Origin of the sequence: Streptomyces sp. NBC_00029 (assembly GCF_045160505.1) — a bacterium.
In the GTDB taxonomy this organism is placed as follows: domain Bacteria; phylum Actinomycetota; class Actinomycetes; order Streptomycetales; family Streptomycetaceae; genus Streptomyces.
The window spans coordinates 1,516,520-1,626,615 of sequence record NZ_CP108292.1; the positions used below are offsets into that span (position 1 = coordinate 1,516,520).

Annotated in this window: 110 protein-coding genes and 2 pseudogenes (2 of these 112 running past the window's edge); 50 read left to right on the forward strand and 62 right to left on the reverse strand. The window is 72.8% G+C overall.

The window, feature by feature from the left end:
• From OG753_RS07540 to OG753_RS07565, 6 genes are all read right to left on the reverse strand, one after another.
• Positions 1-452, reverse strand: the 5' portion of a protein-coding gene (locus OG753_RS07540) for a GvpL/GvpF family gas vesicle protein (RefSeq protein WP_405787781.1). The gene continues 391 nt to the left of window position 1, outside the view; only the first 452 of its 843 coding nucleotides appear in the window; the start codon lies at positions 450-452; its stop codon lies off the left edge, out of view.
• Positions 449-817: a gas vesicle protein gene (gene gvpJ, locus OG753_RS07545; RefSeq protein WP_266486068.1), complete on the reverse strand. Its 369-nt coding sequence runs from the start codon at positions 815-817 to the stop codon at positions 449-451. Before gvpJ ends, OG753_RS07540 begins: the two co-directional genes overlap by 4 nt.
• A 72-nt stretch (positions 818-889) precedes the next feature.
• The gene (locus OG753_RS07550) at positions 890-1,138 is read right to left on the reverse strand and encodes a gas vesicle protein GvpG (RefSeq protein WP_383201044.1); all 249 of its coding nucleotides are present in this window, start codon (positions 1,136-1,138) and stop codon (positions 890-892) included.
• A 27-nt stretch (positions 1,139-1,165) separates the two neighbouring features.
• Complete coding sequence (locus tag OG753_RS07555) at positions 1,166-1,885, reverse strand: GvpL/GvpF family gas vesicle protein (RefSeq protein ID WP_327261020.1); 720 nt, start codon at positions 1,883-1,885, stop codon at positions 1,166-1,168.
• A gap of 3 nt (positions 1,886-1,888) precedes the next feature.
• A complete protein-coding gene (locus OG753_RS07560) occupies positions 1,889-2,353 on the reverse strand; it encodes a gas vesicle structural protein GvpA (RefSeq protein ID WP_327261021.1) in 465 nt (154 codons plus the stop codon).
• Positions 2,354-2,382: 29 nt separating this feature from the next.
• Positions 2,383-2,757 (reverse strand): gas vesicle protein, encoded by a 375-nt coding sequence (locus tag OG753_RS07565; protein ID WP_405787782.1) that lies wholly within the window; start codon positions 2,755-2,757, stop codon positions 2,383-2,385.
• A 200-nt stretch (positions 2,758-2,957) separates the two neighbouring features.
• Between OG753_RS07565 and OG753_RS07570 the strand changes: the two genes are divergently transcribed.
• Both OG753_RS07570 and OG753_RS07575 read left to right on the forward strand, forming a co-directional pair.
• Complete coding sequence (locus tag OG753_RS07570) at positions 2,958-4,085, forward strand: histone protein (RefSeq protein WP_327261023.1); 1,128 nt, start codon at positions 2,958-2,960, stop codon at positions 4,083-4,085.
• 3 nt (positions 4,086-4,088) lie between these two features.
• Entirely contained in the window at positions 4,089-5,183 is a 1,095-nt protein-coding gene (locus tag OG753_RS07575; RefSeq protein ID WP_405787783.1) for an SRPBCC family protein, read from the forward strand.
• Positions 5,184-5,290: 107 nt separating this feature from the next.
• Here OG753_RS07575 and OG753_RS07580 read toward each other — a convergent pair whose 3' ends face one another.
• The 6 genes from OG753_RS07580 to OG753_RS07605 all read right to left on the reverse strand — a co-directional run bounded on the left by OG753_RS07580 (position 5,291) and on the right by OG753_RS07605 (position 8,136).
• Positions 5,291-5,464 carry a CsbD family protein gene (locus tag OG753_RS07580; RefSeq protein ID WP_327261025.1) on the reverse strand — a complete coding sequence of 58 codons (174 nt, stop codon included), beginning with the start codon at positions 5,462-5,464 and terminating at the stop codon, positions 5,291-5,293.
• Positions 5,465-5,679: 215 nt separating this feature from the next.
• Complete coding sequence (locus OG753_RS07585; protein WP_405787784.1) at positions 5,680-6,282, reverse strand: alkaline shock response membrane anchor protein AmaP; 603 nt, start codon at positions 6,280-6,282, stop codon at positions 5,680-5,682.
• Between the two features lie 47 nt (positions 6,283-6,329).
• Positions 6,330-6,977 carry a DUF6286 domain-containing protein gene (locus tag OG753_RS07590; RefSeq protein ID WP_327261027.1) on the reverse strand — a complete coding sequence of 216 codons (648 nt, stop codon included), beginning with the start codon at positions 6,975-6,977 and terminating at the stop codon, positions 6,330-6,332.
• A 35-nt stretch (positions 6,978-7,012) separates the two neighbouring features.
• Positions 7,013-7,363 carry an Asp23/Gls24 family envelope stress response protein gene (locus OG753_RS07595; protein WP_327261028.1) on the reverse strand — a complete coding sequence of 117 codons (351 nt, stop codon included), beginning with the start codon at positions 7,361-7,363 and terminating at the stop codon, positions 7,013-7,015.
• A 50-nt stretch (positions 7,364-7,413) separates the two neighbouring features.
• A complete protein-coding gene (locus OG753_RS07600; RefSeq protein ID WP_327261029.1) occupies positions 7,414-7,593 on the reverse strand; it encodes a hypothetical protein in 180 nt (59 codons plus the stop codon).
• A 63-nt stretch (positions 7,594-7,656) separates the two neighbouring features.
• The gene (locus OG753_RS07605) at positions 7,657-8,136 is read right to left on the reverse strand and encodes an Asp23/Gls24 family envelope stress response protein (RefSeq protein ID WP_327261030.1); all 480 of its coding nucleotides are present in this window, start codon (positions 8,134-8,136) and stop codon (positions 7,657-7,659) included.
• Positions 8,137-8,300: 164 nt separating this feature from the next.
• On the opposite strand from OG753_RS07605, the gene OG753_RS07610 reads away from it, so the two are divergent.
• Genes OG753_RS07610 through OG753_RS07620 form a run of 3 tightly spaced genes read left to right on the forward strand, consistent with a single transcriptional unit; the run spans position 8,301 to position 9,966 of the window.
• Positions 8,301-8,945, forward strand: coding sequence for an RNA polymerase sigma factor (locus OG753_RS07610; protein ID WP_405787785.1), 645 nt, complete (start codon positions 8,301-8,303; stop codon positions 8,943-8,945).
• Complete coding sequence (locus tag OG753_RS07615; protein ID WP_327261032.1) at positions 8,936-9,607, forward strand: hypothetical protein; 672 nt, start codon at positions 8,936-8,938, stop codon at positions 9,605-9,607. Before OG753_RS07610 ends, OG753_RS07615 begins: the two co-directional genes overlap by 10 nt.
• Entirely contained in the window at positions 9,604-9,966 is a 363-nt protein-coding gene (locus tag OG753_RS07620) for a hypothetical protein (protein WP_327261033.1), read from the forward strand. Before OG753_RS07615 ends, OG753_RS07620 begins: the two co-directional genes overlap by 4 nt.
• A gap of 654 nt (positions 9,967-10,620) precedes the next feature.
• Here the strand turns inward: OG753_RS07620 and OG753_RS07625 are convergent.
• Entirely contained in the window at positions 10,621-10,884 is a 264-nt protein-coding gene (locus tag OG753_RS07625; protein ID WP_327261034.1) for a GlsB/YeaQ/YmgE family stress response membrane protein, read from the reverse strand.
• Positions 10,885-11,343: 459 nt separating this feature from the next.
• Here OG753_RS07625 and dhaK point away from each other — a divergent pair, with 459 nt between their 5' ends.
• The 3 genes from dhaK to OG753_RS07640 are packed head-to-tail and all read left to right on the forward strand — an operon-like array spanning position 11,344 to position 13,411.
• Complete coding sequence (gene dhaK, locus OG753_RS07630; protein ID WP_405787786.1) at positions 11,344-12,348, forward strand: dihydroxyacetone kinase subunit DhaK; 1,005 nt, start codon at positions 11,344-11,346, stop codon at positions 12,346-12,348.
• A gap of 53 nt (positions 12,349-12,401) precedes the next feature.
• Positions 12,402-13,013, forward strand: coding sequence for a dihydroxyacetone kinase subunit DhaL (gene dhaL, locus OG753_RS07635; RefSeq protein WP_327261036.1), 612 nt, complete (start codon positions 12,402-12,404; stop codon positions 13,011-13,013).
• Positions 13,010-13,411, forward strand: coding sequence for a PTS fructose transporter subunit IIA (locus OG753_RS07640; RefSeq protein WP_327261037.1), 402 nt, complete (start codon positions 13,010-13,012; stop codon positions 13,409-13,411). The genes dhaL and OG753_RS07640 overlap by 4 nt, the downstream gene beginning before the upstream one ends.
• 49 nt (positions 13,412-13,460) lie before the next feature.
• On the opposite strand, the gene OG753_RS07645 is transcribed toward OG753_RS07640, so the two are convergent.
• The gene (locus OG753_RS07645) at positions 13,461-13,847 is read right to left on the reverse strand and encodes an RNA-binding S4 domain-containing protein (protein WP_327261038.1); all 387 of its coding nucleotides are present in this window, start codon (positions 13,845-13,847) and stop codon (positions 13,461-13,463) included.
• A 134-nt stretch (positions 13,848-13,981) separates the two neighbouring features.
• Here OG753_RS07645 and OG753_RS07650 point away from each other — a divergent pair, with 134 nt between their 5' ends.
• From OG753_RS07650 to OG753_RS07660, 3 genes are all read left to right on the forward strand, one after another.
• Positions 13,982-14,377 (forward strand): helix-turn-helix transcriptional regulator, encoded by a 396-nt coding sequence (locus OG753_RS07650; protein ID WP_326593088.1) that lies wholly within the window; start codon positions 13,982-13,984, stop codon positions 14,375-14,377.
• Positions 14,378-14,560: 183 nt separating this feature from the next.
• The gene (gene modA, locus OG753_RS07655) at positions 14,561-15,349 is read left to right on the forward strand and encodes a molybdate ABC transporter substrate-binding protein (RefSeq protein WP_405787787.1); all 789 of its coding nucleotides are present in this window, start codon (positions 14,561-14,563) and stop codon (positions 15,347-15,349) included.
• A gap of 153 nt (positions 15,350-15,502) precedes the next feature.
• Positions 15,503-17,476 carry an ABC transporter permease gene (locus OG753_RS07660; protein WP_405787788.1) on the forward strand — a complete coding sequence of 658 codons (1,974 nt, stop codon included), beginning with the start codon at positions 15,503-15,505 and terminating at the stop codon, positions 17,474-17,476.
• Positions 17,477-17,516: 40 nt separating this feature from the next.
• Here OG753_RS07660 and OG753_RS07665 read toward each other — a convergent pair whose 3' ends face one another.
• From OG753_RS07665 to OG753_RS07675, 3 genes are all read right to left on the reverse strand, one after another.
• A complete protein-coding gene (locus OG753_RS07665; protein WP_327261041.1) occupies positions 17,517-19,586 on the reverse strand; it encodes a SpoIIE family protein phosphatase in 2,070 nt (689 codons plus the stop codon).
• Positions 19,587-19,700: 114 nt separating this feature from the next.
• The gene (locus OG753_RS07670) at positions 19,701-20,378 is read right to left on the reverse strand and encodes a response regulator (protein WP_405787789.1); all 678 of its coding nucleotides are present in this window, start codon (positions 20,376-20,378) and stop codon (positions 19,701-19,703) included.
• Between the two features lie 105 nt (positions 20,379-20,483).
• Positions 20,484-21,656 carry a sensor histidine kinase gene (locus OG753_RS07675; RefSeq protein ID WP_405787790.1) on the reverse strand — a complete coding sequence of 391 codons (1,173 nt, stop codon included), beginning with the start codon at positions 21,654-21,656 and terminating at the stop codon, positions 20,484-20,486.
• A gap of 126 nt (positions 21,657-21,782) precedes the next feature.
• On the opposite strand from OG753_RS07675, the gene OG753_RS07680 reads away from it, so the two are divergent.
• Positions 21,783-22,022 (forward strand): hypothetical protein, encoded by a 240-nt coding sequence (locus OG753_RS07680; protein ID WP_405787791.1) that lies wholly within the window; start codon positions 21,783-21,785, stop codon positions 22,020-22,022.
• A gap of 477 nt (positions 22,023-22,499) precedes the next feature.
• On the opposite strand, the pseudogene OG753_RS07685 reads toward OG753_RS07680, so the two are convergent.
• Positions 22,500-23,777, reverse strand: a pseudogene (locus OG753_RS07685) (DUF6777 domain-containing protein); the annotation flags it as partial.
• 93 nt (positions 23,778-23,870) lie between these two features.
• Between OG753_RS07685 and OG753_RS07690 the strand changes: the two are divergent.
• Positions 23,871-25,163: a streptophobe family protein gene (locus tag OG753_RS07690; protein ID WP_405787792.1), complete on the forward strand. Its 1,293-nt coding sequence runs from the start codon at positions 23,871-23,873 to the stop codon at positions 25,161-25,163.
• A 40-nt stretch (positions 25,164-25,203) separates the two neighbouring features.
• Here the strand turns inward: OG753_RS07690 and OG753_RS07695 are convergent, their stop codons facing one another.
• Genes OG753_RS07695 through OG753_RS07705 form a run of 3 tightly spaced genes read right to left on the reverse strand, consistent with a single transcriptional unit; the run spans position 25,204 to position 29,362 of the window.
• Positions 25,204-26,241, reverse strand: coding sequence for a serine/threonine-protein kinase (locus OG753_RS07695; protein ID WP_405787793.1), 1,038 nt, complete (start codon positions 26,239-26,241; stop codon positions 25,204-25,206).
• Complete coding sequence (locus tag OG753_RS07700) at positions 26,241-26,933, reverse strand: hypothetical protein (RefSeq protein ID WP_405787794.1); 693 nt, start codon at positions 26,931-26,933, stop codon at positions 26,241-26,243. Before OG753_RS07700 ends, OG753_RS07695 begins: the two co-directional genes overlap by 1 nt.
• A gap of 38 nt (positions 26,934-26,971) precedes the next feature.
• Positions 26,972-29,362 carry an FHA domain-containing protein gene (locus OG753_RS07705; protein ID WP_405787795.1) on the reverse strand — a complete coding sequence of 797 codons (2,391 nt, stop codon included), beginning with the start codon at positions 29,360-29,362 and terminating at the stop codon, positions 26,972-26,974.
• Positions 29,363-29,541: 179 nt separating this feature from the next.
• Between OG753_RS07705 and OG753_RS07710 the strand changes: the two genes are divergently transcribed.
• From OG753_RS07710 to OG753_RS07730, 5 genes are all read left to right on the forward strand, one after another.
• Positions 29,542-30,567, forward strand: a complete 1,026-nt coding sequence (locus tag OG753_RS07710; protein WP_401683293.1) for a cation diffusion facilitator family transporter — start codon at positions 29,542-29,544, stop codon at positions 30,565-30,567.
• A gap of 117 nt (positions 30,568-30,684) precedes the next feature.
• Entirely contained in the window at positions 30,685-31,164 is a 480-nt protein-coding gene (locus tag OG753_RS07715; protein WP_405787796.1) for an NUDIX domain-containing protein, read from the forward strand.
• A gap of 48 nt (positions 31,165-31,212) precedes the next feature.
• Positions 31,213-32,466 carry a Tm-1-like ATP-binding domain-containing protein gene (locus tag OG753_RS07720; protein ID WP_327266665.1) on the forward strand — a complete coding sequence of 418 codons (1,254 nt, stop codon included), beginning with the start codon at positions 31,213-31,215 and terminating at the stop codon, positions 32,464-32,466.
• A 147-nt stretch (positions 32,467-32,613) separates the two neighbouring features.
• On the forward strand, positions 32,614-34,230 hold the full coding sequence (locus OG753_RS07725) for a serine/threonine-protein kinase (RefSeq protein ID WP_405787797.1): 1,617 nt from the start codon (positions 32,614-32,616) through the stop codon (positions 34,228-34,230).
• Positions 34,227-34,892 carry a hypothetical protein gene (locus OG753_RS07730; protein WP_327261052.1) on the forward strand — a complete coding sequence of 222 codons (666 nt, stop codon included), beginning with the start codon at positions 34,227-34,229 and terminating at the stop codon, positions 34,890-34,892. The genes OG753_RS07725 and OG753_RS07730 overlap by 4 nt, the downstream gene beginning before the upstream one ends.
• On the opposite strand, the gene OG753_RS07735 is transcribed toward OG753_RS07730, so the two are convergent.
• A complete protein-coding gene (locus OG753_RS07735; protein ID WP_405787799.1) occupies positions 34,870-35,214 on the reverse strand; it encodes a DUF6191 domain-containing protein in 345 nt (114 codons plus the stop codon). The two genes, OG753_RS07730 and OG753_RS07735, sit on opposite strands and share 23 nt — an antisense overlap.
• 338 nt (positions 35,215-35,552) lie before the next feature.
• The gene (locus tag OG753_RS07740) at positions 35,553-36,842 is read right to left on the reverse strand and encodes an ATP-binding protein (protein WP_405787801.1); all 1,290 of its coding nucleotides are present in this window, start codon (positions 36,840-36,842) and stop codon (positions 35,553-35,555) included.
• Between the two features lie 160 nt (positions 36,843-37,002).
• Here OG753_RS07740 and OG753_RS07745 point away from each other — a divergent pair, with 160 nt between their 5' ends.
• Positions 37,003-38,478: a hypothetical protein gene (locus OG753_RS07745; protein ID WP_405787803.1), complete on the forward strand. Its 1,476-nt coding sequence runs from the start codon at positions 37,003-37,005 to the stop codon at positions 38,476-38,478.
• A 141-nt stretch (positions 38,479-38,619) separates the two neighbouring features.
• Positions 38,620-39,393 (forward strand): trypsin-like serine peptidase, encoded by a 774-nt coding sequence (locus OG753_RS07750; RefSeq protein ID WP_405787805.1) that lies wholly within the window; start codon positions 38,620-38,622, stop codon positions 39,391-39,393.
• Positions 39,394-39,489: 96 nt separating this feature from the next.
• On the opposite strand, the gene OG753_RS07755 is transcribed toward OG753_RS07750, so the two are convergent.
• The 4 genes and pseudogenes from OG753_RS07755 to OG753_RS07770 all read right to left on the reverse strand — a co-directional run.
• Positions 39,490-40,689 carry an acyltransferase family protein gene (locus OG753_RS07755; RefSeq protein WP_405787806.1) on the reverse strand — a complete coding sequence of 400 codons (1,200 nt, stop codon included), beginning with the start codon at positions 40,687-40,689 and terminating at the stop codon, positions 39,490-39,492.
• A gap of 141 nt (positions 40,690-40,830) precedes the next feature.
• Positions 40,831-41,316 (reverse strand): NUDIX hydrolase, encoded by a 486-nt coding sequence (locus OG753_RS07760; protein ID WP_405787808.1) that lies wholly within the window; start codon positions 41,314-41,316, stop codon positions 40,831-40,833.
• Positions 41,317-41,352: 36 nt separating this feature from the next.
• Positions 41,353-42,978, reverse strand: a complete 1,626-nt coding sequence (gene lnt / locus OG753_RS07765) for an apolipoprotein N-acyltransferase (RefSeq protein ID WP_405787809.1) — start codon at positions 42,976-42,978, stop codon at positions 41,353-41,355.
• A gap of 164 nt (positions 42,979-43,142) precedes the next feature.
• A pseudogene (locus OG753_RS07770) lies at positions 43,143-43,397 on the reverse strand (transposase); the annotation flags it as partial.
• Positions 43,398-43,465: 68 nt separating this feature from the next.
• On the opposite strand from OG753_RS07770, the gene OG753_RS07775 reads away from it, so the two are divergent.
• Positions 43,466-44,674: a hypothetical protein gene (locus OG753_RS07775; RefSeq protein ID WP_327261060.1), complete on the forward strand. Its 1,209-nt coding sequence runs from the start codon at positions 43,466-43,468 to the stop codon at positions 44,672-44,674.
• A 70-nt stretch (positions 44,675-44,744) separates the two neighbouring features.
• On the opposite strand, the gene OG753_RS07780 is transcribed toward OG753_RS07775, so the two are convergent.
• Together OG753_RS07780 and OG753_RS07785 are read right to left on the reverse strand one after the other, a co-directional pair.
• A complete protein-coding gene (locus tag OG753_RS07780; protein WP_327261061.1) occupies positions 44,745-45,260 on the reverse strand; it encodes a hypothetical protein in 516 nt (171 codons plus the stop codon).
• 77 nt (positions 45,261-45,337) lie between these two features.
• Positions 45,338-46,426, reverse strand: a complete 1,089-nt coding sequence (locus OG753_RS07785; protein WP_405787810.1) for an FAD-dependent oxidoreductase — start codon at positions 46,424-46,426, stop codon at positions 45,338-45,340.
• A 91-nt stretch (positions 46,427-46,517) separates the two neighbouring features.
• Between OG753_RS07785 and OG753_RS07790 the strand changes: the two genes are divergently transcribed.
• Positions 46,518-47,186, forward strand: a complete 669-nt coding sequence (locus tag OG753_RS07790) for a TetR/AcrR family transcriptional regulator (protein ID WP_405787812.1) — start codon at positions 46,518-46,520, stop codon at positions 47,184-47,186.
• The gene (locus tag OG753_RS07795; RefSeq protein ID WP_405787814.1) at positions 47,183-48,136 is read left to right on the forward strand and encodes an ADP-ribosylglycohydrolase family protein; all 954 of its coding nucleotides are present in this window, start codon (positions 47,183-47,185) and stop codon (positions 48,134-48,136) included. Before OG753_RS07790 ends, OG753_RS07795 begins: the two co-directional genes overlap by 4 nt.
• Here the strand turns inward: OG753_RS07795 and OG753_RS07800 are convergent.
• A complete protein-coding gene (locus OG753_RS07800; protein ID WP_405787815.1) occupies positions 48,106-49,716 on the reverse strand; it encodes an ATP-binding cassette domain-containing protein in 1,611 nt (536 codons plus the stop codon). The genes OG753_RS07795 and OG753_RS07800 overlap by 31 nt on opposite strands.
• A gap of 154 nt (positions 49,717-49,870) precedes the next feature.
• Positions 49,871-50,662, reverse strand: a complete 792-nt coding sequence (locus OG753_RS07805; protein WP_327261065.1) for an aspartate/glutamate racemase family protein — start codon at positions 50,660-50,662, stop codon at positions 49,871-49,873.
• 521 nt (positions 50,663-51,183) lie between these two features.
• On the opposite strand from OG753_RS07805, the gene OG753_RS07810 reads away from it, so the two are divergent.
• From OG753_RS07810 to OG753_RS07830, 5 genes are all read left to right on the forward strand, one after another.
• Positions 51,184-52,362 carry a glycosyltransferase gene (locus OG753_RS07810; protein WP_405792569.1) on the forward strand — a complete coding sequence of 393 codons (1,179 nt, stop codon included), beginning with the start codon at positions 51,184-51,186 and terminating at the stop codon, positions 52,360-52,362.
• Positions 52,363-52,608: 246 nt separating this feature from the next.
• Positions 52,609-53,115, forward strand: a complete 507-nt coding sequence (locus OG753_RS07815) for a DUF6643 family protein (protein WP_327261066.1) — start codon at positions 52,609-52,611, stop codon at positions 53,113-53,115.
• 47 nt (positions 53,116-53,162) lie between these two features.
• Positions 53,163-53,987, forward strand: coding sequence for an MOSC domain-containing protein (locus OG753_RS07820; RefSeq protein WP_405787816.1), 825 nt, complete (start codon positions 53,163-53,165; stop codon positions 53,985-53,987).
• 202 nt (positions 53,988-54,189) lie between these two features.
• Positions 54,190-54,795 (forward strand): hypothetical protein, encoded by a 606-nt coding sequence (locus tag OG753_RS07825; RefSeq protein ID WP_327261068.1) that lies wholly within the window; start codon positions 54,190-54,192, stop codon positions 54,793-54,795.
• Positions 54,796-54,941: 146 nt separating this feature from the next.
• The gene (locus OG753_RS07830) at positions 54,942-57,416 is read left to right on the forward strand and encodes a right-handed parallel beta-helix repeat-containing protein (protein WP_405787817.1); all 2,475 of its coding nucleotides are present in this window, start codon (positions 54,942-54,944) and stop codon (positions 57,414-57,416) included.
• Here OG753_RS07830 and OG753_RS07835 read toward each other — a convergent pair.
• The gene (locus OG753_RS07835) at positions 57,358-59,748 is read right to left on the reverse strand and encodes a hypothetical protein (protein ID WP_405787818.1); all 2,391 of its coding nucleotides are present in this window, start codon (positions 59,746-59,748) and stop codon (positions 57,358-57,360) included. The genes OG753_RS07830 and OG753_RS07835 overlap by 59 nt on opposite strands.
• Positions 59,749-59,960: 212 nt before the next feature.
• On the opposite strand from OG753_RS07835, the gene OG753_RS07840 reads away from it, so the two are divergent.
• A complete protein-coding gene (locus tag OG753_RS07840; protein WP_405787819.1) occupies positions 59,961-60,449 on the forward strand; it encodes an SRPBCC family protein in 489 nt (162 codons plus the stop codon).
• Here OG753_RS07840 and OG753_RS07845 read toward each other — a convergent pair.
• Together OG753_RS07845 and OG753_RS07850 are read right to left on the reverse strand one after the other, a co-directional pair.
• Positions 60,443-61,018 (reverse strand): hypothetical protein, encoded by a 576-nt coding sequence (locus tag OG753_RS07845; protein WP_327261072.1) that lies wholly within the window; start codon positions 61,016-61,018, stop codon positions 60,443-60,445. The two genes, OG753_RS07840 and OG753_RS07845, sit on opposite strands and share 7 nt — an antisense overlap.
• A 290-nt stretch (positions 61,019-61,308) precedes the next feature.
• On the reverse strand, positions 61,309-62,463 hold the full coding sequence (locus OG753_RS07850; protein ID WP_327261073.1) for a PLP-dependent cysteine synthase family protein: 1,155 nt from the start codon (positions 62,461-62,463) through the stop codon (positions 61,309-61,311).
• Between the two features lie 198 nt (positions 62,464-62,661).
• Between OG753_RS07850 and OG753_RS07855 the strand changes: the two genes are divergently transcribed.
• Positions 62,662-63,210 (forward strand): ATP-binding protein, encoded by a 549-nt coding sequence (locus OG753_RS07855; RefSeq protein WP_327261074.1) that lies wholly within the window; start codon positions 62,662-62,664, stop codon positions 63,208-63,210.
• Positions 63,211-63,370: 160 nt separating this feature from the next.
• Here OG753_RS07855 and OG753_RS07860 read toward each other — a convergent pair whose 3' ends face one another.
• Together OG753_RS07860 and OG753_RS07865 are read right to left on the reverse strand one after the other, a co-directional pair.
• Positions 63,371-64,642, reverse strand: a complete 1,272-nt coding sequence (locus tag OG753_RS07860; protein WP_327261075.1) for an ROK family protein — start codon at positions 64,640-64,642, stop codon at positions 63,371-63,373.
• Positions 64,643-64,685: 43 nt separating this feature from the next.
• The gene (locus OG753_RS07865; RefSeq protein ID WP_383191746.1) at positions 64,686-65,345 is read right to left on the reverse strand and encodes an alpha-ketoglutarate-dependent dioxygenase AlkB family protein; all 660 of its coding nucleotides are present in this window, start codon (positions 65,343-65,345) and stop codon (positions 64,686-64,688) included.
• 39 nt (positions 65,346-65,384) lie between these two features.
• On the opposite strand from OG753_RS07865, the gene OG753_RS07870 reads away from it, so the two are divergent.
• From OG753_RS07870 to OG753_RS07880, 3 genes are all read left to right on the forward strand, one after another.
• Entirely contained in the window at positions 65,385-66,128 is a 744-nt protein-coding gene (locus OG753_RS07870; protein WP_327261077.1) for a maleylpyruvate isomerase family mycothiol-dependent enzyme, read from the forward strand.
• 116 nt (positions 66,129-66,244) lie between these two features.
• Positions 66,245-66,496: a DUF6332 family protein gene (locus OG753_RS07875; RefSeq protein ID WP_327261078.1), complete on the forward strand. Its 252-nt coding sequence runs from the start codon at positions 66,245-66,247 to the stop codon at positions 66,494-66,496.
• Positions 66,497-66,561: 65 nt separating this feature from the next.
• Complete coding sequence (locus OG753_RS07880) at positions 66,562-67,083, forward strand: hypothetical protein (protein ID WP_327261079.1); 522 nt, start codon at positions 66,562-66,564, stop codon at positions 67,081-67,083.
• A 9-nt stretch (positions 67,084-67,092) separates the two neighbouring features.
• Here the strand turns inward: OG753_RS07880 and OG753_RS07885 are convergent, their stop codons facing one another.
• The 3 genes from OG753_RS07885 to OG753_RS07895 all read right to left on the reverse strand — a co-directional run bounded on the left by OG753_RS07885 (position 67,093) and on the right by OG753_RS07895 (position 69,636).
• On the reverse strand, positions 67,093-67,710 hold the full coding sequence (locus OG753_RS07885; protein ID WP_327261080.1) for a hypothetical protein: 618 nt from the start codon (positions 67,708-67,710) through the stop codon (positions 67,093-67,095).
• Positions 67,711-67,823: 113 nt separating this feature from the next.
• Entirely contained in the window at positions 67,824-68,768 is a 945-nt protein-coding gene (locus OG753_RS07890) for a spherulation-specific family 4 protein (protein WP_327261081.1), read from the reverse strand.
• 169 nt (positions 68,769-68,937) lie between these two features.
• A complete protein-coding gene (locus OG753_RS07895) occupies positions 68,938-69,636 on the reverse strand; it encodes a TetR/AcrR family transcriptional regulator (RefSeq protein ID WP_405787820.1) in 699 nt (232 codons plus the stop codon).
• A 156-nt stretch (positions 69,637-69,792) separates the two neighbouring features.
• Between OG753_RS07895 and OG753_RS07900 the strand changes: the two genes are divergently transcribed.
• Entirely contained in the window at positions 69,793-70,251 is a 459-nt protein-coding gene (locus tag OG753_RS07900) for a nitroreductase/quinone reductase family protein (protein WP_327261083.1), read from the forward strand.
• A 179-nt stretch (positions 70,252-70,430) separates the two neighbouring features.
• Here the strand turns inward: OG753_RS07900 and OG753_RS07905 are convergent, their stop codons facing one another.
• On the reverse strand, positions 70,431-71,633 hold the full coding sequence (locus tag OG753_RS07905) for a geranylgeranyl reductase family protein (protein ID WP_327266668.1): 1,203 nt from the start codon (positions 71,631-71,633) through the stop codon (positions 70,431-70,433).
• 395 nt (positions 71,634-72,028) lie between these two features.
• On the opposite strand from OG753_RS07905, the gene OG753_RS07910 reads away from it, so the two are divergent.
• Together OG753_RS07910 and OG753_RS07915 are read left to right on the forward strand one after the other, a co-directional pair.
• Positions 72,029-73,393 (forward strand): dipeptidase, encoded by a 1,365-nt coding sequence (locus OG753_RS07910; RefSeq protein ID WP_405787821.1) that lies wholly within the window; start codon positions 72,029-72,031, stop codon positions 73,391-73,393.
• 157 nt (positions 73,394-73,550) lie between these two features.
• Positions 73,551-74,249: an MBL fold metallo-hydrolase gene (locus OG753_RS07915; protein WP_405787823.1), complete on the forward strand. Its 699-nt coding sequence runs from the start codon at positions 73,551-73,553 to the stop codon at positions 74,247-74,249.
• A 23-nt stretch (positions 74,250-74,272) separates the two neighbouring features.
• Here OG753_RS07915 and OG753_RS07920 read toward each other — a convergent pair whose 3' ends face one another.
• Entirely contained in the window at positions 74,273-75,310 is a 1,038-nt protein-coding gene (locus OG753_RS07920) for an NUDIX domain-containing protein (protein WP_327261086.1), read from the reverse strand.
• 189 nt (positions 75,311-75,499) lie between these two features.
• Here OG753_RS07920 and OG753_RS07925 point away from each other — a divergent pair, with 189 nt between their 5' ends.
• Positions 75,500-76,486: a LacI family DNA-binding transcriptional regulator gene (locus OG753_RS07925; protein WP_327266669.1), complete on the forward strand. Its 987-nt coding sequence runs from the start codon at positions 75,500-75,502 to the stop codon at positions 76,484-76,486.
• A gap of 3 nt (positions 76,487-76,489) precedes the next feature.
• On the opposite strand, the gene OG753_RS07930 is transcribed toward OG753_RS07925, so the two are convergent.
• A complete protein-coding gene (locus tag OG753_RS07930) occupies positions 76,490-76,684 on the reverse strand; it encodes a hypothetical protein (RefSeq protein ID WP_405787825.1) in 195 nt (64 codons plus the stop codon).
• Positions 76,685-76,841: 157 nt separating this feature from the next.
• On the opposite strand from OG753_RS07930, the gene OG753_RS07935 reads away from it, so the two are divergent.
• The gene (locus tag OG753_RS07935; protein WP_405787827.1) at positions 76,842-79,115 is read left to right on the forward strand and encodes a hypothetical protein; all 2,274 of its coding nucleotides are present in this window, start codon (positions 76,842-76,844) and stop codon (positions 79,113-79,115) included.
• 117 nt (positions 79,116-79,232) lie between these two features.
• Here OG753_RS07935 and OG753_RS07940 read toward each other — a convergent pair whose 3' ends face one another.
• The 5 genes from OG753_RS07940 to OG753_RS07960 form a co-directional block, all read right to left on the reverse strand.
• Entirely contained in the window at positions 79,233-80,531 is a 1,299-nt protein-coding gene (locus tag OG753_RS07940) for a DUF6986 family protein (RefSeq protein WP_327261089.1), read from the reverse strand.
• A gap of 174 nt (positions 80,532-80,705) precedes the next feature.
• A complete protein-coding gene (locus OG753_RS07945) occupies positions 80,706-81,668 on the reverse strand; it encodes an electron transfer flavoprotein subunit alpha/FixB family protein (protein WP_327261090.1) in 963 nt (320 codons plus the stop codon).
• Positions 81,669-81,726: 58 nt separating this feature from the next.
• The gene (locus OG753_RS07950; RefSeq protein WP_030012969.1) at positions 81,727-82,512 is read right to left on the reverse strand and encodes an electron transfer flavoprotein subunit beta/FixA family protein; all 786 of its coding nucleotides are present in this window, start codon (positions 82,510-82,512) and stop codon (positions 81,727-81,729) included.
• 200 nt (positions 82,513-82,712) lie between these two features.
• A complete protein-coding gene (locus tag OG753_RS07955; RefSeq protein WP_405787830.1) occupies positions 82,713-83,306 on the reverse strand; it encodes a flavin reductase family protein in 594 nt (197 codons plus the stop codon).
• Positions 83,307-83,597: 291 nt separating this feature from the next.
• Positions 83,598-83,927: a thioredoxin family protein gene (locus tag OG753_RS07960; protein WP_327261092.1), complete on the reverse strand. Its 330-nt coding sequence runs from the start codon at positions 83,925-83,927 to the stop codon at positions 83,598-83,600.
• Positions 83,928-84,174: 247 nt separating this feature from the next.
• Between OG753_RS07960 and OG753_RS07965 the strand changes: the two genes are divergently transcribed.
• Entirely contained in the window at positions 84,175-84,897 is a 723-nt protein-coding gene (locus OG753_RS07965) for a lysophospholipid acyltransferase family protein (protein ID WP_327261093.1), read from the forward strand.
• A 68-nt stretch (positions 84,898-84,965) separates the two neighbouring features.
• Here the strand turns inward: OG753_RS07965 and OG753_RS07970 are convergent, their stop codons facing one another.
• Both OG753_RS07970 and OG753_RS07975 read right to left on the reverse strand, forming a co-directional pair.
• Positions 84,966-85,349, reverse strand: a complete 384-nt coding sequence (locus tag OG753_RS07970; RefSeq protein WP_405787832.1) for a hypothetical protein — start codon at positions 85,347-85,349, stop codon at positions 84,966-84,968.
• 65 nt (positions 85,350-85,414) lie between these two features.
• Positions 85,415-86,050: a CGNR zinc finger domain-containing protein gene (locus OG753_RS07975; RefSeq protein ID WP_405787834.1), complete on the reverse strand. Its 636-nt coding sequence runs from the start codon at positions 86,048-86,050 to the stop codon at positions 85,415-85,417.
• An 81-nt stretch (positions 86,051-86,131) separates the two neighbouring features.
• Between OG753_RS07975 and OG753_RS07980 the strand changes: the two genes are divergently transcribed.
• Positions 86,132-87,403 (forward strand): MFS transporter, encoded by a 1,272-nt coding sequence (locus OG753_RS07980; RefSeq protein ID WP_405787835.1) that lies wholly within the window; start codon positions 86,132-86,134, stop codon positions 87,401-87,403.
• Here the strand turns inward: OG753_RS07980 and OG753_RS07985 are convergent.
• The 5 genes from OG753_RS07985 to OG753_RS08005 form a co-directional block, all read right to left on the reverse strand.
• Positions 87,339-87,938, reverse strand: coding sequence for a transglutaminase family protein (locus tag OG753_RS07985; protein WP_405787837.1), 600 nt, complete (start codon positions 87,936-87,938; stop codon positions 87,339-87,341). The two genes, OG753_RS07980 and OG753_RS07985, sit on opposite strands and share 65 nt — an antisense overlap.
• Positions 87,939-88,025: 87 nt before the next feature.
• Entirely contained in the window at positions 88,026-89,126 is a 1,101-nt protein-coding gene (locus OG753_RS07990; protein ID WP_405787839.1) for a threonine aldolase family protein, read from the reverse strand.
• Entirely contained in the window at positions 89,105-89,866 is a 762-nt protein-coding gene (locus OG753_RS07995) for an SDR family NAD(P)-dependent oxidoreductase (protein WP_327261099.1), read from the reverse strand. Before OG753_RS07995 ends, OG753_RS07990 begins: the two co-directional genes overlap by 22 nt.
• Positions 89,867-89,892: 26 nt before the next feature.
• The gene (locus tag OG753_RS08000; RefSeq protein ID WP_383191808.1) at positions 89,893-91,299 is read right to left on the reverse strand and encodes a DUF6421 family protein; all 1,407 of its coding nucleotides are present in this window, start codon (positions 91,297-91,299) and stop codon (positions 89,893-89,895) included.
• A 235-nt stretch (positions 91,300-91,534) separates the two neighbouring features.
• Positions 91,535-92,656: an LLM class flavin-dependent oxidoreductase gene (locus tag OG753_RS08005; RefSeq protein ID WP_327261101.1), complete on the reverse strand. Its 1,122-nt coding sequence runs from the start codon at positions 92,654-92,656 to the stop codon at positions 91,535-91,537.
• Between the two features lie 49 nt (positions 92,657-92,705).
• Between OG753_RS08005 and OG753_RS08010 the strand changes: the two genes are divergently transcribed.
• Both OG753_RS08010 and OG753_RS08015 read left to right on the forward strand, forming a co-directional pair.
• Complete coding sequence (locus tag OG753_RS08010) at positions 92,706-93,332, forward strand: helix-turn-helix transcriptional regulator (protein WP_405787842.1); 627 nt, start codon at positions 92,706-92,708, stop codon at positions 93,330-93,332.
• A 190-nt stretch (positions 93,333-93,522) separates the two neighbouring features.
• Positions 93,523-94,215: a glycerophosphodiester phosphodiesterase gene (locus OG753_RS08015; protein ID WP_405787844.1), complete on the forward strand. Its 693-nt coding sequence runs from the start codon at positions 93,523-93,525 to the stop codon at positions 94,213-94,215.
• Between the two features lie 18 nt (positions 94,216-94,233).
• On the opposite strand, the gene OG753_RS08020 is transcribed toward OG753_RS08015, so the two are convergent.
• Positions 94,234-94,773 carry a GNAT family N-acetyltransferase gene (locus OG753_RS08020; protein WP_327261104.1) on the reverse strand — a complete coding sequence of 180 codons (540 nt, stop codon included), beginning with the start codon at positions 94,771-94,773 and terminating at the stop codon, positions 94,234-94,236.
• 131 nt (positions 94,774-94,904) lie between these two features.
• Here OG753_RS08020 and OG753_RS08025 point away from each other — a divergent pair, with 131 nt between their 5' ends.
• From OG753_RS08025 to OG753_RS08040, 4 genes are all read left to right on the forward strand, one after another.
• On the forward strand, positions 94,905-95,489 hold the full coding sequence (locus OG753_RS08025) for a DUF5134 domain-containing protein (protein WP_405787846.1): 585 nt from the start codon (positions 94,905-94,907) through the stop codon (positions 95,487-95,489).
• Positions 95,490-95,570: 81 nt separating this feature from the next.
• A complete protein-coding gene (locus tag OG753_RS08030) occupies positions 95,571-96,509 on the forward strand; it encodes a M48 family metalloprotease (RefSeq protein WP_327261106.1) in 939 nt (312 codons plus the stop codon).
• A gap of 57 nt (positions 96,510-96,566) precedes the next feature.
• The gene (locus tag OG753_RS08035; RefSeq protein ID WP_327261107.1) at positions 96,567-97,211 is read left to right on the forward strand and encodes a phosphatase PAP2 family protein; all 645 of its coding nucleotides are present in this window, start codon (positions 96,567-96,569) and stop codon (positions 97,209-97,211) included.
• A 102-nt stretch (positions 97,212-97,313) separates the two neighbouring features.
• Positions 97,314-97,952, forward strand: coding sequence for a helix-turn-helix domain-containing protein (locus tag OG753_RS08040; RefSeq protein ID WP_327261108.1), 639 nt, complete (start codon positions 97,314-97,316; stop codon positions 97,950-97,952).
• A 2-nt stretch (positions 97,953-97,954) separates the two neighbouring features.
• On the opposite strand, the gene OG753_RS08045 is transcribed toward OG753_RS08040, so the two are convergent.
• Positions 97,955-99,421 carry a hypothetical protein gene (locus OG753_RS08045; protein WP_327261109.1) on the reverse strand — a complete coding sequence of 489 codons (1,467 nt, stop codon included), beginning with the start codon at positions 99,419-99,421 and terminating at the stop codon, positions 97,955-97,957.
• Positions 99,422-99,516: 95 nt separating this feature from the next.
• Between OG753_RS08045 and OG753_RS08050 the strand changes: the two genes are divergently transcribed.
• From OG753_RS08050 to OG753_RS08060, 3 genes are all read left to right on the forward strand, one after another.
• On the forward strand, positions 99,517-100,221 hold the full coding sequence (locus OG753_RS08050) for a DUF305 domain-containing protein (RefSeq protein WP_405787849.1): 705 nt from the start codon (positions 99,517-99,519) through the stop codon (positions 100,219-100,221).
• A gap of 52 nt (positions 100,222-100,273) precedes the next feature.
• Entirely contained in the window at positions 100,274-101,668 is a 1,395-nt protein-coding gene (locus tag OG753_RS08055) for an FAD-dependent oxidoreductase (RefSeq protein ID WP_327261110.1), read from the forward strand.
• 188 nt (positions 101,669-101,856) lie between these two features.
• Positions 101,857-102,474 (forward strand): prealbumin-like fold domain-containing protein, encoded by a 618-nt coding sequence (locus tag OG753_RS08060; protein ID WP_405787850.1) that lies wholly within the window; start codon positions 101,857-101,859, stop codon positions 102,472-102,474.
• A gap of 39 nt (positions 102,475-102,513) precedes the next feature.
• Here OG753_RS08060 and OG753_RS08065 read toward each other — a convergent pair whose 3' ends face one another.
• From OG753_RS08065 to OG753_RS08075, 3 genes are all read right to left on the reverse strand, one after another.
• On the reverse strand, positions 102,514-102,858 hold the full coding sequence (locus OG753_RS08065) for a helix-turn-helix transcriptional regulator (RefSeq protein ID WP_327261112.1): 345 nt from the start codon (positions 102,856-102,858) through the stop codon (positions 102,514-102,516).
• Positions 102,859-102,993: 135 nt separating this feature from the next.
• Positions 102,994-104,094: an NADH:flavin oxidoreductase/NADH oxidase gene (locus tag OG753_RS08070; protein ID WP_327261113.1), complete on the reverse strand. Its 1,101-nt coding sequence runs from the start codon at positions 104,092-104,094 to the stop codon at positions 102,994-102,996.
• A gap of 76 nt (positions 104,095-104,170) precedes the next feature.
• A complete protein-coding gene (locus OG753_RS08075) occupies positions 104,171-105,493 on the reverse strand; it encodes a wax ester/triacylglycerol synthase family O-acyltransferase (protein ID WP_327261114.1) in 1,323 nt (440 codons plus the stop codon).
• Between the two features lie 223 nt (positions 105,494-105,716).
• Here OG753_RS08075 and OG753_RS08080 point away from each other — a divergent pair, with 223 nt between their 5' ends.
• Entirely contained in the window at positions 105,717-106,808 is a 1,092-nt protein-coding gene (locus OG753_RS08080) for an exo-alpha-sialidase (RefSeq protein WP_327261115.1), read from the forward strand.
• 64 nt (positions 106,809-106,872) lie between these two features.
• Here the strand turns inward: OG753_RS08080 and OG753_RS08085 are convergent, their stop codons facing one another.
• The 3 genes in view from OG753_RS08085 to OG753_RS08095 are tightly spaced (at most 34 nt apart) and all read right to left on the reverse strand, a layout consistent with a single transcriptional unit that may run on beyond the window.
• Positions 106,873-109,209 carry a methyltransferase domain-containing protein gene (locus OG753_RS08085; protein WP_327261116.1) on the reverse strand — a complete coding sequence of 779 codons (2,337 nt, stop codon included), beginning with the start codon at positions 109,207-109,209 and terminating at the stop codon, positions 106,873-106,875.
• Positions 109,206-109,901, reverse strand: coding sequence for an antibiotic biosynthesis monooxygenase family protein (locus OG753_RS08090; RefSeq protein ID WP_327261117.1), 696 nt, complete (start codon positions 109,899-109,901; stop codon positions 109,206-109,208). Before OG753_RS08090 ends, OG753_RS08085 begins: the two co-directional genes overlap by 4 nt.
• A 34-nt stretch (positions 109,902-109,935) precedes the next feature.
• Positions 109,936-110,096 carry the end of a methyltransferase gene (locus OG753_RS08095; protein WP_405787852.1) on the reverse strand. 862 nt of this gene lie beyond the right edge of the window, so 161 of the gene's 1,023 nt are visible here — the last part of the coding sequence; its start codon lies off the right edge, out of view — the gene reads right to left on this strand; its stop codon occupies positions 109,936-109,938.

The window sequence follows — 110,096 nt, forward strand, 5'->3', positions numbered from 1 at the left end:
TCGGGCGTGAGGTAGATCTTCACCCCGTACTCGGTGTGGGCGCGCAGCTGGTCGAGACGCCGGCTGAAGACGTCCTGTTGGGCGGACAGCGCCTGCCGGGCCCGGTGGTCGTCCTGGTAGACGGTGGCCATGCGCAGGGGCAGGACGGGGGCCCTGGCGGCGACGGCCTGGACGACATCGTGATGAGTGCGCGCGACGTACTCGAGCCAGTCCAGGTCCTCGAAGTGGCTCTTGAGGGCGGTCTCGTCGAAGTCCTGTTCGGGTACGTCGCTGGCCACGAAGGCGAGCGACGCGAGCGAGGTACTGGGAGCGGGATCGGTGGTGTCGGCGGTGAGCGGAAGAAGCCTGAGCGGCGCCTGGCCGATGCCGTGCAGGCCGGCAAGGGCGTCGCCCAGCGGGCCTGTCCGGTGGGTGACTGCGTAGACGTACGTGAGGCTGCCGGGGGTGTTCACGGAGGACTCTTCCGTCGTCGCCCGGCCGGTCGGCCACCCGGTTCCTCGCCCGGGACCTCTTCTTCGTCGTACGCGCCGGGTTCGAGTCGGCCACGGAGGGCGTCGAGTTCGGCGCGCAGGCGGCGGTTCTCCTGTTCCAGCGGGCTACCCGTGTGCCGGGACGACAAGGAGGGGTCGTGCTCCCACCAGTCGATCCCCATCTCCTTGGCCTTGTCCACGGAAGCGATCAGGATGCGGAGTTTGATGGTCAGCAGCTCGATGTCGAGGAGGTTGATGCGGATGTCGCCGGCGATGACGATCCCCTTGTCCAGGACCCGCTCGAGGATGTCGGCGAGGCTGGAGGTGGAGGACTGCCCGTATGGCATCGGCGCGCGGGAGGCGAAGCTTCCGGGTCGGCCGGGCAGGGGTTCGGTCACGGTGGCCCCTCATTCTTCGACTCAGGGAAGCTGCTGCCGGAACGCTGCGATCTCTTCCAGCCGGTCGATCAGCTCGTCCTCCTGGCGGTCGAAGGTCTCCTGATCGATCTCTCCTCGCAGCAGCTGCTGCTCCAGCTCCGCCAGCCCGCGCCAGATCGGAGCGGGGTCGTAGTACTCCTCTTCCGCTTGGTCGACCACGCGCTGGGCGACCCAGGTGACAGCGCGTACCGGTGCGACGGGGAGCGTCAGCAGGTAGGTGAGGAGTCCCATAGCGTTCCCCTTCCGTGGGTGTAGTGGTCACTGGACGAAGCTGTACGGGGGAAGCGGTCCGGAAAACCGCAGGTCGATGTCGCTGCCGATCTCCCGCGCCAGGTTTGCTTCCGCGGTACGCAGAGCCTCCTTGTGCTCGTCGTGCACGAGGAGGGAGAGGTTGAGGAAGTCGCTCCCCGAGGGCGGGTGGGCCAGGTATTCGCGGGAGAAGGGGACGAGCGCCTCGGTCAGGCCGGCCGCCAGGGCCTCCTGCCGTACCTGTACCTCGCGGGCGACTGTTTCGCCCAGGGCGAGCGGCAAGCTCGGGTCCCGGTCTCCGCCGCGGATCCGGTCGTTGAGGTCGCTCGCCTCGGGCACATCCTGGAGGATCTGCTGCAGCAGTGGTGCCTCATCGGCCTGTGAGGCCCTGACGTGGTATTCGGCGCACCCCTCCAGGCGCCCCAGCGCACCGAGGTAGTTCTCCGCGTTGGACTCGAGGGCCTGACGGACCGCATCGTCGTCGGTGGCGATGTAGCCGAACTGCAGCGGCAGGATCACCCCGTCGGCCATCAGCAGCTCCTGCACCTGTTGGTGGGCGTTCAGGTCGCGGCGTTTGGGCCGGATCTCCTCGGCGATGTCGCTGACCACCGCGCACAGGGGGCCGGCCGTGACCGTGCGCAGCGGGGAGGGATCGGAGCCGACGCCGCTGACGCCGTCCAGGCGGTGGGGGTGGTCCTTCGCGGCGATCGAGTACACGTAGAGCGGCATCGGTTACTCCTTCTCCCGCCGTACGGGGCGCCGGGCGGCAGGGCGGCGTCTCTTGGGTACCTCTTCCTCCGCCTCTTCCTCTTCTTCCGGCTCCCTGGACTTGGAGGACTTACCGGTCAGGGAATCGGTGACGGCATCGACGGCTCCGCCGATGGCTCCCTTGGTCTTCCCGCGGGCCCCTCCTTCCATCATGTTCCCCATGACCTCGGGAAGCTGGGCGGGGGCCTTGCGGCCTGCTTCGAGGTCGAGGCGGTTGCAGGCCTCGGCAAAGCGGAGGTAGGTGTCGACGCTGGCCACGACGATCCGCGCGTCAATCTTGATGAGTTCGATGCCCACCAGGGAGACGCGGACGAAGACGTCGATGACCAGCCCGCGGTCGAGGATGAGTTCCAGGACGTCGTAGAGGCTGCTCGTGCCGCCTCCTTGCCCTCGGGCGACGGGGCCACCGCCCTGCGGCACCATGGTCATGGCGCCTCCTTCCGCCGGTCGGCCTGCGCTCAGGTCGGCCGGTCGATCATGCCGCGGGTGTAGCGGCGGGTGCGTTCGTACGAGATCAACTCACCGTCCTCGTCCAGCGCAACCCGATAGCTGGCCATCACGCTGGTGGTGTCCGGGATGCGTTCCAGCTCCACCACTTCCACCTGCGCCTCCCAGCCGTCCTCGGTCGGCTTGAGCGAGGAGACGGAATCCGGATGCCGGCCCAGCAGTTCAGCGAGCTGCTGCGCTGCGGCACGCATAGCCGCCGCTGCGCCCGTCTTTCCGGAACGGCGCCGGGGCGCTGTGCGCCTGGGCCTTTCCCTGTCCTGCCCTTCGCCGTCGCCGGCGGCGTGCGAAGAGGCCCGCCGGGGGCGTGCAGGTTCCGCTGCGGCCATATGGCCCTCCCTTGGGGAGACGGCCTCACAGAAACTAGAATGTCACCAAATCCAGGTATAAGCCTCACATCGGGGCAGAAGCCTTTTCGGGGACGGCCTCAGGCCATACCACCTTCTCGTCGCCGGGCAGCGCGTACGTTGCGATCCACTGCCCCCGGGCGACACCAACAAGACCGAAAGCGCCCTGGCAGGGGATGATCATGGAGGACACCACCAAGATCGCGCTCGCAGCCGCTGTGGCTGGCGGATACATACTCGGCCGCACGAAGAAGGGCCGCCTGGCCTTCACCGTGGCGACCTATCTCGCCGGTCGTCGCTTCGGGCTCGAACCCGGACAGCTGCTCAAGGAAGGCGCCTCCCGGCTCAAGGAGATGCCACAGTTCGAAGAACTTGCCGAGCAGCTGCGCGGAGAAGCCCTCGACGCCGGCAAGCAAGCGCTGGCTGTCGCGGCCAACCGAAAGCTCGCCGACCTCGCCGGCGTACTGCACGATCGCACCCTCGAGCTCACCCGCAGCGGTCGTGACGAGGAGGAGGAAGAGGAGGAGGGCGAGGAACCCTACGAGGACGAGGAGGCCGAGGACTACGCGGGAGAGGACGAGGAGGCCTACGCCGAGCCCGAGGACGAGGTCGAAGAAGACGAAGAGGAGGAAGACGAGGAAGAGGGCGAGCAGGGACCGGAGGCGGAGGCCGAAGAGGAGGAGGAACCCGAGGAAGAGGAGGAACCCGAGGAGGAAGAACCGGAGGAGGAACCCGAGGAGGAGGAACCCGAGGAGGAAGAGCCGGAGGAGGAAGAGCCGGAGGAGGAAGCAGAAGAGGAGGAGCCTCCCCCGCGACCGCGCCGGACTCGCACCTCGACTCGCGCACGCAGTGGCAAGACCGCGGCACCCGCCCGAAGGACCGCGCGACGCCCCACCCCGGCGAAGAAGTCAGCACCCGCGAAGAAGGCCGCACCCGCGAAGAAGGCGGCACCCGAGAAGAAGGCCGCACCCGCAAAGAGGACGCCCGCGAAGAAGGCAGCGCCCTCCAGGGAGGCCGCACCCGCGAAGAAGGCCGCGGCGAAGAAGTCCTCCCCCGCCAAGAAGACGCCAGCGAAGAAGACCACTGGCGCCCGGCCGGCAAAGAAGGCGGCGCCCGCCAAGAAGAGCGCCCCGCGCAGGGCGGCTGCGAAGAAGACCAGCGCCCCGCCGCGCAAGCGGAGCACAGCCCAGAGCCCGGCACGCAAGAGCGCTGCCACCAAGGCCACCGCCAAGAAGACCACAGGCCGCAGCCCGGCACGCAAGACGGCCGCCAAGAAGACGGCGGCGCGCAAGCCGTCCACGCGGAGGTAGGCCATGGCAACCTCAGACCGCACAGGCTCGTCGGAGTCCCTCTCCGGGATGGACAAGCTGCTGAAGGAACTCACGGGATACCTCGGTGCCCAGGCCGGCCAGCTGGCCGACAAGGCGACCGACAAGCTCTCCGACGTCACCGGCCAGCTCCACGACGTCGCTGACAACAACGGCAGCCTCTCGGACGTCGCCGGCATCGGTAGCCGGATCTTGCAGGGCGACTCCCCCCTGAAAGCGTTCGCCGGCCAGAAATTCGGCAATCTGAAGGACAAAGTCACCGAGGCGTTCGGCGGCGGCAAGGGGAAGGGCCGCAAGAGCGGCGGCGGCAAGCTGATGAACATCGTCGAGGTGCTCGACGTCGGCCTGCCGCTGCGTACGGTCTATGACCACTGGACGCAGTACGAGGATTTCAGCGGGTTCGCCAAAGGCGTCCGTGATGTCTCCCGCGGGGACGATGTCACGAGCGACTGGAAGGTCAAGGTCGGCCCCTCCACCCGCAGCTGGAAGGCCACCGTCCAGGAGCAGATCCCCGACGACCGCATCGTGTGGACCTCCGCGGGCGCCAAGGGCACCACTCGTGGGTGCGTCACCTTCCACGAGCTCGCTCCCTCTTTGACCCGCATTGTCATCGTCGTCGAGTACTACCCTTCCGGACTGTTTGAGAAGACCGGCAACCTGTGGCGGGCCCAGGGCCGCCGCCTGCGTCTGGACCTGAAGAACTTCCTGCGCCACGTCATGCTCACCAACGACGAGCCGGAAGGCTGGCGCGGTGAGATCCGCGACGGCGAGGTCGTCAAGACACACGAAGAAGCCCTCGAAGAAGAAGAAGAAGAAGAAGCCGAAGAGCCGGAGGAAGGCGAGTACGAGGACGGCGGCTCCGAGGACGACGAGGAGGAGTACCCGGACGGCCAGGAGCAGGGCGAAGAAGAGGACGCGGGCGAGGACGCTCAGTACAGCGACGAGGAACTCGAAGAGGAAGAAGAGGAACCTGAGGAGGAAGAAGAGGAACCTGACGAGGAACCTGACGAGGAACCTGAGGAGGAGGAAGAGGAGGAGCCAGCTCCGCCTCGCCGACGCCGGCACCGGCAGCCCGCGTGAAGCCGTCCCCTTGAAGCAACAGCGATTGACGCACGTGAGGGCCGGCGGGAGATCTCCCGCCGGCCCTCATCCCCGTATCACCTCGCGTACCAGCTCACCTCGGCGTGTCAGTGCTTCAGTGCGTCTTTGGCCTTCTGGGCTGCCTGCTTCGCGTCACCCATCATCTGCTCCCGTTGCCCCTTGGCCTCCAGGCTCTCGTTCCCCACTGCCTTGCCCGTGGTTTCCTTCACCTTGCCCTTGGTCGTCTTGGCAACGTTCTTGGCCTTCTTACCTGCGCCCATTTCTCTCACCTCCCGGCCGCTCGCGCTTGGCAGTACAAGCCTGCTCAGCTCCTACCCCCCGCGAGAACAGATAGGCATTTCGTGGTATCCGGGACAAAAGGGGGACGATGCGGCGGCTGCACGGCCCGGCCAGGTGCCCGCCGGTTCCTCTGATGTCCGGTGACAGCCCAACGCACTCCGCTGTCAGCTCGCGCTCTCGACCGCGGGCAGGGCCCCTATTCGGCACGGTGGGGTTTGTGCGGGGTCAACCGCAGGTGCGCCTTTGCAGGCAGGGTCCGGCCCGTGGACCGGCGGGCACGTTCCAGCGGCCCGTCGCGCAGCGCCTGCATGACGGGGCCGGGCTCAGCGTCGGGCGTGAGGGTGATGGCGATATGGGCTTCGGGATGACTCGACGAGCCGTCCATCCGTGCGCGGGCCTGGTGAACACCGGGCAGGTGCTGGGTGTCGGCGGCCAGAGCGTCGCCGAGGGCGCCCTCGCTCAGTTCCACTCCGTCCACGGCGTGGGCTCCTCCCACGGACAGGGCGCCGGGGTGAGTGCGGCGCAGCTGCGCCAGCAGCCACCACACGGCGAGCAGGGTGACGATGGCCAAGGCGGCGATGGCTACGGGCCACCACCATCCTTCGTCTGTCCAGCGGGTGCGGTCGGCGTCGGCGAGCAGGATGTCGTCGGGAGTGGTCAGGGGCCACCCGTCGGGTGGTGTCAGTGACCCGCGTCGGTACAGGTCGAAGCCGCCCGCAAGGATCATGAGGCCTACGCCGAGCAGGACAATGCCTGCCAGGGCCAGCAGAACTCGGTTGACTGCGGATTTTCTCTTCATCGGATCCCCTTCTGCCTTCCGCTCGGCGGCGGACAGCCCAGGCGTGACTACTTGCGACGCGGGCGCACCCGGACGTCGAGCGACGGAGGGCGTGCGAGGGCGAGTCGGTCGAGGGCCTCCTGCAGAGCGGCCAGAAGATCGGCCTTGACGTCGGCGGGGGCGCGGAATCGCACATCCGCGCGCGCCTTGACACGGTGCTGGAAGATCCGGACCTTGGCAGCGCTGACCCCGGGGACGCGCATCGCGGCGTCCCGCAGCTTCAGTTCCGCGGCCTCGCGGTCCAGTACGGCGCGCATCTCCGCGTCGGGAGTCTCAAGGGGCAGCTGGTGGCGAAGTCCCGGGCTCAGGGCCAGGATGATCAGCCAGAGGCCGATAACGGCGATGACGGCGGCCCCGATCTGCAGCGCTGGGTCATCCAGCGGGCGGGCAGCCAGTTCGTCGGCCAGGCGTATGCGCCAGCCTGCGGCAACCTGGCCTGCACGGACCCTGATGACGTCGAACAGGAGGGTTCCCGCCGCGACCGCGATGATCAGGGCTGTGAGCGCCGCGGGTATGCGGCGCGAGGACCAGGGGCGCCGAGCAGCCGAGCGTGGTCCGGCCGGAGGCCGCTCGTCCAGCAGCCCCACCGTGCGGGGGGTGGCCTCGTCCGTCGCGGTGGGCTCCTTCTCGGCCAGGGGGTCTTGCTCGCGTTCCATGCCGGCTCTCCTTCCCGGTGGGAATGCGGTCCGGTTCACTGCACGCGGCGGCGCTCCAGGCCGTCGGCGGGAATCAGGTGCTCGATGGCAAGGGTGACTTCCGTGACGCGCATACCGGTCAAGTGAGCCACCCGCTCACTGACGTATTCCTGTACCCGCAGGGAGACGCCGGCGAGGTCCACCGGGTAGGGCAGGTCCAGAGTCAGCCCCAGCCGGGCCGTGCCGCTGCCGACGGTGACCGTGGCGCGCGGACCGGCCAGTTTCGCCTGAGCGCCCGAGGTGTCCGTCTCCGTGGCCAGTGCCTCTTTCGCGGCGCGGGCCGCGATGCGGGCGACCACCTTGTCCGGGATCACCGTGGCCCCGCGTTCGGCCGCCGGCAGCGCCATCCGCGTGGGAGGTGCTGCACCACCCTGCGGCGCAGCCTCAGGTTGCGGGGTCACTGCCGGTTCCGGGAACGCGTGAAGTCGGACAGGTCCAGGTCACCTTGCAAAATGCGGCCGATGATCAGACCCACCAGGCCCAGGAACGCCACGAGCAGGAACGCCCAGAAGCCGCCGAAGAATGCGGCGAAGCCCAGGGCCATGCCGGCAATCAGCCCCACGGTTGCTGCGCTCATTTCACTCACCTGAATTTCACATCGGTTGTTTCGCGGCCCGCTGAGTCCGGGGGCTGCGAGGAGTCACTGCACACGTCCCTCGCCTACGTCCTCGTCCTCCTCGTCGGGCAGGTGGACGTCGTCGACGGCGATGTTCACCTCGACGACCTCAAGGCCAGTCATGCGTTCGACAGCGGTGATGACGCTGGTGCGTACTTCTGCGGCGATGTCCACGATGGCTACGCCGTACTCCACGACCACGTCGAGATCGACGGCGGCCTGCCGTTCGCCCACCTCGACCTTCACGCCGCGGCTCACGCTGGGACGGCCGCCGGGGACCTTGTCGGTGACCGCCCCGAGCGTGCGGGCCATGCCGGAGCCGAGGCTGTGGATGCCCGGCACCTCGCGGGTGGCCATTCCCGCGATCTTCTCGACCACGCTGTCCGCGATGGTCGTCCGGCCCCGCGACTCGGGCGCGGTTCCGGCGCCGGTGGGGCCCGTGAGGGTCCTGCCCGCAGGACGGGATTCGCCTCCGCCTGAGGTGGGGTTGATGGTGTCCGACATGAGGACCTCCCCGGGGTGGATGTCCGGGCGCCGTTGCGGCGCCCTCATGCTTAGGACACCTCGCGTGGACATTCCTCACGCGGCTCGCACGGGGCGGCCCGCCTACCATCGAGAAGTAGGTACCCAGGCCGCAACGAGCGTCTTCGGCAGGAAGCGAGCGGCGGATGCGCAACCGGACCGCCCCCTCCCCCCAGCGTGGCGCAAAGCGCCCCCCACGATCGGCAGCGCTGCCGATCGCAGGCGTCACCGCCGAGCAGGACGCTGTCGGCGCACTGGACGACAGCGTGCTGGCCATACGAGCATCGGAAGGTGACGAAGACGCCTTCGCCGTGCTGGTCCGTCGGCACAGCAGCCGCCTGCTCGCCCTCGCCCAGCATCTGCTCGGCAACCGGGCGGACGCAGAGGACGCGGTCCAAGACGCCTTCATCAGCGCTTGGCGGCGGCTGCCGGAATTCCGGCACAGCGCCTCGTTCAGCACCTGGATGTATCGCATCGTGACGAACCGCTGCCTCAACGCTCTGCGCCGCCGGCCCCATCCGTTGCCCCTGGACACCGTCCCCGAACCCGCTGCCGCGGATGCGAACAGCTCACCACCCAAGGTGGCCGAGACGGACGCGGCGACGGCAGCCCTGACCCAAGCGCTCCTGGCACTGGGCCCCGAGCTCCGGGTGTGCTGGGTGCTGCGGGAACTGCACGGCCTGCACTACGAAGAGATCGCCCACGTGGTGGGCAGCAGTGAACAAACAGTGCGCGGCAGACTCTTTCGCGCACGACGCGCTCTGATGGAGGCGATGCGCCCATGGCGCTAGACGACCCGCACCCGACCTCCGGCGACGAGCCCGCAGGCGCGAGGGCCGAAGCGCCGCTGCATTCCAACGCGGAACTGCTGGCGGGTGCGGAACTCCTGCCCTGCGGACGCCCCCTCGGCCGTGCCTGGCAACAGGCCCGCAGCGCGGCCGGCACCTCGGACCCGCACAGCAGCCGCTGTCCCCACTGCCGGGAGGCCATCGAAGGGCTGACAGCCCTGGACCGGGCAACTCGTGCTCTGCGCGCCGAGGAACAACCCGACGGTCACAGCCTCACCACCCGGGTCATCAACGCAGTCCGCAGCGAGGTACGGCTCGGCACCATGCTGCTGCTCGACGACCCCGATCACGACCTGCGCATCGCCGAGAGCGCGGCCGCAAGAGTGCTGCGCCGGGCCGCCGACACCGTCCCCGGCATCCGTGCCGCCAGCTGCCGCGTGAACGCGGCGAAGGACGACCACGCCGTCCATGTCGTCGTCATTACGGTGGCAGCCACACTCGACCAGCCGCTGCGAGTGCGAGCCGAGGCAGTACGCCAAGCCGTCCTCCACGCGGCCGAACACGTCCTCGGCCTTGCCGTCACCACCGTCGACGTGGAAGTCAGCGCAGCACTGGGACACCCCCGCGTACCTGGTGACGAGCAGTCCGAACTGAGTGAACTATGAACGTCTCCCGCTACGAGAACATCCACCGAGCGGCAGCCCGGGCCGCCCTCGACGTTCCCGGCGTAGTCGCCCTCCAGCCCGCGCTCGCCGACCGGCTGGCAGTCGCGGCCTCCCGCGTGTACGAAGCCGTGGCCGCAGGTACCACCGGGCGCCAGCAGGCGGCAGGCGTCCACTGCGAACTCACCCCGGTCGGGGCTTGGCACGTGGAGGTGCGCTGCATCCTGGACAAGGACCACCGCGTCGTCGACGTCGCCCGACGGGTCCGCGAAAGCGTGCGGGCGGCCGTCACCTCCTGCCTGGCCCAGCACGGCGGGGCGGCGCCCGTCACCGTCGTGGTCACCGTCACCCGCACCGTGTAGCCCGCCGGACATGCCATCCGGTGGGTTTCGCCTACGCACGCTGCGGGTCGACGGCCTGGCCGCTTTGGCCCTGCGGTCGCCGGCACCCTGTTCGGCCCGGCCCGCGCGCACCTATGGATATATCTCGACGTTTTCGGCAATGTGAAGTGTTCTCGTTGTTTGAAACCGGGTAGGTGGCACACATGGACTTAAAGATGACTCTCCCATTGATTCGAAATGATCCTGCCGACGAAGAGAGCACCGGACCGTAGCTGCGGGAGGCAAGCGTGAAGTTCACCCCGGGGCGGCACGGACATAAATGGAGACGGCGTTGGGCACTTGTTCGATGGATGCGACGACCTCTCGTGGGGCGGATCCTCCTGCGACTGACAGCATGGGGTGTGCGAATGACGGTGTGGGCCGCTCGGCGGGCGCTGCGCCGCAAGGTGAAGCGCGTCCTGCACGGGTTACCGACGCCCGTGACGCCCTCGGGCGTGGATGCCGACTTCGATTGCGGCAGCGCGCTGGCAGCAACCCCTCACAGCGCGGACCTCACCCGCGGTCCGTACCGAGGTCAGCCGTGCGTGCGGGGCAACGAAGGAAACGGCTTCTCCCGCTCGCGCAGGGAAGCCGTTTCGCATATCAAAGGGACCAGCGTCCGGTTGCCGTTTCCTGCTAGTGCCTAGCACGCTTGAAGAGGCGGAAGACGCCGAGGAGGATGAGGGAGCCGACGATGGCGGCGACCCACGTCGAGATCTCGAAGAAGCCGTCGATGGAGTCAACTCCGAAAATCACCTTACCGAGCCATCCACCGAGCAGGCCGCCCGCAATGCCTATCAATATGGTGATGATTATACCGCCGGGGTCCTTCCCGGGCATCAGCATTTTGGCGATGATGCCCGCGAACAGCCCGATGAGAATCCAAGCAATTATGCCCATGATTCCTTCCTGTCTCATCCAATGACCAAGGATCCGACGCCGTCAACTCAGCACGTCCTTGCCCTTCTCCTTGACGCGCCGGGCATTGCCCCGGGCTTCCAGAGCGGCGCCTTTGGCGGCCAGTGTCTCCTTGCCCATGGCGTGGGCCGCTTTCTTCACAGCCCTTCCCGCAACTCGTTCCATCTCAGCCTTTGCTTTCTCACCAGCGCCCATATCGTCCCCTTAAACGTCTTACGCTATGCATATGTCCGCACCCACGGCTCCCAAACGATTCACGCGAACCCGTTCTCGACGGCCTCTCTGAAGTCAGCACGAGGTCAGCAAGGGGACGGCATCAGTACCGCCGGAACCCGCTTTCGAGCGCCAGGGGCCGCCCAGATCATCAGTAGGCATCAGGACCTTCTGACCTGCGAAAACATTGCTCAGAGAGTCACTTGTCAACCTCGCTGGGAGATACGCATGAGGATGCTGATCAACAGTCCGCAGACCGTGGTCGCCGACGCCCTGCGGGGGATGGCGGCCGCCCATCCCGAGCTGGACGTCGATGTGGAGCGGCGGGTCGTCGTACGGCGGGACGCGCGGGGCGGCGGCCGGGTCGGGGTGGTGTCCGGGGGCGGTTCCGGGCACGAGCCGCTGCACGCCGGGTTCGTGGGGTACGGGATGCTGTCGGCCTCGTGCCCGGGTGAGGTGTTCACCTCGCCGGTGCCCGACCAGATGGTGCGGGCGGCGGCGGCCGTGGACTCCGGCCGGGGAGTGCTCTTCGTCGTCAAGAACTACACCGGGGACGTGCTGAACTTCGAGATGGCCGCCGAGCTCGCCGAGGAGGACGGCCTGCGGATCGAGCGCGTCCTGGTCGACGACGACGTCGCCGTGACCGACAGCCTGTACACCGCAGGGCGGCGCGGCACGGGGGCCACTCTCTTCGTCGAGAAGATCGCCGGGGCGGCCGCCGAGGAGGGGGCGCCGCTGGAGCGGGTCGCCGCGCTCGCCCGCCGCGTGAACGAGTCCTCGCGGAGTTTCGGAGTGGCGCTGAGCGCCTGCACCACTCCCGCCAAGGGCAGCCCGACCTTCGACCTGCCGGACGGGGAGCTGGAGTTGGGCGTCGGCATCCACGGCGAGCCGGGCCGGGAGCGGCGCCCGATGATGTCGGCCCGGGAGATCGCGGAGGTCTCGGTGGGCGTCGTGCTGGAGGAGCTGGCGCAGGTCGGTCCGGCCGACGGGCCGGTGCTCGCGCTGGTCAACGGGATGGGTGCGACGCCCCTTCTGGAGCTGTACGGGTTCCACGCGGAGGTCGCCCGGGTGCTGGCCGGGCGGGGTGTGCCGGTGGCGCGGGCGCTCGTCGGAAACTACGTCACCTCGCTGGACATGGCGGGGTGTTCGGTGACCCTGTGCCGGGCCGACGAGGAGCTGCTGCGGCTGTGGGACGCGCCCGTGCAGACGGCGGCGCTGCGCTGGGGCCGCTGAACGTATGGTGTCCCGGTGGGACCGGCCGGACAGGTGCGAGGCGAGGAGAACCAGTGCGTGACGCAGACTTCTTCCGACGCTGGATGGCGGCTGCCGCGGCCGCGGTGGAGCGGGAGGCCGACCGGCTGACCGAGCTCGACTCGCCCATCGGTGACGCCGACCACGGAAGCAATCTGCTGCGGGGGTTCACGGCCGTCGTCGCCGCCCAGGAGGCGGAGCCGGCGGGGGCGCCGGGCGCCGTGCTCCAGCTGGCCGGGAGGACACTGATCTCGACGGTCGGCGGGGCGTCGGGGCCGCTCTACGGGACGCTGCTGCGGCGCACGGGCAAGGCGCTCGGGGAGTCGGCCGAGGTCTCGGACGCGGAGCTGCGCGCGGCCCTGTCCGAGGGGGTCGGCGCGGTGGCCCAGCTGGGCGGGGCGGCGCCGGGCGACAAGACGATGCTGGACGCGCTGGTGCCGGGGGTGGCCGCGCTGGCCAGCTCGTACCGGGCGGCCGGGGCCGCGGCGGAGAACGGGGCGCTGGCGACGGTGCCGATGCTGGCGCGCAAGGGGCGGGCCAGCTATCTGGGCGAGCGGAGCATCGGCCACCAGGATCCGGGGGCGACCTCGTCGGCCTTGCTGCTGGAGGCGCTGGCGGACGTGGCGGAAGCGGAGGGTGCGCGGTGACGGCGCTGGTCGGCATCGTGCTGGTGTCGCACAGTGCGCGGGTCGCGGAGGCGGTGGCGGAGCTGGCTCGTGACCTGGCGGCGGGCGGACCCGTGGCCCCGGTGGCCGCGGCGGGCGGGACGGCCGTCGGCGGGCTCGGCACGAGCACGGAGCGGATCCTCGCGGCCGCCCGGGAGGTGGACCGGGGCGCCGGGGTGGCCCTGCTGGCCGATCTGGGGAGCTCGGTGCTGACGGTGAAGGTTTTGCTGATGGAGGACGAACTGCCGCCCGGCTCGCTGCTGCTGGACGCGCCGTTCGTCGAGGGCGCGGTGGCGGCGGCGGTGACCGCCTCCACGGGAGCCCCGCTGGCGGAGGTCGCGGCGGCCGCCGCGGACGCGTACACGTACCGCAAGACCTGACCCCGGGCGGCGGTGGCTGCCCGGTGCCCGGTTCGTCCCCGGCTCGTTCCTACGGGCGGCCGCGCAGGGATTCGATCTCGCGCCGTTCGCGCTTCGTCGGGCGGCCCGCGCCGCGGTCGCGGATACCGACCACGGCGGCCTCGACGGGGGTCGGCGGCGGCGGGCTGTTGTCGATCAGGCATTCGGCGGCGACGGGCGCGCCCACCCGCTTGGACACGGGCCGCTTGACGACGACGATCCGCTCGCGCCCCGCGTGGAAGAGCCTCACCTCGTCCCCCGCGCGCACCGGCTGCGCCGGCTTGGCGCGCTCCCCGTTGACCTTCACGTGGCCCGCCCGGCAGGCGGTCGCCGCGGTCGAGCGGGTCTTGGTCAGGCGCACGGACCAGATCCACGCGTCGACCCGCACCGTGCCCGTTCCCGTTACCTCATCAGCCATGCCCCGACTCTAGCGAGACGGGTGCGGCAGAGCGGAACGAGTTTTGGCAGATGCGCCAACAGGTATGGCATCTGCCATGGAGATCAGGCCAAGAGAATTGCAAATGCGCCACATGAAGGCCTACGTTGTCGCCCATGCAGTCCTACACCATCGGACAGGCAGCACGTCTGCTGGGCGTCAGCCCGGACACCGCGCGCCGCTGGGCCGACGCAGGCCGCGTCGTGACCCATCGCGACGAGGGCGGCCGACGCCTGATCAACGGGCGCGACCTGGCCGCCTTCTCCGTCGAAGTGGGTCAGGGCGCCCACACGGAGGACGGGGAACCGTACACCTCGGCCCGCAATGCCTTCCCCGGGATCGTCACGGCCGTCAAGCTCGGCGACGTGGCCGCCCAGGTCGAGATCCAGGCAGGTCCCCACCGTCTGGTCTCCCTGCTCACCCGTGAGGCCGTCGAGGAGCTCGGGCTGGAGGTCGGCATGCAGGCCACCGCCCGCGTGAAGTCCACCAGCGTGCACATCGACCGCACCTGACCCGGCCGGTGCCGCACGCCGCGCACCCGCGGCATCCCGCACCACCCGCTCAGCATCACCGACGTCCCCACCCGCCCGGCGTCACCGACCGTCCCCACCCGCTCCGCCCGTCACCGGCGCGGGTCACCACCACGCGGTACCGGCACCCGGCCGGCCGCCGACCCGACCGAGGAGCACCTGCTCATGTCCCCGATCACGTTCCGCCGTACCGCCGCCGCCGCGCTGACCGCCGCCCTGCTCGTACCGCTGGCCGCCTGCGGCAAGAACGAGGACAAGCCCGCCGTCGGCGCCAGTGCCACCCCGAAGGCCGTCAACCTCACGGTCCTGGCGGCCTCTTCCCTGACCGACGTCTTCAAGGCCGCGGGGGCGGAGTACGAGAAGACCCACCCCGGCACGAAGATCACCTTCTCCTTCGCGGGTTCGCAGGAACTCGCGGCCCAGGTCAAGCAGGGCGCCCCGGCCGACGCGCTGGTCACCGCCGACACCAAGACCATGGACGGTCTGAGGACCGAGACCGGCGACGCCACGATCATCGCCAAGAACCGCCTGGTCATCGCGGCCGGCAAAGCCAACCCGTTCAAGATCGACGAGCTCAAGGACCTCGCCGACACCAAGATCAAGGTCGTGCTGGCCGCGCCCGAGGTCCCGGTCGGCCGCTACAGCAAGCAGATCCTCGACGCCCAGAAGATCGAGGTGAAGCCGGTCTCCCAGGAGCCCAACGTCCGCGCCGTGCTGAGCAAGGTCGAGCTGGGCGAGGCCGACGCCGGTCTGGTCTACAAGACCGACTCCGCGAAGTCCGGCGACAAGGTCGTCACGGTGGAGATCCCCGACGACCAGAACGCCGTGGCCTCCTACCCGGCCGCCACCCTGAAGCAGTCCAAGAACGCCGAGGACGCGGCCGCGTTCGTCACCTGGCTGAGCAGCCCCGAGGCGCAGAAGATCCTCCAGGACGCGGGCTTCCAGAAGGCGTGATCGCCGTCTCCGGCCACGGCCGGACACCGAGGGGCTGCCTGAACCGGGGGGACAGGCAGCCCCTTTCGGGGTTTCCCGCCCGCGCGGCCGGATCCGCCGTCGCCGACCGCATACGCTTCCCCCGCAGCCGACCACCCCCAGCCAGGAACCCTCATGAGTAGACTCCGCACCCGCACCCGGCCCCCGTTGGCCCTGACGCTGCCCGCGCTGCTCGCCGTCGCGTTCCTGCTGCTGCCGCTCATCGGCATCCTCGTGCGCACGCAGTGGGGCGAGCTCGGCACCCACCTCACCAGCCCCGGCGTGGTCGAGGCCCTCAAGCTCTCGCTCGTGGTGTCCCTGTGGGCGCTGGCCCTCTCGCTCCTCCTCGGCGTGCCGCTCGCCTGGCTGCTGGCCCGCGTCGAGTTCAAGGGCAAGGCCCTGGTGCGCTCCCTCGTGCTGCTCCCCATGGTGCTGCCGCCGACCGTCGGCGGTGTCGCCCTGCTCCTCGCGTTCGGCCGGCGCGGGCTGCTCGGTCCCTGGCTGGAGGGCACCTTCGGGATCACCCTGCCGTTCCACACGTCGGGCGCCGTCGTCGCGGCCACGTTCGTCGCCATGCCGTTCCTGGTGATCAGCCTCGAAGGCGCCCTCGGCGGCCTCAAGCAGAGCTACGAGGAGACCGCCGCCTCGCTCGGCGCCTCGCCGGTCCGGGTGTTCTTCACCGTGACCCTGCCCATGGTGGCCCCCGGCCTCATCGCCGGCGCCGCGCTGACCTGGGCCCGCGCGCTCGGCGAGTTCGGCGCCACCATCACCTTCGCCGGCAACCTGCCCGGCACCACCCAGACCCTGCCGCTCCAGGTGTACCTCCTGCTGCAGGACAGGCCCGAGGCCGCCACCTCCGTCTCGCTCCTGCTCCTCGCGATCGCCATGGGCGTACTGATCGCCCTGCGCGGACGCTGGACGGGCACCCCGGTGGCCCGCGACGCCACCGCGCCGCCGGCGGTCCGGGAGGAGCCGCCCGCCGCGGACGCCGGCCCCGCCACGGACGCCGGCCCCGCCACGGACGCCGGCCCCGCCACCGGCGTCGGCAGGACCGCGCTGCCGCACGACGGCGGTCACTGGCCCCTGCGCGCAGTCGTCACCGGCTTCAACGAGCTCACCCTCGACGCGGAACCCGGCACCACCATCGCCGTGGTCGGCGAGAACGGCGCGGGCAAGACCACTCTGCTGCGCGCCCTGCTCGGCCTCACCCCGCGCGCCCACGCCGAACTGCGGCTCGGCGACACCGATGTGACGGCCCTGCCCCCGCACAGGCGGCAGGTGGCCTGGGTCCCGCAGGACGGCGCGCTGTTCCCGCACCTGACCGCCGTGGCCAACACCGCGTACGGACTGCGCGCCCGCGGGGTGCCGCGCGCCGAGGCCGTCCGCGAGGCCCTGACCTGGCTGGACCGGCTCGGCGTCGTGCACCTCGCCGACCGCCGGCCCGCGCAGCTCTCCGGCGGCCAGGCCCAGCGGGTGGCACTGGCCCGGGCGCTGGCCGCCCGCCCCCGGCTCCTGCTGCTGGACGAACCGCTCGCCGCGCTCGACCAGACCACCCGGGCCCGGGTGCGGCACACGCTGCGCAGCCACCTGGCCGGCTTCGGCGGTGTCTGCCTCCTCGTCACCCACGATCCCGTCGAGGCGGTGTCCCTGGCCGACCGGGTCCTCGTACTGGCCGACGGACGGGCCCTGCAGGACGCGCCGCCCACCGAGGTGACCCGGCACCCGCGCTCCCCGTGGGTGGCCCGCATGCTGGGGCGCAACGCGTGGCCGGGCACCGCTTCCGCCACCGGGCTCACCCTCGCGGGCGGCGGTCACCTGGTGGTCGCCGAGGCACTGTCCGAGGGGACGAAGGCTCTGGCGATCATCGCTCCGGAGGCGGTGTCGGTCCACCGGGACCGCCCGGGCGGCAGCCCCCGCAACGTCTGGCCCGGCACCGTACGGGAGATCACCGCGGTCGGCAGCCGGCTGCGCGTGCTGATCGCCTCGGCCGAGGCTCCCGACCTGGTCTCCGAGATCACCCCCGACGCGGCGGCCGAGCTGGGCATCGTGGACGGCGCCGCGGTGTGGACGAGCGTGAAGGCCACCGAGGTCACCCTGGTGACCCTCTGAGGTTCCGGCCGGCCCTCGGTCCTAGGCCGGCGTCCTCCCCTCAGCCGGCGTCCTCCGGGGCGGCCAGCTCGAACTCGCACCACACGCACTTCCCGCCGCCCCGGGGCTCCACGCCCCACTCGTCCGCGAGCCGGTCCACCAGCATCAGTCCGCGCCCCGAGACCGCCCAGTCGCCCGCCTCGCGCCGCCTCGGCAGGTCACTGCTGGTGTCCTCGACCTCGATGCGGATCCGCCCCTGCGCCGTGAGCCGCATGCTGACGTGGCCGCCGCCCTCCGTGTGGACCAGGGCGTTGGTCATCAGCTCGTCCGCCGCCAGCTCGATCTCGTCGGCCCGGTGCCGGGCGCCCCAGGCGGCCACCGCCGCCCGGATCAGGTGCCGGGCCAGCGCCGGGGCCTTCGCGTCGCCCGGCTCCAGCCGCTGGTGCAGCGGACCGCCGCCGCGTGCGGTGGGGGTGCCCCGGCGACGCAGTACGAGCAGGGCCATGTCGTCCCCGCTGCCCGAGTCCCCGACCAGGTCGCACAGCACGTCGGCGAGTTCCTCCACGTCGACCGGGCCGCTGTGGACCGCCGCCACGAGTTCCCGCATGCCGCTGTCCTGGTCCGCGCCGGGGCGTTCGATCAGGCCGTCGGTGCACAGCAGCAGGGTGTCCCCGGGGTGCAGTTCCAGGCTGGTGACGGGATAGCCGGAACCGGTGCCGGCCTGCTCACGGGGCGGCAGGCCGAGCGGCAGTCCACCGGCCACCTGCACCCGGTGGACACTCCCGTCACCGCGCCGTACGACCGGGTCGAGGTGCCCGGCACGGACCAGCCGGAGCATTCCGGTGGTGAGGTCCACCTCGGCATAGGTGCACGTGGCGAAGCGTTCCGTCTCCAGCTCGCGCAGGAAGGCCGAGGCCCGGGCCATCGCCGTGCCGGGCGTGTGCCCCTCGACGATGTACGCGCGCATCACGATGCGCAGCTGCCCCATGACCGCGGCCGCGTCCGTGTCGTGCCCCTCGACGTCGCCGATCATCACCCCGACCCGGCCGTCGCCGAGCGGGATCACGTCGTACCAGTCGCCGCCGACGTCCCGCCCCATCCGGGCCGAGCGGTACCGTACGGCGATCAGCGCGCCCGGCACGTCCGGGATCCGCCGGGGCAGCATCGCCCGCTGGAGCCCCTCGGCGAGGTCGTGCTCCTGCTCGAAGAGGATGGCACGCTGGAGGCTCTGGGCGACGCCGCTGCCGAGCGCCATCAGCAGGTTCCGTTCCTCGGCGGTGAAATCGCCCTCCCGCGCGTAGAGCAGCCCGAGCGCCCCGACGGGCCGTCCCTGGGCGATCAGCGGCAGATAGACGCCGCTGCGGACGGACAGCGGCTCGATGTACGGCCACAGGTCCGGGTAGCCCTGCTGGAACTCCTCCCGCGAGACGATGAAGACCGACTGCATGGTGCGTACGGCCTCGCTCATCGGGAGCCGCGCGTCGATCCGCGTGTATTCGATCTCGGGCACGTACGAGCCGAGCTGCCCCTCCGCCACCAGGTGGATGCGGCCGCCGTCGACGACGCCCAGCATCACGCTGACCGCGCCGAGGTGCCCGAGGGCCTGGGGGTCCTTGAGGATGTCGGTCACGTCGTTGACGGTGCGGGCGTGGGCCAGGATGGCGGTGGTCCGCTCGACGACGCCGGTCATCCTGCGGCGCCCCTCGACCTCTTCACCGGCGGCGCCCGGCTCACCCGGGTCGTGGGCGGCGTCGCGGAGGATCCCGATCACGCGGTACGAGCGACCGGATGGATCCCGCAGGATGTGCCCCTGGACGTGGGTCCAGGCCGACGAACCGTCGCGCCGGCGGCTGCGGACGTAGGCCCCGTAGTGGCTCCTGCCGTCCTTGATCGCCTGCGCGACCCGGGTGTCGAGGCGGGCCTCCTCACCGGGTGCGAAGCAGCGCCGGAGCCCGTCAACGGTCCCGTCGAACTCCTCCTGGCGCAGCTCGAGCACCTCGAGCGCGGTGGGATCGAGGAACATCCGCCCGCTGTCGAGGTCCCAGTCGAATGTGCCCATGCGGTTGAGCGCGAGGCTCATGTCGGGCCGCGCGGGCCAGCCGACGTCGGGGTTGTCTGCCCTACGGGCCATGCAGCCAGGGTCTCACTCTCCTCCGCCGGTGTCCCTGTGGAACGGCCGGGACGGAGGGCGGGCGGGTGTGCGCCGTCCCGTACGGGGCCGGTACGGGCCCTCGCGGCGCTCTTCTCAGCGGGGCGGTCCGCCGCTGTCCGGCAGGTCCGCGTCATGGACCAGAAGGGCGATCTGCACCCGGTTGTTGAGGTCGAGCCGGGTCAGGATCCGGGACACGTGGGTCTTCACCGTGGGCAGCGCCAGGTGCAGCTCCCGCCCGATCTCGGCGTTGGACAGGCCCCGCCCGACGGCGACGGCCACCTCCCGCTCGCGCCCGGCCAGCAGCGCCAGCCGGGCCCGGGCGGCGGTCGCGCGGGCGCCCTGGCCGCCGTCGCCCCCCGCCACCCGGTCGATGAGCCGGCGGGTGACGGCCGGGGACAGCACCGGGTCGCCGGCCGCCACCGTCCGGATCGCCGTCACGATCTCCTGCGGCGGGGTGTCCTTGAGGAGGAATCCGGCGGCTCCGGCCCGCAGCGCGCGCAGGACGTGCGCGTCGGTGTGGAAGGTGGTCAGGACCAGTACCTCGGGGGCTCCCGGCTGCGCCCGCAGCCGCTCGGTGGCGGCGAGCCCGTCGACGCCGGGCATCCGGATGTCCATCAGCACCAGGTCGGGGCCGTGCGCGGCGACGAGGCCGGGCACCTCCGCCCCGTCCGCGGCCTCCGCGACCAGGTCGATGTCCGGGGCGCCGCCGAGCATCAGGCGCAGCCCGGCCCGGACGATCGCGTCGTCGTCGACCAGCAGTACGCGGATCACCGGCGCCTCTTCTCTCGTCTTCCGTCCTCTTGCGTCATCTTCCGTCGCGCTCCGGCGCGTTCCGGCGCGTTCCGGCGCGTTCCGGCGTCCTGCCCCGTCCCCCGGTCAGCTCTGCCAGGGTAGCCAGGCGTGCACCCGGAAGCCGCCGTCGGCGGGGAGGGCCGTCAGTTCCCCGCCCGCCAGCCGGGCGCGTTCGGCCAGCCCGATCAGCCCCTGTCCGCCGCCCCCGGCCGTTCCGGGGGCGGCGGCCCTCGCCGGATCCGGTACGGATGGGCGGGCGTTGCGGACCTCCACCGTCAGCCCGTCCCCCGGGCCCCCGGTGAGCCGCACGTCGACGTCCGCGCCGGGCGCGTGCTTGCGTACGTTGGTCAGCGCCTCCTGGACGATCCGGTACGCCGTACGCCCCACCAGGGCCGGCGGCGTGTCCCCCTCGGGCGGTCCGGCCAGCGCGATCCGGCCGCCCGCGGCCCTCGCCTCCGCCACCAGGCGCGGCAGGTCCGCCAGTTCCGGCTGCGGACGCTCGTCCTCCGCCGGTCCTTCCCCCGAACCGGCCCGCAGTACGCCGATCACCTCGCGCAGGTCGTGCAGGGCCAGGTGGGCGCTCTCCCGCATCACCGCGGCCGCCCGCTCGATCTCCGCCCGCGGGGCGCCCGGGTTGAACTCCAGTGCGCCCGCGTGCACGCTCAGCAGCGACAGCCGGTGGCCGAGTACGTCGTGCATCTCGCGGGCGATCTCCTCCCTGGCCTCCATCCGGGCCCGCTCCGCCCGGGACTCCGCGTCCGCCTCGGCCAGCTCGGCGCGCTCGCGCAGCGAGGCGATCAGCTGCCGGCGGGAGCGCCGGAAGAGCCCCCAGCCGATGGCCCCGGCGATCAGGGCGAAGTACGTCACCGCCGAGCCCGCCCGATCCCCGGACATGTCCGGCAGCCGCCACAGGAAGAGGGGCAGGGGGCCGAAGGCCAGCGCCGCCACCCAGGCCGTGGCCTTCCAGGGCCGGGTCGCGGCCACGGTGAACACGGCCACCATCGCCGGTCCGGTCAGGTAGTGCGCGAACCCGCCCGCCAGGAGCAGCGCCACGGCCAGCTGGACCGGCCAGCGCCGACGCAGGAGCACCGCCGCGCAGCCCAGCCCGCCGACCACCTGGTCGGCGGTCCGCCACCCCGGGCCGAGGCTCTCGTCCACCGGGATGGACTGCGAGCTGACGGCGGCGAAGCACGCGGCGAAGAGGAACAGGCCCAGGTCGGCGGCCCAGTCCCGGCGGGTGCGGTGGATACGGCGCATGTCCCGGAAATCTACGCAGGCCCGACGGCCCGCAGGTGTCCGCGCCCCGGACCGAATACTTAAGTACGACCGCGGGCAGCCGTAAGCCCGATTCCCGGCCCTGGGCCCGGCCCCTAACGTCGGGGCATGACCTCCTCCACCCCGAAGTCCCCGTTGGCCGCCTTCTCGGGGCTGCTCTGCTTCGTCCTCGTCATCGGCGGCGCGAGCGGCCTGCTGCACGAGTGGCTCGGCTGGATCCACTTCATGAGCTTCGTCCGTTTCCTCGCCCCCGACGGCTACGAGATCTACAGCTACGTCGTCATGATCGCCCTCGGCCTCGCGGTGGGCGCGGCGGGCGACGCGCTGACCCGTCGCAGCCGCGCCTGACCTCCGGTTCCCTGCCGTGGCGCCCCGCGGCCGTGCCTCCTGTCCCGTACGGGACAGGAGGCACGGCGATGGACGGGAGACGGCCTAGCTCTCCTCGGCCGGGCCCTCGGGCTCACGCTCGGGCTCGGGCTCACGCTCGGGCTCGGGCTGGCGCTCGGGAGCCGTCAGGACCGGTTCCGGCCTCGGCAGCGGCGCGGCCGTCGGCGGAGGCGGGGACTGCGGCCGGGGTGCGGCCGAGGGGGGCGGGGGCACAGGGGCGGCCGTCGTCGGCGCGGGAGACGCGGGAGGCGGCGGCAGGGACCTCGGCGCCGGTGACGCCGCAGGTGACTCGGCCGGCTTCGAGACCGTCACCGAGGGCGACTTCGCGTCGGAGGGAGACGGCGCCGGTGACGGGGACGTCACCGGTGACTCCGAGGGCGACGCGGACGGTGCCGCGGACGGTGACTCCAAGGGCGACTTCACCGGTGACTCGGAGGGCGACGAGGTGGGCGACTTCGACGGTGGCTCCGAGGGGGACTTCGACGGAGTCGGGGTCGGGGCCGTCGGAGTGGGCGTCGGCGTCGTCACGGACGGGCTGGGCGTCGTCACGGACGGACTCGGGGTCGTGACGGACGGACTCGGCGTCGTGACGGACGGACTCGGCGTCGGCGTCGTCACGGACGGAGTCGGCGTCGGGCTCGTCACCGAGGGGGTCGGCGTCGTCCTGGACGGGGTCGGCGTGATCACCGGACTCGGGGTGAGCGGCGGCGGCGTCGGGACCGGCGGGGGCGGTATCGGCCGGTCGGGCGGGCGCTTGCCCTGGTTGCCGCCCTTGGGGCGCTCGTACCAGCGGTGGTCGCGGGGGTCGTAGATCACGATCTTGTTCACGATGGTCACCGACGGTGCGACGGCCACCACCTTCGCCGGCTGGTAGGAGGGCCACGTCTGCCCGAAGCGCTTCGGGTTGGCCTTGAGGGCCACCGGCGGACCGAGCGGGTTCCCGCACGCGCAGCGCACGCGCGGCACGCCCCGGTCGTCCACCAGCACGGCCGTCCCGGCCTGGAGCACGGCCTGGTAGGGCACGACCTTGCCGTCACGGTAGCTGTGGTTCGTCACCCGGGTGTCCATGCGCAGCTGCACCGACGTGAGTGAGCGCAGGTATCCGGGAACCCCGGCCGGCTGGAGGCCGAAGACCGAGGCGAAGGCCGCGTTCTTGGCGGGGTCCGCGGTGAGCGATCCGATCAGCTTCTCGACGTCGCAGCTGGCGACGTTCCGGGTACCGGTGTAGACGCCCGGCGCGGAGCCGCTGACGCTCCTGGTGCCCACGGGCGCGGTCGGGCTGGCACTGGGGCTGACCCGCGGGGTTCCGGTGCCCTGGGGAGAAGGTGGCCGGCTCTGCGGCGACGGGCTCTCCGGCGGTGGCGGGGCCTCCTGCACCGCCGCGGACTCGGTGAAGGGGTCGGGGCCGGAGGCGGCGGCCGGCTGGAGGAACACCTCGCCACCGGCGTTGTCGGTGCCACTGGGCCGGGTGAGGACCACGGCGAGCGCGACGACCGCGGTCACCGCGACGAGCGCGGTGACCAGCCGTGGCACGGAGCGCCACCAAGGGCCTTTGGCAGGGCCCGGACCCTGACCCGGGCCCTGGCCTCCCGGCCCACCCGGAGGCGCCGGGGGCGGGGGCGGCGGGGGCCCGTGCTGTCCGCCCGAGAGCGGACCCGAAGGCGGCCCGGTGGGGCGTTCCGAAGACGGCGGTCGGCCGGATGGTTGTGTGGTCACGGGCTCTTCTTCCCAGGAGGAGTGAGTTCCCTGGGGACCATTGTGTGCGCCGTCCGGGTGGTGGCCGCAAGCCGAGGGTGTCACGGTGGCAGGGTGAGTCGGACGCCGGGATCTTCATCGTCGGGGGGCTCCGCGAGGGCATGGCGTGACGCCCTCGTCGCCGTTGTCGCGGGTTTCGCCGTGATGGCCGCGGTCGCCGCGGCCGGGCTGGTGTTCGCCGGCGCGGGCGGTCTGCCGGACGGCGCGTTCCCGCACGTGCTCGCCGCCGTCGTGGTGATGGCGGCCGGCGGGTCGCTGGAGGTGTCGGGCGGCGCCGGCCTGCTGGCGGGGGCCGAGGCGAGCCTGTCGGTGGTCCCGTTGTCGGTGACCCTGGCCGGCGCCCTGACGACCGGATACCTCTTCCTGCGCCCCCTGCACAACCGGGCGGTGGCCCGGCCCCGCGAACTCGTCGGCCGGGCCGTCCCGTTGGTCCTGCTGTGGCTCCTCGCCCTGACCGGCGTCACGTTCCTGGCCCGCGCGACCTTCGGCATCTCCACCGGCGACTCCCCCATCGGGACGATCACCGATCTCCTCGACTCCGAGCCGACGGTGGGCTTCGAGGCCGACCTGCCCGCCACCCTCCTCTACGGACTCCTTTGGATCCTGGGCCTGTTGCTGATCGCTCTGCTCGTCTCGCGGCGCGCCCCGCTCCCCGCCCGGCTGGTCCGCTTCCACTCGGCACTGCGCCCGGCCGCCTTCGCCACGATGCTGCTGCTCCTCTCCTACGTCGTCCTCGGCATCGGGGTCGGCGTGGTCGTGGCCGCCACGCAGGGCCATGCCGACCGGACCTTCGCCGTGATCCTGCTCGGGCTGCCGAACCTCGTCTGGCTCGCGCTCACCCTGGGCTTCGGCGGCGTCTGGGAGGGCCGGGTCGAAGGGCCGTTCGGACTGCCGATGCCCCAGCTGCTGGACCAGGTCCTGCGCGGCTCCGACCTGTCCACGGTCGACGTGTCCTCGCTCGCGGAGCAGGACTCCCGGGCGTGGTGGCTGGTGGCGGTGGCCGCCGTCCTGCTGCTCGGCACGGGTGTGCTGGCGGCCGTACGCTCCCCGGCCCACGTCCGCCCCTGGCAGCACGCGCTCCACCTGGGGGTGGCCGTGGCCCTGGCGACCCTGACGGTCTGTCTGCTGGGCAGGATCCAGGCGCAGTTCGGCCTCTCCCTGCTGGGCATCGGCGACGTCGACGGCCTCGGTGGCCAGGTGGAACTGGTGCCCGTGCTGTGGCGCAACGTCGGGCTCGGCCTGCTGTGGGGCGCGGTGGCGGGCTTCCTGGGCGCTCTCCTGGCCCGTCCGCTGCACCGCCGCGGCCGGGTCGACGAACCGTCCGCGGCGGCCCGGCCCCCTGGCTGAGACGAAGCCGGTGAGACGGAGCTGCTGAGACGGATCGGGCTCAGGAGCGCGGGCCGCCGTCCGGCGGCAGGGTGAAGACCGGCAGCGCCCACCTCGGCACCGGCGGAGGTGCGGGCAGCGCGTCCTGCGCCGCGCCGCCGGCCCCGCTCGCCCCTTCGGGCGGCCCGCCCGAAGGCCCCGTCGTCGGCGCCCCTGTTCCGGTGCCCGCGCGCCGCAGGGCCGTGGTGAACTCCAGGCAGCTGCTCCACCGGTCGTCGGGCGACTTGGCCAGCGCCTTGGCCAGTACCTCGTCCACGGCCTCCGGCAGTCCGGGCCGCCGCGAGGTCAGCGGCGGCGGCGCATCGAACTGGTGGGCCCACAGCAGGGCGATGTCGTCGTCGCGCTGGAAGGGCGGCTCCCCGGCGAGGGCCTCGTAGACGACGCACCCCAGGCTGTAGACGTCGCACCGGCCGTCCACGGGCTTGCCGGAGATCTGTTCCGGCGCCACGTAGGTCACCGTCCCGACGAACTGCCCGTCGGTGGTGAACCCGGTCAGCGACAGCGATTTCTTCGTCAGCCCGAAGTCCGTGAGGTAGGCGTGTTCCGGGTGGTCCCGGTCCGTGCCCGCGGCGATCAGGATGTTGCCCGGTTTCACGTCCCGGTGGACCAGGTCGTGGGCGTGGGCCGCGTCGAGCGCGGACGCCACCTGGCCGGCGATGCGCGCGGCCGTGTCCACCGGCAGCGGACCCGTCCGGTCCAGCATCACCCGCAGGTCCGGGCCCTCGACGAGGCGCATGGCGATGTAGAGCAGTCCGTCCGCCTCCCCCGCCTCGAAGACGGGCACGATGTGCGGGTGCTCGATGGTCGCGGCCACCTTCGACTCGTGGGCGAACCGCTGCCGGAAGGTGTCGTTGCGGGCCAGCTCGGGGGCCAGCAGTTTCAGTGCCACCATCCGGTCGAGCCGAAGGTCCCTGGCCCGGTAGACGACGGCCATCCCGCCGCGGCCGAGCTCGCTCTCCACCAGGTACCCGGCGATCTGCTTCCCGCACAGGTCGGTGGGGGTGCCGCCGGGCCGCTCCGCCCGCTTGTCGTCCGCCATCAGCCGCCTCCGGGATCGCGGGTGTCCACGATCCGCGTCGGGTCATGGGCCACCGCACGGTCGGACCGGTCCCCCGCCCCCTCGCGCGGCACGCCGACCACGTCGGTCGGTGTCTGGGGCCTGCGGACGGCGGGTCCACCGCCCGGGTCCGTGGCCGCGGCCGCGGGCGGCGGCTGCTGCTCGGGTCCGGGGCCGGGGCCGGTCGCTCCGCCCGGCCCGGCCACGACCGCGTAGGTCGCCATGCGGTCGCCGTCGTCGTACAGCCACCGCCCCGACTTCTCGTCGTAGAGCCACACCGATTCCCCGTCGATGACCACACCGGCCCGCAGGCCGCGCACGGAGCGCCGGAAGGCGTCGGTGTCGATCCGTCCGGAGGCGAGCTCGTCCACGGCCCGCCGGTAGCGTTCCAGGGCCTCGGCGCCGCGCGTGAGGAGCGGTCTCGGGTCCTCCGAGCGGACCGGGGGCCGTCCCCCGGCGGTCGGCGGCGGGTGCGGCACGGCGACGAGCAGCCGGCCGTCCACCCAGGCGGACCACCCGTTGGCGCACAGGACCTCCCCCCACTCCCCGCGCCGGGACAGCAGCTGCACGGGCAGGAACGGGTCCAGGGGCACGGTCGGCCGGGTGACGTCGGGCCCCTCCCAGGCGGACAGTCCCTCCTGCGGCACCACGTGGGTGGGTCGGAAATCCTGCACCTCACCTCCCGGGCGTCCCATCGAGCTGCTCATGAAGCCTACTTCCGCATGATGGTCGGCTCGTGGCGGCGCAGCAGCCGGGCGACCAGCACGCCGAACAGCACGGACAGGACGACGAGCATGCCCATCTCGAGGAGCCAGAGGTGGGCCTCGTGGTCGAACAGCGGGTCCTGGGTGATCTTTCCGGGGACGATCGCGCCGAGGTCGATGGTGCCCGCCATCGCTCCCATGGCCCACCGGGCCGGGACGAACCAGGCGAACTGTTCGATGACGGGGACACCGGTGAGTTTCAGCAGGGAGCCGCAGAAGACCACCTGGACGATCGTGAGGAGGACCAGCAGCGGCATGGTGACCTCCTCCTTGGCCACCAGGGCGGAGATCAGCAGGCCGAGCACCATCGCGGTGAGGGACAGCAGGGCGACGGCGAGAGTGATTTCGATCAGTGGTGGCATGAAGTTGCCCCGGCCGCCGGGGGCATTGATGGTGACACCCGCGAGGCCGACGAGGGTGAGGACCACGGCCTGGGCGACGGTGATCACGCCGAGGACCACGATTTTGGACATCAGGTAGGCCGACCGGGACAGGCCGACGGAGCGCTCGCGCCGGTAGATGGCGCGTTCCTTGACCAACTCGCGCACCGCGTTGGCGGCGCCGATCAGGACTCCGCCCACGCACAGGATGAACAGGGCGTTCAGCGCCGTTTCGGCGTTGAGGGTGTTTCCGGCCAGTGCGCGGGTCATGGCGCCCATGACGAACGGCAGCGCGATCATGATGATCAGGAACGTGCGGTCGGACCTGAGCACGGCCGCGTACCGGCGGATGAGGGTGGAGAGCTGGGATCCCCAGCTCTGGGCCTTGGGCGGTGGCTGCGGTGGGACGCCGGCGGCCCATTCGCCCTGTCCCGTGAGCGGGGACCGGCCGGCTGCGAGGTCGATGTGGCGGCGGTACAGGGGCGAGGCCCGGTACTGCCCGGCCCAGTCGCGGTCGCGCTCGTTCTCGAAGGCCTCGAAGGCCTCGGGCCACTGCTCGAAGCCGAAGAATTCGAGGGCTTCCCCGGGAGCGCCGTAGTACGCGATGCGCCCGCCGGGCGCGAGGACCAGGAGACGGTCGCATCCTTCGAGGTTGAGCACGCTGTGGGTGACGACGATGACCGTGCGGCCGTCGTCCGCGAGGTCGCGCAGCATGTTCATCACCGAGCGGTCCATGCCGGGGTCGAGGCCGGAGGTGGGCTCGTCCAGGAACAGCAGGGAGGGCTTGGTGAGCAGCTCCAGGGCGACGGAGACGCGTTTGCGCTGGCCGCCGGAGAGGCTGTGGATGGGCTGGTCGGCACGCTGTTCGAGGCCGAGTTCGCCGATGACCTCGTCGACCCGGGCCTGGCGTTCGGCCTTGGCGGTGTCCTGCGGGAAGCGCAGTTCGGCGGCGTAGGTGAGGGCGCGCCGGACGGTCAGCTGGGAGTGCAGGATGTCGTCCTGCGGGACGAGGCCGATGCGGCTGCGCAGTTCGGCGTAGTCGCGGTAGAGGTCGCGCCCGTCGTAGAGGACGGTGCCCCGGTCGGCGGGGCGCAGGCCGGTGAGGGCGCCCAGGAGGGTGGATTTGCCGGCTCCGCTGGGGCCCACGACGGCGAGCAGGCATTTGGCGCCGACGGGGAAGGAGACCTGGTCGAGGAGGGTCTTGCGGCCGTTGTCGACGGCGACGGTGAGCCCTTGGACGTCGAGGGAGACCTCGCCGGTGTCCACGTACTCCTGGAGCTGGTCGCCGACGAGGCAGAAGACCGAGTGGCCGATGCCGACGATGTCGCCCTCGGCGACGCGGGTGGGCCGGGTCACGGCCGCACCGTTGACGTAGGTGCCGTTGTGGCTGCCGAGGTCGACGATCTCGTAGCTGCCGTCGGCGAGCGCGTGCAGCTCGGCGTGCCGGCGGGAGACGGTGAGGTCGTCGACGACGAGGTCGCTGTCGGGGGCGCGGCCGATGCGTACGGCAGTGCGGACGGGCAGCGGGCGTACGGTCGTGGGCTGCCGGAAGGTACCGGTCATCGCCGGGTTCGAGACCCGGGAGGGCCGGGCGGCTCCGGCGCCGGGCGTCGGTGGGGGTGGGGGCGGCGGGGGTGGCGCGGGGCCGACGACGGCGGCGCGCGGCCCGTCGGCGGCGCTGCCGAAGCGCAGCTCGGTGCCGACGCCGACGCTCCACTCGTGGATGCGGTGGCCGTCGGCCCAGGTGCCGTTGGTGCTGCCCTCGTCCTCCAGCGTCCAGTGGTCGCCGTCGGACCGCAGGATCGCGTGGTGCCAGGAGACGCGGGCGTCGTCGAAGCAGATCTCGCAGAGGGGGTCCCGGCCGACGTGGTAGATCCGGTCGGGGTCCATCTCAGTGGCGCCCCAGTCGGTCACCAGGACGAGCTGGGGCGCGGTCGGCACACCGGGGCGCTGGACCATGACCAGATTTTCCCACGATCCCGGAGGTCCGGCACCGGTCGGACATCACTGCAGGTCAGAGGCCTCTTATGGGTAATGACAACGGTCCCCGTTGCAGCCTTTGCCCATCTCGCCGGGGTGCGCTTCACTTCACGCGACGGCCTCGAACACACGGGTGCCGCGAGGAGACGGGGGACGCCATGAGTGGGCACGACCACGCGCACGACGACCACGGACACGGGCACGACCACGGGCACGGGCCCGGAGGGCACAGCCACGGTGTGTCCGCGGACGCCGACCGGCGCTGGCTGGCCATCGCGCTCGCCCTGATCGGCGGGTTCATGGCCGTCGAGGTGGTCATCGGTGTCATGGCCAATTCGCTGGCGCTGATCTCCGACGCGGCCCACATGCTGACCGACGCCGTCTCGATCGTCCTGGCGCTGATCGCCATGCGGCTGGCCGCGCGCCCCGCCCGCGGCGGTTTCACGTACGGCCTCAAGCGGGCCGAGATACTCTCCGCCCAGGCCAACGGGCTGACCCTGATCCTCCTGGGGCTCTGGCTGGCCTACGAGGCGGTGCGGCGGCTGATGGACCCGCCGCCGGTGGAGGGCGGCCTGGTCGTGGTGACGGCGCTCGCGGGCATCGGCATCAATGTGGCTGCGGCCTGGTGCATCTCCCGGGCCAACCGTTCCACCCTGGTCGTCGAGGGCGCCTACCAGCACATCCTGAACGACCTCTTCGCCTTCATCGGTACCGCCGTCGCGGGTGTGATCGTCCTGACCACCGGTTTCCGGCAGGCGGACGCGATCGCGACGCTGGTCGTGGTGCTGCTGATGCTCAAGGCGGGCTACGGGCTGATCCGCGAGTCCGGCCGGATACTCCTGGAGGCCGCCCCCGCCCATGTCGACCCGGACGCGGTCGGCGACCGGCTGGTCGGGCACCCGCCCGTCACCGAGGTGCACGACCTGCACATCTGGACGATCACTTCGGGCCAAGCGGCGCTCTCCGCGCACGTGCTGGTGGAGCCGGCGGGCGACTGCCACGCCGTGCGCCGGGACCTGGAGCGGCTGCTCGACAAGGAGTACGGGATCACGCACACCACCCTCCAGGTGGACCACGCGCAGGAGTCCCTGCTCACGGTCGGCCGCGCGGGCGCGGGCCCGTCCGACGCGCACTGCGCGGACGCGCACGGGCCGGTCCACCGGCAGGGTCCGCACGAGCACTGAGCTCCGGACGCGCAGGGCGTGGGGGCGCACGGCGCAGACCGTAGGGACTTGGCGGTGCGGGGCGTACCTCTTTCGGCGGATCACTGGCCGGGGCCGGAACGGGGCATGGATGGAGCCATGACGCACAAACGCAGTGCCGGACTGCTCCTGTTCCGGCGGACCGGCCCGGAGCCGGAGTCCGGTGTCGAGGTCCTGCTCGGGCACATGGGCGGCCCGCTCTGGGCCGGGCGGGAAGCGGGGGGCTGGGGCATTCCCAAGGGCGAGTACGGGCCGGAGGAGACCCCGACGGACGCGGCCCGCCGGGAGTTCACCGAGGAGATCGGGCTGCCCCCGCCGGAGGGCGAGTACCTGCCGCTGGGCGAGGTACGGCTCACCAGCGGGAAGCTCGTGAACATCTGGGCGGTGGAGGCGGACCTCGACCCCGCCCTGATGGTGCCCGGGACCTTCACCATGGAGTGGCCGCCGCACTCCGGAAACGTACAGGAGTTCCCGGAGCTGGACCGGGTGGCCTGGTTTGCTCCACCGCTGGCGGAAAACATGCTGATCCCATCCCAACTCCCTTTCCTCGAGCGCCTGTTGGAGCTCCTGAAGGTTTGACCCACACTTGCACTTGCCAACACCCTTACCTGCATGGACATTGCACACATGACGAACGTCGTGCTGGTGGGAACCTTGGACACCAAGGGTGTGGAGTACGGCTGGCTGCGCGAGAGGCTGCTGCGCACCGGCGTCGAAGTGGTACTGGTCGACACAGGAATCATGGGCGAACCCCGGGTGCCCGCCGATGTGCCGCGTGACGCGGTGGCACGGGCGGCGGGAACGGAACTGTCGCAGCTGCGCGCGGCCGCCGACCGGGGTGCGGCCGTGACCACCATGGCGAGGGGCGCGGAGGAGACCCTCTTACGCCTGTACTCAGAGGGGAAACTGCACGGCGTGCTCGCCATCGGCGGGAGCGGCGGCACCTCCATCGCCACCCGGGCGATGCGCGCCCTGCCACTGGGCGTACCGAAACTGATGGTCTCGTCCATGGCGTCCGGGGACGTCCGGCCGTACGTGGGCTCCTCGGACATCACCATGATGTACAGCGTGGTGGACATCGCGGGGATCAACAGCGTCTCCGCACCGGTCCTGGCGAACGCCGTGGAGGCGATCGCCGGGATGGCCGGGGCCTACGCCCGTACCTCCCCGGAGGGCCGCCCGCCCCGGCTGGGCGCGGGCGGCCGTCCGCTGATCGCGGCCAGCATGGCGGGCGTGACCACGGCCGGTGTGGACGCGGCCCGCGAGCGGCTGACGGAACTGGGCTACGAGGTGCTGGTCTTCCACGTCAGCGGCACCGGCGGCCGCACCCTGGAGACACTGGCCGGCCAGGGGGTCTTCGCGGGCGTCCTCGACCTCACCCTCAGCGAGATCGCCGACGACCTGTGCGGAGGCATCCTCAGCGCGGGCCCCGACCGGCTCAGCGCGGCGGGGCGGGCCGGGGTTCCGCAGGTGGTGAGCCTGGGAGCGCTGGACATGGTGAAGTTCGGCCCGCTCGAGAGCCTGCCCCAACAGGTCCGCGACCGGGGCGTCCACGTCCACAATCCGTCCATCACCGTGACCCGTACGACCATGGCCGAGTGCGCGGAGCTCGGCCGCCGGGTCGCCGCCAAACTGCGCGCGGCGAGCGGCCCCGCCGCCGTCTGCGTCCCGCTCCGTGGACTGTCCACGCTCGGCGCGCCGGGCGGCCCGTACCATGACCCCGGCGCGGACCGGGCTCTGTTCTCGGCGCTGCGCGAAGGCTTGCGGAGCAGCGCCGTACGGCTCTACGACTACGACACGCACATCAACGATCCGGCCTTCGGGCGGGCGTCGGCCGACCGGCTGCACGCCATGATCGGCGCGATGTCGGCCGCGGCCTGAGACTCCCTCCGTGGTCGGGAACCGGCCACGGAGGAAACCACGTCCCATGTGGCGTCCGGTCCGGGGAGGGCCGGTGGACGGCCGGTCCCGGACCGGACGTCCGATCGATGCAGCGGCGCCACACGGCAGAGGCAGGGGGCAGGAACGATGGACGACACGCGGGCGGCATGGTCGGTCCCCGGTTACACCGAGGTCCGGGAGCTCGGTTCGGGAGGCAGCGGCCGCGTGGTGCTCGCCGTCCACGACGGAACGGGTACTCCGGTCGCCGTGAAGTACCTCAGCGACCGGCTGCGCCAGGATCCGGCCTTCGTCGGGGAGTTCCGGGCCGAGGCCCGCCTCCTGGGCGGACTGGAGACTCCGTACGTGGTCAGGCTGTACGAGTACGTGGAGGCGTCCGGCGGTGCGGCCATCGTCATGGAGCTGGTGGACGGCATTTCCCTGCGCGCACTGCTGAAGCAGTCCGGGCGGGCCGACGCCGAGGCCGCTCTGGTGGTCCTCAAGGGCTCGCTGCTGGGGCTTGCCGCGGCGCACCGGACGGGTGTCGTCCACCGGGACTACAAGCCGGAGAACGTCCTGGTCGCACCGGACGGCTCGTCGAAGCTGGTGGACTTCGGGATCGCGGCGAACCGGGGCAGCACGCCCGGCGTGGCCGGAACCCCCGCCTACATGGCTCCCGAGCAGTGGCAGGGCCGGCCGGCCTCGCCCGCGGCCGACGTGTACGCGGCGACGGCGACCTTCTTCGAGTGCCTCACCGGCCGCAAGCCCTACGACGGGGAGAACTTCGCCGAGCTGGCGGTGCAGCACATCGAGGCCCCGGTGCCGGAGACCGAGGCGCCGGAGCCCGTGCGTCCGCTGATCCGGCGCGGCCTCGCGAAGGCGCCCGAGCAGCGGCCGGAGAACGCCGAGGCGTTCGTGGCCGAGCTGGAGGGCGTGGCGCTGGCGGCGTACGGCCCCGAGTGGGAGGAGCGCGGGCAGCGCAAGCTGGCGGCGCTGGCCGCCCTGCTGCCGCTGCTGTTCCCCTCGGCGGGCGCCCCCGCGGCGGGCACCACGGCGGTGGCCACGACCACGGTGCCCGGCGGTTCCGGCTGGGCTCCGGGACGCAGTGGCTGGCTGGCGGCGGGCGTGGCGCTGGTGCTGGGGACCGTGCTGGTCCTGACGACGGACGCGATCGGCGCGTCCCCGGGCGGGGCCTCGGCGCTGAGCGCCTTCGCCACGACGAGCGCGGCCCCTCCCGGATCGGCCTCCCCGACCCCGGGCCCGACGGACTCCGCGTCCCCTTCGCCGAGTCCCAGCCCGTCGGCGTCCCCGAGCCCTTCGCCGTCCGCGTCCACGTCCCCGTCCGCGTCGCCCTCCTGGTCGACGAGCCCGACCGCGGAGCCGACGGGGAGCCGGCCGCCCACGCCCACGCCGACCCCGACCCCGACGCCCACACCGACGCTGAAGGTCACGAACGTCGCCGTGTCGCTCAAGACCGGCGTGTACCGGGGTGACGCGACCATTTCGGTCGCCAGCCAGGGCACCGGTTCGGTGACCGTGGTGGTGGAGTGGTTCCTGGGAGGTGCGCAGGGCTCCTACTCCGTCCCCGACGGCACGGAGACGTTCGTGGTGCAGGCAGGCTCGGCCGCCCCGGTGGTCAGGTCGCACACCTTCACGCGCGACCGCGGCTGCTACGGCGGCGTCCGGGTCACCACCAAGCCCACCGCCGGGAACAAGTCCGCGTCGGCCTCGCAGTACCTGCTGCGCTGTGTGGAGGTGCCCCGATGAGCGGTTCCGGCGCCCCCCAGGGCGAGCAGCGCGAACAGGGCCAGCAGGGCGAGCAGGGCGACGACGACTACAGCGCCACCGTCCTCGGCAGCCACTGGTTCAGCGGCCCGCCGGCCACGACCAAGAGACTGCCTCCCGAGGCGGTGGCTCCCGACCGGATCGAGGGGTCGGTGCTCCGGTTCGGGCCCGGGGTCACCGCGGCCATGCCCGCGCCCTTCCCCATCGGCGCCGCGGTGGGCGTCGTAGCGCCGCCGCGGCGGCGCCGGCTCGCGGGTCTGCGGCGCTACGCCCTCGCCGCTCTCGTACTGGCCGCGGTCCTCGCGTACCTCGGGTGGCAGCGGCTCGGACCCGGCATCGAGGTCCGGAGCGTGGCCGTGAGCACCGATCCCAAGGGCCCGGCCTGCGACGCGACGGCCGATGTGGTGGCCGTCGTGGAGACCGACGGGCGTCCGGGCACCCTCACCTACCGGTGGGTGCGCAGTGACGGGACGCAGTCCGAGCAGCTGACCGAGCGGGTGCCGCGCGGACAGCGGGAGGCCCGGCTGCACCTGCTGTGGACCTTCCGGGGGACGGGCAGCTATCCCGCGAGGGCGGAGCTCCAGCTGGTGTCGCCCGGGCAGCGCACGGCCGCGGTGGACTTCACGTACCGCTGTTCCCCGTAAGGGGCACGGCCGCGGTGGCGGGCAGCCGGATGACGGCGAGCCCGCCGTCGAGGTCCACCCGGGTGCGCGGCGGTGCGCCGTCCTCCTCGTCGTCGCGCATGACGAGGGCGCTCTGCCGCTCCTTGAGCTCGTTCTGCTTGCCCGGCGAGAAGCTGGCGTGCAGCTGCTCGAATCCGGTGACGGATATCTGCCCCTGACGGCCGTTCCACCGCCAGGGCAGCAGCCCGGCTCGGCCCGCGCGGACCAGTGCCAGGTCGAGGAAGGCCATGGCGGTGAGCACAAGAGCCAGACCGGGAAGGGTCATGAAGACGACGAAGCCCATGGCCCGACGGTAGCCGACGCCGTGCCTCGGCCGTTCGGCCGAGGGGGATCCGGCCCGTCCGGCCGAAGCGCGGGCACCGGGCCCGCTGGTTGACTCGAAGACGTGGACGAGGGTTCAGGGATGCCCTCAGGCACCGCTGCGTGCCGCGTTCCAGCCGGCGTACACCCCCAACCGGAACGTGGCCGTCCCGCGCGGATGCCATGTCGCGCGGGAGGCCCGCGGCCGCTTTGGGGAGCGGCCGCGGGCCGTCTCGCATTCCGCCCCCGCCGCAACCGGGGGACGGACATCGGGGACGGACGCCGGGGGACGGACGCCGGGGCGGTGGTGGCGGCCGGGCGTCAGAACCGGGCGTGCGCGGTGATGTCCGCCTCGAACTCGCCGGTCATCGCCGGGGTCACCGTCGGCCGGCACTGCCGGACCGCCGCCAGATAGTCCGCGGTGGTCGCACCCAGCTGCGCGGCCGCCGCGCCCCGCGCGCCCACCGCCTCCAGGTCCCGCTCGAAGGACACCTGCGCCGCGATCCGCGCCGCGTGCTCGATGTCGGCCGGGGTGAACAGTTCGGTGGCCGCCACCAAGGCGTTCACGTCGACGTCCGCGCGGCCTGCCGTGTAGCGGGACCAGATCGCGGCTCGCGCACCGACGTCCGGGGTGCCGATCGGGATCAGGTAGTCGAAGCGGCCGGGCCGCAGGAAGGCCGGGTCGAGTGAGCGGATGGAGTTGGTGGCGCACACCAGCAGCCGCTCGTCGCCCTCCCGGAAGCCCGGTATCAGCTTCAGCAGTTCGTTGGTCACGCCGTGGATCCCGCCGGGCTGCGCGGGTTCGGTGCGCACCGGCGCGATCTCCTCGACCTCGTCGATGAAGACGAGGACCCGCTCCAGCTCGGCGATCCGGGCGAAGGCGTCGCGCAGTGCGGCCGCCAGGTTGCCCTCGTCGGCGAGGCGGGAGGGCAGCAGTTCCACGAAGGGCCAGCCGAGCCGGGAGGCGATGGCCCGGGCGAAGGTGGTCTTGCCGGTGCCGGGCGGCCCGAAGAGGGTGATCGCGCGCGGCGGCCGCACCCCGTGGGAGGCGGCCCGCTCCGGTTCGGCGAGCGGCAGCACCACGCGCCGCTCGATGAGGTCCTTCTCCTTCTCCATGCCGGCGACCTTGGCCCACAGGTCATTGGGCAGGAAGCGGCCGCCGAGATCGTCGAGGAGGCCCGCGGCCGGTCCGTGCAGCGGCTCGGTCTTCTCGAAGTAGGCGACGGCCGGCTGCCGTGTGTAGCCGGCGTTGAGGAGGCCCTCGCCGAGCATGTCCTCCTCGGGCAGGACGTAGGCGATGCGGCCGACGCGGGCGGCGATGAGCCGTCGTTCCAGCTCGACGAGCAGGGCGCTGGCCAGGCCGCGGCCGCGCCAGCCCGCCGCGATGGCGATGCGCATCACCCAGGCCCGCTCCCCGGTGACGCAGGCGAGGGCCGCGCCGATGGGGACGCCCTGGTGGACGGCGACCACGCAGGGCTGACGGTCGGTCAGCGCGCTGATGCACTCGGCGAGCGAGAAGACGGACTCCTGGCCGAGTTCGGCCGTGGTGTCGATCAGATGGACCACCGCTGCGAGATCGCTCTCGCGGTAGTCGTGGATGAGCCAGTTCACCGGGTACCGCCCCTCGTTCGTGCTCCTGCGGTGAGGCTAGGGGCGGGCGGGCCCGACGATCACGCTCCGTGGTGCACAACAGGCGGTCCGGAAACCGTCCGTGGCGTCCATAGACTGGTGCTTTCCGCCGACGCCCCGCACCGAGGATCCGCGCACCTTCATGCCTTCCGACATATCTGCCATATCCGTTTCCCGGCGCCGGCGCGTCCCGGTGTGGCCGGTCCCCCTCGTGTGGACCCTGGTGCTCGGTCTGTGGGGGCTCTCCCGGCAGGACAGTGTGTGGCGGGACGAGGCGGCGACCTGGCAGGTGGCGGGGCGGTCGGCGTCCGAGATATGGGCGATGCTCGGGAACGTCGACGCCGTGCACGGCCTCTACTACCTGCTGATGCACGGCCTCTTCGAGGTCTTCGGGGCGAGCACGACGACGCTGCGGCTGCCGTCGGTGCTGGCCTTCTCGGCCGCCGCGGCGTGCGTGGCGATGATCGGGGAGCGCCTGGCCGGCTTCTGGGCCGGGCTCGGCGGCGGTCTGGCCCTCGGGCTGCTGCCGGCGGTCCAGTTCTACCTCCAGGAGGGCCGGCCGTACGCGCTGGTCGCGGCGGGGGCCGCGTTCTCCACTCTGCTGCTGGTGTCGCTGGTGGAGCGCGGACCCGGACGGCGCGTCTGGCCGCGCTGGGCGGCGTACGGGACCGCCGTGCTGGTATGCGCCCTGCTGAACTGGCTGTCCCTGCTGGTCCTGCCCGCGCACGCGGCGACCCTGGGGTGGGCGCGGGCCGGGCGCGGCGTGTGGCTGCGTTGGGCGGCGTACGCCTCGGGGGCGGTGGCGGGGGTGCTGCCGTTGATCCTGTTCAGCCGGGGCCAGTCCGACCAGGTGTCGTGGATACCGCCGTTGACCTGGCACATGCTGATCGGGCCGGGGATCCTCCTGGTGGCCGGCGGGCTGGGCGCGTGGGCGGAGCGGGCGGGCGGAGCGGGCCGCACGGGGCTCCCGGTGGCCGCGGTCGGTCTGCCGCTGCTGGCGGTGCCGCAGCTCGGGCTGATCGGGCTGTCCCTGGTGCAGCCGCTGTTCCTGGACCGGTACGTGCTGTTCAGCATGGTGGGTCTGGCCCTGCTGATCGGCGCCGCCCTGGGCTCCGCCGTACGGTCCTGCGCGCCCCGGTTCCCGAGGGCGGCGGGCCTGGTGGTGCCCGGGGTGGTCGGCGTCTCGCTGCTGGCCCTGCTGCCGGTGGAACTGGGCAAGCGGGCCCCGGCGAGCCGGATCGACGACGTCCTGGCGGTGGCCGGTGAGGTGGCCCGGCTGAAGCAGGACGGGGACGCGGTGCTGTTCGTCCCGGCCGCGCGGCGGGACACGGCGCTGGTGACGCCCGGCGCGTTCACCGGCCTGTCCGACGTGGCGCTGGCCGAGTCCCCGGTGGCCTCGGCCACCCTGAAGGGCGAGGAGGCGGAGCCGGCGCGGATCCGTGCGGCGCTGCTCGGACAGCGGCGGGTGCTGCTGGTGACGGACGCGGCGAAGGTGGCCAAGGCCCCGTCTGCGGAGCGCGACGGGACCAAGGCGGCCGTGCTGCGCGAGCACTTCGCGGTGGTGGCGGACCGGCAGGTGCGGGGGCGCCGGGTGACGGTGTACGAGCGGCGCGCGTAGCGGGCGATCGGCTGCCGTCGTCCGACAAAAACGGGCCTGTCCGGTCATGTCCCGGGTTTCACAGGAGGTTCACCGAATTCACAGGAGATTCATACGGAACTCCAGCCTCCGGACATAGGTTCGGCGGGCAGGGTGGAAAACATGATCCATTCCACGCTCCCCCGAACGGCCCGGCGCACCCGTGCGCGGCGGGCGTCCCGGATCCTGCTCGCACTGGCCGCGATGGCCGCGTTGCTCGGCGTGGACGTACCCGACGCCGCGGCCCGGCCGCCGCTCGGCGTCACCGCGCAGGCGCTGCCCGGAGCCACCGTGAACCGGGTCGGCGCACTGTTCGCGGGAGGGCAGGAGGGCGGCCATTTCTGCACGGCCGCCGTTGTGCACAGCGAGGACGGCGATGTGATCGCCACCGCCGCGCACTGTCTGGAGAACCCCGGCACGATCCTCTTCGCACCGGGCTACCGCGACGGAAGGGCCCCGTACGGCTTCTGGAAGCTCACCGGCGCGCACGTCGCCCGGGGCTGGACGGACGGCCAGGACCCGGACGACGACATCGCCTTCGTGACGGTGGCCCCGGTGGACGGCGACGGCCCGGCCGGAGCCGTCGAGGACCTCGTGGGCGGCTTCCCGGTCGCCGCCGAACAGCCGGACGACGCCAAGGCGACGGTCATCGGATACCCGCGGACCCTGGAGGCCCCGCTGCGCTGCGCGAATGCGACCTCCCTGCTCTCCGGGACCCAGCGCCGGATCGACTGCCCGGACCTCACCGGCGGCACCAGCGGCAGCCCCTGGCTGGTCAACGGCGCGCTGGCCGGGGTCCTCGGGGGCTACGAGGGCGGCGGGAGCGTCCCGGAGATCTCCTACAGCGCGGTCCTGGGCGACCGGGCCCTGGAGCTGTACGAGGAGGCCCGCTCGTAGGTCCCGGTCGTGGGCCGCGCTCGTAGGTCCCGGTCGTGGGCTCCGGTCGTAGGGGCGTTGTCGCAGGTCCGGTCGTGAGTCCGGCCGTGGCCCGACCTAGCGGGAGACCGGGATTCGTTCGGCCTCGGGCGCGGAGGGCTGGGCGGGGAAGCGGCCGGTCGACGGTCCGCTCGCGGTGGCCGACCTGATGTCCTGCATCCCCCGGCGCAGCCGGTCGCGCAGCAGCCGGCCGAGCGGGCGTTCCACGAAGCGGTGGATGAGCCAGGCGAGCAGCAGCATCCCGGCGATCACACCGATGACCAGCGGTACGGGTGCCACATCGCGGCGGAAGTGATGGATGAAGGTCAGTCCGGCCAGCATGTGGATCAGGTAGAGCGGGTACGTCAGCGCTCCCGCGTGCTGGAGCCAGCGCCACTGGACGCGGTCGAGCGAACCGAGGGCTATCGCCGCCATCAGGACGAAGCCCAGCGCGATGATCAGATGCGCGGGCCAGGCCGGCGTCTGACCGGTGGCCGCCCTGCCCAGGCTGGAGATCATCCGGGCGTGCACATGGTGCTGCGCGAGGAGGAACTGCACGCCGACGACGGCCCACAGGACGGCGTTCTGGCCGAAGCGGCGCATCAGGTAGAAGGCGATTCCGGCGATGAAGTAGGGGGACGAGGCCCCGGCCGCGAAGAAGGACAGCACACCGCTGTCGGCGGAGGGGGCCACGACACCGGCCAGGGTCCAGGCCGCACAGAACAGGACGCAGTTGCGGTAGGTCACGCCGCGCATGACCACGAGCGCGAACAGTACGTAGAACTTGAGCTCGACGAAGAGGGTCCAGTACGCGTCATCGATGTTCGGGACTCCGAGGCCGCCCTGCAGCATCGACAGGTTCACCACGACGTGGCTGAACGCCTTGACCTCCCTGACCTCGGGCCAGGTGAACAGCACGAGGGCGGTGAAGACCACGGCCACCCAGTAGGCGGGGAAGAGCCGGGAGATCCGGGACACCGCGAAGTCGCCCACGCCGCGGCCCCAGGCGCTCATGCAGATGACGAAGCCGCTGACCAGGAAGAAGATCTCGACGCCGAGCCAGCCGTAGACCGCGAACCGGTTGGCGATCGGGAAGATGTTCCGCGGCGGTTCGCCCCAGGCGCTCGCGAGGGCGAAGTAGTGGTAGAGGAGCACGCCGAGTGCGGCGAGGACCCGCACCCCGTCGAGGACCGCCAGGCGCCCGCCGGGGGCCGCTCCGGCAGACGTACGGCCCTTGCCGCCCGCCCGCGACTCTCCGGCTGAACTGCGCAAGCTCATCCCCCGACCGCCTCCTTGAATGTATGACTGTCCGACTACCGCTCAGGTCAGCGGAACCCTACAGCGCACATACGAGCAGCTCACAGCCCTGCCCAGAGGTACGAGGCGGTGCGCCCCGGTTTGTCGGGCGCACCCGGCCGGCTACTCCAAGAGCTCGGCGGGGGCGTCGAACCAGGTCGGCTCATCACGCAGGGCCTGGTGGATCCGGTCCAGGCCGAACGGATCCAGCGGCGGCAGTGCGTCCACCTCGAACCACGCCACTTCGAGGGATTCGTTGTCATTGGCCCGTGCCTCGCCGCCCGTCGCACGGCAGCGGAAGGTGATGTCCTGGAATTGGCAGATGTCACCGTTGGGATAGGTCATCGGGTCCGTCATCTGGACGAGCACCACGCGCTCGGCGACGCAGCGCACCGCCGTCTCCTCGTACACCTCGCGCACGGCGGTCTCGGCGGGCTGCTCCCCCGGCTCGGCGATCCCGCCGATCACTGCCCACTGCCCGGTGTCGGAGCGCCGGCCGAGCAGCACCCGGCCGAGTTCGTCGAAGACGATGGCCGTGACCCCCGGCAGCAGGAGCAGCTGGTGTCCGGCGCTGGCGCGGATCTGACGGATGAAATCGGGTGTGGTCATGCCCCGACCCTACGAGGCGACCGCCCCGGTACCGCCTCAGGCGTTCCGGCGCGAGCGGATCCGGCGGTACAGGAGCAGGCCGAGGCCGCCCGAGGCCAGCGCGATCAGTGCGTACTCGGGCAGCGGTCCGACGACCGTGGCCGGGGTGCTGCCCGAGCGCAGCGGGATCTCGGTGACGAGCGCGTCCGCGGTGAACATCTTCGTCTGCGAGACGACCTTGCCGTCGGGGCGGATGACGGCGCTGACCCCGCTGGTGACGGGGACGAGGACGGTCCGGCTGTGCTCGACGGCGCGGATCCGGTCCATGGCGAGCTGCTGGTAGGTCATCTGGGTCCGGCCGAAGGTGGCGTTGTTGCTCGGTACGGCGATCACCTGGGCGCCGGCCCGGACGGTGGAACGGACGGCGTCGTCGAAGGCGGCCTCGAAGCAGGTGACCATGCCGACACCGCTGCCGGCCATGTCGAAGACGCCGGGTCCCTTGCCGGGACCGAAGTCGCGGCGCACCCGGTCCACGTCGGAGCTGAAGAGGCGGACGACGGAGCGCATCGGGATCCGCTCGCCGAAGGGCTGGATCTTGCGCTTGTCGTAGGTCACGGTGGGGCCCTCGACCGGGTCCCAGAGGATCATCGTGTTGCGCAGCGGGCCGGTCTCCGGGGCCACCACGGCGCCGATGGCGACGGGCACGCCGATGGCCTTGACGGCCGTGTCGATGACGTCGTGGGCGTCGGGCTCCGCGTACGGGTCGAGGTCGGAGGAGTTCTCCGGCCAGACGACGAAGTCGGGCTTCGGGGCCCGCCCGGCCTTGACGTCCTCGGCGAGCTGGACCGTGCGCCTGGCGTGGTTGTCGAGGACGGCCCGGCGCTGGGAGTTGAAGTCGAGGCCGAGGCGGGGCACGTTGCCCTGGATGACGGCGACCACGGCGGTGCCGTCCTCGGCCGCGTCGGACACCAGGGGGCGGGCGGCGAGGCCGACGCCGATCGGGGCGGCGACGGTGAGCGCGGTCAGCGCGGCGGCGGTGCGGCCGGGGTGGCTGCGGGCGATGCGCAGGGCCTCGTAGAGACCGAATCCGCACAGGGCGACACCGAAGGAGAGCAGCGGGGTGCCGCCGAGGGCGACGAGCGGGGTGAAGACGCCGTCGGCCTGCCCGAAGGCGAGCTTGCCCCAGGGGAATCCGCCGAAGGGGGCCCGGGCCCGAAGCGCCTCGCCCGCGACCCAGACGGCGGCGGCGAACAGCGGCCAGGCCCGGAGCCGGCTGACCAGGGCGATACCGAGGCCGGTGAGGCCGATGAAAAGGGCTTCGAGGGTGCTCAGCGCCAGCCAGGGCACCGGGCCGACCTCCTCACCCGTCCAGACGAGGAGCGGCAGCAGGTAGCCGAGTCCGGCGAGCAGCCCGAGGCCGAAGCCCGCCCGGGCGCGGCGGCCGTGCAGGCACCCGGCGAGCAGCGCGAGGGCGAGGGGGGCCAGCCACCACAGCGGGCGGGGCGGGAAGCTGAGGTAGAGCAGCACGCCGGAGAGGGCGGCGAGCACGGCACGCAGCAGCAGGAGCCCCTTCCGCTGCGCGGCGGACCGGGCGGTGGCGGCGGGCACGGCCGCGCCGGCCGGGGGCCGGCCGGCGGACTGCGAGGGCTCGTTCCCGGTCGCGCGGGTGACACTGCTGCTCATCTGGCGGAGTGTACGTCCCCGCGCCTCGCGGACCCGTAAGCGCCCGGCCGGGTCACCGGGACGGACGGCTCACGCCGGCCGTCCTCGCGCGACGCGGCGCCGGGGCGAGGTTCCGTTTTCGCCGCGGCCGGGTGCCTTGTGCGCCGCGGCCGGGTGACGCGGCTCCGTACCGACACCCAGTGCTGACGCCTTGCCCGCGTGCCGTCCGCTTCCCAGCGGGCGAACCGCTCGTAGACGGTCTGCCACGGCCCGTACCGCTCGGGCAGGTCACGCCACGGAGCCCCGGTCCGCAACCGCCACAGCACACCATCGACCACCTGCCGGTGATCACGCCACGGCCGACCACGCCCGTCCACCTGCGGCAACAAGGGCTCCATCCACTCCCACACCACCTCCGTCAACCCACCTCGACCCGCCACAAGATCATTTTGGCCTTAGCATGGGCACGCCATCCCCCCGTGCCGTGTCCAGCCGACGGAAGACACCCATGCGCCTCCAGCGGATATCCGCCGCGACCGCGGCCCTCGCCGCGCTCACCAGCCTCGCCACCGCCTGCGAGGACTCCCCCAAGCCGGGCTCGCCCGCCGCGAGCCCTTCCGCGAGCGCTCTGGGCGCCGCCCCCGCCTCCCCCACGGCCGCCGGCGCCGCGCCCGCCACGCTGGCCGGGGCGCAGGCCCACGTACAGCAGTACACGTCCTGCGAGAACCTCAGCACCGACCCGAACGACAGCCGGGTACCGCTGAGCGGGTTCATCGGCGCCGGGGACTGGGGCATCACGGAGCGCGGCGTCTGCACGGACAAGAAGGCGCGGGGCGAGATCGTCCTCTTCCTGACCCCGGACATGAAGGCCTTCCAGCAGGCCGCCAAGGACCACACCGCGAAGCTGCTCGCCGAGGGCCGGAACGACACCGACCTCGCCAGCCGCACGGTCGTGGGCAAGACCTTCGCCCTGACCGCGCTCAAGACCGCCACCGCCGTGTCCCTGGTCGACCCGCCCAACTCCGACCTGCGCATCCTCAGCTGCAACCCCGACGTCTTCGTCCCGGAGGGGTTCAAGAAGGAGAAGGCCCTGGTCGAGGGCTGCTTCCTCACCGACTACGTCAACAGCCCCGACGGCCAGGGCAGCCCCCACCGCGGGGCGGTCCGCGACCCCTCCACCGAGGGAGCCGCGAAGACGGGCCAGCCGTCCACCGGCAGCCCGGGTCTGCCGAGCGCCGGCAGCATCGCCGAGCTGAAGAAGCTCGTCAGCCCGCACACGGTCGACTGCACGAGCATGGAGGTCACCGACGAGCCGGTACAGTCGATCGACTACATGCCGGTCGTCGACGGCCCCGCGAGCGCTTGGGGCGTCAAGCAGCGAGCGGTCTGCGGCCAGCTCGGCGGGGAGCAGCGCGCGCACAACCTGAACTGGCTGGACACCGTCTCCGACATGAAGACCCTCCAGACCAAGGCCAAGGCGGCGCAGCTGGCCGACCTGAAGGACGACGGGCGCCTCAAGGCCACTGCGAGCAAGCTGCTGGTCGGCACGAACATCGCCGTGGAGACCAACAACGCGAACGTCCGCCGCGGGCTGTACCAGCTCCAGTTCCTGTACCTGAACTGCGAGACCGGCTTCACCGCGCCGCCGGCCGGCTACCGGCTGGAGAAGGCCCAGGTCGAGGGCTGCGTCCTGACCAACTACGAGCGCCCGAGCTGACACACGGCCGCCACCTCCGTCAACCCACCTCGACCTGCCACAAGATCAATTATCAGACAGGCCTTAGGCCCTAGCGGGCGAGGGTGCGCAGGTGGGTGCGGATGACGCGGACGGCGTTCTCGGCGTCGTCGACGGTGACGGTGAACCGTTTGCCGTCGTCGAGTGTGAGGGCGACTCCCTCGCCGCGGCGGACGATGATCGCGGTTCCCTTCTCGGGGCGCCAGCGGTGGCCCCAGCCTCCCCATTGCTGCGGGGTGATGCTGGGGACGAATTCGGCGGAGGCCACGTGCGCGAGCCGGATCCTGCGGCGGGGCACCCCTATGTGGCCGCAGCGCACTTCCAGGGCCTCCGCGTCGATGGTGACGGCGACGTGCACGAAGGCCAGGGTGCCGTAGAGGATGAGCAGCCCGACGGCGAGACAGCCGATCACGGACATGAGCAGCGGGATGATGCCGGCGGTCCAGGCGTAGTCGACGGCGAGTTCGATGCCGAGCGCCAGACAGGCGGCACCGGCGGCTGCCAGCAGCCACTGCGCGCGGTTGGAGGCCCGGCCCGCCCAGAGCGGACCCGGAGGGTGACCCGTCATGAGTAGCAGCGTACTCACGTTCCGCTTGCCCGCCACTGTCTCTCGCCCACTCGGCTCCGCAGGGCCGGCGCCCCGCCTCACGGCAGCAGGCGGACGAGCGCGTCGCGCAGGGCCGGGCGGCTGCCCGTCATGAAGCGGTGCAGACTCCGGGAGCCAAAGGCGACGCGCTGGGCGCTGCGGCGGCGCTCCTTGTCGTACGCGCGCAGGGCGCCGGGCAGCCCGGCCGGTCCGGCGGCGGCGACGGCGCGGCTCAGGGCCTCGGCGTCGAGGAGGGCGGTGCAGGCCCCCTGGCCGAGGTTGGGTGTCATGGCGTGGGCGGCGTCGCCGACGAGGGCGATCCGGCCGTCGGCGACGAAGGCGGGGAGCGCGGGGTGGAGGTGTCGCATCTCGTACCGGATCCAGGTCGCGGGGTCTGTCTCGGCCAGGACGCGCGGGATGGGGTCGTGCCAGCCGGCGAAGGCCTCCCGTACTTCCTGGGCGGTGGTGGCCTCGGGAACGGTGGCGTACCAGTTGGTGCGGCCGGCCTCGACGGGGGTCATGCCGAAGAAGCGGCCCGCGCCCCAGGTCTCGCCGTACAGGCCGGTCTCGAATCCGGCGATGCCGATCCAGGCGACCGTGCCGATCGGGCGCGGACCGCAGGCGCTGCCGAAGTGCGCCGTACGGACCGCGCTGTTGATGCCGTCGGCGCCGACGACCAGGTCGGCGGTGAGTGCTCCTGGGTCGGTGAGGTGCCGTCCGTGGGCGATCCGTACCCCGCCGAGCCGCTCCAGGGCGTCGAGCAGCGCGTCGAGCAGGTGGGGGCGGGAGATGAGCAGCTCGGGCCGGCCCGCCCTGCGCTCGATCCGTTCGAGCGGGAGGGCGGCCAGGATCTTGCCGTCGGGGCGTCGGATGCCGGCACCCCGGTACGGCACGGCCCGCGCCCGCAGCGCGTCGCCGAGACCGAGCCGGTCGAGCGCGGACTGGGCGGTGGGGTGGATCCCGAAGGCGGTTCCGTAGCGTTCGGGCACGGTCCGCCGTTCGAGGACGGTCACCTCCCAGCCCGCGCGGCGCAGACCGATGGCGGTGGCGAGTCCGCCGACCCCCGCGCCGACGACCACGGCCGTGCCCGTCCCGCCGCCCGTACCGCCGCCCTGCCCATGCCCCGGTCCCCTCAGGGTCCCGCTCATGGCCTGCCCCCTTTGCCGTTGCCGCACGCCCACGACCACCACAGCCGTGGTACTACACTTGTGGTACCACGGCTGTGGTTAAGCTGGCAACGTGAATCAGGACCGGAGGGACCGGCTGCGGGACGCGGCCATCGCCGTACTGGCGGAAGCGGGCGGGCGCGGGCTGACGCACCGGGCCGTCGACGCGGCCGCCGGCGTGCCGACCGGCACCGCCAAGAACTACTTCCCGACCCGCGACGCCCTGCTGCGGGGCGCGGCCGAACGCTGCGAGGAGCAGTACCGGGCGCTGGCCGCGGCCCTGGCGGAACCCGGGGACGGGCCCGGGCGCGAAAATGTTCCCGGGCACGGCCCGGGGACCGGGCCCGGACAGGGGCGCGGAGACGGGCCCGGGCCCTGGCCCGCCGACGCCGCACAGCTCGCGGCGCTGCTCGCCGGCCTCCTCCGGAACGTGGCCGGACCCGGACGCCCCCGCGTACTGGCCGTCCTGGAGCTCCAGGCCGAGGCGACGCGGCGCCCGTGGCTGGCCGCCCTGCTGGACCCGGTCGCCGCGGCGGACTTCACGGCGCACGCGCACCTGCTGCGCGCGGCCGGCCTGAAGGCCGGGCCGGAGCGGGCCCGCGCCCTGACCCTCGCCCTGCACGGCGCCATCACCCACCTGCTGACCGGCGCACCCGCCACCCTGGCGGCGGCCGGCCTGGACGACCTGGACCGCTTCGCGCGCGAACTGCTGGCGGCCGTTTGCGAGGAGGAGACCCCGTGACGCCCGTGACGCCCGTGACGCCCGCGCTCAGCCGGTCGGACCGGGAGGTGGGAGCCGTCCTCGGCTCGGCGGCGGGCGACGCGCTGGGCGCACCCTACGAGTTCGGGGCGGCGGGGGAACTGACCGCCCGCGGAGCGGAGATGGCCGGGGGCGGCGGCTGGGACCCCGGCGAGGCGACGGACGACACGCAGATGGCCGTCCTGGTCGGGGAATCCCTGCTGGAGTGCGGCGGCCTCGAACTCGCGGACGTCTTCGGCCGGTTCCAGCGGTGGGCGGCCGGGCACCCCAAGGACATCGGGCTGCAGACCGAGGACGTACTCACCAACGGCGAGCCCTGGGACTCCGCCGCGGCCCTGCACTTCCAGATCAACGCACGGGCCGCCGGCAACGGTTCCCTGATGCGGGCGGCCACCTCGGCGGTCTATTTCGCCCCCGCCGGGCAGCGGGGGACCATGGACGCCGCCCGGCGGATCGCGGCGCTCACGCACGGCGACCGGGCCGCCTGGGAGGGCACCGCGATCCTGCACGAGCTCGTCCGCGTCACCCTGGAGGGAGCCGACCCGCTGGCCGCCCTCCCCGCGACCCTCGCCGCGGTGCACCCGGACCACCGCGAGCGCTACGGCCGCGTGCTCGCCCCCGACTGGCATCCGGGGCTGGCCACCGAGTTCAACGGGGCGGTGTGGCCCTGCCTGGGCTCGGCGATGTGGGCGCTGCGGACCACCACCGGCTTCGCGCAGGCCGTACGGGCCGCCGTGGACCTGGGCGGGGACACCGACACGGTGGCCGCGGTGACGGGGATCCTGGCCGGCGCCCGGTACGGACGGGCCGCGGTCCCCGGGCACTGGACCGCGTCGCTGCACGTGCCGCTGCCCGGGTTCGGGGACCGGATCCTGGACGCGGACGACCTGTGCACGCTGGCTCAGCGGCTCGCGGCGGCCGGCTCCCGCTGAAGGTCCAGGCACCTCCCCCGGAAGGCCGCGCGCAGCCGCCGGTCGTGGGTGACCAGGACCAGGATGCCGCCGAAGTGGGCGAGGGCGGCCTCCAGTTCCTCCACCACGGCCGGGGCCAGGTGGTTCGTCGGCTCGTCCAGCAGCAGCAGGTCGAGCGGCCGCGCCACCAGCCTGGCCAGCTCCAGCTTGCGGCGCTGGCCGGCCGAGAGGAGGCCCACCGGGCGGGCCAGATCGTCCGGCGCGAGCAGACCGTACCCGGCCACCCGGTCGGCGTGCTCCTCGCCGAACACCGCGACGAAGGACCGCGGTTCGCCCTCCCAGGGATCGTCCTGCCGCAGCAGCCCCACGCGCGGAGGCGTCCGTACGCCGCCCCGCGCGGGCTCCAGTTCACCCGCGAGCATGTGCAACAGCGTCGACTTCCCGGAGCCGTTGGGTCCGGTCACCAGGAGCCGCTCGCCCGGCGTGAGCGTGAGCGAGACGGGTGCGAGACGGCCCGGCAGGGCCGCGCCCTCGATCTCCACCGCCCCCGCCGAGCCCTTGCTGAACCGGCCGGTGAAGACGAGCGGTCGCGGCGGCGGCGGCACCGGGTTCTCGGTCAGCCGGTGCAGCCGTTCGCGTGCGGTGCGGATGCGGCTCGCGGCGCCGTGGGTCCGGGAGCGGGCGCGGAAGGCACCCGCACCGCTGAAGCCGCGCGGCAGCTTGCGCGGGATCGCGGCGAACCGGCCGATGTTGGTGTCGGCGAGCCGCTCGGCATCGCGGACGTCCTCGCGCCACTGCTCGTACTCGCGCTCCCGGCGGGCCCGTTCGGCGGCGCGGGCCGTGAGGTACCCCGCGTACCCGTTGCCGTAGCGGCGTACCGTCCGGCGGTCCTGGTCCACTTCGAGGACGGCGGTCGTGACGCGGTCGAGGAAGATCCGGTCGTGGGTGACGGCGACGACGGTGCCGCGATGGGCGAGCAGATGCGCCTCCAGCCAGGCGACGGCCTCGTCATCGAGGTCGTTGGTGGGTTCGTCGAGCAGCAGCAGTTCCGGTTCGGCGGCGAGGACCGCGGCGAGCGCGAGCCGGGAGCGCTGACCGCCGGACAAGGTGCCGAGCCGGCGGTCCGGGTCGAGCTCGGCGCGTTCGCCCAGTCGGCGCAGGGTGGTCCTGACGCGCCGTTCGGCATCGCGTCCGCCGCGCGACTCGTAGGCGGCCAGGAGGTCCCCGTAGGCGAGGAGCTCCTCGGGGCCGGCCCGGTGGAGGAGTGACTCGGCGGCGCGGATCCGGTGCTCCAGGACGCGCAGGTCCGCGAGGGCGAGGTCGATCGCCTCGCCGACGCGGGCGGCCGGCGGGAGTTCGAGGGTCTGCGCGAGGTGCCCGAGACCGCCCGGGGCGGTGACGGTGACCTCGCCGTGGTCAGGACGCTCCTGTCCGGCGAGGAGCCTGAGCAGGGTGGACTTGCCGGAACCGTTGTCGCCGACGACGCCGACCCGCTCGCCGGGCCGGACCGTACAGCTGACGCGGTCCAGGACGACGCGGGTGTCGTAGCTCTTGGTGACCTCGGACAGGACGATCCGGGTGGTGGCGAGTGGAGCACGCAAGGGCGATTCCCTTCAATAATACGAGACGGACCGTCCCGTCTCGTTACACGCCCGAGCATAGACCGGGTCCGGATCACATGCAAGACGATCCGTCTCGTCAGAGGTGGAGGTCGGTCGGGGGCGGCCGAGACCGCCGGGATCAGCCGGCCGTCGGTCAGCCGACGGGCGCGCCCCGGCCCGCGAGCAGCCGGCCCTCGGCGTACGCGAGCGCGGCGGCGGGCAGCGTTCCCTCGCGCCCGCTGCGCAGGACGGTCAGTCCGCCCGTGCGGGGCAGGCCCGGCTCGGGGCGCAGACCCAGGCGGCGCAGGGCCTGGACAGCGACGGGCTCGGCGGAACCGTGGTAGACGAGCTCCGCCCCCCGGGTTCGCGCGGCGAGGGCGGCGCGGATGGCGCTCTCCACCAGCTCGTAGTGGGTGCAGCCCAGCACCACGTCGGTGACGTCGACCGGGGTCAGCGCGGCGGCCGCGGCGACGGCGGCCGCCACGGCGGCGTCGTCGGCCGCCTCCACCGCATCGGCGAGTCCGGGGCAGGGCACTTCGGTGACTCTGGCGCCGGTGGCGAAGTCGCGGATCAGCCCGCGCTGGTAGGGGCTGCCGGTGGTGGCGGGAGTGGCCCAGATGGCCAGCCGGCCGCCGGCGGCGGCCGCGGGCTTGATCGCAGGTACGGTCCCGATGACCGGGACGGCAGGCTCCAGCTCCGCCCGTACGGCGTCCAGGGCGTGCACGGTCGCGGTGTTGCAGGCGACGATCAGCGCGTCCGGGCGGTGCGCGGCGGCGGCCCGGGCGACGGCGAGGGCCCGCCGGGTGAGGTCGGCGGGGGTCCGCGGGCCCCACGGCATGCCGTCGGGGTCGGAGGACACGACCAGATCGGCGTCCGGCCGCAGCCGCCGCACCGCCGCGGCCGCCGCGAGGAGGCCGATTCCGGAGTCCATGAGCGCGATCTTCACCCGGCCACCTTAGTCGACACCCGCCCGGCCGGAGCTCCTCCTCGACAACACCCGCAGGCAACCGGAGCCACCGCGCCGGAACCGGAGGGCGGTCCGACCCCGGACCGGGAAGCCGCACACCCGCGCGGGAGACCCGCCGCACCTGGGCCGGTACGGGGCCCACGCCCGGGCCGGGAGACCTGCGGCATCGGTCCCCTACGGCCCCACACCCGGCCGGGAGACGCACGGCACCGGGGCCCGTACGCCCCCGGCGGCACCGGGACCCCGGGACCACCGCACCCCGCACCCCGCACCCCGCACCCCGCACCGGACACCCACCACCCCGGCGTCGGAGGACGCGCGGCGCCGGGCCCGCGCGCCCCAGCGGCACCGGGACCCCGGGACCACCGCACCCCGCACCCCGCACCGGACACCCACCGCCCCGGGGCCGGGAACACCCGTCACACCCGGGCCGGGAGGCCCGCCGCACCCGGGGTGCGTGGATGCGCGACACGTCCGCCGGGGCCCGGCACACTGCCGCCATGGGCCTCATCACCGCCGCCTGCGCGGCCTACGCCTCCCTCGCCGCCTGGCTCTGGCTCACCTTCGCCCAGGGCATGTTCTGGCGGACCGACGTCCGCCTTCCGCCGCGCACGGCCCCCGCCCACTGGCCGTCCGTCGCGATCGTCGTCCCGGCCAGGGACGAGGCCGAGGTGCTGCCCCGGAGCCTGCCCTCCCTGATCGCGCAGGACTATCCCGGCGAGGCCGAGGTCATCCTCGTCGACGACGGCAGCACGGACGGCACGGGCGAACTCGCCCGTGCGCTCGCCCGCGAGCACCCGGGGCTCCCGCTCACCGTCGTCTCCCCCGGCGACCCCGCGCCCGGCTGGACCGGCAAGCTCTGGGCGCTCCGGCACGGCATCGGGATCGCCCGCACCGCGCACGCGACGGAGCCCGACTTCCTCCTGCTCACCGATGCCGACATCGCGCACGAACCAGACAGTCTGCGCGAATTGGTCGCCGCCGCGACCTCCGCGGAGCTCGATCTGGTCTCCCTCATGGCCCGCCTGCGGGTGGCCGGCACGTGGGAGCGGCTCGTCGTACCGGCCTTCGTCTACTTCTTCGCCCAGCTCTATCCCTTCCGCCGGATCAACCGGCCCTCCGCCCGGACCGCGGCCGCCGCCGGCGGCTGCGTGCTGCTGCGCACCGGGGCCGCCGTGCGGGCCGGCGTTCCCGACTCCATCCGCCAGGCGGTCATCGACGACGTCTCGCTCGCCCGCGCGGTGCACAACTCCGGCGGCCGGATCTGGCTGGGACTGGCGGACCGGGTGGACAGCGTGCGCCCGTACCCCGCGCTCGCGGACCTGTGGCGGATGGTCTCCCGCAGCGCCTACGCCCAACTGCGCCACCGGCCCCTGCTGCTGGCCGGCACGGTCGCCGGGCTCGTGCTGGTCTACCTCGTCCCCCCGGCGGCCCTGTCGGCGGGTCTCGCGACCGGGCATCCGGCCATCGCGTGGGCGGGCGGTTCGGCGTGGCTGCTGATGGCGGGCACCTACCTGCCGATGCTCCGGTACTACCGCCAGTCCCCCGCGCTCGCTCCGCTGCTTCCGTTCACGGCGCTGCTGTACCTCCTGATGACCGTCGACTCGGCGGTTCAGCACTACCGGGGCCGCGGGGCCGCCTGGAAGGGCCGTACCTACGCCCGTCCCAGTGACGCCTGAAACGACGAACCACTGCCTGAAGCACCGTCATCCGAGGTCACCGCGTTGTGACGCTGCGTCAGTACGAAGTCGGTGCAACAGCCAACCGGAGAGTACGAGTAGGAACAAGGTGGGACGGAAGTGGTGAATCGTGCACGTGAACGCGAAGTGAAAGGTGTGGCTCTGACCTGCGAATATGCAGGTCAGGGCGGTGTTGACGACACCTCGCTATGGACCCGGTGAAGTCGTGGGCTTAACTTAGGTCCCATGACCTCCCCCCGCTCCACTTATGGCGGCGGTTACTACTCCGCGCCCTCCTTCCCGGACACCCCCATCTACGACTCCCTCGTCGCCGAACGCGGCACCCCGCAGATCGCCCCGATCCGCGTCCCGGCCGCCTACGAGTCCCCGAGTGCCGGATACTCGAGCGGCGGATACCTCCCGGCTCTCGCCTCGTCGATGCCCGCGCTGCCCCCGGCCCAGCCGCAGCAGCAGAGCTCGGGGTACGGATACCCGTACCAGCAGCAGTCGGCCCCGCAACCGATGCCGCTGCAGCAGGCGCCGGCGCCGTACATCCCGCAGCAGCAGCCGATGGCCGCCCGCGGCGGGTACGTTCCGCAGCCCCAGCCTCAGCAGCCCCGTCCGGCTGCCATGACCAGCGGCTACGAGGCCATGCGCCCGGCCGCGCCGCGTCCGATGCAGGTGCCCGCACCGGTACCGGCCGCTTCGTACGAGGACCCGTACGGCCGCCCCTACCAGGGACGCGGCTACTGACGGGGCTCTGATACGCGGGGCGGCGGAGGGGCTGGCAGGATGCCCCCATGTCGAACTTGCACGTGCAGGCGCTCCACGTCCATCCCGTCAAATCCGTAGCGGGGACCGCTCCCGACGAGGTGGCCGTGGAGCCCTGGGGTCTGTCCGGGGACCGGCGATGGGCGCTGATCGATGCCGAGGGCACGGTCGTCACCCAACGCCGCCATCCGCGCCTCGCCCTGGCCACGGCCCGTCCGGAGGGCGGCGGCGCGATCGCCGTGACGGCGCCGGGCATGGCGGAGCTGTTCGTGGAGGCACCCGAGCCGGGTCCGCTGGAGCCGGTCGTACTGTTCGGGAAGAAGGTCGAGACCGTGGTCGCGGCGACAGCCGCGGCCGACTGGTTCAGCGCGTACCTCGGGGTGCCGGTACGGCTGGTGCACATGGATGATCCGGCCGTACGCCGTGCCGTGGATCCGGATTACGCCCTGCCGGGCGAGATGGTGAGCCTGGCCGACGGCTATCCGCTGCTGATCGCCACGCTCGCCTCGCTGGACGCGCTCAACTCGCTGATCGCGCAGGGGGACCATCCCGAGGAGGGTCCGCTGCCGATGAACCGTTTCCGCCCCAATGTGGTGGTTTCCGGGGGCGAGGCGTGGGCGGAGGACGGCTGGCTCCGCATCGCGATCGGCGACGCCGTCTTCCGCGGTGTGCGGGAATGCGGCCGGTGCGTCATCACCACCACCGACCAGGGGACGGCGGAGCGCGGCAAGGAACCGCTCAAGACCCTCGCCCGGCACCGGCGGATCGGCCGGTCGCTCGCGTTCGGGCGGCTCCTGGTGCCGGTGCGGCTGGGGACGGTGCGCGTCGGCGACGAAGTGCGCGTCCTCGCATGACGCGCCCGGTGTCGTCCTGCGGCCTGCGGAGCGGGCCGGACGTGCGGGCGGGTGGTCGCGGACCGGCGACCGGCCGACCGGATTGACACCTTCGAGGGGCTCGTAGCCCCGGCTGGAACCAACAGGCACGACCAGGCCGTTGGATCAGTCAGGACAGAGGCGCAGGCATGCGGAGACTGGCACAAGTTGGGGGAGCCGGACCGTGCGGACAGCAATGGGTGTGTGGCGTTGGCGGAGCAATCCGCTGCGCCGGCCGACCGATCTCTTCGAGGCGTGGGTGGCGTTCGCCGCGCTGGTGTGCGTTCTGGTGGTGGCTCCGGCCATCGGCTGGGTCGCGGGCCTGCAGGTGGACGGTACGCTGCAGCAGGCCGCTCACGAGCAGCGGCAGGAGCGTCACCTCGTTCCCGCGGTGGTGGTCCGTCCGGCCCCGGAGCCGGACGCGTCCGCCGACGCTTCGGCGCAGCGGACGGCCCCGCACCGAACGGAGATCGTGGCCGCGTGGACCGCGCCGGACGGCAGCAGCCATCAGGGCACGGTGCCGGCCGCGGAGGAACCGCCGCGCGCCGGCGACCGGTTCCGAGTCTGGACCGATGCGCACGGCCGGCTGGTGGGTCAGCCGCTCGACCCGTCCGCGGCGGTGTTCCACGCCGGGATGGCGGGACTGGCCGCCGCGGTCTGCGTGGCCACGCTGGTGGAGACGGTCCGGCGGCTGGTCGTACGGCGGCTCATGCATCGGCGGTACATACGGCTGGACCGGGCCTGGGCGGCCGCCGGACCGGACTGGGGACGAGCGGGGGCGGGCAGCTGACCTGGCAGCTCATCGGCTCCGCGCGCGCTACGGTGGAGCGGCCGGATCGGTCGCTCCAGTGACTTCGGGGACTACGGTGACTTCAGACTTCAGTGGCTGCGGTCGTATCGGCAGCGCGAGTACGAGGGTGGGGGCACGACAGCACCATGGTTCAGGGCACGGTCCAGGTGACGCACGGCGGATCTTCGCGGTGGCGGCGCCGCTCCGGTGAGTATCCGACGCTGACCGCCGCGCTCGCCGTCGCGGGCGACGGTGACGTGCTGTCCATCGCCCCCGGCACCTACCGCGAGAACCTGGTGCTGCACCATGCCGTCACCCTGCGCGGCCCCGAGGGAGCGGCGGGGTCGGTGCGCATCGCACCGCTCGACGGGGTGGCGCTGACCGTGCGCGCCTCGGCCGTGATCCAGGACCTGTACCTGGAGGGCCAGGACCGGGCGGCGCCCGCGCTGCTGGTGGAGGACGGCTCCCCCGAGCTCACCGACCTTCGGGTCAGTACCCACTCCGCCGCCGGGATCGAGGTGCGCGGCGCCGGGGCCCGTCCCCTGGTGCGGCGGTGCACGGTGGAGAATCCGGCCGGCGTCGGCATCGCCGTACTGGACGGCGGCGGCGGGGTGTTCGAGGAGTGCGAGGTCGTGGCCGCCGGGCAGAACGGCGTCTCGGTGCGCGGCGGTGGCCGGCCCCGGCTGGAGCGCTGCCGGATCCATCACGCAACGGGCGCGGGCATCGGGGTCACCGGGGAGGGTTCCGGGCTGGAGGCGCTGGGCTGCGAGGTGTACGAGGTCAAGGGCGCCGGAGTGCAGATCGCCGCGCGCGCCACGGCCCGGCTCACCGACTGCTCGGTGCACCGCACCTCGGCCGACGGGGTCACGCTCGACACCGACGCGGTCCTCACCCTGGCCGGCTGCGACATCCACGACATCCCGGAGAACGCGGTCGATCTGCGGTCCCGTTCGGTGCTCACCCTCAGCCGCACCACGGTGCGCCGCTTCGGCCGCAACGGGCTGTCGGTGTGGGACCCGGGGACGCGGGTGGACGCCGAGTCCTGCGAGATCCACGACAGTACGGGTGACTATCCGGCGGTGTGGATCAGTGACGGGGCCACCGTCTCCCTCGACTCCTGCCGCGTGCACGACGTACCGGACGCCCTGTTCGTACTGGACCGCGGGTCGCGCGTCGACGTGGTCGACAGCGATCTGTCCCAGGTGCGCAACACCGCCGTCTCGGTGAGCGACGGAGCCACCGCGCAGCTCGACGACTGCCGCATCCGCGAGGCGGCCACCGGGGCCTGGTTCCGCGACCACGGCAGTGGCGGCACGCTCGCCGGCTGCACCATCGATGCCGTGCAGACCGGTGTGATCGTCACCAAGGGCGCCGACCCCACACTGGAGCGGTGCACGGTCACCTCCCCGGCCGAGGCGGGTTTCTACGTGTCGGCGGGCGGCCGCGGCACCTTCACCGCCTGCGGGGTGACGGGCAGTGCCGGCTTCGGCTTCCACGTCATGGACGGCTGCCGCACCACGCTGACGCGTTGCCACACCGAGCGCTGCGCCCGTGGGGGTTACGAGTTCCCGGAGGACGGGCCGACCGCGCAGGAGTGCAGCAGCGACGAGTCCGCCGCACGGCGCCCGGACCGGTCCGCCGCCCCGGGCGGCGCCGCGGCCGTCGGCGCGCAGGCGGGCATCCGTACGGTCACCGGGGCGCAGAGCCCCGCGGTGCGGGCGGCGCAGGCACCCGCACCACCGTCCGTACCGCACCCCGCGGACGAGACGGACACCGACCGGGCCGCCGCCGCGCGGGATTCCGGCGAGATGCTGGGGCAGCTCGACGCACTGGTCGGCCTGGACAGCGTCAAGCGCGAGGTCCGGGCCCTCACCGACATGATCGAGGTGGGCCGGCGGCGGCAGCAGGCGGGTCTCAAGGCGGCCTCGGTACGCCGGCACCTGGTCTTCACCGGCTCCCCCGGCACGGGCAAGACCACCGTGGCCCGGCTGTACGGAGAGATCCTCGCCTCGCTCGGGGTGCTGGAGCGCGGGCACCTGGTGGAGGTGTCACGGGTGGACCTGGTCGGCGAGCACATCGGCTCCACCGCGATCCGCACGCAGGAGGCCTTCGACCGGGCCCGCGGCGGGGTGCTGTTCATCGACGAGGCGTACGCGCTGGCGCCGGAGGACTCGGGCCGGGACTTCGGGCGCGAGGCGATCGACACGCTGGTGAAGCTGATGGAGGACCACCGGGACGCGGTGGTCGTCATCGTCGCCGGGTACACGGCGGAGATGGAGCGCTTCCTGACGGTGAATCCGGGAGTGGCCTCGCGCTTCTCCCGGACCATCACCTTCGGCGACTACGGGCCCGGGGAACTGCTGCGGATCGTGGAGCAGCAGGCGGAGGAGCACGAGTACCGGCTCGGGGAGGGTACGTCGCAGGCGTTGCTGACGTACTTCACGGAGCTGCCCAAGGGCCCTGCCTTCGGCAATGGCCGCACCGCCCGCCAGACCTTCGAGTCGATGGTGGAACGGCACGCGGGGCGGGTGGCCCAGCTCTCGGAGCCCAGCACGGACGAGCTCACCCTGCTGTTCCCGGCGGATCTGCCGGTGCTGCCGGCTCTGCCTGCCCCGTGCTGACGACGGGTCGCTGACCCGGCACTCCCCCGGCCACCGCCGGGCGGGGCCCACGGGGCCGTGCGTCCGCGTCCAGCCGGGCGAGCAGGGCGTCGCGTTCGGCGGCGAAGGCCGGATCGGCCTGGTAGTCGCCGTGCCCCAGGATCGGGGCGGGCAGCGGGTGGCGGGCGCTGCGCCCGTAGGCGATCGGGTCGGCGAGCGGCCCGCGGTCCACGGCCTTCCCGGCGGCGGGCAGGACCGGGCCTCCGATGGGGTCGGTGGCCCGCCAGAGGTTGCGCCAGCAGTCGACCTCCCGGTGCAGGGCGGTCAGCGGCCCGGAGCCGAAGTAGGCGGGGAACCAGCGGCCGTAGAGGCGGCCGAGCGGGGATCCGTAGGTGAGCAGGGCGATCCGGCGGCGGGCGGGCGGCGGCAGTTGCCAGACGGCCGCCGCGGCGAGCACGCTGCCCTGCGAGTGGCCGGAGATGACGAGGCGGCCGCCGGTGCGGGCGGTCCAGCCGGCCATCCGCCAGGTGAGGTCGGGGACGGCCCGCTCGGCGTAGCAGGGCGGCGCGAAGGGGTGGGCGGCGCGTGGCCAGAAGGTGCCGACGTCCCAGAGGATCCCTATGGTCCGGCGGGCGGCGGGGTCCCGGTAGGCCCGGCGGCCCCAGGTGATGAAGGCGGCGATGCCGAGACCGATGAGCCAGGAGCCGGTGTCCTGCGCGGCGCGGGCGGCGGCTTCCAGCGGCGGGGCGGTCCCGCGGGCGGCCTCGCCCGGGACCTTTCCGCTGAGCCAGGCTCCGGCGAGCGCGCCCGCGCCGAGGAGCAGGGTGATCCCGGAGACGGCCGCCACGAACCAGGGCGCGGAGTCGGTGAGCGCGGCCGCGGTCCGCGCCCCGGCGATCCGGCGGCTGCGGGCCCGGTCCGGAGGCTCGCCCGGGTATTCGGCGGCCACGGCGGCGGCGAGCCGGCCCCGCGCCCGGGCTCCGCGCACCGCGAACCAGCCGGCGAGCAGCGCCAGTACGAGGAGCAGCGGGGGCAGCACGGCGGCCTGCCAGGACAGCAGGACGGGCGGCCCGGGCAGCGGGGCACCGGGCATCCCGGGGGTGGCTCCCCCGTCCAGCCAGTCGGCGACGCGCTGGGCGACCCCGCCGGACATCACCCCGCCGAGCGCGCAGCCGAGCATGGCGACGGCGGGCCCGCCGAGGCCGTGCAGGGCGGCCGCCGGGTCGGGGGCCCGGCGGTGCAGGTACCGGGCGACGGCGGCGAGCGCGAGCACGCAGAGCCCCTGGCCCAGCATGAGCACGCCGAAGGCCAGGTCTCCGGGCAGCCGTCCGGTGGAGGTCCAGCCGGGGCGCGACCAGCAGGCGTGCAGCAGAACGGCGGCGAACAGGGCGAGTGCGGAGCCGGGCAGCCAGTTCACCGCGGCCCGGTCGAGCCGGTGGTCGGGGCGGGCCTCGGTGCGGCCGCGCCGGCAGACGACCCAGGCCACGGTGACGGCCCCGGCGGCGAGGAGGACCTGCGTGGCCGTCCCGAGGGCTTCGAGGACGGGCGCGCCGGCCCGGCGGTCGTGGCGGGCCGTCGGTACGGAGACGGCCACCGCCACGGTGAGCAGCCCGGCGGCGGTGTGCGCGGCGCGCAGCCGGGCCACGAGCCGGCGGCCGTACCAGAATCCGGGGCGGCCGAGCGCGGGCGCCGTGTCCGAGGCGGTGTCCGGATCGGCGGCTCCGGTGGGCGGGGGCTGGGACTCGTAGGCGCTCCACGTGCGGTTCGAGAGGTACCAGAGCAGCCCGGTCAACGCGGCCGGGACCAGAGCCCCCAGGGCGAGGCGTCGCCCGGGCTGCGCCCACCAGCCGCCTCCGGGCGCGAGGAACCCGAGCCAGGAGCGGGAGCCGGTGCAGGTGGCGGAGCCCGCGCACTGCCAGGCGAGGAGGTCGAGCGCGACCTCGCAGGCGGCGGCGATCAGCAGCACGGTCAGGCTGAGCGCGAGGACCCGTACGAGGACCCCGTACGCGCGCACGGCGCGCGGCGCGGGGTCGGCGGCGGATGTGGCCGGCCGGGCCCAGTGGGCGAGGTTGGCCACCATGAAGGGCAGGAGCAGCAGCCACAGGGCGCGGGCGCCGTTGCCGGAGGTGAGCCGGGACCAGCAGTAGGCCTCGGGGACGGGCCGCCCTGCATACCGCTCGGGGTGGGCTTCGGCGTCGGCGTCCTCGGTGCGGCGGAACACGGCCGCGGTGGAGTCGCCGGTGACACGGACGGTGCGCGGGTCGCCGAGCAGCTCGCCGGGGGCGGCTCCGGCGACTCCGTGGACCAGGAGTTCGAGGGCGAGGGGGGTGTCGGACGGGGGGCGGTCGGGCACATCGGCCTCCGCTCGCGGGCGCGGGAACGGGTGGTTCCAGCATCCCGCGTGACGGGGCCTCAGCCCAGGCCCCGCGCGGGAATCGACGGAGATCGGGGAGAGATCGAGGGGAGATCGGAGGAGATCGGAGGGAGATCACTACGGACTTCTCGGGGGCGCGGGGCTATGGTGGCGCGCACACTCGATCAGATCCTCACCCAGGGGGTACCGCCATGGCTCGCCGACTCCGCCCGGTGGGGCTGGACTTCATCGACGACGCACCGGTTCGGCTGGTCTTCGCCACCGACACCGCGGCCCCGCCCGAGGACGTGTACCGGGCGCTCGCCGAGGAGGTCGAGGGCTGGCCCGGCTGGTTCAGGGCGGTGGTCCTGGCCCGCCCCACGCACGGGGGCGCGGGCCGCGAGATCAAGCTGATGGGCGGGGTGCGCTTCCAGGAGACCATCATGGCCGCGGATCCCGAGCAGCGTTACGCCTACCGGGTCGACACCACCAACGCCCCCGGTGTGAGCGCCCTGTTGGAGGAGTGGCGCCTGACACCGGCCGGGGCCGGCACGCACGTCCGCTGGACCTTCGCCGCGGACGGCCCGACCCCGTTCCGGCTCGGCCTGGCCGCCGCCCGCCCGGGGCTGGGCCACTCCTTCCGTACGGCCGTCCGCACCCTGGACCGGCGGCTCACCGCCCGGCGTGCGGCGGATCAGTAGCCGGGGGCGGCCGTCGTGCCGTACACGCGGTGCACCTCGGCCAGTTCCCCGTAGCCCCCCGCACCCCAGACGGCCCTGCGGAACTCCTGCAGCGTCAGGGCCGGCCCGGCGCCGAAGTGCACCACCGCGCAGCGGGCGCAGCACCAGCCCCGGGACCAGACGTCCTCGGCGGCGGCCCGGCCGGCCGCGATCCGCGCCCGGAAGGCCCGCTGGGTCCGCGTGGACGTGCCGATCAGCAGGGCCGCCCCCAGCAGCGCGAACGCGGAGATCCAGCCCAGGAACAGGAGCTCGGCACCGGGCGCGTCCGCGAACCACTTCCCGCCCAGCGCACCGCCGATGAACGTGCCGATCGACACCAGGATGAGCGGCACTCCCAGCGCGGTCCGCCCCGCGGTCACGGGCGGCGGCGGGGTCAGGGCCAGTGCGTCGGCCAGTCGCGGGACGACCTCGCGGACGTCGATGCGCCGGTCGCCCTCGCCGGTCTCCTCCTGGAACCGGCGCTGCCCGCCGAGGCAGACGGCGGGGACGGCGCGGACCTCGTCGGAGCGGTGGCAGCTCGGACACTCCAACCGGGATCCCGGGGACTCGGCACGGGACTCGGCCCGAGGCTCCGTCCGGGACTCGGCCCTGGGCCGGTCCCCCTCTCCGGTCCGGGCCCGTGTGCGCGCGTCCCGCTCGGGTCTGTTGTACTCGATGCCCGCCATGGCTTCCCCCCGGCCGCCCGTGATCCGAATCCGAATCCGAATCCGCCGAGCGTAGCCAGCCAACCCCCTTGCCACCAGGGCGCTTTCGTCACGGGCCGGTCACAGCGGCGCCACGCCGACGCCGTCGTGTTCGAGCCCGCCGCACGGCTGCGGCGTCAGGCGGTGGGCTCGCGCCAGACCCCGGTCGTCAGCATGGTGTCGAGGGTCTTCGCGTACGGGGCGATGTCGAGCCGCTGCGCCGCCAGCCACTCGTCCGAGTAGTACTTGTCCAGGTAGCGGTCGCCCGGGTCGCAGAGCAGGGTGACGACACTGCCCGTGCGGCCCTCCGCCACCATCTCCGAGATGATCTTCAGAGCGCTCCACACGCCGGTGCCGGTCGAGCCGCCCGCCTTGCGCCCTATGGCCGTCTCCAGTGCGCGGCAGGCGGCGATGCTCGCCGCGTCCGGGACCTTCATCATCCGGTCGATGGCACCGGGCACGAAGCTCGGCTCCATCCGCGGGCGGCCGATGCCCTCGATGCGCGAGCCGCAGTCGCTGCTCGCGTCCGGGTCGTCGTTGGTCCAGCCGTCGAAGAAACAGGAGTTCTCCGGGTCCGGGACGCAGATGCGGGTGTCGTGCTGCATGTAGTGCACGTAGCGCGCGATGGTCGCCGAGGTGCCGCCGGTGCCGGCGGTCGCCACGATCCAGGCGGGCTCGGGGTAGCGCTCCAGGCGCAGTTGCTGGTACATCGACTCGGCGATGTTGTTGTTGCCGCGCCAGTCGGTGGCGCGCTCCGCGTACGTGAACTGGTCCATGTAGTGCCCGCCCGTCCGGGCGGCGAGCTCGGCGGACTCCTCGTACATCTTCATCGAGTCGTCCACGAAGTGGCATTCGCCGCCGTGGAATTCGATGAGGCGGCACTTCTCCGGGCTGGTCGTGCGCGGCATGACGGCGATGAAGGGGACGCCGATCAGCTTGGCGAAGTACGCCTCGGACACCGCGGTGGAGCCGGACGAGGCCTCGATCACCGGGCGGCCGGGGCGGATCCAGCCGTTGCAGAGCGCGTACAGGAAGAGCGAGCGCGCGAGGCGGTGCTTGAGGGAGCCCGTCGGGTGCGTGGACTCGTCCTTGAGGTAGAGGTCGATGCCCCACGCCTCGGGGAGCGGGAAGCGCAGCAGGTGGGTGTCGGCGGAGCGGTTGGCGTCGGCCTGGACCTTGCGGACGGCCTCCTTCAGCCAGGCCCGGTAGTCCGCGTCGCTGCGATCGACATCGATGGTCGTGGCAGTCGTACCGGTGGTACCGGTGGTTCTGGTGGTGCCGGTCGTGCTCATGTGCCGCGCTCCTTCGTGGGTGAACTTCGCCCCCTTCTTCGCAATGTACCTCTCTCACCTGCACAAACGTTCGCTTTGGGTATCCATGCACATCCCTTTCGATCGCGTTCGGTTGCACTGTGCGGCACCGTGGGTGACCCTGGTGGAGCATTACCGAGGGTGCAGCACCCGTAACACTCATGTCGGGGAGTCGCAGCCGTGATCACTCATTCCCGCAGGCACTGCGTCGTCGAACTGCAGGCCTTGCCGTCGCGGATCGGCCAAATCCGCAGAATCGTTTCTGCACAACTGCGCCACTGGGAGCTCGACCCGCTCATAGACCGGGCTGCGCTCGGCGTGACGGAACTCCTCAGCAACGTCCACCGCCACGCGCAGCCGGACAAGACCTGCATCGTGGAGATCGAACTCCGGCTCGGGCGGCTCACGGTCTCGGTCATCGACAGCGATCCGCGGCTGCCGGTCCTCCGCGAGACGCGGGCGGAGGCGCTGGACACCTGCGGTCGCGGTCTCGCCCTGGTGGCGGCGCTCAGCGAGGCCTGGGGGGCACGGCAGCGGCCGGACGGACCGGGCAAGGCGGTCTGGTTCTCGCTGACGGCGGCCCCGCACCGGGCGGCGCCCGCCCGGCCGGTCCCGATCAGGGCCACGCCCGTACGAGAACCCGCGCGTGCGGTGCTCCTGGCCGTTGATCCGGGGGCCGTCGCGAAAGGCCTGCCGGTGGCATCGCCGGTCGGCGCCCGGCCCGGGTGACCGACCGCCGGCACACGGGGCCCGGGCCGATGCGAGGCCGTCGGCCCGGGCCCCGCGAGCCGGACCGGTGGGCTGGACACGGGGCAGCCCGGAGCCTGGGCCCTGTCGTCGAAGTCCCGCCTGGCCCGCGGCGCAACCGGCGCTCCTTCGACGACAGGACCTAGGCCAGGGCTCCCAGTGGGTCGTCGAGCACCGGCTGCCACGCCAGTTCCGCCGCGCCGACCAGGCTGTTGTGGTCCAGGGTGCACGGCAGGATCGGCACCCCGCCGCTGCGCCCCCACAGGCTGCGGTCCGCGACCACCGCGCGCAGCCGCTCCGGGTCGGCGTACAGCAGCTCCCGGTGCAGCCCGCCCAGGATGATCCGGTCCGGGTTGAGGATGTTCACCAGGCCCGCGAGGCCGAGGCCGAGCCGGTCGATCAGCTCCTCTGTGGCCGCCCGTACCGCCGGTTCCGCGGGCTCGTCGCGCAGCAGGTCGCGGGCCTGCTGGAGGAGTGAGACCTCAGGGCCGGGGCTGCGGCCCGCCGCGGTGAGGAAGGCCAGCGGGTCCGCCTCCACGTCCAGGCAGCCGCGGCTGCCGCAGTGGCAGGCCCGGCCCTCGGGGTTCACGGTGAGGTGGCCGACCTCCAGGGCCAGGCCCGAACTCCCGCTGTGCAGGCGGCCGTCCAGCACCAGCGCACCGCCGACCCCGCGGTGCCCGGTGGCGACGCAGAGCAGGTGCTGCGCGCTGCGACCGGCGCCGTGCCGGTGCTCCGCCAGGGCCGCGAGGTTGACGTCGTTGCCGGTCAGGGCCGGGCCGTCGATCCCGGCCGCCTTCACGCACTCCGCGAAGATGGCCCGTACGGGAGAGCCGGCGGGCCAGGCCAGGTGCAGCGGGTTCAGCGCCGTACCGTCCGGCTCGGCGACCGCCGAGGGCACCGCGAGCCCCGCGCCGACGCAGCGCCGGCCGCTCTCGGCGAGCAGCGCCGCGCCCGCCTCCACGACCGCGCCGAGCACCTGCGCCGGGTCGGCGGACACGGTGACCTTCCCGGGGGCGGTGGCCACGATGCGGCCGCCGAGGCCGACCAGGGCCGCGCGGAAGCCGTCCGAGTGGACCTGGGCGGCCAGTGCCACCGGGCCGTTCTCGGCCACCGAGAGCCGGTGCGAGGGGCGGCCCTGGGCGCCGCCGGTGCCTCCGCCGCCGCCGCCGGATCCTGCGGGGCGGGAGTCGACCCGGATCAGCCCGAGGGCCTCCAGCTCGGCGGCGACCGCTCCGGCGGTGGCGCGGGTGACCCCGAGCTCGGCCGTCAGGACGGCGCGAGTGGGGGCGCGGCCGGTGTGGACGAGCTCCAGCGCCGGCCCGAGCGCCCCGCGGCCCCGTTCCAGTCTGGTCCGCGTGGACGTGGACACCGTGGTCACATCCCCCACCCGCGGCGGGGCCCCGTTGCCGTTCATGGCATCGATCCTCGCATGATCGGAGGGTGCCGGGCGCCGCCGTTCAGCCCAGCCCGCCGACCCGGAGTGTGATGTTCAGCCGTCCGGTGAGCCCGAGCTCCCGCGGGCCCGTGCCCGGCAGGACCTTCGGCACGCCGTGGTAGGCCGACCGGCTCGCCTCCCCGAAGACGAAGAGGTCTCCGCTGCGCAGCTCGACGTCCTGGTACGGGCGCCCGCGCGAGACGGTGTTCCCGAAGCGGAAGACGCAGGTGTCGCCGAGGCTGAGCGAGACCACCGGCGCGGTGGACCGCTCCTCGGCGTCGCGGTGCATGCCCATGCGGGAGTCGCCGTCGTAGAAGTTGATCAGCGCGATGTCGTAGGCCGCCCCGGGTCCGGGCTCCGGCCGGCTGCCGTAGGCGGCGGTCACCGCCTCCCGCCCGAGGCCCGCGAGCCACGGCGGCATGGGCTTGACCGGCGCCCCGTCCCCGTCGACCGCGGTGCGGGCGTATCCGTACGGGTACCAGTGCAGCCCGAGACACACCTGGCGGGCGGTCATCACCCCGCCGCCCGGGGTTCGTACGGTGCGCAGGCCGGCGGGCGGCCGGGCCCACGCACGGCAGGCCGCCAGCAACTCGGCCTGCCGTCCGGCGCCGAGCCAGTCGGGCACGTGCACGGCGCCGGGGGCGATCACGGCCCGCTCACGCGGGAACAGTTCCCCGTCCATGCTCTCCATTGTCGCGGGCGGGCTGATAAGACTCACGGTATGGAGATCACCGAACACCTGAAGGTCCTCGCGCGCGAGGGAGAACTGCTCGCCGACGTGGCCGGACGCGCCGGTACGGACGCCGCGGTCCCCACGTGTCCGGGCTGGCGCGTCACGGACCTGCTGCGGCACACCGGCGCGGTGCACCGCTGGGCCACCGCGTACGTCGCGGAGCGGCGGCTGGAGCCGGTGGGCTTCCCGGACGCACCGGAGCTGGCCGACGGCGAGCTGCTGGCGTGGTTCCGGGAGGGCCACGCGGATCTGGTGCGCACGCTGACCGAGGCCCCGGCCGATGTGCAGTGCTGGACCTTCCTCCCGACGGCCCCGCCCTCGCCGGTGGCGTTCTGGGCCCGGCGGCAGGCCCATGAGACGACCGTGCACCGGATGGACGCGGAGGCCGCTCTCGGCGTGGTGTTCTCGGCGGTGGAGCCGGAGTTCGCGGAGGACGGCGTGGACGAGCTGCTGACCGGCTTCCACGCCCGGCCGCGCAGCCGGGTGCGGACCCCCGAGCCGAAGACGGTGCGGGTGCGGGCCGCCGACACGGGCGCGGTGTGGACCGTGCACCTGTCGGCGGCGCCGGCCCGTACTGTGCTGGGCGACACCGGCGAGGCGGCCGACTGCGAACTGACCGGCGAGGCGGCCTGGCTGTACGGGGCCCTGTGGAACCGGCTTCCGCTGGCGGGCCCGGGGGTGGCGGGCGACCTGACGCTGGCCCGGCTGTGGACGGACACGGCCGGAATCTGAACGCAGGGGTGGGCACAGAGCTGGATGCGAAGGGCCGGATGCAGAGGGCCGGTGCCGTTCGGCGCGGCGCGGGAGGGGGTCTTGTGACGGGCAGTACTCGCTGTGACACTGCACGTATGGAGCGACGTACGCAGGCGGACCGGGACGCGATCACCATCGAGATCGGCTACGCCTTGGTCAGCGCCTGCTTCGCGGCCGCCCTCGCCTTCGGCGCTGTGTACGGGCCCGCGTTCGCCTTCTCGCTCTCCCCCTCGACGCGCCGGATCCTGGCCGTGGCGGGCGGGCTCCTGGCGTTGGTGGTGTTCCTGCTCCGGGTCACCCACGTACTGCTCGGCTTCGCCCGCCGCCCGGAGAACGACGGGGGCTGACCTGGTCGTTGGCACGCCGGAGTCGACCGGTAGGGTCGGACCCACAACGGCCACGGGGGTAGTTCATGCTGTTCGGTTCCACAGTGCGCGGCGCCGCGGTTCTCGCGGTGGCGCTGGCGGGGTTCGCGGTTTCCTGCGACGCGGAGCCGGCCGCGCCACGCACGTCGTCCGCGTCCACGGCATCGCCGGACGGGGGCGCGGACGCGGGCGCTCCGGGCGCGTCTGACGCGGCCCCGTCGGCGTCCTCGCCGACCTCTGCGCAGACGGCTCTCCCCACCCGGCCCGAACTCGTCCGGGACGCCTTCGCCGGCCTCCAGGCGACGCTCGACGACTCCTGCACGCCGGGCAACTGCGCGTACTTCCTGGGCCGGCTCGTCGACGAACTCCACAGGCTGGACCGGGCGATGAAGGCCGACCCCAAGGGCCCCGGCCACTTCCCCGAGCCGATCGCCCGGATCGCGAAGCTCGACGCGGAACTCGGCGGCGACCGGAGCACACCGAACCTGGAGAAGCACAAGGCGCTGCTGATCAGCACGCGCGACACGATCAACACCTGGATGCAGGGCCACCCCGACGACTACCGCTGACCCGCGAGGTCAGTCGTCGAACCAGACGACGAGCCTGACGCCGTCGTCCCCGTGGAGGCCGGCGAGGGTGCGCATGACGCTCCAGATGGGGCCCCACTGGTCGTCGGTCACGGCATCGCGGCGCCTGAGCCGTTCGACACGGAACATCCGGTCCTCGTCGACCCACTGGGAACCTTCGGGGAAGTGCTCGGCGGGCCGTCCCGCGATGCGGAGAGGCTGCCCGCAGAGCTCGACGAACCGGGGAGGGGGCGAGTAGTGCCGCTCGAGGAACTGCCAGCCGTGGTCCGCATCGAGGCGGTACTCCCGGATGCGACAGTCCGTGCGGGCGGACTCCTCGTCCCAGTCGACCCGCTTGAGTTCGGCCCAGGTGACCCAGCTCGCGCTTCGTCCACCGATCGTCTCGCGTCCCTCGCGGGCCCGGTTCGACGCGTCGACGGGCAGTCCGCGGACAGGAGCCACCGGGACGAACTGCTCGTCGTCGCACACGCCGAACAGGCAGCCGAAGGCGTCGTAGTTCCGCTGCACGTTCAGGTGGTCCAGATCGATGACGGCGTGCCAGAACGAGTCCGCTTCGCTGTCCCGGAAGTCACGGTGACACTCGATGAAACCCCAGATGTCCTTGCTCATGACCGTGATGATGCCGGTCCTGAAGCCGCCGGACCAGGCATTTCCTCCCCGGCTTCCCCGGCTCAGCCTGCCCGGCCCGGTGGGCGGCAGAAGCGGCACGGGCGGACGGGGCCTCAGCCGAGGGTGGCCGCGTAGGTGGTCTGTGTGCGGTACTTCCATGTCGGGCCCGCGTTCCAGGGGTTGGGCATGACCGTGTCGGTCGCGTACGCGTAGCCCGCGCCGCGGTCGAACGCCGTACGGAGGGTGGCGCGCATCGCCTCCGCGTCGGGGACGTCGTGGACCAGGTGCCAGAAGGCCGTACCGCTCGGGTCGAGTTCGGTGCCGGCGCGGTAGCCGGAGTCGTGGTCGAAGACGTTGCCGCCGAGCCAGCCGCTGCCGGTGTACGCGGCGTAGGTGTCCTCGAAGGTGACGAAGACGTCCGCGGTACGACGCTCCGGCTCCAGGTAGCAGTCGGCAATGGCGGTGCCGGGGTTGTTGACGACGAGGTCGGGGGCGGCCGGGTCGACGGCGCCCATGACCTCCTGGACGTAGCGGCGCAGCTCCGCGTAATAGTCGCGGGTGGCGTTGGCGGGGCCGCAGTCGCGGCTGACGACGTCGAAGAAGATGCCGTCGACGTGGAGGCGGCGGTCGGGGGTCTTGAGGTAGTTGTCGACGGAGGCCTTGGCGGCAGCGATGTCGCGGTTCCCGTGGTCGGTGTGGACGTAGCCGAGCACCCGGGTCTTCTCGCCGGTGGAGGTGGTGCGGTCGCGCAACGCGTCGGCGCGGGCCCGCCAGCGGCCGTCGAACGGGGAATCGCCGTTGCCCGGGTTCAGTACGACCACCGAGGCGGCCGGAGCGGTGGCGGTGAGGTCGGTCAGCATGGAGTCGTTCGCCCAGACGTACGCGGGGACGCCGATCTCCAGGCCCCGCACGCCCGGCGGCCGGGGGCTCGACGGCGGGGTGGGCGCCGGGGCGGCCGCCGGGGGCGCGTCGCGTGCCGCGGCGATGATCGCCGGCGCCGACGCGGCCAATAAGGCGGTGACCAGGGCGGCGTACAAGGCCTTCACGGCGCGAGGCATGAACGTTTCCTCCGGCGGCGGCTGGGGGGCGACCTCAGGAACACTAGACGGGCGGCCACTCGTTCAAGGCTGAACCGCCCGCATTCGTATGAGGAACAGAAGAGCGAGCCATCGCCTCATCATGTGAATCTTCCTGATCTCCGCGAGGATTCGCGCCCGCACCTGCGCGTCATACGGCGGGCAGTCCGACCCCGTGCGCCAGCTGGTCGGCGGCGTGCGCGAAGAAGGCGGCGCGGTCCTCGACGACCCGATTGAACTGGCCGAACAGCTCGAAGGAGACCAGCCCGACCAACTGCGCCCAGGCGGCGACCAGGGCGGTGGTGACCGCCGGGGGCAGGCCCTCGGCGAAGTCGGCGGTCATCCGGTCGGCCTCGGGGCGCAGGGCGGGCGGCAGCGGCGGGAGGGCGAGGCCGCGACCTGCGTGGGCGGCGCGGAGGATGCCGATGAAGGCGTTCCCGACACGGGAGGCCGGGCCCACGGTGTCGACGGGGGCGACGTAGCCGGGAACCGGAGAACCGTAGATGAGGGCGTACTCGTGCGGGTGCTCCAGCGCCCAGGAGCGCACGGCCTCGCAGACCGCGATCCAGCGGGCGCGCGGCGGGGCCCCGGCGGCGCGGGCGCGGGCGTCGGCCTCCTCGGCGGCCGCGCCGACGCTGTCGTACGCGTCGATGATGAGAGCGGTGAGCAGTTCGTCCCGACTGGGGAAGTATCGGTAGAGGGCGGAGGAGACCATGCCCAGCTCGCGGGCGACGGCGCGCAGGGAGAGCTTGGACGCACCCTCGGCGGCGAGCATGCGGCGCGCCTCGTCCTTGATGGCGGCGGTGACCTCGATGCGGGCCCGCTCCCTGGCCCCTCGCACGGTGTTCATGCGGATCAGTCTGCCACGCGAACGGAGCACTGCCCAAAAAACGGATCGCCGATCCATTTAGAGAGCACTGCTCTTGCTTTGGTGCACCGATCCGTGCACACTCACTTCTAACGAGAGCACTGCTCTCTCAATGAAGAACGCGGACCGGAGGTCACCATGAACGCGCCCACCCCGTACTACGTCCAGGCCAGTCCGCTCGCGGTCCGCTTCAACGCGCTCTTCGGCAGGCTGGCGCGTCTCGGAGTCAGCCTGGCGGGCACCGCCGAGCTGTCGGTCCGCGGCCGCAAGTCCGGCGAGATGCAGCGGATCCCGGTCAACCCGCACACCTACGAGGGCTCCCAGTACCTGGTCTCGGTCCGCGGCCACTCCCAGTGGGTGCGGAACATGCGCGTGGCGGGCGGCGGCGAGCTGCGCGTGGGGCGCAAGATGCGTACGTTCACGGTCACCGAGGTCACCGACCCGGTGCAGAAGGCCCGGATCCTGCGCGCCTACCTGGAGAAGTGGGGCTGGGAGGTCGAGCGGTACTTCCAGGGCGTCACCGCCACGTCCTCCGACGCCGAGCTGGAGGCGGCGGCCGGTGACCACCCGGTCTTCCGGATCGCCGTGTCCGGATGACCCCGCGCCGGGCCGGCGGGGCGGTCGGGCGGTCACCGGGCGGTGGATCCGCGCGAGGCGCGCAAGGACGGTGCCGTCTGTCGACGGACCTCCCGGTCCGCCGACTCCGTACCGCCGGCGCGGACGGCCCGCACCGCTGGGCCGCCCTGGGCCGCCCGCGCCTCCGTACACGGCAGTGGCTAGCCCTGGGCGCCGCCGTCGCGGTTCGCCGCCTGCCTGGCGTCCATCATGTGCAGTGCCCTGCGGGCCAGCGGGTACGTCCGTACCAGGTCGGCCAGCGTCGTCGAGCCCCGCGTGATCCGGGCGAAGGCCCGCCACGCCGGGCCGAAGCCGGTGATCGCCGCGTGCAGCAGCCGCGGCTTGGCCTCGAAGAGGTTCAGCATCCGCGTGCCGACCCCCATCTCCACGCCCAGCCCGGCCTTGACCGCGAAGGCGTAGTTGAGGGCCTGGCGGCGCGCGTCCACGGCGTCCTGAGCCTCGGAGATCTTCACCGCCCACTCCCCCGCCAGCCGCCCGGAGCGCAGCGCGAAGGAGATGCCCTCCCGGGTCCACGGCTCCAGCAGCCCGGCCGCGTCGCCCGCGACCAGCACGCGGCCGCGCGAGAGCGGCGAGTCGGGCTTGCGGCACCGGGTGAGGTGCCCGGAGGAGACGGCCGGTTCGAAGCCGGCGAGCCCGAGCCGGGCGATGAAGTCGTCCAGGTAGCGCTTGGTCGCGGCGCCCTCGCCCTTGGCCGAGATGACCCCGACGGTGAGGGTGTCGCCCTTGGGGAAGACCCAGCCGTAACTGCCGGGCAGCGGGCCCCAGTCGATCAGCACCCGCCCCTTCCAGTCCTCCGCGACCGTCTCCGGTACGGGGATCTCCGCCTCCAGGCCGAGGTCCACCTGGTCCATCTCCACGCCGACGTGCGCGCCGATCCGGCTCGCGCTGCCGTCCGCGCCGACCACCGCGCGGGCCAGGACGGTCTCCCCGTCGGAGAGCACCACGGCCACGGTGCGCCGGTCGGGGACGGCTGCCCCGTGCTGTTCGACGCGGGCCACGGCCGTACCCGTACGGACGGTGGCGCCGGCCTTCTCCGCCGCGGCGACCAGGCCTGCGTCGAACTCCGGGCGGTTGATGAGCCCGAAGAGCATGTGCTTCGAGCGCCGGGTGCGGGTCAGCTTCCCGTTCATCGAGAAGGTGACCGCGTGGATGCGGTCCTTGAAGGGCAGTACGAAGCCCGGGGGCAGGGCGTCGCGCGAGGGGCCGATGATGCCGCCGCCGCAGGTCTTGTAGCGGGGCAGTTCGGCCTTCTCCAGCAGCAGGACGCGCCGCCCCGCGGTCGCCGCCGCGTACGCGGCCGAGGACCCGGCGGGTCCGGCCCCGACCACCACCACGTCCCACACTTCGCCGGTCTCGCCGGCTTCCCCGGTCTCCGCGGCCGCCCCGGTCTCCGCGGCTTCCCCGGTCTCCGCGGCCGCCCCGCCGTCCGCCCCCTTCGCGTCCTGCCCCGTGCCCGTGCCCGTTCCGGTGCCGGTACCCACGCCTGCGTCTGCGTCCACGCCTGCGTCCGCACCCGCGTCCGTACCTGCGTCGCGTACGTCGTCGTCGCTGCTCACGATGTGTTGCTGCTCCTGATCACCCGGGTTGCTCCGATGCCGGGGAAATCCTACGGCGAGACACCGCCCCGCTCCGCTGTGCGAGGATCAAGACTGTCTTTCGCCCTGCCCGGCATACGCACACCCCGCGGATGCGGGCGGCGTACACGGAGAACAACGTCGCACCCAAAAGGAGCGTGCCCATGTCCCAGAATCCGATCGCCGAGACCGTCGCCTCGCTGATGCCCCGCGCCAAGCAGGAGCTGACCGAGCTGGTGGCCTTCCAGTCGGTGGCGGACTGGGCACAGTTCCCGAAGAGCGAGAGCGAGGCCGCCGCGAACTGGGTGGCCGACGCCCTGCGCGTCGAGGGGTTCCAGGACGTGGCACTGCTCGACACCCCCGACGGCACGCAGTCGGTGTACGGCTTCCTGCCCGGCCCCGAGGGCGCGCCGACCGTGCTCCTCTACGCGCACTACGACGTCCAGCCGCCGCTCGACGACGCCGCCTGGGTCTCCCCCGCCTTCGAGCTGACCGAGCGCGACGGCCGCTGGTACGGGCGCGGCGCGGCCGACTGCAAGGGCGGGTTCATCATGCACCTGCTGGCGCTGCGCGCGCTGAAGGCCAACGGTGGTGTGCCCGTGAGCGTGAAGGTGATCGTCGAGGGCTCGGAGGAGCAGGGCACCGGCGGCCTGCAGCAGTACGCCGAGGCCCACCCGGAGCTGCTGACCGCGGACACCATCGTCATCGGCGACGCGGGCAACTTCCGCCTCGGCCTGCCGACCGTGACCGCCACCCTGCGCGGTATGTGCCTGATCAAGGTGAAGATCGACACCCTGGGCGGCAACCTGCACTCGGGCATGTTCGGCGGCGCAGCCCCCGACGCGCTGGCCGCGCTGATCCGCGTGCTCGACTCGCTGCGCGCGGCGGACGGTTCGACGACCGTGGACGGGCTCGCCTCGGACGCGGTGTGGGAGGGCCTCCAGTACCCGGATGCGGACTTCCGCGCCGATGCGAAGGTGCTGGACGGCGTCGAGCTCATCGGTGAGGGCACGATCGCGGACCGGCTGTGGGCCCGCCCGGCCGTCACGGTGCTCGGCATCGACTGCCCGCCGGTGGTGGGCGCGACCCCGTCGGTGCACGCGAGCGCCGGCGCGCTGATCAGCCTGCGGGTGCCGCCGGGCGTTGACACCGCCGCGGCCGTCAAGCTGCTGGAGGCCCACCTCGTGGCGCACACCCCGTGGAAGGCGCGGCTGGAGCTGCAGGTCGTGGGCCAGGGGCAGCCGTTCCAGGCGGACACCAGCAGCCCGGCGTACGCCTCGATGGCGGCGGCCCTGCAAGAGGCCTACCCCGGCGAGGAGATGCAGGTCGCGGGCATGGGCGGCTCGATCCCGCTGTGCAACACGCTGACGGAGCTGTACCCGGACGCGGAGATGCTGCTGATCGGGCTGAGCGAGCCGGAGGCGCAGATCCACGCGGTGAACGAGAGCGTGTCCCCGCAGGAGCTGGAGCGCCTGTCGGTGGCGGAGGCCCTCTTCCTCGTCAACTACGCGGAGTCCAAGCAGGGCTGACCCGCCTGCCGCCGAACTCCCCGGAGGGTCGGCCGTGTACGCCCAGGGCGCGCTGCGCTCTGGGCGTACTGCGCTCCGGGCGTACTGCGCTCCGGGCGTACCACGCTCCCGGCGAAGTCGCGTGCCCCGGGCGGCCGGCCGTGCGTACGTTCGCCGTATGGATCTCGTCGAAGTACTTCCGAACCGGCTCCACATGCTCCGCTTCCCCGTCGGCCAGGCCTATCTCTGGCAGGACGCCGAAGCCCTCACCCTGATCGACTCGGGCAACGCCGGGTCGGCTACCGAGATCGAGGGGGCGATACGTTCCCTCGGGCTGGACCCCGGGCGGCTGGAGCGCATCGTCCTCACGCACTGCCACGGCGATCACACGGGCGCGGCCGGTGAGCTCGCCGCCCGCTGGGGCGCGCGCGTACTGGCCCACCGGCTGGACGCGCCCGTGATCCGGGGCGAGCGGCCCGTACCCGAACCGGTGCTGCTGGACTGGGAGGTCCCGCTGTACGAACACGCGCTGGCGGTGGTGCCCGCGGCCCCGCCCACCCCGGTCGACGGGGAGCTGGAGGACGGGGACGCCCTGGGCTTCGGGGACGGGGCGTACGTGGTCCACGCCCCGGGCCACACGGACGGCAGCATCGGGATCCACCTCCCGCGCCACGGCGTGCTGTTCACGGGCGACTGCGTCGCCGCCGTCGGCCCGCTGATGCTGGGCGTCTTCAACGTGCACCGCGGCCGGGCGATCGAGACCTTCCACCGCCTGGCCGCGCTCGCCCCTTCGATCGCGTGCTTCGGCCACGGCGACCCCCTGACGGTGGACACGGCCGCGGCTCTGGCCAAGGCCGCGGGGGAAACCCCCGCCTGAGGGCGGGCCGGGCCACGACGGCCTCAGCCGGTGGGAACGCCCGCCTCCAGGTAGAGGGGGCGGCCGCGTTCCCGGGCGCGCAATGCCCAGCGCAGGCGTTCGTAGCGGTGCTGCGGAAGCAGGCCGGCGGCCTCGGTCTCCGTGACGAAGCGCCAGGCCCGCAGCTCCGGGCCCGGCAGTCGGAGCCGGGCCCTGGCCCCCTCCAAAAGCCGGCCGCCGTCGAAGAGCAGGCGCAGCCCGCCGTAGCCGGGCGGCTGCGGCGGCTCCCAGTCGACGACCAGCAGCCCGGGCGTCCGTTCCAGTACGACGCCCAGTTCTTCGGCGACCTCCCGTACGCCCGCGCATGCCGGCGCCTCGCCCGCCTCGACGACCCCGCCGGGGAACTCCCAGCCCGGCTTGTACGTCGGATCCACCAGCAGCACCCGGTCCTGCTCGTCGAAGAGCAGCACCCCGGCGGCCACCGTCTCGCGGGTCGGCTCCGGGGTCTGCACGATGTCGCAGACCCGGGCCGTCTCCGAGCGGACGGCATCGGCGATGCGCTCCGCCGTCTCGCGCGGGGTCAGGACCCCGTTGTCGATGACGTGCGCGTCACCGGTCAGCCAGCCGAGGGCCTGCTGGTAGGCAGGTATGTGGTCGTACGCCCACTGCCGGACCCGGAGGTCCACCTCCGCGGGCTCCCCGGGCTCCTTCCGGGTGGCGATGCGCTCCCGCAGGATCGTTTCCGCTGGGGCCAGCAGCACATGCCGCACCGGGATCCGACGCGCCGCCAGCCCGCCGAAGATCTCGTCCCGGTACTCCTGGCGCAGCAGCGTCATCGGTACGACGAGCACCCCGCCCAGTTCGGCCAGCATCGCCGCGGCGGTGTCCACCACCAACCGCCGCCAGCTCGGGAGGTCCTGGTAGTCGCTCACCTCGGCGAGCCGTTTCGGCGGCAGCAGCACGCGCAGCGCGTCTGCGACGAGCTCCGGGTCGAACAGGGTGCTGTCCGGCAGGATTCCGGTCAGTTCGCGGGCCGTGCTGGTCTTTCCGGCGCTGAATGTGCCGTTGATCCAGACAATCACGTCTACCCCTCTCCCCATGGCTCGTCCGGAGCCCCCAGTGGCTTGCCCGCATCACCCTGCCACGAAAACCTCGGTTTCCACCGATTGCTTATCCTCGAGGTCACAGCCCTGCACGTGAGCCCCGGAGGATTCGCCACCGTGCCCCACAACCGCCGCCCGTTCGAGCCCCGCTACGGCAACCGGCCGACCATGAAGGACGTGGCGTCCCAGGCGGGCGTCGGCCTCAAGACGGTGTCGCGCGTGGTCAACGGGGAGCCGGGGGTCACCCCCGAGACGGAGAAGCGGGTCCAGGAGGCCATCGAGGCCCTCGGTTTCCGGCGCAACGACAGCGCCCGGGTGCTGCGCAAGGGCCGTACCGCCACCGTGGGCCTGGTCCTGGAGGATCTCGCCGACCCCTTCTACGGCCCGCTGAACCGGGCGGTGGAGGAGGTGGCCCGCGCGCACGGGGCGCTGCTCATCAACGGCTCCAGCGCCGAGGACCCGGACCGGGAGCGGGAGTTGGCGCTCGCGCTGTGCGCCCGCCGGGTGGACGGTCTCATCGTGATCCCGGCCGGGGACGACCACCGCTATCTGGAGCCGGAGATGCGGGCCGGTGTGTCCACGGTGTTCGTGGACCGCCCGGCGGGCCGGATCGAGGCCGATGTCGTCCTCTCGGACAGCTTCGGAGGCGCGCGGGGCGGGGTGGCCCACCTGATCGCGGGCGGCCACCGCCGGATCGGGTTCATCGGCGACCAGCCCCGCATCCACACGGTGGCGGAACGGCTGCGCGGCTACCGCGAGGCGATGGCGGAGGCGGGCCTGCCGGTGGCCGAGTCCTGGGTCTCCCTCGGGTCGACGGCCCCGGAGCGGGTCGCGGCGGCGGCGCGGGCGATGCTCGCGGGCTCGGACCCGGTGACCGCCGTCTTCGCCGGCAACAACCGGGTGACAGTCACGGTCGTACGGGTCCTCGCGGCGCACGGCCGGCCGGTGGCGCTGGTCGGCTTCGACGACTTCGAGCTGGCCGACCTGCTGCGGCCCGGCGTGACGGTGGTGGCCCAGGATCCGGCGGCCCTGGGCCGGGTGGCCACGGACCGCCTGTTCCAACGCCTCGCGGGAGTCGACCTGACCCCGTCCCGCATCGAACTCCCGACCCGCCTGATCCCCCGCGGCTCGGGCGAACTCCCCCCGGCCGCCTGACCGTCACCGGATCAGCGCCCGCAGCACGGGCACGGACACCCCGGCGGCCGCGAGCCCGGCAAGCACGGACGGTGCGGCGCCGGACCCGCCGAGGAAGGTCAGGCCGCCGGCCGTGAGGCCGATCAGGACCGCGGCGAGCAGCACGACGGCGGCGTGCAGGGTCACGAAGGGCGCATCGTCGCCCGGAGTTGTGGTCATGGCCCGATGGGAACACCGCCGAAGCGGCGCCGGCGCATGCGCCGAACGGATCCCGGTCGCGGCCGGACGCCACCGGACCGCGCCGTGGACCGGTGGCGTTCCGCCCTGTCCGGGATCGTCCGGCGGCGCGGTGTCCCCGCCTCTAACCTGTGCGGTGATGAACAGCGTGCCTGCATTCAGCGAAGAACTCGCGGCGTTCGCGGCGGACTTGCGCAAGCTGCGGCTCGACCGCGGCAACCGCTCGTACCGCGATCTGGCCGCACGTGCGGCCAAGTCCACGACGGGCATCCGGATTCCGGTGTCCACCCAGAGCGACGCGTTCCGCGGGGAACGGCTGCCGGGGCTGGACCGGCTCATGGGTCTCGTGCGGATCCTGCACTCCTACGACGAGTTCGGGCGGGAGCGGGCCGCCATCCCGCCCCACAACTCCCCCGAGCTGGAGCCCTGGCGCCGGCGCTGGCGCGACCTGGCGGAGCTGGACCCCGGCGCGTCCCGGCGCGAGGCCCCGCCCGCCCCGGTCCCGGCCGCGCCACCGGTTCCGACGCATACGCCGACGGCCGCTCACACGCCGTCTCCTCCTCCCTCCCCGTCTCCGCTCGTCACGGAGAGCGGCGGGGCCGAGTTCACCATCGCTCTCAAGCTCGTCGGACACACCCGTCTGGTGTGGCGGCTCGCGTTCTCTCCCGACGGCCGCACACTGGCGTCCGCGGGCAACGACGGGACGGTGAGGCTGTGGAACACGGCCGACGGCCGGGCGGAAGGCACTGCGCTGAGCGGCGAGAAGCCCGCACCCGTGCTCCAGGTGGGCTTCTCCCCGCTCGGCGACCGGGTGGCGGCCCTCTCCGACGACGGCCGCGCCCAGCTGTGGAACAGCCGCACCCTCGCGCCCCAGCACCTCCCCGGGGGCCGGCGCCCGGCCAGCAGCATCGGTTTCACCCCCGACGGACACCTGCTCGGCGCGACTCCGCAGGGCTCCGACTGCCAGGTGTTCGATCTCGACACCGACGCCCCGCGGGGTGCCTGCGCCGCGTACAGCGGGCGGGCGGACGCGCTCGCCTTCTCGGCGGACGGCCGGCGGCTGGTGGTGGCCGACGGGTTCGCCGACGTACGGCAGTGGGACACGGTCACCGGTCAGCCGGTCGGAGCCGCGCTGACCGGGCACTGCGACAACGTGGAGGCCCTCGCCTACTCCCCCGACGGCCGCCTGCTGGCCACCGGGAGTCACGACACCACCGCCCGGCTGTGGGACACGGGCACCGGCAAGCAGACCGGCCCGGAACTCGTCGGGCACGACAACGCGGTCAACGCGGTGGCGTTCTCCCCGGACGGAACCCTCCTGGCGACGGCGAGCGCGGACCGGTCCGTACGGCTGTGGGACACGGCCACCGGCCTTCCGGCGGGGCCCGCACTGACCGGGCACACCCTCGCCGTCAACGCCGTTGCCTTCTTCCCCGACGGACTGCTGCTCGCCACCGCGGGCGACGACAAGACGATCCTGCTGCACCGGCGGCGTACCGCGGGCGCCCTCGCGGTGTCGGCGGGCGCGGGCGCCCTCGCGGCCGCCCTGCGCGAGCACCTGGTCCTGCCCCTGCCGGCCCGCGAGGGACCCGGTCTGCCCCTCGACCTCGTACGGTTCGCGCCCGACGGACGGCGGATCGTCGCACTCGCGGGCGCGTTGAAGGTGGCCGTCTGGGACCCGGCCGGGTCCGGGCCCGCCCGGGTGCTGGACGTTCCGCCGCACATGCCGCTGCTGGGCCTGGACTTTCCCGGGGACGGGGACCCGGTGGTCTGGTCCTCGCACGGGCTGACCCCGCCGATCGGCCCGGCCACGGGCACCCGGCTCGCCCTGGTCGACCACATGTCGTACTCGCCGGACGGGCGGCTCGTCGCGGTGACCGACCTCTTCGGGCGGGTGGCCGTGCACGACTGCCGAACCTTCGCACCGCGCGGTGGCCCGCTGGACGCAGGGGATCCCGATGCGGGGACCGACGTACGGTTCTCCCCCGACGGGCGGCTGCTGGCGCTCCTCGGCCGGGAACTGCGCGTCTGGGACACCGAACGGGCCCGGTACGTGAGCCGGCGGCAGCAGGCGCGGTGTTTCGCCTTCGGTGCGCAAGGGCGTCTGCTGGCCCTGGTGGACGCCGACGGCGGACCGGTCCGGCTCTGCGATCCGTGGTCCGGTGCGGAGGTGGCGGAGCCGGTGGGCGACCTGCGAGCCGGCTGCGAGGAAGTGGCCCTGTCACCCGACGGCCGGCTGCTGGCCACCGTGGACGGCGCCGGCGACTTGACGGTGTGGGACCTGGCGGTGCGGCGGCCCGTGGTCCAGGAGGCCGCACGGCTGACCTCGTTGGCCTTCTCCCCCGACGGCAGCCTGCTGGCCGCGACCGCCGGCGACTCCACGCTGCGGCTGTGGCTGGTCGGCGTCGCGTGAACGACCGCCGGGGTGTGTCCTTCGGATCCTGCCGGACAGCGGGGCCCGGCAGGATCCGGAAGACATGCCCCAGGCCCGTCCGAGGGCAGTTCCCGGACGGGCCTCGGGGCAGGAGGGTCAGCCGGTTGCCGTCAGGGTGGCCGAGCGGCGCGGGATCGCGAAGGCGTCCAGTTCCGCGCGGGTCAGGCCGGTCAGGGCGGTGACCTCCTCGGCGCCCACCGCGCCGCAGTCGAGGCCGCGGACCAGGTAGCCGGCCAGGGCCTTGGCGGTGGCCGGCTCGTCCATCACGTCGCCCTCGATCTTGGCGACGTACGCCTTCAGGCGCGCGGCGGCGGTCTCCAGGCCCTCGCGGTAGAAGGTGAAGACGGCCGCGTAGCGGGTCGGCAGGTGCGCCGGGTGCATGTCCCAGCCCTGGTAGTAGGCGCGGGCCAGCGCGCGGCGGGTCAGGCCGTAGTGGAGCTTCCAGCCCTCGTGGACCTTCTCGGTGGTGCCGATCGGCAGCACGTTGGTGGAGCCGTCCGATACGCGTACGCCGGTGCCGGCGGCAGCGACCTGCATGATCGCCTTGGCGTGGTCGGCGGCCGGGTGGTCGCTGGCCTGGTAGGCCGCGGAGACGCCGACGCAGGCGCTGTAGTCGAAGGTGCCGTAGTGCAGGCCGGTGGCGCGGCCCTTGGAGGCCTCGATCATGCGGGCCACCGTGGCGGTGCCGTCGGAGGCCAGGATGGACTGGCTGGTCTCGATCTGGATCTCGAAGCCGATCCGGCCCGGGCGCAGGCCGCGGGTGGTCTCGAAGGCCTCCAGCAGCTCGACGAAGGCGGTGACCTGCTCGGCGTAGGTGACCTTGGGGAGGGTCAGGACCAGGTTCTCAGGCAGGCCGCCGTGGGCGAGCAGGCCGGAGAGGAAGATGTCCGTGGTGCGGATGCCGCGGTCGCGGACGTTGGACTCCATGCACTTCATGCGGATGCCCATGTACGGGGCGTTGGTGCCGTTGGAGTACGCCTCGGAGATCAGGCGGGCGGCGCGGGCCGCGGCCTGGTCCTCCTCCTCGTCGGAGCGGACGCCGAAGCCGTCCTCGAAGTCGACGCGGAGGTCCTCGATGGGCTCGCTGAGCAGCTTGGCGCGGACGCGGTCGTAGACCGGTACGGCCAGCTCGTCGGAGATGCCGAGCACCTTGGCGAAGGTGGCGGCGTCCGGGGCGTGCTCGTCGAGGGCGGCGAGTGCCTGGTCGCCCCAGGAGCGGATGGTGTCGGCGGCGAAGACGTCACCGGGTACGTAGACCGTGTGGATGGGCTGCCGGGTGCCGGGGTCGCCCGGGTAGTGGCGCGCGAGTTCCGCGTCCACCGGCGCGAGGGAGGCGCTGATGCCCTCGCTGACCGCGCCTGCGAGGCTCGTCGCCACCTTCTCCTGCTGACCCATCGTGCACTCTCCTCTTTTCCGCTTCACGGAAGCTTAGATCCGCATAGCAGAATTTAGTCACGGGGTTCCGCTCCGTCAATGGTCCCCCCGCCGTCCTGGACAAACGACTCGGGGCCGCGCGGTGACAATCACCACACGGCCCCGGAGAAGCGAAGCTACGAAGAGAAGCGCAGGTCAGCCCTTGCGCGCCTTGATCTCGCCGGTCAGCTGCGGAACGACGGCGAAGAGGTCGCCGACGACGCCGTAGTCGACGAGGTCGAAGATCGGGGCCTCGGCGTCCTTGTTGATGGCCACGATGGTCTTCGAGGTCTGCATGCCGGCCCGGTGCTGGATCGCGCCCGAGATGCCGGAGGCGATGTACAGCTGCGGGGAGACCGACTTGCCGGTCTGGCCGACCTGGTTGGAGTGCGGGTACCAGCCGGCGTCGACGGCGGCGCGCGAGGCACCGACGGCCGCGCCGAGGGAGTCCGCGAGCTCCTCGATGATGCCGAAGTTCTCGGCACCGTTGACACCGCGGCCGCCGGAGACCACGATCGCGGCCTCGGTCAGCTCGGGGCGACCGGTCGACTCGCGGGCGGTGCGGGCGGTGACCTTGGTACCGGTGGCCAGGGCGCCGAAGGTGACGGCGAGCGCCTCGACGGCGCCGGCGGCCGGAGCGGCCTCGACCGGGGCCGAGTTCGGCTTCACGGTGATGACCGGGGTGCCCTTGGAGACGCGGGACTTGGTGGTGAACGACGCGGCGAAGGCGGACTGCGTCGCGACCGGGCCCTCGTCACCCGCCTCCAGGTCGACGGCGTCGGTGATGATGCCCGAACCGATACGGACGGCCAGGCGCGCGGCGATCTCCTTGCCCTCGGCGGAGGACGGGACGAGCACGGCGGCCGGGGAAACGGCCTCGTACGCGGCCTGGAGCGCGTCCACCTTCGGTACCACGAGGTACTCGGTGAACTCGGGGGCGTCGGCGGTGAGGACCTTGACCGCGCCGTGCTCGGCGAGCACCGCGGCGGTGGCGTCGGCACCGGCGCCCAGGGCGACGGCGACGGGCTCGCCGATGCGGCGGGCCAGCGTCAGCAGCTCGAGGGTGGGCTTGCGGACGGCGCCGTCCACGTGGTCGACGTAGACGAGAACTTCAGCCATGGGACTGCTCTCCTGCGATTGCGAAGTGTCTGGGGGCTAAGAGGGGTGGCCGAGGTTCTTAGATGAACTTCTGGCCGGCCAGGAACTCGGCCAGCTGCTTGCCGCCCTCGCCCTCGTCCTTGACGATCGTGCCGGCGGTGCGGGCCGGGCGCTGCGCCGCGGAGTCGACCGCGGTCCAGGAGCCCTCGAGGCCGACCTCGTCGGACTCCAGGTCCAGGTCGGACAGGTCCCAGGACTCGACCGGCTTCTTCTTGGCGGCCATGATGCCCTTGAAGGACGGGTAGCGGGCCTCGCCCGACTGGTCCGTCACCGAGACGAGCGCGGGGAGGGAGGCCTCCAGCTGCTCGCTCGCGGTGTCGCCGTCACGGCGGCCGGTCACGGTGCCGTCCTCGACCTTGACCTCGGAGAGCAGGGTGACCTGCGGGACGCCCAGGCGCTCGGCCAGGATCGCCGGCAGCACGCCCATGGTGCCGTCGGTCGACGCCATGCCCGTGATGACCAGGTCGTATCCGGCCTTCTCGATCGCCTTGGCGAGCACCAGCGAAGTGCCCATGACGTCGCTGCCGTGCAGGTCGTCGTCCTCGACGTGGATGGCCTTGTCGGCACCCATCGACAGCGCCTTGCGCAGCGCGTCCTTGGCGTCCTCGGGGCCCACCGTCAGAACGGTGATCTCGGCATCGTCGGCCTCGTCGGCGATCTGCAGCGCCTGCTCGACGGCGTACTCGTCGAGCTCCGACAGCAGGCCGTCGACGTCGTCACGGTTGACGGTCAAGTCTTCGGTGAACTGCCGGTCGCCCGTGGCGTCGGGCACGTACTTCACACAGACAACGATCCTCAGGCTCACGCCGGCTCTCCTACCGCATCGTCTTTTCTGGTACCGCCTTATGCAGGCAGCATAGGCGCCTTGTCGGGCGGATCCCGGTCGGGGCGGCCCGCGCTCCGAAGGGAATGTTACTCGCCAGTACATCGTGGGTCCCACCAAGCCGCAAGGCTGCCGAGCTGTGATCTGCCCAACGCCGTGCGGCCCGGCCGAGCAGGGACGTTTCAGTCGCGCAACGCGTTGAAGCGTCCCTGGTGGTACAGCAGGGGACGGCCCTCCCCGGCCGGATCCCCGACGACTGCCTCAGCGATGATCACACGATGTTCGCCGGCGGGCACACGTGCCACCACCCTGCAGACCAGCCACGCCAGTACGCCGTCCAGCACCGGCACCCCGTGCGGGCCCGAGGCCCAGCCGGTCGGCGGACCGAAACGGTCCGCTCCGCTGCGGGCGAACAGGCCCGCCAGATCCCGTTGGTGCTCGCCGAGTATGTGGACGCCGAGGTACTCGCTGTCGCGCACCGCGGGCCAGCTCGAGGCCCCGGTGCCGATGGTGAAGGACAGCAGCGGAGGGTCGGCGGAGACGGAGTTGAGCGAGGTGGCGGTGAATCCCACCGGGCGGCCGCCGTCCTGGGCGGTGATCACGGCGACGCCGGCGGCGTGCTGCCGGAAGACCGAACGCAGGAGGTCGGGCGAGCCGGGCCGGGTCGTGTCGGCCGCTGTTTCGGCCGGGATCGGGGCCGGGGCCGGGATCGGGGCCGGTATCGGGGAACGGGGGGACGGAGCCGTGGGGACCGTCGGGACTGTCGTAGCAGTCATCAGGGTTCTGCCTTCTGCCGCGGAACACGCGGGCGCTGTCGGGGATCGGGGGCCGGGGCTTTCAGTGATCCCAACAGCGCGCGCTCGCGTGGCGGACGAGGTCCACGTGGACCCGTCCGTAGAGCAGGAGTTCATACCGCATACCGCCAGCCTGGCGATCTCCCGTGGACACAGTCAAGCGGGATCGGGCAGATGTCAGGCGCGTCACGCTGTGTGCGGGCGCGCGCACCGGCGCTTTCGGCACCACCCCGTCGGGCCGCCCCGCAGCCGCTGCGCCCGCCGCGCGGCGCGTCATACGGCGGCCCCCAGGGCGGCGATCACGTCCACCTTGCGGGGCATCCCGGCCGCCCGCCGCACGATCCGGCCCGCCGCGTCCAGGACCAGCACGGTCGGGGTCTTCTCGATCCCGAGGGCCCGCACCAGGTCGAGCCGTTCCTCGGCGTCGATCTCTATGTGCGCCACTCCCTCGACCATCGCCGCCACCTCGGCGAGGATCCGGCGCGTGGCCCGGCAGGGCTGGCAGAAGGCGCTGGAGAACTGCACCAGACTGGCGCGCCCGCCCGGCTCCGCGCCCAGTTCGGCGGCGCCCAGCCGGGTCCCCGCGTCGTCCTGCCCGAGCACCCGCGCTCCCGTCGCCGTTTTCGTGCACGTGATTCGTGTACGTGCACCATCCTCGTACGCTCGTCCGTGGAACTGAGCACTCCGCAGGCCCGCGACATTCCCGGCGTGACGAGAATCTCCCCGGGTAGGGGCTTCTGGACTGGCCAGCAGGCCGCGTATGGGGCACGATCCCCATGGTCGCGTACCTACGCTTCCGTAACTTCCGGCCGGGAGCACCTCCCCAGGCAGAAAGCGGGGTCTCCCCACCATGGCTGAGCTCGTCTACCCTCCCGTGATCGGTGCCGCGCACGGACTCTTCCGCGCGCTGGACATCCGTATCGACATGAAGGGCACCGAGAACATCCCCCGCAAGGGCGGTGCGGTCCTGGTGTCGAACCACATCGGATACCTCGACTTCATCTTCGCCGGGCTGACGGCGCGGCCGCAGAAGCGCCTGGTCCGCTTCATGGCCAAGGAGTCGGTGTTCCGACACAAGGTGTCCGGTCCGCTGATGCGTGCGATGAAGCACATCCCCGTCGACCGCAAGCAGGGTGAGGCCGCCTACCAGCACGCCCTGGACTCCCTGCGTGCCGGCGAGATCATCGGCGTCTTCCCGGAGGCGACGATCTCCCAGTCCTTCACGCTCAAGAGCTTCAAGTCGGGGGCTGCGCGCATGGCGCAGGAGGCCGGGGTCCCGCTGATCCCGGTGGCGCTGTGGGGCACCCAGCGACTGTGGACCAAGGGCCGTCCGAAGAACCTCAAGCGCAGCCACATCCCGGTGACGATGCGCGTGGGCGAGCCCGTCGAGGCTCCGGCCGACCAGTACGCCGGCGCCATCACCCGCCGGCTGCGCGAGCGCGTGCAGGAGCTGCTGGACTCCGCGCAGCGCGCCTACCCGGACAAGCCGAAGGGCGCGGACGACTCGTGGTGGCTTCCGGCCCACATGGGCGGCACCGCGCCGACGGCGGCCGAGGTCCGCGAAGCGGGCTGATCGGCTCCGCTCACGACGTCGGCCGCCGGAACCCGGAGAGGGTTCCGGCGGCCGACGTCGCGGCGCGATCAGCGCCACACGCTGGGCGGCTCGCACGGGGCGGCGAAGCACTGCCACTGCGGCTTCCAGTGCGGGTGCCCGGGGCGGGTGAAGAAGGGGCTGTCCGACTCGCCGGGAATGTTGGCGAAGTCGCCGGGGGGCGCCTCTTCGGCCGGCGACTCGCTGTCGGGCACGCCCGATCCCGGGGAGCGGTCGAAGAGGCTTCCGCTGCCGGGCGGGCCGATCCACATCAGGTTGGACCTGTTGCCGTCGTCGGCGCTGTCCTGCGCGACCGCGTGCGGCGTCGCCGGGGTGGCGGCGAAGGCGGTCGTGGGCACCAGCACGCCGCCCGCGACGACGGCGGTCGAGGCGGTGAGCAGGGCGAGGCGGCGGATCCGAAAGGGGCGGGTCATGGTGGTTCTCCTCTTGACGGGGAATGGGACGACCCCTCCAGTACGCCTCGCCGGCCCCCGGCGCGTCATGCCCCTGCATCTCGGGGCTTGACGGATCGAAGGGCCCCGGACTCGGTCCGGGTTGTCGGCGCGGGTCGGGGGCTCCCTCGTTCCTGCTCCCGTTTCCGGCGGCGGTGCGCGGCGACCCGGGCCCGCGTGGCGCAGCTGCCGGAGCAGTAGCGGCGCGCGCTGCCCGGCCCGGTGGCGAGGAAGAAGCGTCCGCAGCCCGCGGCGGCGCAGGCCCCCCAAGCGATCCGCCCGTGCTCGGTGAGCAGTTGGGCGAGTGCGAGGGCGCCCGAGGCCAGGAACCAGTCGCCCCAGCCGGCCCCCTCGCCCCGGTCGACGTGCAGGTGCCAGGGGTGGCCGTCGTGCCGGGTGAGCCGGGGCCGGGTGCCGCACTCCTCGAACAGCGCGTTCAGGGCCTCGGCGGCGCGGTCCTCGTCGCCCTCCCCGAGCACCGCCGCCATCTGCCGTGCCGCGGAGCGCAGTTCGGCGGCGGCCGTCTCGGGAAACGCCTCCTCGGTCAGGTCGGCGGGGCGCTCCCCGTGCCCGGCGAGCAGTTCCGCGAGCGCGGCGCGCGGCAGTTCGGGGGCCGTGCGGACCGCCTCGGCCACGTCGACCAGCCGCCGGGCCGCCGAGAAGCCGCCCCGGGGATCCCCCATCCTCATGTCCTTTCGCCGTACACCCGCATGACGTAACGTCTTGGGCGTCTATGACGTTACATCCTGTCGGGGAGGGGTCGCATGGGCGGATTCGGGCGGTACCTGGCCGCGGCGCTGGCCGCACGGATCGCCTCTGAGGGCATGGGCATGGCCGTGGTGCTGCTCGCGTTGGAGCGCACCGGGAGCGCCGCGCACGGGGCGTTCGTACTGACGGCCTGGTTGGCCCCGCACGTCCTGGCGGCTCCGCTCGCGGGCGCCGCGGCGGCCCGCAGCCGCCGGCCGCGGCTGTTCCACGTCGGCGCCCTGGCCGGGTTCGCGGCGGCGGTGGCTGCGCTGACCGCCCTGCTCGGCCGGGCCCCCGTCCCGCTGGTGCTGGCCGTGGCGGTGCTCGGCGGCTCCTGCGGGCCGATGGTGACCGGCGGACTGTCCAGTCTGGTCACCGGCCTCGTCGCGGCGGGGCCCGGGCGCGACCGGGCGTACGGCTGGGACGCCGCGACCTACAACGCCGCCGCCGTCACCGCGCCCGCGGCCGTCGGCCTGGTCACGGCCCTCGGCTCGGCCGGGCCCGCGATGGCCGTCCTGGCGGCGTCCGGAGCACTCGCGGCGGTGCTGGCGGCAACCCTCCCGTACGGGGGCCAGGGCGCGGGCCCGGCTCCCGACGCGCCCCGGGCCGGCCTGGGTGCGGGGCTCGCGGCCCTGTGGCGGGTCCGCGAACTGCGGGCCGTCACCTCGGCCACGACCCTGGCCTTCGTCGGCATCGGCTCGCTCACCACCGTCTCGGTGCTGCTTGCGACCGAACTCGGCAGTCCGGGCGGTGGGGGCGTGCTGATGACGGCCTTTGCGGTGGGCGCGCTCGGCGGCTCGCTCACGCTGGGCCGGGTCACGTCCGTGGCGCCGGACCGGCTGGTGCGGTGGGCGCTGGCCGGGACCGGGGTGGCCCTGGCGGCGGCCGCCTTCGCCCCCTCGATGGCCGTGACGGCGGTGCTGTTCGCGCTGGCCGGGATATGCGACGGGCCGCTGCTGACGGCCACGCTGCGGATCCGCTCGGAGTACGCGCCGGACGGGGCGCGGACGCAGGTGTTCACCCTGGGGGCGGGACTGAAGCTGACGGCCGCGTCGGCCGGGGCCGCCCTGGTGGGCATCGCGGCCGGCGCGCCCGCGGCGGCGCTGCTGACCGGGATCGCCGCTCTGCTGCTCGCGGCGGCACTGCTGCACGCCCTGACGTCGCCGCGGGGGCCCGCACGGCCCGCCCGCGCCGGATCCACCGGATCCACCGGATCCACCGGATCTACAGGGCCGTCGGCAGGTTCCGCCACAACTGCGGCCGGTCGACGGACTCCCGAAGGGCCTTGAGCACGGCCGGGTGCGGGCGGGCGTGGAGCTCCGGGTAGTCGATCTCGCCGAGTTCCGGGCGTACGGGGAAGGCCAGCCGCTCGTGGTCGAGGTCGAACCGGGCGTCCACACCGGGCTTGTTGCCGCGCGGGTCAAGGCGGGACCAGCGCGCACTGCCGGGCAGCCGCAGGGCGATCAACCCGTGCACGAGGGGCTCGGTCCCGTCGTCCTCGGTGAGGCGCTGGTAGCACAGCGCCCCGGGGATGCCCTGGGCGCGCAGCAGGGCGACGAGGGCGTGGGACTTGGCGTGGCAGATGCCGTTGCGCGTCGCGAGGACGTCGGACGCCCGCCAGGTGACGCGCAGGTCGCCGGAATCGGCGGAGTGCGGGATGGTGTCGCGGACGAACCCGAAGGCGGCCTTGGCGTATGAGTATGCGTCTCCGGTGGTGGACCAGAGGGCGTCGGCGGTGTCCTGTACGCCCGGATGCCAGTGGTCAATCGCCTCGTCGGACGCCAAGTAGGCGTGGATGTCAGGGTTCTGCTGGGTCAGCTGCATGGCCGGAGCATAGGCAAACCCCCGACCGGAAATCCATAGATTTCCGGTCGGGGGTATAGCTATGCAGATCTGTGCCGTGCTGGCCGTCTAGCGGGCCAGCTCTTCCTTCAGCGCCTGGAGGAAGGCGTCCACGTCCTCTTCCTGGGTGTCATAGCCGCACATCCAGCGGACGTCGCCCGCGGCCTCGTCCCAGAAGTAGAAGCGGAAACGCTTCTGCAGTCGCCGCGAGACCTCGTGCGGCAGTCGCGCGAACACCGCGTTCGCCTGCACCGGGTAGAGGATCTCCACGCCGTCCGTCTCGCGCACGCCGGCGGCGAGCCGCTGCGCCATCGCGTTGGCCTGGCGGGCGTTGCGCAGCCACAGGTCCTTGGCGAGCAGGGCCTCCAGCTGCACCGACACGAACCGCATCTTGGACGCGAGCTGCATCGACATCTTGCGGATGTGCTTCATCTGCCGGACCGCGTCCGGGTTGAGCACCACCACGGCTTCGCCGAACATCATGCCGTTCTTCGTGCCGCCGTACGACAGCACGTCCACGCCGACCGCGTTCGTGAAGGCGCGCATCGGCACGTCGAGCGAGGCCGCGGCATTGGCTATGCGGGCGCCGTCGAGGTGCACCTTCATGCCGAGCCCGTGGGCGTGCTCGCAGATCGCCCGGATCTCGTCCGGGGTGTAGACCGTGCCCAGCTCGGTGTTCTGGGTGATCGACACGACCTGCGGCATCGCCCGGTGCTCGTCCTCGAAGCCCCAGGCCTCCTGGTCGATCAGCTCGGGGGTGAGCTTGCCGTCCGGGGTCGGGACCGCGAGCAGCTTGAGGCCCGCCATCCGCTCCGGTGCGCCGCCCTCGTCCACGTTGATGTGGGCGCTCTTGGCGCAGATCACCGCGCCCCAGCGGTCCGTCATCGCCTGGAGGGCGGTGACGTTCGCGCCGGTGCCGTTGAAGACCGGGAAGGCCTCCGCATAGGGGCCGAAGTGGCTGCGGATGACCTTCTGCAGGTGCTCGGTGTAGTCGTCCTCGCCGTAGGCGACCTGGTGGCCGCCGTTGGCGAGCGCGATGGCCGCCAGGACCTCCGGGTGCACTCCCGCGTAGTTGTCGCTCGCGAAACCTCGCACCGCCGGGTCGTGGTGGCGCCGGGCGTCGGTCCTCCCGGCCTCGGTTCCGGTTCTCACGGTTGCGGAGTGAGCCACAGACGCTGTCCGTTCACATCGATTGCGGGCCGCTCCCAGACGCCGGCGATGGCCTCGGCCAGCTCCGTCACGTCGGTGAAGCCCGCGAACTTCGCATTGGGACGCTCGGCGCGCATCGCGTCGTGCACCAGTGCCTTGATGACCAGGATCGCAGCTGCCGCCGCGGGGCCCTCGTCACCCCCCGCCTTGCGGAAGGAGTCCGCCATCGCCAGGGTCCACGCCTCGGCGGCCGCCTTGCCCGCGTTGTACGCGGCGTTGTTGGCGACCGGCTTGTGCGCCCCGGACTGGCTGATCAGCACGTAGCGGCCGCGGTCGCTGCGCAGCAGCCCGTCGTGGAAGGCCAGCGAGGTGTGCTGGACCGTGCGGATGAGGAGCTTCTCCAGGAAGGTCCAGTCCGCGAGGTCGCTGTCGGTGAAGGTCTTGCTGCCGCGCCAGCCGCCGACGAGGTGGACCAGGCCGTCGATCCGGCCGAATTCCTTCTCGGTCTGCTCGGCCCAGGCCTTGGTGGCGTCCAGGTCGAGCAGGTCCACGGTGTCACCGGTGATGGTGGCGCCACCGTGGGCGTAGCGCGCCGCGTCCACGGCCTCCGCGAGCCGCGCCGGATCGGCGTCGGACGCGATGACCACGGCGCCCGCCTCGGCGAGGCGGAGCAGGGTGGCGCGGCCGGCGGGCCCGCCGGCCCCGGCCACCGCCACCACCGCTCCGTGCAGCTTTCCGTTGCCGTTCCCGGAGCCGTTCATCTGTGCAGCCTCCTGTGGGCGAGTGCTCACGCGGCGACTCGCTCGGCCTGCTCGGCATTCAGGGCGGTGATGCCCTTCGTGGAGGCGATCACTCCCTTGAGCTTCTTGGCGAGCGCCTCAAAGAACATGCTGAGCGGAAACTCGTCCGGAAGCACGTCGTCCACGAGCTTGCGCGGCGGCTGCGTCATGTCCAGGGCGTCGGGGCCCTTGGCCCACTTGGAACCCGGGTGCGGGGCGAGGTAGGTGGAGACCAGCTCGTAGGCCTTGAACCAGTGGACGAGCTTCGGGCGGTCGATGCCGGCCCGGTAGAGGTCCTCGATCTCGGCGCACAGCTGGTTGGTGACCTGCGGGGCGCGCATCCAGTCGATCTTCAGCTTGTTGTCCGTCCAGCGCACGACGTCGTGCTTGTGGAGGTAGGCGAAGAGCAGCTGGCCGCCGAGGCCGTCGTAGTTGCGGTTGCGGTCGCCGGAGACCGGGAAGCGGAACATCCGGTCGAAGAGGACGGCGTACTGCACGTCGCGGCCGTGCTCGTTGCCCTCGGACTCCAGCTTCACGGCCTCCTTGAAGGCGGTGAGGTCGCAGCGCAGCTCCTCCAGGCCGTACATCCAGAACGGCTGGCGCTGCTTGATCATGAAGGGGTCGAACGGCAGGTCGCCGTGGCTGTGGGTGCGGTCGTGGACCATGTCCCACAGGACGAAGGCCTTCTCGCAGCGCTCCTGGTCCTCGACCATGCGGGCGATGTCCTCGGGCAGGTCGATGCCCAGGATGTCGACGGCGGCCTCGGTCACCTTGCGGTAGCGGGCGGCCTCGCGGTCGCAGAAGATGCCGCCCCAGGTGAAGCGCTCGGGTGCCTCGCGCACGGCGATGGTCTCCGGGAAGAGCACCGCGGAGTGGGTGTCGTAGCCCGGGGTGAAGTCCTCGAAGGTGATGCCGAGGAAGAGCGGGTTGTCGTACCGGGTGCGCTCCAGCTCGGCGAGCCACTCGGGCCACACCATCTTGAGCACGACGGCTTCCAGGTTGCGGTCCAGGTTGCCGTTCTGGGTGTACATGGGGAAGACGACGAGGTGCTGGAGCCCGTCGGCGCGCTCGGCGGCCGGGTGGAAGGCCAGCAGGGAGTCGAGGAAGTCCGGCACCTTGAAGTCGTCCGCGGCCCACTTGCGCAGGTCGGCGACGAGGGCGCGGTGGTACGCGGCTCCGTGCGGGAGCAGCGGCGACAGCGTCTCGACGGCCGTGATCACGCGCTCCACGGCGGCCAGGACGGTGGCGCGGCCGTGCGCACCCTCGACCTCGAAGTCGATGGAGCCGTCCTTGGCCTGCCAGGGCCGGATCTCCTCCACGGCGGCCTTGAGCTCGGCCCACGCGGGGTGGTCGACCACCCGCGCTCCGGCGGTTATCACGGCGCCGTCGGTACCGGGCACAAGAGTTTCCGTCATGTCACTTCCTCCACAGGAGAACCTCACGTATGGGCAGCGTATGCGTGCGAGGCTCTTCCGCTCAAGAGGGAACTCGGGAAATTATCCTGCGTCACCCCCTCCTTCGCCGGAAGTCTTCCCGTTCGTGGCCGCGGAACCGATCACTCCGCCCAATTGCGCCAAGGCTTCCCCGGCTCGTGGCCGGATCCCGGCCCGGCCGGGGCGGGCGGATCCCGGGAGACGGTGGAGGCGCACATCACACGCCCCGGAAGTGTGGAATGACCTTTTCGCCCCACTGCCGCAAGGTCTCCAGGCAGGCCTCCTGCTCCACCGTGCCCATCTGGATCAGACACATGACCTCGTCGGCGCCGGCCTCCCGAAGTCGCTCCACGTAGGCGATGGCGTCGTCGGCGGTCCCGTAGGCGTGGTCGGCGTTGAAGGTGGCCGTCGAGGTCGGCCGCACCGGGATGTCCAGCTCGTGCAGCCGGGCCACCACCTGCTCGGCGGCCCGGCGCATCTCCGCAGCCTCGTCGGCTCCCGCGACCACGGCCTCGTCCGGGATGCCGGCCCCGCCGTACCAGTGGCCGATGGACTGGGCGAAGAACCGCTGGCCCCGGGTGCCGATCCGGCGCGCCTCCTCCCGGTCGTCGAGCACGATGGTCGGGCACAGCACGGAGAAGTGGTCGTTGACCACGGTGGACACGAAGCGGCTGCCGTCGCGCCCGGCGATCGCCGCGTCGTAGACGGAGCGCATGTCCGCGATGGACCCGGGACCGGCGAAGCCCATCACCAGCGCCCCGATCCCCAGCTCGGCCGCCTGGACCAGGGTCTCGCCCCGGCTGCACGCCAGGAACAGCGGCGGATGAGGGGTCTGCCGCGGTCGCGGCAGGATCGGGTGCGGGTCGATGTCGATCAGCTCGCCGTGGTACTCCAGCTCCTCCTCCTGCCAGGCCCTGCCGATGATCCGCAGGGCCTCCTCGACCTCGGCCGTGGTGCGCTCCCGGTCCACCCCGCACAGCGAGGTCTCCTGCTCGGTGCCCCCGCGTCCGGCCCCGAGGTCCAGGCGCCCTCCCGAGAGCAGGTCGAGCATGGCCGCCCGTTCGGCGACCCGCACCGGATGGTTGAAGTTGAAGGGCATGCACACGACGCCGTGCCCGATGCGTATCGTGCTCGTCCTGGCGGCGACGAAACTCAGGAAGACCTCGGGAGCGCTCATGTGCGCGTACCACTTCAGCGAGTGGTGTTCGACCGCCCAGATCCGGTCGAATCCCATGCGTTCGGCCAGTACGGCCTGCTCGACGCAGTCGCGGATGACCTGGTGCTCCCGCTCCGCCGTCGGGTCGGCAAGCTGAGCTTCGAAGATCACGGAGAATTTCACTGTGCCTCCAGGGTTGCGTCGCGTACCCGGCCTCACTTCAATAAGAAATATGACTAATAGTCAGGAGGCGAAGAAGCAAGAGCTTCCGCCGACCGCGTGGGCCGTCCTGGGCCTGCTCTCCTTCCCCGGCGAGCGGACCGGCTACGAGCTGAAGAAGTGGGCGGACTCCTCCCTGCGCTTCTTCTACTGGTCACCGGCCATCAGCCAGATCTACGCGGAGCTGCGCCGTCTGGAGGAACTCGGCTACGCGGCCTCCGCGCGCTCCGGACCCGAGGAGGCCCGGGCCAAGCGGCGCTACGCGATCACCGACGCCGGGCGCGGGGCGCTGGCCGGCTGGGCCGCCGACACCACCGAGGCCGGGCCCCCGGTGCTCAAGCACGGGCTGCTGCTGCGGATCTGGCTCGGCCATCTGGCGGAGCCGGAACGGCTGCGCGCGATGGTCGAGGAGCACGTGGAGCGCACTCGGGGCGAACTGGCCTCCGTACGGGAGGCCATGGAGCACGCGGGCGGCGTACCGGAATGGACCTTCCCGACCCTGGCGCTGCGCTGGAGCGAGCGGCAGCACCTGGCCGAACTGGACCTCGCCGAGGCCCTGCTCACCGACCTGGACGGGCTTGCGGATGCCCCCCAGGAGCAGGGTCGTCAAGCCGGTGGGGACGCGCCCACGCCCGGGTGACGCGCCACGCGCGGCACCGGCCCCGACGGGGCGCACAACCCTGGCGGGAAGCGGCCGGGGCGCTCCCGCGGGGCCGTGCACGCCCGGTCCCTTCGCACCCGCGGCGCACTAGCATGCGACCTCATCGCGCGCGGCCGGTAGGGACACCGCAGCCGCGCGGGGAGCCGCCGTCGACGGAAGCGAGAGAACCTTGACTTTCCTCACCATCGGTCACCGCGGGGTCATGGGTGTCGAACCGGAGAACACCTTGCGGTCCTACCTCCGAGCGGAACGTTGCGGCATGGACGTCATCGCTCTGGAGCTGCGTCTGAGCAAGGACGGAGCCCTCGTCGCCGTGCACGACCCCGAGGTGGACCGGACCACCGACGGCTCGGGGGCCGTCGCCGATCTGACCCTGGCCGAGCTGCGCGAGCTGGACGCCGGTCAGGGCGAGCGCGTACCGGTCCTGGAGGAGGTGCTGGACGCCGTCCGGGTGCCGCTGCAGGCCTTCGTCACCGACCGGGCCACCGCCGCGGTGCTCGCGGAGCTGATCCTGCGGCGCGATCTGACCTCCCGGGTCGAGGTGGCCTCCACCCGGGAGGACGTGCTCGCGGAGACGGCCCGGCTGGTGCCCGGCGTACGGACCGCCCTGTACGCGGACTCCCCCGTCGGCGAAGCCGGTTCCGTCGTGGACCGGGCGCTGGCCGCCGGCGCCGCGAGCGTCGCGGTGGACGTCGAGCGGCTCAGCCTGGAGGCGGTGGAGGCGGCGCACGCGGCCGGCCTGCGCGTGACGGGCAGGGCGGTCGACACCCTGGACCGGCTGCGGCTCGCGCGGGCGCTCGGGCTGGACGGCGCGGCCACGGACTTCCCGGAGATCCGCAGCACGGGCCGCTTCACCGCCTGACGGGGGCCGGGTTCCGCCTCAGAGCGACTTGACCAGCAGTTCGAAGGCCAGGTCGTCGCGGAGCGGGACGCCGAAACGCTCGTCACCGTAGGGGAAGGGGCTGAGGTCGCCGGTGCGCCGGTAGCCGCGGCGCACGTAGTAGGCGATGAGGTCCTCCCGTACGTTGACCACCGTCATCCGCATCTCCTTGGCGCCCCACGTCTCGCGGGCGCGGCGCTCGGCCTCGGCCAGGATCTCCTTGCCGAGGCCCGCGCCCTGGAGCCCGGGGCGGACGGCGAACATCCCGAAGTAGACGTGGTCGTCGCGGTGTTCGAGCTGGCAGCAGGCGACGAGTTCGCCCGCGCGCTCGACGACGAGCAGGACCCCGTCGGGGCCGTCGATGACGGCGCGGACCCCGTCCGGGTCGGTGCGCTGACCGTCCAGGTAGTCGGCCTCGGTGGTCCAGCCGGCCCGGCTCGCCTCCCCGCGGTAGGCGGACTCGACGAGGACCACCAGTTCCGGTACGTCCGTCTCCACGGCGCTGCGGAAACTCAGGGCGGCAGGCTGGGCGGTCGACATCGGCAGCTCCGTTCGGTGCGGTGGCATATGACATGCCGGGAAGGGCAGTGAGAGCGTATCCCGGAGCCGCGTGAGGGTGCCGTGAGAGGGGCATCTCTCCCCGTGACGCCGACGAACCGGGAGGTTCCGCCGTGCACGGTTCCGCCACGTCCCTCGCGAGCTCCGTCCCCTCCTGGCTGCTGGTGCTGCTGTGCGCGGTCAGCGGCGCCTACTGCCTGCGCAGGGCGGGCGGTTCGGGCGGGGCCGCCGGGGAGGCGGTGATGGGGTTCGGGATGGCCCTGATGGCCGTGCCGATCGGGCGCGAGGACGGGTGGCGGCTTCCCGTGCTGGCTGTGGTCTTCTGCGGCGCGGCCCTGCACGCCCTGTGGATGCTGCGGGGCGGAGTGCACCACGCGCACCACCTGGTGGGCTCGCTGACGATGGTCTACATGACCCTGATGGCCGGCCCCTTGTCCGGACCCGGGCTGGGGCACGAGCCGGGACAGGGGCACGAGCAGGGGGCCGGGCTGCCGCTGCTGACCGGGGCGCTGCTCCTCTACTACGCCGGCTACGTGATGCTCGGCGGGACCCGGCTGATCACCGCGGGCGGACCGCTGCCCCCCGGGGCGGGCGCCGGGCACCGGGCGGCCGCGGGGCCCGGTGGACCCGGTGAACTCATCGGCGCCTGCCGACTCGCCATGGGAATGGGGATGTTGGCCATGCTGCTCGCGATGTGACGGCGCCCGGGGACGTGTCCTGCGTCACCAATGTTCCGAGGGCGTACCCGCAGGTAGTCCCGCGCTCATAGGCTGGCGACCATGATGGTCCCCGCCGCCCTCCTGTTGCTCGGCGCCCTGACCGCGGTGCTCGCCCCCCGTCTGCTGGCCCGGGCCCGATGGCCCGAGCGCGAGCCGGTCGTCGCCCTGTGGGTGTGGCAGTGCGTGGTCGGTGCGGTGCTCCTGTGCTTCGGGCTGTCGATGCTGCTGAGCGCGGCGGCCGCCTGGCAGGCGGTCCGGGGCCGGCTCTTCGCCGCCGCCCCGCACGGGGTGATCGAGGCCTACGCGCTGGGCACGTCCGGCGGGCCCTGGGCCGCCGTGACCGCGCTCGCGCTGGCGGGCGGCGGGCTGTGGACCGCGGCGATGCTGACCGGTGAGGTGCTGCGGGCGCGGGCCCGGCGGCGTGCGCAGGGCAGCGAACTGCTGGTACGGGCCCCCCTGCTGCCCGGGGAGGACCCGGCGGGCGCGCGGCTCGTCGTACTGGAGGGTCCCCGGCCGGACGCCTGGTGGCTGCCGGGGGCGGCCCCGCAGCTGGTGGTCACGACGGCGGCGCTGGGCCGGCTGAAGGGCAGCCAGCTGGACGCGGTGCTGGCGCACGAGCAGGGACACGCGGCGGCCCGGCACGACTGGCTGCTGCACTGCTCGCGGGCACTGTCCCGGGGCTTCCCGCAGGTGCCGGTCTTCGCCGCCTTCGAGGCGGAGATGCACCGGCTGGTGGAGATGGCCGCCGACGACGTGGCCTCGCGGCGGTTCGGACGGCTGACGATCGCGCTGGCGCTGGTCGGGCTCAACGAGGACCGCGGGGTCTTCGGGACCTCCTCGACCGAGCACGCGCACGTGCCGCAGCGGGTGCGCAGGCTGCTGTCGGCGGCGCCCCGGCTGTCCCCGGGCCGCCGGCTGCGGCTGACGGCACTGGCCACGCTGGTCCCGGCGATCCCGCTGGTGGTGGCCTTCGTACCGGGGCTGAGCGCCCTCGCGTAGTGCGCGCCCCGGCGCTCCTCGACGCCGCCAGGAGGGCGACGGTGCAAGGATCTCACCATGCGGAACGATCACTTGCGGTGGGCCGGCATCGGCTGCGCCCTGCTCGCGGCGGTCCTGACGGCGCTGGTGGTGGCGGGGTGGCCGCCACTGCTCGCGTACGACGTCCGGGTCGCGCGGGACCTGCACGCCCACGCGCTCACCCATCCGGGCTTCACGCATCTCATGCGGGTGCTCAGCGACTGGGTGTGGGACCCCTGGACCATGCGGGCCCTGGCGTTCACCGCCTGCGTCCTGCTGTGGTGGCGGGGCGAGCGGGTGAGGGCGCTGAGAGTGGCCCTGGCGACGCTGGCCGCCTCCGCAGTGCAGCAGGGACTGAAGGCGCTGGTGGGGCGGGAGCGTCCGGTGTGGTCGGATCCGGTGGACTCGGCGCAGTACGCGGCCTACCCGTCGGGCCACGCCATGACGGCGACGGTGGTGTGCGGGCTGCTGCTGTGGCTGCTCCCCCGCCCGGCCCCGGCATGGGCGCCGGCCGCCTGGGCGGTGGCCCTGGTATCGGTGCTCGGGGTCGGCTTCACCCGGGTGTACCTCGGGGTGCACTGGGCGTCGGACGTGCTGGCGGGCTGGCTCCTGGGAGTGGCCGTGCTGGCCCTCGCGGTGTGCGTGCCCGTCCGCAGAGGCGGAAGCGACCCGGTGGAGCGGTGAGGGTACGGCGTGCCTGCCCTGGATGATCCCCCGTGTCACCCAGAGCAGGCGACCCCGTGCGCTGAGTATATTGGCCCGGAGCCAGTCAACGCAGGAGTAAGCATGTCCCCGCGCAGCGCATCGGTCAATGAAGAATTGCGCAGACGTTCCCGGGAGCGGCTGCTGCAGTCCACGGTCGAACTCGTGGCCGAGCACGGCTACGAGGCCACGACGCTCGGCGACATCGCCGACCGGGCGGGCGCCGCACGCGGCCTGGTCTCGTACTACTTCCCGGGCAAACGGCAGTTGCTGCAGTCGGCGGTGCACCGGCTGATGCACCTCACCCTGTACGCCGCGCTGGAGCGGGAGCCCCGCAGCGACTGCGGGCGCGAGCGGCTCGCGCGTGCCGTCGACGCGGTCCTGGGGCTCGCCCGGGACGAACCGCTGCTGATGCGCACGCACATGGCGGGCATCCTCACGGCCGAAGGCTTCGTCCAGTGCCCCGAGCAGCAGCGGCTCGCGGAGCTGCTGCGGGACACCGTCGTCCGGTACGGCTCGGCGGACCCGGACACCGACTATCCGCTGCTGCGGGCCCTGTTGATGGGCGCGGTCGTGGCGGTCCTGCTGCCCGGCGCCCCGATGCCGGTGGCCCGGCTGCGGGCCGAGCTGTTCCAGCGCTACGGGCTGGACTGGGAGCTCGGTGTTCCGCCGGACGGCGGGCCGCCCGGCGGAACACCTCCCTCACAGCTCTCGCACCCCTGAGGTCAGCGGTACTCGGGCTGGGTCTGCACGTTGAGCCGGTCCATGCGCACCCATGTGGCGCTGTCGGTGCGCCGGTCGTCGATCCGGAGCACGTCGAGGCCCTTGACGATGTCGTTCGAGTAGATGTGCCCGTTGTAGTAGTAGGCCGACCAGGAACCGCCGAGTCCCAGCTGGTCCGTCGTCAGCGGTCCGCGCTCGAAGTACGCGATCTCCCTGGGCCGGGCGGAGTCGGTGAACTCCCATACGGAGACGCCGCCCTGGTACCAGGCCTGCACCATGATGTCGCGGCCGCCGCCGACCGGGATCAGCGAGCCGTTGTGGGCCACGCAGTTCTCGGTGTCGGCCTGGTGGCGCGGGATCTTGAAGTAGCTGCGGAAGGCGAGCTTGCGCTGGTCCCCGCGGCCGGTGATGTCGTAGATCCCGTCGGCGCCGCGGTCGGGACCGGTGGCCGCGTTGCAGGTGGCGCCGCCACCGCCGCCCAGTTCGTCGGTGAACACCACCTTGTTCGCCCGCTCGTTGAAGGTGGCGGAGTGCCAGAACGCGAAGTTGACATTGTCCTGGACCCGGTCGATGACCCGCGGCTGCTCGGGCCTGCTGATGTCGAAGAGGATTCCGTCGCCCATGCAGGCTCCGGCGGCCAGGTCCTTCGACGGCAGCACGGTGATGTCGTGGCAGCCGGTGGTCTTGGAGACGCCGGGGTTGGTGGGCGCGCCCGGGTTGCCGCCGTCGGGGAAGAGCACCGGGAACCCTACGACCGCGGCCTTCGTCGGCGCCTTCTTCGGGACCTTCACGACCGAGATGCCGTCGTGCGGCGGCTTGCAGTCGGGGAAGGCGTCGTTCGGGGAGTACGAGGCGACGTACAGGTAGATGTCGCGGTTGCCGGGCACCAGGGTGTGGGTGTGGGAACCACAGGCGGTCTCGACGGACTTGATGTAGCGGGGGTTCTTCTTGTCCTTGATGTCGAAGATCTTGATGCCCTCCCACGAGGACTTCTCCGTGGCGGGCTGCGAGACGCTGTTGCAGGAGTCGTCGCTGCGCGAGGAGTCGGTGGAGAGGAAGAGCAGGTCGCCGTGGACGGAGATGTCGTTCTGGCCGCCGGGGCAGAGCACCTGGGTGACGGTCTTCGGTGCCTTGGGGTTGGCGATGTCGTAGATGGTGAAGCCGTTGTAGTTGCCCGCGTAGGCGTACCGGCCCTGGAAGGCCAGGTCGGTGTTGATCCCGTTGGGGTCGCTGCTGGGGATGTTGGCCAGGGGCTTGATGTTGGCGCTGTGCACGATCTCGTCCTGGCCGGGGATGTCGCCCGGGGCGAGCTCCCCGCCCTCGGCGAGGCCCGCGCTCTGCCGGTTTCCGCCTCCGGGCGATAAGTCGCCCGGGTCGGGGGTGGCGGCCGCCGGTCCGGCGGCCAGGAGCGTGGCGAGGAGTCCGGCCGCGGCGACGGCCACCCCCACCCTCCCGTTTCGCACCCGCATGGTGTGTAGCGAGGTCACTGTGCCCTCCCATGGAAGCCCGATGGGTTCCGCCCGCAGGGGAACGGAACCGGGACCCCGGCAGTATCTTCCTTTTCATGGACATGGCAAAAGACCTCAAGGGTCACCGGGCCTCACCGCCCCGGCCCGTCCGGTTCGCCGCGGTGGTGGCGGCCGCCGGCCTCCTGCTGACACTCTCCGGCTGCCAGGGGGACGACGGGTCGGACCGGGCCGACGACGGACGGGCCTCGATCGTCGCGCCGGGCAGACCGGGCGAGAAGGCCCGTCACCTCACCCCGGAAGAGGCCGAGAAGGCGAAACCGGACGACAGCCCGAACGCCGCCGACCACGCCTACGTCTCGCGCATGATCGAACACCACAAGCAGGCGCTGACGATGAGCGCGCTGGCCCCGGAGCGCGCCGCGGCGGACGGCGTCAAGAGGCTGGCGGAGCGGATCACAGCGGCACAGAAACCCGAAATCGGCGCGATGGAGAAGTGGTTGGCGCGCCACCCGGCCCCCGCTCCGGCCGCGACCGCGGGCTCCGGCGGGCACGGGCAGGGCCACGACCACGGCGCGATGCCGGGCATGGCGACGGAGCAGCAGCTGGGGGAACTGACCGGGGCCCGCGGTGCCGACTTCGACCGGCTCTTCCTCACGCTGATGACCGCCCACCATGAGGGCGCCGTGAAGATGGCCGGCGAGGCGCTGGCCGGCGGGAACAACGTGGCGGTCGAGGAAATGGCCACCGAGGTGGTGGCCACGCAGAGCGCCGAGATCCACCGGATGCGCGCGATGGGCTGACTCCGCAGGGCGCCGGTGTCATGCTGGGACCACCTGCGGGAGGAGCTCCGCCGTGCTTCGTATCGCCGTCGTCGGATCGGGCCCCAGCGGGGTCTACGCGGCCCAGACGCTGGTTCAGCAGCGCGAGGTGCCCGGCGTACGGGTGGACGTGCTGGACCGGCTCCCCGCACCGTACGGGCTCGTCCGGTACGGGGTCGCCCCGGACCACGAGAAGATCAAGTCGCTCCAGGGCAGCCTGCGCACCGTGCTGGAGGACGAGCGGATCCGCTTCCTCGGGAACGTCGAGGTCGGCGCGAGGGGGCTGACCACGGACCGGCTGCTGGAGCTGTACCACGCGGTGGTGTACTGCGTGGGCGCGGCCCGGGACCGGATGCTGGGGATCCCCGGCGAGGAGCTGACCGGGGTGCACTCCGCCACGGCCTTCGTGTCCTGGTACAGCGGGCACCCGGATGCCGCCGCAGAGGCCTTCGACCTGCCCGGGGTGGACAGCGCGGTCGTGGTCGGGGCCGGCAACGTCGCGGTGGACGTGACACGGATCCTGGCCAGGGGCACGGCGGAACTCGCGCCGACGGACATGCCGCAGCCCGCGCTCGGCGCACTCGCCGAGAGCGGGGTGCGCAGGGTGGCGATGGTGGCCCGGCGCGGGCCCTCCCAGGCCAGGTTCACCACCAAGGAGCTGCGGGAACTGGGCACGCTGCCCGGTGTGGACGCCTGGGCCGACCCGGCCGAACTGGCCCTCGACCCCCTGTACACCGACCCGGGGGCGGCCGCCGCCCTGCCGGCGGTGGCGCGGCGGAACCTGGAGGTGCTGCGCGGCTGGGCCGGGGCGGATCCCGGCGGGGGGCCGCGGCGGATCGCGCTGCGGTTCTACCTGCGCCCGGTGGAGATCCTGGGCGGGCCGGACGGCCGGGTGAGCGGGATGCGCTTCGAACGCACCGCCCCGGACGGCAGCGGCGGGGTGACCGGGACGGGCGTCCACGAGGACATCGCGGCGCAGTTGGTGCTGCGCTCGGTGGGGTACAGGGGTGTGCCGCTGGCCGGGCTCCCCTTCGACGCCGCGAAGGGCACGGTCCCCCACGCGGCGGGCCGGGTGGTGCGCGCGGGCCGCGCCTCGCTCGGCGAGTACGTGGCCGGCTGGATCAAGCGCGGCCCGACCGGGGTGATCGGCACGAACCGGCCCTGCGCCAAGGAGACCGTGTCCTCGCTGCTCCAGGACGCGGGTGCACTGGCCCGCCGCTCCCTCCCCGGGGACCCTCTGGAGGCCCTGCTGGCGGCGGGTCTGCAACCGGTCCGGTGGCCGGGCTGGCTGGCCATCGAGGCGGCCGAGGCCGACCTGGGGCGCTCCCTGGGCCGGCGCTCCGTCAAGATCCCTGACTGGCCGGGCCTCTTGGGCGCGGCGGGCTCGACGGGGCCGGCGGGGTCGACGGGTCCGGCGTACTCGGCGTAGGGCCTCTCGCCGGGCGATGGCGGCCTCGGCCTGATCGGCAGGACACTCCCGTGGCCCGCCGCGGAAGTGCTTCCGAGTGGTCATCCGGCCGGAATGGACCCGTGCGGGAGTGTCGTCGTGCAGCCGCGTGCGCACGGGCCGATCATGTCGCTGGATCGAAGCCCGGAGCAGCAGGCGGATGGAGTGTCATGACAGCGAACGGATTCCTCCGGTCTGCGGACGGCTGGCGGCCCTGGGTCCTCGGCATGGTGGCGACCGCGCTGCTGGTGTCGACGCCCCCGTACGCCGCGGCGGCCGGGGTGGGCCCGGCCGCCGGGAACCTGCCGGGCGTCACGAGCCAGGCTGCCGGGGGCGCCGCCCGCTGCCCGGAGCACACCTGGGCCGACGGCCATGGGTGGTGTCCCCCGCCCGGCTGCGATGCGGAGCCTCCCGGCTGTGAGGGCCCCGGTGTGCCCCTCGGCGACGTCACGATGATCAAGGAGGACGCGACGACCGGTGACCCACTGGCCGGCGCCGTCTTCCAGCTCTGGGAGGAGACCAACGGCATCCCGGGACTCCAGCCCACCGGCAGCGACCCGGACACCTCCATCGGCGACACCTGCACCACCGCGGCCGACGGCACGTGCACGCGCACCCTGCCGACCGGCGTCTACTACTGGCAGGAGACCCAGGCCCCGCCCGGCTACGACCTGCCCCTCAACCCGGTGTTCGGCCCACTGGTACTGACGGAGGAGAACATCGCCGAAGGCGTGACGGCGACCGCCGAGAACACGGTCACGCCCGTGACCGCCGGTGGGGTCGCATGACCGGCCACCCGCGAGCACAGCGCGCCGGCGCCCTCGTGCTCACGTGAGCCGGGCCGTCTCGGCCGCGGCCGCCGCGAGGACGCTGTCGAGGAGGCCGGGGAAGAGCGCCTGCAGTTCCTCCCGGCGCAGGGCGTTGAGCTTGGTGGTGCCCCGGTAGGCCTGGCGTACGACACCGCTCTCGCGCAGGACGCGGAAGTGGTGGGTGGTTGTGGACTTGGTGACCGGCAGGTCGAAGTGCGAGCAGGCCAGCTCCTCGGCCGAGCCGGCCAGGTCCAGGACGATGGACAGCCGGACCGGGTCGGAGAGCGCGTGCAGCACGCCTTCCAGGCGGATCTCGCCCGCCTCGGGGTGGGCCAGGGTGCGGGAGGCGTCCCGTTCCGTCATGTCCCTGCTCCACTCACTCGGTCGGTGCGTTCCGGATGCCGCCGGCCCCATGGTACGAGAACCGTCGAAGAAGGCGGGCGGGCCGGGAAACCGGCGCTGCGGCTCCGGGGCCGGGCCGCCGGAGCCGGACCAGCGTCACCAGGAGCGGTGGTACTGGTCGGGGGTACGGATCTCCGCGCCCAGCTCGCGCGCCGCGCGACGGGCCCAGTACGGGTCGCGCAGCAGTTCCCGGCCCAGCAGGACGGCGTCGGCCTCGCCGTTGGCCAGGATCTTCTCGGCCTGCTCCGGTTCGGTGATCAGGCCGACGGCGGCCACGGGAAGGGCGGTCTCGGCCTTGACCCGGGCGGCGAAGGGGACTTGGTAACCGGGGCCGACGGGGATCTGGGCGTGCGGGGCGAGGCCTCCGGTCGAGACGTCGAGCAGGTCCACCCCGTGCGCCACCAGCAGCTGCGACAGCCGGACCGTCTCGTCGGCGGTCCACCCCTCCTCCTCCAGCCAGTCGGTGGCGGAGATCCGGAAGAGGAGCGGGAGCTCCTCGGGCCACACCGCCCGTACGGCGTCCACGACTTCGAGGGCGAAGCGGGTGCGGTTCTCGAAGGAACCGCCGTACTCGTCGGTGCGCCGGTTGCTGTACGGGGAGAGGAACTCGCCGATGAGGTAGCCGTGGGCGCCGTGGATCTCGACGGCCTCGTAGCCCGCGGCCAGCGCGCGCCCGGCGGCGGCCGCGAACTGGCCGGTGATCTCCCGGATCTCCTCGATCGTCAGTTCGTGGGGTACCGGGTAGCCCTCGGAGAACGGCACGGGGCTCGGGGCGGCCGGCTGCCAGCCGTGCGCCTCGGGCCCGACCGGCCGGCCGCCCTTCCAGGTCCGGTCGGTGGAGGCCTTGCGGCCGGCGTGCGCGATCTGGATGCCGGGGACGGTGCCGCCGGCCTTGAGGAAGGAGGTGATCCGGCGCAGCGCCTCGACCTGGGTGTCGTTCCAGATGCCGAGGTCGTAGGGGGAGATCCGGCCCTCCGGGGAGACGGCGGTGGCCTCCTGGATGATCAGGCCGGTGCCGCCGGTGGCACGGGCGGTGTAGTGCGCGAAGTGCCAGTCGTTCGCCACACCCGCGTTCGGCCCGGCCGGCTCGGCGCTGTACTGGCACATCGGGGCCATCCACACCCGGTTCGGGATGGTGACGGAGCGGAGCGTGTAGGGCGCGAACAGGGCGGCGAAGGCGGCGGGTGCAGCACTCATCAGGCTCTCCAGATACGACCGGGCATGCCGGGGATCGACTAAGTACGAGGAACACCGTACTACGAATTTTCTCGTACTACGAGACCTCTCGTACAAGCTTGTCGAGTTCCGCGCGCAGGGCCCCGGCCAGGGCCGCCAGATCCGGGACGGCCGCCGCGTCGGCGACCAGTCCGTAGTGCACCGTCCCCTTGTACGTGGAGACCGCGACGGCCAGCGACTGGCCGCGGGCCAGCGGGGCGAGAGGGTAGACCTCGCGGACCGGGCTCCCGCCGAGGGTGAAGGTGAAGCTCGGCAGCGGGACGCTGGTGATCAGGATGTCGAAGAGCAGCCGGGCCGCCTGGGCCACGAGCGGCCCGCCGAGCCGGTGGCCGAGCGGGTGGACGTGGTCGGCCAGCAGGGCCACGGCTCCGGCGCCGCGGGCGGGTCCGGCGTCCTTGTTGCGGTCCATCGCGGCGCGTACGTGGTCCAGGCGCCGCAGCGGATCGGGCTCGGCGAGCGGCAGCCGGAGCAGATAGCCGGAGAGCCGGTTCCCGGCGCCGCCGGACATGCCGGGCCCGCGTCGCCGGGAGACGGGGATCAGGGCGCGCGGCCCCGCGCCCCAGGGCTCGGGGTCGCCCCGCTCCGCCAGCCAGCGCCGCAGGCCGCCCGCGACCAGGGCGATCAGCACGTCGTTGACGGTGCCTCCGGCACCCTTGCGGACCAGGTTGACCTCGTCCAGGTCGAGTGCGAGGCCGGCGACCTCACGGGTGCCGGGGCGGGCGGAGTCCGCGGTGAGCGCCGCCGGCACGCCGAGCGGCAGCCCGGAGCGGGCCATGGCGGCGCCGATCTCCAGGGCCTGGCCGACGTCCTGGACCCGGGCCGCCAGGGCTCCGGGGAGGCGGCGCAGGACGGAGCCGCCCCGCTGCTCGGGGACCGGGCGGCCGGGCGGCCGCGGGGCGGTCCCCTCGTCGAACAGGGTGGCCGCGAGGGCGAGGGCGCCCAGGCCGTCGGCGAGGGCGTGGTGGAACTTGAAGAGCACGGCGAAGGACTGCGGATCGGGGCCGGCCAGTACGTGCGCCTCCCACGGCGGCAGCGCCCTGTTCAGCGGCCGGGCCATCAGCGGTCCGGCGGCGGCGTGCGGGACGGCCTCGTCCGTGCGGACGAGGAACACGTGGCGCGCCGGGTCGAAGCCGGGGTCCGGGGACCAGGCGGCCGCGCCGACGGGCAGCAGTACGTCGTGGATCCTGCGGCGCAGCCGCGGCACGGCGGCGCAGCGGGCGGCGAGCAGGCCGGCGGCCCGCTCGGCGGCGCCGGGGGCGGCGGCGCGGAAGACGGCGAGGGCACCCAGGTGCATGGGGTGATCGGCGGATTCGATCCGCCAGAAGGCGAGGTCGAGCGGGGACAGGTGCTCGGTGGCCACATACGTCCTGTCTCGTGCGGCGGCAGTGACCTGAAGTCAACCCATTCCGGGCACCGGCATGCAAGCAGCAATCATTTCGGGGCGGTAAATGATCGGTATTGATCTGCCCATCAGCAGCTCCGCGCCGTCCGCCGGGCCACTGTCACTGGCTGGGTACAGACTGGCGGAAAGATGCTCCGCAAGGAACGCCCGCCAAGGACGACGAGGTCCGGAGGTGCCGGCCATGGCCGACGCAGTACTGCTCGTGGGAACCCGCAAAGGACTCTTCATCGGCCGTCGCCGGGACGACGGACCGTGGGTGTTCGAGGAACCTCATTTCAACGCCCAGGCCGTCTACGCGGTCGCCGTCGACCGGCGGGGCCCCACGCCCCGGCTGCTGGTGGGCGGGGACAGTACGCACTGGGGGCCGTCCGTCTTCAGCTCCGACGACCTCGGGGCGACCTGGCGCGAGCCCGCCGCACCCGCCGTGAAGTTCCCCCAGGACACCGGCGCCTCCCTGGAGCGGGTCTGGCAGCTGCAGCCGGCCGGCCCCGAGGCCCCCGACGTGGTGTATGCGGGGACGGAACCGGCCGCTCTGTTCCGCTCTTCCGACCGGGGCGAGTCCTTCGAACTGGTCCGCCCGCTGTGGGAGCACCCGAGCCGCGGGAAGTGGGTGCCGGGCGGAGGCGGAGAGGGCCTGCACACGGTGATCACCGACCCCCGCGACGCGGACGCGGTGACCGTGGCCGTCTCCACCGCCGGCGTGTTCCGGACCAGGGACGGCGGGGCCAGCTGGACACCCTCCAACCAGGGCGTCTCGGCGGTGTTCCTGCCGGACCCGAACCCCGAGTTCGGCCAGTGCGTGCACAAGATCGCCCAAGACGCCACGGACACGGACCGGCTGTACCTGCAGAACCACTGGGGCGTCTACCGCAGCGACGACGCGGGGGGCCGGTGGACCGACATCGGCGGCGGGCTGCCCTCCGACTTCGGCTTCGCGGTCGCGGCCCACCCGCACCGGCCGGACACCGCCTACGTCTTCCCGCTCAACGCCGACTCCGACCGGGTTCCGGCCGAGCACCGGTGCCGGGTCTTCCGCACCCGGGACGCCGGCGCCACGTGGGAACCGCTGTCGCGCGGGCTCCCGGCCGGGGACCACTACGGCACGGTGCTCCGGGACGCGCTGTGCACGGACGACGCGGACCCGGCGGGCATCTACTTCGGCAACCGCAACGGCGAGGTGTACGCGAGCCACGACGACGGCGAGAGCTGGCAACTGCTCGCCGAGCACCTGCCGGACGTGCTCTGCGTACGGGCGGCCACGCTGGACCTCTGAGGGGCCCGGGCCGTCGGTGAGGGTCCCGGGGCCCGCCGACGGCCGGCGGGCCCCGGGACCGGACTCAGCCGCGGCGCTCGGCGGTCACGTGCCAGACCGGCATGGTCGCGTTGCCGAACTCGTCGAGCGCCAGGCCGTCGATCCCCTCCTCCCCGACGCGGGAGTCCGGGTACTCCGCCTTGATCATGGCGACGACGTCCTCGGCCGCCAGCGAGCTCGCGTAGGCAGCGGCCTCGACGGACACCACGTCCCACACGGCGCCGACGACCTCGCGCAGGCTCTGCGCGCTGTGCCGGTGAGGTCCGGGGAACGGCGCCTCGAGCTCCTCGGCGAAGCAGAACATGTGCAGCCTGGCCCCCGGCCGGCACGCGTCGTGCAGCACCTCGAGGTAGCGAAGGCGCTCGTCCTCGGCCAGCGCGTGGAAGCACGCACTGTCGACGACGGTGTCGAAGCGTGCTGCGAGACCCGAGAGCCGGGTGGCGTCCCCGATGACGAACTCGACCTGCACACCCCGGGCCGCCGCCCGTCGGCGTGCCACCTCCACGGCCGTCTCCGCCACGTCCACGGCGGTCACCCGGTGCCCCTTCGACGCCAGGAACGCGGCGTTGTCCCCGAGCCCGCACCCGACGTCCAGGACGTCGCCGGTGATCAGCCCGGCCTCCTGGACGGCGACCAGCGCCGGCTGGGGCCTGCCGATGTCCCAGGGCTGGACGGGCGGCGCATCCGCGTCCCCGGCGTACATGCGCTCGAAGTCGTACCGGTCGGGAATGTGGTCGGTGGAAAACGTCATGGGGCTCTCCCCTGCTCGGTTCGTGGACCGGACGGGCTGCGCGGGGCCGGAGGACGGCAGCCGCACGGACAGGTCGTGGTGGAAGACGTCGCGGGGGTCCCAGGTGGCCTTCACCACCTGCAGCGCCGCGTAGTTGTCCTTGTAGTAGAGCTGGTGCCAGGGCACACCGGACGTGTTCTGCTCCGGGTCCGCGAGGTCGATGTCCGGGTAGTTGATGTAGGACCCGTCCGTGCGTGCGCCGGAAACGGGCACGCCGCCGGTGTCCGCGTACAGCCCCGCGTAGAGCCCGCGCACCCAGGCGATGTGCAGGTCGTCCTCGGCCGGATCGCTCCAGGCCGCCGAGTAGGCGGCCTTGATCACCGAGTCGCGCTGCGCCGAGGAGGTGTCCGCCGGCGCCACGGCGTTGATCGCGCCCCCGTAGCCGTTGAGCATCATCAGCGATTCGCGGCCGAAGTAGTCCTCGCTGGTGAACGACCGGTAGAGGGAGGCGATCTGCTCATCGGTGTGCACGTCGCGCAGGTACGCGGCCTTGGACTTGGACCGCGCCCCCAGCACGGGGCCGGAGTCGCCCTGGCCCATGTAACGCACCCCGGTGAGCCACGGCAGCCGGGTGCGGAACACGAACGGCTGGGCCCCCACCCCTTCGTCGACGGCCGCGAGGAACTCCTCCAGCCGGTCCGAGGCGTCCGGCGCCGTGGCGTCCATCTGCACGTACATCGTGAGGTCCCCGCCCGAGCGGTGGCGGACCCAGAGCGACGCGAAGAGCCCGGCGTACGGCGAGCCGACACCGCTGTGCTCCACGTGCCAGGCCATGAAATTGCCGATGAGCCGGGTGAAGGCGGGCAGGTCGCACTGCTCCCACGACCAGTTGACCATCGCGATCAGCAGCGCGCCGGGCGGCTTGGGCAGCAGCTGAGCCGGGTCCGTCCCCGAGGCGCCCGGCGAGCGCATCCAGAACCGCGTCACGATGCCGAAGTTTCCGCCACCGCCTCCGGTGTGCGCCCACCACAGCGCCCGGTTGGGGTCGTCCGGCTCCCGGGTGGCCACCACCGTGCGCACCGTTCCGCACGCGGCGACGTGCACGACCTCGACCGCGTACAGGTGGTCGGCGACGAGGCCGTGCATCCGGGACAGCGGACCGTACCCGCCACCGGTGATGTGCCCGCCCGCGCCGACCGCGGTGCACACACCGGCGGGCAGGGTCACGCCCCAGTTCCGGTAGAGCGTCTTGTAGACGTGGCCGACGGTCGCGCCCGCCTCGATCGCGACGGCGCCGAGCTCCGGGTCGTGGTAGACCTGCGCCATCAGCGAGAGGTCGATCACGACCTCGACCGCCGGGTCGGCCACGAACGCCTCGCCGCAGTGGCCGCCGCTGCGCACGGCGACCCGTTTGCCCGCGGCGAGGGCCCGTTCCAGGGCGTCGGCGACCTGTTCGGTGGAGCTGACCAGCTCGATGTGGTCGGGCCGGCCGACGAACCGGTAGTTGTCGCCCCGCACCAGCTCGTCGTAGCGGAGGTCCTCGGGTCCGACGACGACCCGGCCGGGCACCGGGCGCCCGGCCGCCGCCGCGCGGGCAGCCGCGGTGGAGCCGCCGGACACGGTCGCCGTCACCGGTCACCCGCCGGCGCGTCGGCGGCCGAGCGCGCGTACACGACCTCGTACGTGTTCGACGACCGCGACGTCAGCAGCTGCCCGGCCTCGGCGCGCATGGACCGCGCGTGCGCCGGGCGCTGCTCCTCCGGCAGCGTGTGGAAGGCCTCGTACGTCTCACGGCTGTCCCATTGGGCGTAGTTGACGACGAAGTCCCCGTCGATGCCGCGCAGGATGGAGTGGGAGCGGTAGCCGGGCACACTCTGCGTCCACGCGTCCGGCTTGGCGAACAGCTCCACGAGCCGGGCCTGGTGCGCGGGCTCGACGCCCATGATGACGATGACGGTGAAGTCGTCACGGTCGGGCGAGATCTCGATGTGCTCCAGGGAGGGGTGCAGGTGGGTGGCCACCACCTCGGTCTTGAGCAGGTGGACCGACGTGGTCAGATCGGTGAAGTGGGGCACCGTGTTGTGCTTGAAGCTCTCGCCCTCGTAACGCTCCTGGAGGTCGTCCAGGCTGCGCCACTGGATGTAGTTCGCGGCGCAGGGGTGGTCCAGGCCGCCGTGCAGGGTGGAGGACCGCCACCCCGGGTAGTTGGCACCCTGGATGATCCCCTGCATCGTGTCGAGCAGGGTCTTCTGGCCTTCGCGGGTGGCGGTGTCGAAGAGGTTGAACACCGTGAGCGATCCGTTGTCCGGCGTGATGAATGGCATGTCTTCGGGTTCCTCCGGTTGGCTCGGGCCGGGGTCAGGCCCGGACGGCTTCGACGACGCTGTGCAGGCCCGCCCGGACGATCCGGGTCAGCCGGAGTCCGGCCTCGGCGAAGAGCTCGGCGAACTCGGCCTCGGTGCGCTGCCGGCCGCCGCACAGCACCAGCATGTTGAGGTCCATCAGGGAGACCGTCGGGG

What these genes read in the sequence shown, in the direction of transcription:
- gvpJ (WP_266486068.1), bottom strand. Translation starts at nt 817, where the DNA reads ATGCCATACGGGCAGTCCTCCACCTCCAGCCTCGCCGACATCCTCGAG.
- OG753_RS07550 (WP_383201044.1), bottom strand. Translation starts at nt 1,138, where the DNA reads ATGGGACTCCTCACCTACCTGCTGACGCTCCCCGTCGCACCGGTACGC.
- OG753_RS07555 (WP_327261020.1), bottom strand. Translation starts at nt 1,885, where the DNA reads ATGCCGCTCTACGTGTACTCGATCGCCGCGAAGGACCACCCCCACCGC.
- OG753_RS07560 (WP_327261021.1), bottom strand. Translation starts at nt 2,353, where the DNA reads ATGACCATGGTGCCGCAGGGCGGTGGCCCCGTCGCCCGAGGGCAAGGA.
- OG753_RS07565 (WP_405787782.1), bottom strand. Translation starts at nt 2,757, where the DNA reads ATGGCCGCAGCGGAACCTGCACGCCCCCGGCGGGCCTCTTCGCACGCC.
- OG753_RS07570 (WP_327261023.1), top strand. Translation starts at nt 2,958, where the DNA reads ATGGAGGACACCACCAAGATCGCGCTCGCAGCCGCTGTGGCTGGCGGA.
- OG753_RS07575 (WP_405787783.1), top strand. Translation starts at nt 4,089, where the DNA reads ATGGCAACCTCAGACCGCACAGGCTCGTCGGAGTCCCTCTCCGGGATG.
- OG753_RS07580 (WP_327261025.1), bottom strand. Translation starts at nt 5,464, where the DNA reads ATGGGCGCAGGTAAGAAGGCCAAGAACGTTGCCAAGACGACCAAGGGC.
- OG753_RS07585 (WP_405787784.1), bottom strand. Translation starts at nt 6,282, where the DNA reads ATGAAGAGAAAATCCGCAGTCAACCGAGTTCTGCTGGCCCTGGCAGGC.
- OG753_RS07590 (WP_327261027.1), bottom strand. Translation starts at nt 6,977, where the DNA reads ATGGAACGCGAGCAAGACCCCCTGGCCGAGAAGGAGCCCACCGCGACG.
- OG753_RS07595 (WP_327261028.1), bottom strand. Translation starts at nt 7,363, where the DNA reads ATGGCGCTGCCGGCGGCCGAACGCGGGGCCACGGTGATCCCGGACAAG.
- OG753_RS07600 (WP_327261029.1), bottom strand. Translation starts at nt 7,593, where the DNA reads ATGAGCGCAGCAACCGTGGGGCTGATTGCCGGCATGGCCCTGGGCTTC.
- OG753_RS07605 (WP_327261030.1), bottom strand. Translation starts at nt 8,136, where the DNA reads ATGTCGGACACCATCAACCCCACCTCAGGCGGAGGCGAATCCCGTCCT.
- OG753_RS07610 (WP_405787785.1), top strand. Translation starts at nt 8,301, where the DNA reads ATGCGCAACCGGACCGCCCCCTCCCCCCAGCGTGGCGCAAAGCGCCCC.
- OG753_RS07615 (WP_327261032.1), top strand. Translation starts at nt 8,936, where the DNA reads ATGGCGCTAGACGACCCGCACCCGACCTCCGGCGACGAGCCCGCAGGC.
- OG753_RS07620 (WP_327261033.1), top strand. Translation starts at nt 9,604, where the DNA reads ATGAACGTCTCCCGCTACGAGAACATCCACCGAGCGGCAGCCCGGGCC.
- OG753_RS07625 (WP_327261034.1), bottom strand. Translation starts at nt 10,884, where the DNA reads ATGGGCATAATTGCTTGGATTCTCATCGGGCTGTTCGCGGGCATCATC.
- dhaK (WP_405787786.1), top strand. Translation starts at nt 11,344, where the DNA reads ATGAGGATGCTGATCAACAGTCCGCAGACCGTGGTCGCCGACGCCCTG.
- OG753_RS07645 (WP_327261038.1), bottom strand. Translation starts at nt 13,847, where the DNA reads ATGGCTGATGAGGTAACGGGAACGGGCACGGTGCGGGTCGACGCGTGG.
- OG753_RS07650 (WP_326593088.1), top strand. Translation starts at nt 13,982, where the DNA reads ATGCAGTCCTACACCATCGGACAGGCAGCACGTCTGCTGGGCGTCAGC.
- modA (WP_405787787.1), top strand. Translation starts at nt 14,561, where the DNA reads ATGTCCCCGATCACGTTCCGCCGTACCGCCGCCGCCGCGCTGACCGCC.
- OG753_RS07660 (WP_405787788.1), top strand. Translation starts at nt 15,503, where the DNA reads ATGAGTAGACTCCGCACCCGCACCCGGCCCCCGTTGGCCCTGACGCTG.
- OG753_RS07665 (WP_327261041.1), bottom strand. Translation starts at nt 19,586, where the DNA reads ATGGCCCGTAGGGCAGACAACCCCGACGTCGGCTGGCCCGCGCGGCCC.
- OG753_RS07675 (WP_405787790.1), bottom strand. Translation starts at nt 21,656, where the DNA reads ATGCGCCGTATCCACCGCACCCGCCGGGACTGGGCCGCCGACCTGGGC.
- OG753_RS07680 (WP_405787791.1), top strand. Translation starts at nt 21,783, where the DNA reads ATGACCTCCTCCACCCCGAAGTCCCCGTTGGCCGCCTTCTCGGGGCTG.
- OG753_RS07695 (WP_405787793.1), bottom strand. Translation starts at nt 26,241, where the DNA reads ATGGCGGACGACAAGCGGGCGGAGCGGCCCGGCGGCACCCCCACCGAC.
- OG753_RS07705 (WP_405787795.1), bottom strand. Translation starts at nt 29,362, where the DNA reads ATGGTCCAGCGCCCCGGTGTGCCGACCGCGCCCCAGCTCGTCCTGGTG.
- OG753_RS07710 (WP_401683293.1), top strand. Translation starts at nt 29,542, where the DNA reads ATGAGTGGGCACGACCACGCGCACGACGACCACGGACACGGGCACGAC.
- OG753_RS07715 (WP_405787796.1), top strand. Translation starts at nt 30,685, where the DNA reads ATGACGCACAAACGCAGTGCCGGACTGCTCCTGTTCCGGCGGACCGGC.
- OG753_RS07720 (WP_327266665.1), top strand. Translation starts at nt 31,213, where the DNA reads ATGACGAACGTCGTGCTGGTGGGAACCTTGGACACCAAGGGTGTGGAG.
- OG753_RS07725 (WP_405787797.1), top strand. Translation starts at nt 32,614, where the DNA reads ATGGACGACACGCGGGCGGCATGGTCGGTCCCCGGTTACACCGAGGTC.
- OG753_RS07730 (WP_327261052.1), top strand. Translation starts at nt 34,227, where the DNA reads ATGAGCGGTTCCGGCGCCCCCCAGGGCGAGCAGCGCGAACAGGGCCAG.
- OG753_RS07735 (WP_405787799.1), bottom strand. Translation starts at nt 35,214, where the DNA reads ATGGGCTTCGTCGTCTTCATGACCCTTCCCGGTCTGGCTCTTGTGCTC.
- OG753_RS07745 (WP_405787803.1), top strand. Translation starts at nt 37,003, where the DNA reads ATGCCTTCCGACATATCTGCCATATCCGTTTCCCGGCGCCGGCGCGTC.
- OG753_RS07750 (WP_405787805.1), top strand. Translation starts at nt 38,620, where the DNA reads ATGATCCATTCCACGCTCCCCCGAACGGCCCGGCGCACCCGTGCGCGG.
- OG753_RS07755 (WP_405787806.1), bottom strand. Translation starts at nt 40,689, where the DNA reads ATGAGCTTGCGCAGTTCAGCCGGAGAGTCGCGGGCGGGCGGCAAGGGC.
- OG753_RS07760 (WP_405787808.1), bottom strand. Translation starts at nt 41,316, where the DNA reads ATGACCACACCCGATTTCATCCGTCAGATCCGCGCCAGCGCCGGACAC.
- lnt (WP_405787809.1), bottom strand. Translation starts at nt 42,978, where the DNA reads ATGAGCAGCAGTGTCACCCGCGCGACCGGGAACGAGCCCTCGCAGTCC.
- OG753_RS07775 (WP_327261060.1), top strand. Translation starts at nt 43,466, where the DNA reads ATGCGCCTCCAGCGGATATCCGCCGCGACCGCGGCCCTCGCCGCGCTC.
- OG753_RS07780 (WP_327261061.1), bottom strand. Translation starts at nt 45,260, where the DNA reads ATGACGGGTCACCCTCCGGGTCCGCTCTGGGCGGGCCGGGCCTCCAAC.
- OG753_RS07785 (WP_405787810.1), bottom strand. Translation starts at nt 46,426, where the DNA reads ATGAGCGGGACCCTGAGGGGACCGGGGCATGGGCAGGGCGGCGGTACG.
- OG753_RS07810 (WP_405792569.1), top strand. Translation starts at nt 51,184, where the DNA reads ATGGGCCTCATCACCGCCGCCTGCGCGGCCTACGCCTCCCTCGCCGCC.
- OG753_RS07815 (WP_327261066.1), top strand. Translation starts at nt 52,609, where the DNA reads ATGACCTCCCCCCGCTCCACTTATGGCGGCGGTTACTACTCCGCGCCC.
- OG753_RS07820 (WP_405787816.1), top strand. Translation starts at nt 53,163, where the DNA reads ATGTCGAACTTGCACGTGCAGGCGCTCCACGTCCATCCCGTCAAATCC.
- OG753_RS07830 (WP_405787817.1), top strand. Translation starts at nt 54,942, where the DNA reads ATGGTTCAGGGCACGGTCCAGGTGACGCACGGCGGATCTTCGCGGTGG.
- OG753_RS07840 (WP_405787819.1), top strand. Translation starts at nt 59,961, where the DNA reads ATGGCTCGCCGACTCCGCCCGGTGGGGCTGGACTTCATCGACGACGCA.
- OG753_RS07850 (WP_327261073.1), bottom strand. Translation starts at nt 62,463, where the DNA reads ATGAGCACGACCGGCACCACCAGAACCACCGGTACCACCGGTACGACT.
- OG753_RS07860 (WP_327261075.1), bottom strand. Translation starts at nt 64,642, where the DNA reads ATGAACGGCAACGGGGCCCCGCCGCGGGTGGGGGATGTGACCACGGTG.
- OG753_RS07865 (WP_383191746.1), bottom strand. Translation starts at nt 65,345, where the DNA reads ATGGACGGGGAACTGTTCCCGCGTGAGCGGGCCGTGATCGCCCCCGGC.
- OG753_RS07870 (WP_327261077.1), top strand. Translation starts at nt 65,385, where the DNA reads ATGGAGATCACCGAACACCTGAAGGTCCTCGCGCGCGAGGGAGAACTG.
- OG753_RS07875 (WP_327261078.1), top strand. Translation starts at nt 66,245, where the DNA reads ATGGAGCGACGTACGCAGGCGGACCGGGACGCGATCACCATCGAGATC.
- OG753_RS07880 (WP_327261079.1), top strand. Translation starts at nt 66,562, where the DNA reads ATGCTGTTCGGTTCCACAGTGCGCGGCGCCGCGGTTCTCGCGGTGGCG.
- OG753_RS07885 (WP_327261080.1), bottom strand. Translation starts at nt 67,710, where the DNA reads ATGAGCAAGGACATCTGGGGTTTCATCGAGTGTCACCGTGACTTCCGG.
- OG753_RS07890 (WP_327261081.1), bottom strand. Translation starts at nt 68,768, where the DNA reads ATGCCTCGCGCCGTGAAGGCCTTGTACGCCGCCCTGGTCACCGCCTTA.
- OG753_RS07895 (WP_405787820.1), bottom strand. Translation starts at nt 69,636, where the DNA reads ATGAACACCGTGCGAGGGGCCAGGGAGCGGGCCCGCATCGAGGTCACC.
- OG753_RS07900 (WP_327261083.1), top strand. Translation starts at nt 69,793, where the DNA reads ATGAACGCGCCCACCCCGTACTACGTCCAGGCCAGTCCGCTCGCGGTC.
- OG753_RS07910 (WP_405787821.1), top strand. Translation starts at nt 72,029, where the DNA reads ATGTCCCAGAATCCGATCGCCGAGACCGTCGCCTCGCTGATGCCCCGC.
- OG753_RS07915 (WP_405787823.1), top strand. Translation starts at nt 73,551, where the DNA reads ATGGATCTCGTCGAAGTACTTCCGAACCGGCTCCACATGCTCCGCTTC.
- OG753_RS07925 (WP_327266669.1), top strand. Translation starts at nt 75,500, where the DNA reads ATGAAGGACGTGGCGTCCCAGGCGGGCGTCGGCCTCAAGACGGTGTCG.
- OG753_RS07930 (WP_405787825.1), bottom strand. Translation starts at nt 76,684, where the DNA reads ATGACCACAACTCCGGGCGACGATGCGCCCTTCGTGACCCTGCACGCC.
- OG753_RS07935 (WP_405787827.1), top strand. Translation starts at nt 76,842, where the DNA reads ATGAACAGCGTGCCTGCATTCAGCGAAGAACTCGCGGCGTTCGCGGCG.
- OG753_RS07940 (WP_327261089.1), bottom strand. Translation starts at nt 80,531, where the DNA reads ATGGGTCAGCAGGAGAAGGTGGCGACGAGCCTCGCAGGCGCGGTCAGC.
- OG753_RS07945 (WP_327261090.1), bottom strand. Translation starts at nt 81,668, where the DNA reads ATGGCTGAAGTTCTCGTCTACGTCGACCACGTGGACGGCGCCGTCCGC.
- OG753_RS07955 (WP_405787830.1), bottom strand. Translation starts at nt 83,306, where the DNA reads ATGACTGCTACGACAGTCCCGACGGTCCCCACGGCTCCGTCCCCCCGT.
- OG753_RS07965 (WP_327261093.1), top strand. Translation starts at nt 84,175, where the DNA reads ATGGCTGAGCTCGTCTACCCTCCCGTGATCGGTGCCGCGCACGGACTC.
- OG753_RS07970 (WP_405787832.1), bottom strand. Translation starts at nt 85,349, where the DNA reads ATGACCCGCCCCTTTCGGATCCGCCGCCTCGCCCTGCTCACCGCCTCG.
- OG753_RS07975 (WP_405787834.1), bottom strand. Translation starts at nt 86,050, where the DNA reads ATGGGGGATCCCCGGGGCGGCTTCTCGGCGGCCCGGCGGCTGGTCGAC.
- OG753_RS07980 (WP_405787835.1), top strand. Translation starts at nt 86,132, where the DNA reads ATGGGCGGATTCGGGCGGTACCTGGCCGCGGCGCTGGCCGCACGGATC.
- OG753_RS07985 (WP_405787837.1), bottom strand. Translation starts at nt 87,938, where the DNA reads ATGCAGCTGACCCAGCAGAACCCTGACATCCACGCCTACTTGGCGTCC.
- OG753_RS07995 (WP_327261099.1), bottom strand. Translation starts at nt 89,866, where the DNA reads ATGAACGGCTCCGGGAACGGCAACGGAAAGCTGCACGGAGCGGTGGTG.
- OG753_RS08000 (WP_383191808.1), bottom strand. Translation starts at nt 91,299, where the DNA reads ATGACGGAAACTCTTGTGCCCGGTACCGACGGCGCCGTGATAACCGCC.
- OG753_RS08010 (WP_405787842.1), top strand. Translation starts at nt 92,706, where the DNA reads ATGACTAATAGTCAGGAGGCGAAGAAGCAAGAGCTTCCGCCGACCGCG.
- OG753_RS08020 (WP_327261104.1), bottom strand. Translation starts at nt 94,773, where the DNA reads ATGTCGACCGCCCAGCCTGCCGCCCTGAGTTTCCGCAGCGCCGTGGAG.
- OG753_RS08030 (WP_327261106.1), top strand. Translation starts at nt 95,571, where the DNA reads ATGATGGTCCCCGCCGCCCTCCTGTTGCTCGGCGCCCTGACCGCGGTG.
- OG753_RS08035 (WP_327261107.1), top strand. Translation starts at nt 96,567, where the DNA reads ATGCGGAACGATCACTTGCGGTGGGCCGGCATCGGCTGCGCCCTGCTC.
- OG753_RS08040 (WP_327261108.1), top strand. Translation starts at nt 97,314, where the DNA reads ATGTCCCCGCGCAGCGCATCGGTCAATGAAGAATTGCGCAGACGTTCC.
- OG753_RS08045 (WP_327261109.1), bottom strand. Translation starts at nt 99,421, where the DNA reads ATGCGGGTGCGAAACGGGAGGGTGGGGGTGGCCGTCGCCGCGGCCGGA.
- OG753_RS08050 (WP_405787849.1), top strand. Translation starts at nt 99,517, where the DNA reads ATGGACATGGCAAAAGACCTCAAGGGTCACCGGGCCTCACCGCCCCGG.
- OG753_RS08060 (WP_405787850.1), top strand. Translation starts at nt 101,857, where the DNA reads ATGACAGCGAACGGATTCCTCCGGTCTGCGGACGGCTGGCGGCCCTGG.
- OG753_RS08065 (WP_327261112.1), bottom strand. Translation starts at nt 102,858, where the DNA reads ATGACGGAACGGGACGCCTCCCGCACCCTGGCCCACCCCGAGGCGGGC.
- OG753_RS08070 (WP_327261113.1), bottom strand. Translation starts at nt 104,094, where the DNA reads ATGAGTGCTGCACCCGCCGCCTTCGCCGCCCTGTTCGCGCCCTACACG.
- OG753_RS08080 (WP_327261115.1), top strand. Translation starts at nt 105,717, where the DNA reads ATGGCCGACGCAGTACTGCTCGTGGGAACCCGCAAAGGACTCTTCATC.
- OG753_RS08090 (WP_327261117.1), bottom strand. Translation starts at nt 109,901, where the DNA reads ATGCCATTCATCACGCCGGACAACGGATCGCTCACGGTGTTCAACCTC.